79 protein-coding genes, 8 pseudogenes and 1 riboswitch (2 of these 88 running past the window's edge) are annotated in these 115,343 nt (G+C 44.6%); of the genes and pseudogenes, 68 read left to right on the plus strand and 19 right to left on the minus strand.

Going from position 1 to position 115,343, the window contains the following annotated elements:
- Positions 1–8,678, plus strand: the 3' portion of a protein-coding gene (locus MKY35_RS12275; protein WP_342446516.1) for a non-ribosomal peptide synthase/polyketide synthase. The gene continues 33,625 nt to the left of window position 1, outside the view; 8,678 of the gene's 42,303 nt are visible here — the last part of the coding sequence; the start codon falls outside the window, past its left edge; the stop codon is at positions 8,676–8,678.
- Positions 8,679–9,573: 895 nt separating this feature from the next.
- Here the strand turns inward: MKY35_RS12275 and MKY35_RS12280 are convergent.
- Entirely contained in the window at positions 9,574–10,467 is an 894-nt protein-coding gene (locus tag MKY35_RS12280) for a LysR family transcriptional regulator (protein WP_342446517.1), read from the minus strand.
- A gap of 346 nt (positions 10,468–10,813) precedes the next feature.
- Here MKY35_RS12280 and MKY35_RS12285 point away from each other — a divergent pair, with 346 nt between their 5' ends.
- The 3 genes from MKY35_RS12285 to MKY35_RS12295 all read left to right on the plus strand — a co-directional run bounded on the left by MKY35_RS12285 (position 10,814) and on the right by MKY35_RS12295 (position 14,674).
- Positions 10,814–11,254, plus strand: a complete 441-nt coding sequence (locus tag MKY35_RS12285; RefSeq protein ID WP_023988632.1) for a DMT family transporter — start codon at positions 10,814–10,816, stop codon at positions 11,252–11,254.
- A 21-nt stretch (positions 11,255–11,275) separates the two neighbouring features.
- Entirely contained in the window at positions 11,276–12,721 is a 1,446-nt protein-coding gene (locus tag MKY35_RS12290; RefSeq protein WP_342446518.1) for a glycoside hydrolase family 1 protein, read from the plus strand.
- 105 nt (positions 12,722–12,826) lie between these two features.
- Positions 12,827–14,674 (plus strand): beta-glucoside-specific PTS transporter subunit IIABC, encoded by a 1,848-nt coding sequence (locus MKY35_RS12295; RefSeq protein WP_342446519.1) that lies wholly within the window; start codon positions 12,827–12,829, stop codon positions 14,672–14,674.
- A 225-nt stretch (positions 14,675–14,899) separates the two neighbouring features.
- On the opposite strand, the gene MKY35_RS12300 is transcribed toward MKY35_RS12295, so the two are convergent.
- Positions 14,900–15,814: a dihydrodipicolinate synthase family protein gene (locus MKY35_RS12300; RefSeq protein WP_342446520.1), complete on the minus strand. Its 915-nt coding sequence runs from the start codon at positions 15,812–15,814 to the stop codon at positions 14,900–14,902.
- Positions 15,815–16,032: 218 nt separating this feature from the next.
- Positions 16,033–16,677, minus strand: a complete 645-nt coding sequence (locus tag MKY35_RS12305; protein WP_342446521.1) for a YitT family protein — start codon at positions 16,675–16,677, stop codon at positions 16,033–16,035.
- A 114-nt stretch (positions 16,678–16,791) separates the two neighbouring features.
- On the opposite strand from MKY35_RS12305, the gene MKY35_RS12310 reads away from it, so the two are divergent.
- The 4 genes from MKY35_RS12310 to MKY35_RS12325 all read left to right on the plus strand — a co-directional run bounded on the left by MKY35_RS12310 (position 16,792) and on the right by MKY35_RS12325 (position 18,725).
- Positions 16,792–17,244 (plus strand): MarR family transcriptional regulator, encoded by a 453-nt coding sequence (locus MKY35_RS12310; RefSeq protein ID WP_029515334.1) that lies wholly within the window; start codon positions 16,792–16,794, stop codon positions 17,242–17,244.
- A 26-nt stretch (positions 17,245–17,270) separates the two neighbouring features.
- Positions 17,271–17,789, plus strand: a complete 519-nt coding sequence (locus tag MKY35_RS12315) for a GNAT family N-acetyltransferase (RefSeq protein ID WP_342446522.1) — start codon at positions 17,271–17,273, stop codon at positions 17,787–17,789.
- Positions 17,790–17,873: 84 nt separating this feature from the next.
- Positions 17,874–17,970: riboswitch (guanidine-I (ykkC/yxkD leader) on the plus strand.
- A 95-nt stretch (positions 17,971–18,065) separates the two neighbouring features.
- On the plus strand, positions 18,066–18,407 hold the full coding sequence (locus MKY35_RS12320; protein WP_342446523.1) for an SMR family transporter: 342 nt from the start codon (positions 18,066–18,068) through the stop codon (positions 18,405–18,407).
- A 3-nt stretch (positions 18,408–18,410) separates the two neighbouring features.
- A complete protein-coding gene (locus MKY35_RS12325; protein WP_023988641.1) occupies positions 18,411–18,725 on the plus strand; it encodes a multidrug efflux SMR transporter in 315 nt (104 codons plus the stop codon).
- A 172-nt stretch (positions 18,726–18,897) separates the two neighbouring features.
- Here the strand turns inward: MKY35_RS12325 and MKY35_RS12330 are convergent, their stop codons facing one another.
- Positions 18,898–20,439 carry a helix-turn-helix domain-containing protein gene (locus tag MKY35_RS12330; RefSeq protein WP_342446524.1) on the minus strand — a complete coding sequence of 514 codons (1,542 nt, stop codon included), beginning with the start codon at positions 20,437–20,439 and terminating at the stop codon, positions 18,898–18,900.
- 124 nt (positions 20,440–20,563) lie between these two features.
- Between MKY35_RS12330 and MKY35_RS12335 the strand changes: the two genes are divergently transcribed.
- Entirely contained in the window at positions 20,564–21,181 is a 618-nt protein-coding gene (locus tag MKY35_RS12335) for a hypothetical protein (protein ID WP_342446525.1), read from the plus strand.
- Positions 21,182–21,404: 223 nt separating this feature from the next.
- Here the strand turns inward: MKY35_RS12335 and MKY35_RS12340 are convergent, their stop codons facing one another.
- Complete coding sequence (locus MKY35_RS12340; RefSeq protein WP_342446526.1) at positions 21,405–22,310, minus strand: LysR family transcriptional regulator; 906 nt, start codon at positions 22,308–22,310, stop codon at positions 21,405–21,407.
- 136 nt (positions 22,311–22,446) lie between these two features.
- On the opposite strand from MKY35_RS12340, the gene MKY35_RS12345 reads away from it, so the two are divergent.
- Complete coding sequence (locus tag MKY35_RS12345) at positions 22,447–23,595, plus strand: epoxide hydrolase family protein (RefSeq protein ID WP_342446527.1); 1,149 nt, start codon at positions 22,447–22,449, stop codon at positions 23,593–23,595.
- 328 nt (positions 23,596–23,923) lie between these two features.
- On the opposite strand, the gene MKY35_RS12350 is transcribed toward MKY35_RS12345, so the two are convergent.
- Entirely contained in the window at positions 23,924–26,770 is a 2,847-nt protein-coding gene (locus MKY35_RS12350; RefSeq protein ID WP_342446528.1) for an alpha-amylase family glycosyl hydrolase, read from the minus strand.
- Between the two features lie 536 nt (positions 26,771–27,306).
- On the opposite strand from MKY35_RS12350, the gene MKY35_RS12355 reads away from it, so the two are divergent.
- From MKY35_RS12355 to MKY35_RS12410, 12 genes and pseudogenes are all read left to right on the plus strand, one after another.
- Entirely contained in the window at positions 27,307–29,403 is a 2,097-nt protein-coding gene (locus tag MKY35_RS12355; protein WP_342446529.1) for a starch-binding protein, read from the plus strand.
- Positions 29,404–29,624: 221 nt separating this feature from the next.
- Positions 29,625–29,735 (plus strand): annotated as a pseudogene (locus tag MKY35_RS12360) (hypothetical protein); the annotation flags it as partial.
- Positions 29,736–30,056: 321 nt separating this feature from the next.
- Positions 30,057–32,753 (plus strand): sensor histidine kinase KdpD, encoded by a 2,697-nt coding sequence (locus tag MKY35_RS12365; protein WP_342446530.1) that lies wholly within the window; start codon positions 30,057–30,059, stop codon positions 32,751–32,753.
- Positions 32,746–33,453, plus strand: a complete 708-nt coding sequence (locus MKY35_RS12370) for a response regulator transcription factor (RefSeq protein ID WP_342446531.1) — start codon at positions 32,746–32,748, stop codon at positions 33,451–33,453. Before MKY35_RS12365 ends, MKY35_RS12370 begins: the two co-directional genes overlap by 8 nt.
- 260 nt (positions 33,454–33,713) lie before the next feature.
- Positions 33,714–34,046, plus strand: coding sequence for a hypothetical protein (locus tag MKY35_RS12375; RefSeq protein ID WP_029515324.1), 333 nt, complete (start codon positions 33,714–33,716; stop codon positions 34,044–34,046).
- A 544-nt stretch (positions 34,047–34,590) separates the two neighbouring features.
- Positions 34,591–36,297, plus strand: coding sequence for a histidine kinase (locus MKY35_RS12380; protein ID WP_342446532.1), 1,707 nt, complete (start codon positions 34,591–34,593; stop codon positions 36,295–36,297).
- 2 nt (positions 36,298–36,299) lie between these two features.
- Positions 36,300–37,730 carry a response regulator gene (locus MKY35_RS12385; RefSeq protein WP_342446533.1) on the plus strand — a complete coding sequence of 477 codons (1,431 nt, stop codon included), beginning with the start codon at positions 36,300–36,302 and terminating at the stop codon, positions 37,728–37,730.
- Positions 37,731–37,753: 23 nt separating this feature from the next.
- Positions 37,754–39,412, plus strand: a complete 1,659-nt coding sequence (locus MKY35_RS12390; protein ID WP_342446534.1) for an extracellular solute-binding protein — start codon at positions 37,754–37,756, stop codon at positions 39,410–39,412.
- Between the two features lie 323 nt (positions 39,413–39,735).
- Positions 39,736–41,472, plus strand: coding sequence for a sugar ABC transporter substrate-binding protein (locus tag MKY35_RS12395; protein ID WP_039274898.1), 1,737 nt, complete (start codon positions 39,736–39,738; stop codon positions 41,470–41,472).
- A gap of 62 nt (positions 41,473–41,534) precedes the next feature.
- Positions 41,535–42,449, plus strand: a complete 915-nt coding sequence (locus MKY35_RS12400) for an ABC transporter permease subunit (RefSeq protein WP_039274897.1) — start codon at positions 41,535–41,537, stop codon at positions 42,447–42,449.
- A 13-nt stretch (positions 42,450–42,462) separates the two neighbouring features.
- Positions 42,463–43,356: a carbohydrate ABC transporter permease gene (locus MKY35_RS12405; protein ID WP_342446535.1), complete on the plus strand. Its 894-nt coding sequence runs from the start codon at positions 42,463–42,465 to the stop codon at positions 43,354–43,356.
- Between the two features lie 64 nt (positions 43,357–43,420).
- A complete protein-coding gene (locus MKY35_RS12410; protein WP_322252353.1) occupies positions 43,421–45,058 on the plus strand; it encodes an alpha-glucosidase in 1,638 nt (545 codons plus the stop codon).
- A 7-nt stretch (positions 45,059–45,065) separates the two neighbouring features.
- Here the strand turns inward: MKY35_RS12410 and MKY35_RS12415 are convergent, their stop codons facing one another.
- From MKY35_RS12415 to MKY35_RS12440, 6 genes are all read right to left on the minus strand, one after another.
- Positions 45,066–46,157 (minus strand): GerAB/ArcD/ProY family transporter, encoded by a 1,092-nt coding sequence (locus MKY35_RS12415; protein WP_342446536.1) that lies wholly within the window; start codon positions 46,155–46,157, stop codon positions 45,066–45,068.
- Between the two features lie 28 nt (positions 46,158–46,185).
- Positions 46,186–47,388 (minus strand): Ger(x)C family spore germination protein, encoded by a 1,203-nt coding sequence (locus MKY35_RS12420; RefSeq protein WP_342446537.1) that lies wholly within the window; start codon positions 47,386–47,388, stop codon positions 46,186–46,188.
- A 9-nt stretch (positions 47,389–47,397) separates the two neighbouring features.
- Entirely contained in the window at positions 47,398–49,014 is a 1,617-nt protein-coding gene (locus MKY35_RS12425) for a spore germination protein (RefSeq protein ID WP_342446538.1), read from the minus strand.
- 183 nt (positions 49,015–49,197) lie between these two features.
- The gene (locus MKY35_RS12430; protein ID WP_069011459.1) at positions 49,198–49,887 is read right to left on the minus strand and encodes a metal-dependent hydrolase; all 690 of its coding nucleotides are present in this window, start codon (positions 49,885–49,887) and stop codon (positions 49,198–49,200) included.
- A gap of 109 nt (positions 49,888–49,996) precedes the next feature.
- Positions 49,997–50,632 carry an FMN-dependent NADH-azoreductase gene (locus MKY35_RS12435; RefSeq protein ID WP_342446539.1) on the minus strand — a complete coding sequence of 212 codons (636 nt, stop codon included), beginning with the start codon at positions 50,630–50,632 and terminating at the stop codon, positions 49,997–49,999.
- 37 nt (positions 50,633–50,669) lie between these two features.
- Positions 50,670–51,053 carry a tautomerase family protein gene (locus MKY35_RS12440; RefSeq protein WP_342446540.1) on the minus strand — a complete coding sequence of 128 codons (384 nt, stop codon included), beginning with the start codon at positions 51,051–51,053 and terminating at the stop codon, positions 50,670–50,672.
- Positions 51,054–51,177: 124 nt separating this feature from the next.
- Between MKY35_RS12440 and MKY35_RS12445 the strand changes: the two genes are divergently transcribed.
- Both MKY35_RS12445 and MKY35_RS12450 read left to right on the plus strand, forming a co-directional pair.
- On the plus strand, positions 51,178–53,709 hold the full coding sequence (locus MKY35_RS12445) for an NB-ARC domain-containing protein (RefSeq protein ID WP_342446541.1): 2,532 nt from the start codon (positions 51,178–51,180) through the stop codon (positions 53,707–53,709).
- Between the two features lie 465 nt (positions 53,710–54,174).
- Positions 54,175–54,825 (plus strand): NAD(P)H-dependent oxidoreductase, encoded by a 651-nt coding sequence (locus MKY35_RS12450; protein ID WP_342446542.1) that lies wholly within the window; start codon positions 54,175–54,177, stop codon positions 54,823–54,825.
- Between the two features lie 187 nt (positions 54,826–55,012).
- Here the strand turns inward: MKY35_RS12450 and MKY35_RS12455 are convergent, their stop codons facing one another.
- Positions 55,013–55,576, minus strand: a complete 564-nt coding sequence (locus MKY35_RS12455; RefSeq protein ID WP_342446543.1) for a helix-turn-helix domain-containing protein — start codon at positions 55,574–55,576, stop codon at positions 55,013–55,015.
- Positions 55,577–55,590: 14 nt separating this feature from the next.
- On the opposite strand from MKY35_RS12455, the gene MKY35_RS12460 reads away from it, so the two are divergent.
- Positions 55,591–55,803 carry a hypothetical protein gene (locus tag MKY35_RS12460; protein ID WP_342446544.1) on the plus strand — a complete coding sequence of 71 codons (213 nt, stop codon included), beginning with the start codon at positions 55,591–55,593 and terminating at the stop codon, positions 55,801–55,803.
- 369 nt (positions 55,804–56,172) lie between these two features.
- Here MKY35_RS12460 and MKY35_RS12465 read toward each other — a convergent pair whose 3' ends face one another.
- Positions 56,173–57,024: an aldo/keto reductase gene (locus MKY35_RS12465; protein WP_342446545.1), complete on the minus strand. Its 852-nt coding sequence runs from the start codon at positions 57,022–57,024 to the stop codon at positions 56,173–56,175.
- Positions 57,025–57,199: 175 nt separating this feature from the next.
- Between MKY35_RS12465 and MKY35_RS12470 the strand changes: the two genes are divergently transcribed.
- From MKY35_RS12470 to MKY35_RS12560, 19 genes and pseudogenes are all read left to right on the plus strand, one after another.
- Positions 57,200–57,694: a MerR family transcriptional regulator gene (locus tag MKY35_RS12470; RefSeq protein WP_029515307.1), complete on the plus strand. Its 495-nt coding sequence runs from the start codon at positions 57,200–57,202 to the stop codon at positions 57,692–57,694.
- Positions 57,695–58,313: 619 nt separating this feature from the next.
- A complete protein-coding gene (locus tag MKY35_RS12475) occupies positions 58,314–59,195 on the plus strand; it encodes a DNA-binding protein (protein WP_342446546.1) in 882 nt (293 codons plus the stop codon).
- 910 nt (positions 59,196–60,105) lie between these two features.
- Entirely contained in the window at positions 60,106–60,624 is a 519-nt protein-coding gene (locus MKY35_RS12480; protein ID WP_342446547.1) for a sigma-70 family RNA polymerase sigma factor, read from the plus strand.
- A 28-nt stretch (positions 60,625–60,652) separates the two neighbouring features.
- On the plus strand, positions 60,653–61,759 hold the full coding sequence (locus MKY35_RS12485; protein WP_342446548.1) for a hypothetical protein: 1,107 nt from the start codon (positions 60,653–60,655) through the stop codon (positions 61,757–61,759).
- Positions 61,756–62,739, plus strand: coding sequence for an ABC transporter ATP-binding protein (locus tag MKY35_RS12490; protein ID WP_342446549.1), 984 nt, complete (start codon positions 61,756–61,758; stop codon positions 62,737–62,739). Before MKY35_RS12485 ends, MKY35_RS12490 begins: the two co-directional genes overlap by 4 nt.
- Positions 62,736–63,617, plus strand: a complete 882-nt coding sequence (locus tag MKY35_RS12495) for an ABC transporter permease subunit (protein WP_039274879.1) — start codon at positions 62,736–62,738, stop codon at positions 63,615–63,617. The genes MKY35_RS12490 and MKY35_RS12495 overlap by 4 nt, the downstream gene beginning before the upstream one ends.
- 940 nt (positions 63,618–64,557) lie before the next feature.
- Positions 64,558–66,147 (plus strand): MFS transporter, encoded by a 1,590-nt coding sequence (locus MKY35_RS12500; RefSeq protein ID WP_342446550.1) that lies wholly within the window; start codon positions 64,558–64,560, stop codon positions 66,145–66,147.
- Positions 66,129–66,569 carry a hemerythrin domain-containing protein gene (locus tag MKY35_RS12505; protein WP_342446551.1) on the plus strand — a complete coding sequence of 147 codons (441 nt, stop codon included), beginning with the start codon at positions 66,129–66,131 and terminating at the stop codon, positions 66,567–66,569. Before MKY35_RS12500 ends, MKY35_RS12505 begins: the two co-directional genes overlap by 19 nt.
- A complete protein-coding gene (locus MKY35_RS12510) occupies positions 66,559–66,885 on the plus strand; it encodes a hypothetical protein (RefSeq protein ID WP_039274876.1) in 327 nt (108 codons plus the stop codon). Before MKY35_RS12505 ends, MKY35_RS12510 begins: the two co-directional genes overlap by 11 nt.
- 52 nt (positions 66,886–66,937) lie before the next feature.
- A complete protein-coding gene (locus MKY35_RS12515) occupies positions 66,938–67,219 on the plus strand; it encodes a hypothetical protein (protein WP_029515295.1) in 282 nt (93 codons plus the stop codon).
- Positions 67,212–70,898, plus strand: coding sequence for a nitrate reductase subunit alpha (locus MKY35_RS12520; RefSeq protein WP_342446552.1), 3,687 nt, complete (start codon positions 67,212–67,214; stop codon positions 70,896–70,898). Before MKY35_RS12515 ends, MKY35_RS12520 begins: the two co-directional genes overlap by 8 nt.
- Positions 70,888–72,402 (plus strand): nitrate reductase subunit beta, encoded by a 1,515-nt coding sequence (narH, locus tag MKY35_RS12525; RefSeq protein ID WP_342446645.1) that lies wholly within the window; start codon positions 70,888–70,890, stop codon positions 72,400–72,402. The genes MKY35_RS12520 and narH overlap by 11 nt, the downstream gene beginning before the upstream one ends.
- On the plus strand, positions 72,389–73,057 hold the full coding sequence (gene narJ, locus MKY35_RS12530) for a nitrate reductase molybdenum cofactor assembly chaperone (RefSeq protein WP_342446553.1): 669 nt from the start codon (positions 72,389–72,391) through the stop codon (positions 73,055–73,057). Before narH ends, narJ begins: the two co-directional genes overlap by 14 nt.
- A 2-nt stretch (positions 73,058–73,059) precedes the next feature.
- Entirely contained in the window at positions 73,060–73,758 is a 699-nt protein-coding gene (narI, locus tag MKY35_RS12535; protein ID WP_342446646.1) for a respiratory nitrate reductase subunit gamma, read from the plus strand.
- Between the two features lie 75 nt (positions 73,759–73,833).
- Positions 73,834–73,962, plus strand: a pseudogene (locus MKY35_RS12540) (tyrosine recombinase XerS); the annotation flags it as partial.
- A 258-nt stretch (positions 73,963–74,220) separates the two neighbouring features.
- Positions 74,221–74,445, plus strand: a complete 225-nt coding sequence (locus MKY35_RS12545; RefSeq protein ID WP_322252366.1) for a hypothetical protein — start codon at positions 74,221–74,223, stop codon at positions 74,443–74,445.
- A 548-nt stretch (positions 74,446–74,993) separates the two neighbouring features.
- A complete protein-coding gene (locus MKY35_RS12550; protein WP_322252367.1) occupies positions 74,994–76,448 on the plus strand; it encodes a sucrose-specific PTS transporter subunit IIBC in 1,455 nt (484 codons plus the stop codon).
- A 47-nt stretch (positions 76,449–76,495) separates the two neighbouring features.
- Positions 76,496–77,257, plus strand: coding sequence for a glycoside hydrolase family 32 protein (locus MKY35_RS12555; protein ID WP_342446554.1), 762 nt, complete (start codon positions 76,496–76,498; stop codon positions 77,255–77,257).
- A 17-nt stretch (positions 77,258–77,274) separates the two neighbouring features.
- Positions 77,275–78,219, plus strand: a complete 945-nt coding sequence (locus MKY35_RS12560; protein ID WP_051718067.1) for a PTS glucose transporter subunit IIA — start codon at positions 77,275–77,277, stop codon at positions 78,217–78,219.
- Between the two features lie 176 nt (positions 78,220–78,395).
- Here MKY35_RS12560 and MKY35_RS12565 read toward each other — a convergent pair whose 3' ends face one another.
- Positions 78,396–80,591, minus strand: coding sequence for an alpha-galactosidase (locus tag MKY35_RS12565; RefSeq protein WP_039274868.1), 2,196 nt, complete (start codon positions 80,589–80,591; stop codon positions 78,396–78,398).
- 147 nt (positions 80,592–80,738) lie between these two features.
- Here MKY35_RS12565 and MKY35_RS12570 point away from each other — a divergent pair, with 147 nt between their 5' ends.
- The 9 genes and pseudogenes from MKY35_RS12570 (at position 80,739) to MKY35_RS12610 (ending at position 95,947) form a co-directional block, all read left to right on the plus strand.
- The gene (locus tag MKY35_RS12570) at positions 80,739–81,632 is read left to right on the plus strand and encodes an AraC family transcriptional regulator (RefSeq protein WP_039274867.1); all 894 of its coding nucleotides are present in this window, start codon (positions 80,739–80,741) and stop codon (positions 81,630–81,632) included.
- A 99-nt stretch (positions 81,633–81,731) separates the two neighbouring features.
- Positions 81,732–82,700, plus strand: a complete 969-nt coding sequence (locus MKY35_RS12575; protein ID WP_039274866.1) for a LacI family DNA-binding transcriptional regulator — start codon at positions 81,732–81,734, stop codon at positions 82,698–82,700.
- Between the two features lie 308 nt (positions 82,701–83,008).
- On the plus strand, positions 83,009–83,962 hold the full coding sequence (locus MKY35_RS12580; RefSeq protein WP_342446555.1) for an ABC transporter permease subunit: 954 nt from the start codon (positions 83,009–83,011) through the stop codon (positions 83,960–83,962).
- 13 nt (positions 83,963–83,975) lie between these two features.
- Positions 83,976–84,872: a carbohydrate ABC transporter permease gene (locus tag MKY35_RS12585; RefSeq protein ID WP_013371289.1), complete on the plus strand. Its 897-nt coding sequence runs from the start codon at positions 83,976–83,978 to the stop codon at positions 84,870–84,872.
- A 124-nt stretch (positions 84,873–84,996) separates the two neighbouring features.
- Complete coding sequence (locus tag MKY35_RS12590; RefSeq protein ID WP_039274863.1) at positions 84,997–86,622, plus strand: ABC transporter substrate-binding protein; 1,626 nt, start codon at positions 84,997–84,999, stop codon at positions 86,620–86,622.
- Positions 86,623–86,647: 25 nt separating this feature from the next.
- Positions 86,648–89,116, plus strand: coding sequence for a PfkB family carbohydrate kinase (locus tag MKY35_RS12595; RefSeq protein ID WP_342446556.1), 2,469 nt, complete (start codon positions 86,648–86,650; stop codon positions 89,114–89,116).
- Positions 89,113–91,386, plus strand: a complete 2,274-nt coding sequence (locus MKY35_RS12600; protein WP_342446557.1) for a GH32 C-terminal domain-containing protein — start codon at positions 89,113–89,115, stop codon at positions 91,384–91,386. Before MKY35_RS12595 ends, MKY35_RS12600 begins: the two co-directional genes overlap by 4 nt.
- Positions 91,387–91,575: 189 nt before the next feature.
- Positions 91,576–95,577, plus strand: coding sequence for a GH32 C-terminal domain-containing protein (locus MKY35_RS12605; RefSeq protein WP_342446558.1), 4,002 nt, complete (start codon positions 91,576–91,578; stop codon positions 95,575–95,577).
- 116 nt (positions 95,578–95,693) lie between these two features.
- A pseudogene (locus tag MKY35_RS12610) lies at positions 95,694–95,947 on the plus strand (PTS glucose transporter subunit IIA).
- A 156-nt stretch (positions 95,948–96,103) separates the two neighbouring features.
- Here MKY35_RS12610 and MKY35_RS12615 read toward each other — a convergent pair.
- Positions 96,104–96,979 carry a LysR family transcriptional regulator gene (locus MKY35_RS12615; RefSeq protein WP_342446559.1) on the minus strand — a complete coding sequence of 292 codons (876 nt, stop codon included), beginning with the start codon at positions 96,977–96,979 and terminating at the stop codon, positions 96,104–96,106.
- A gap of 133 nt (positions 96,980–97,112) precedes the next feature.
- Between MKY35_RS12615 and MKY35_RS12620 the strand changes: the two genes are divergently transcribed.
- The 5 genes and pseudogenes from MKY35_RS12620 (at position 97,113) to MKY35_RS12640 (ending at position 101,933) form a co-directional block, all read left to right on the plus strand.
- On the plus strand, positions 97,113–97,958 hold the full coding sequence (locus MKY35_RS12620) for an alpha/beta hydrolase (protein WP_342446560.1): 846 nt from the start codon (positions 97,113–97,115) through the stop codon (positions 97,956–97,958).
- Between the two features lie 158 nt (positions 97,959–98,116).
- Complete coding sequence (locus tag MKY35_RS12625) at positions 98,117–99,358, plus strand: YbfB/YjiJ family MFS transporter (protein WP_342446561.1); 1,242 nt, start codon at positions 98,117–98,119, stop codon at positions 99,356–99,358.
- Positions 99,359–99,462: 104 nt separating this feature from the next.
- Positions 99,463–100,250, plus strand: a pseudogene (gene murI, locus MKY35_RS12630) (glutamate racemase).
- Positions 100,251–100,413: 163 nt separating this feature from the next.
- Positions 100,414–101,505 carry a nitronate monooxygenase gene (locus tag MKY35_RS12635; RefSeq protein WP_342446562.1) on the plus strand — a complete coding sequence of 364 codons (1,092 nt, stop codon included), beginning with the start codon at positions 100,414–100,416 and terminating at the stop codon, positions 101,503–101,505.
- Between the two features lie 35 nt (positions 101,506–101,540).
- The gene (locus MKY35_RS12640) at positions 101,541–101,933 is read left to right on the plus strand and encodes a tautomerase family protein (protein WP_342446563.1); all 393 of its coding nucleotides are present in this window, start codon (positions 101,541–101,543) and stop codon (positions 101,931–101,933) included.
- 440 nt (positions 101,934–102,373) lie between these two features.
- Here MKY35_RS12640 and MKY35_RS12645 read toward each other — a convergent pair whose 3' ends face one another.
- Positions 102,374–102,925: a GNAT family acetyltransferase gene (locus MKY35_RS12645; protein WP_342446564.1), complete on the minus strand. Its 552-nt coding sequence runs from the start codon at positions 102,923–102,925 to the stop codon at positions 102,374–102,376.
- A gap of 833 nt (positions 102,926–103,758) precedes the next feature.
- Here MKY35_RS12645 and MKY35_RS12650 point away from each other — a divergent pair.
- On the plus strand, positions 103,759–104,502 hold the full coding sequence (locus MKY35_RS12650) for a hypothetical protein (protein ID WP_342446565.1): 744 nt from the start codon (positions 103,759–103,761) through the stop codon (positions 104,500–104,502).
- A 428-nt stretch (positions 104,503–104,930) separates the two neighbouring features.
- Here MKY35_RS12650 and MKY35_RS12655 read toward each other — a convergent pair whose 3' ends face one another.
- The gene (locus MKY35_RS12655) at positions 104,931–105,158 is read right to left on the minus strand and encodes a hypothetical protein (RefSeq protein ID WP_342446566.1); all 228 of its coding nucleotides are present in this window, start codon (positions 105,156–105,158) and stop codon (positions 104,931–104,933) included.
- Between the two features lie 1,333 nt (positions 105,159–106,491).
- Here MKY35_RS12655 and MKY35_RS12660 point away from each other — a divergent pair.
- The 6 genes and pseudogenes from MKY35_RS12660 (at position 106,492) to MKY35_RS12685 (ending at position 111,417) form a co-directional block, all read left to right on the plus strand.
- Positions 106,492–106,707 (plus strand): hypothetical protein, encoded by a 216-nt coding sequence (locus MKY35_RS12660; protein WP_342446567.1) that lies wholly within the window; start codon positions 106,492–106,494, stop codon positions 106,705–106,707.
- 225 nt (positions 106,708–106,932) lie between these two features.
- Entirely contained in the window at positions 106,933–107,844 is a 912-nt protein-coding gene (gene bla, locus MKY35_RS12665) for a class A beta-lactamase (RefSeq protein WP_342446568.1), read from the plus strand.
- Between the two features lie 395 nt (positions 107,845–108,239).
- A pseudogene (gene xerS / locus MKY35_RS12670) lies at positions 108,240–109,001 on the plus strand (tyrosine recombinase XerS); the annotation flags it as partial.
- 1,119 nt (positions 109,002–110,120) lie between these two features.
- Positions 110,121–110,420, plus strand: a pseudogene (locus MKY35_RS12675) (phospholipase D-like domain-containing protein); the annotation flags it as partial.
- Positions 110,396–110,779 (plus strand): LysR substrate-binding domain-containing protein, encoded by a 384-nt coding sequence (locus tag MKY35_RS12680; RefSeq protein ID WP_342446569.1) that lies wholly within the window; start codon positions 110,396–110,398, stop codon positions 110,777–110,779. The pseudogene MKY35_RS12675 and the gene MKY35_RS12680, both read left to right, overlap by 25 nt.
- A gap of 164 nt (positions 110,780–110,943) precedes the next feature.
- Entirely contained in the window at positions 110,944–111,417 is a 474-nt protein-coding gene (locus MKY35_RS12685; RefSeq protein ID WP_342446570.1) for an SMI1/KNR4 family protein, read from the plus strand.
- 5 nt (positions 111,418–111,422) lie between these two features.
- On the opposite strand, the pseudogene MKY35_RS12690 reads toward MKY35_RS12685, so the two are convergent.
- Positions 111,423–112,135, minus strand: a pseudogene (locus tag MKY35_RS12690) (helix-turn-helix domain-containing protein); the annotation flags it as partial.
- 1,014 nt (positions 112,136–113,149) lie between these two features.
- Here MKY35_RS12690 and MKY35_RS12695 point away from each other — a divergent pair.
- From MKY35_RS12695 to MKY35_RS12705, 3 genes and pseudogenes are all read left to right on the plus strand, one after another.
- Positions 113,150–113,422 (plus strand): annotated as a pseudogene (locus MKY35_RS12695) (levanase); the annotation flags it as partial.
- A 63-nt stretch (positions 113,423–113,485) separates the two neighbouring features.
- Positions 113,486–114,856, plus strand: a complete 1,371-nt coding sequence (locus MKY35_RS12700) for a GH32 C-terminal domain-containing protein (RefSeq protein WP_342446647.1) — start codon at positions 113,486–113,488, stop codon at positions 114,854–114,856.
- A gap of 17 nt (positions 114,857–114,873) precedes the next feature.
- On the plus strand, positions 114,874–115,343 hold the 5' portion of the coding sequence (locus MKY35_RS12705; RefSeq protein WP_342446571.1) for an S-layer homology domain-containing protein. The gene runs 409 nt beyond the window's last position; the window shows 470 of its 879 coding nt (coding positions 1–470); the start codon lies at positions 114,874–114,876; its stop codon lies off the right edge, out of view.

The raw sequence follows: 115,343 nt of genomic DNA on the forward strand, positions 1-115,343 counted from the left end.
GCACCTGGGCGGATGGGCAGTCTAACTATGCGAACGGTCCGGCCATGGCAGCAGAACTCGCATTCTGGCAGGAAATGGAACAGGGCGTATATCAGCCGCTTCCAAAAGACGAGTCCCCTTCTCATTCCTTGAATAGGGACAGCGAGAACATGACAGTTACGTGGACAGCTCAGGAAACGGAGCAGTTGTTAAAACAGGCGCATCGTGCCTACAACACGGAGATGAATGATTTGCTGCTTACCGCATTGGGACTGACTATTCATCGCTGGACGGGCTTGGAACGAGTGCTCGTGAGCCTGGAAGGCCATGGACGGGAGTCCATTTTGCCAGAACTGGATATTACGCGGACGGTGGGCTGGTTTACGACCCAATTCCCGGTGGTGCTGGATATGAGCGTGGGGCAAGACCTTTCACAGCGCATCAAACAGGTGAAAGAAGGGCTACGCCGCATTCCGCAAAAGGGCATTGGCTACGGGATGTTGAGATACCTGTCCACAGCATGTGAGCCAGAGCGTTTTGTGACCGAACCTGAAATCAGCTTTAACTATTTGGGACAATTTGATCAAGATATGCAAAGTCAGTCCATTGACGTATCTCCTTACTCTTCTTACTCTAGCGGTGCAGAGCTTAGCGCCCATGCAGCCAGATCGCACACGCTGGATATGAACGGACTGATTTCGGAAGGCGAACTGCAATTGACGATCAGCTACAGCAAGCAGGAATATCGCCATGAAACGATGGAGCAGCTAGCTGAAGAGTTTAGAATCAGTTTGCAGGAAATCATTGCGCATTGCACAGGCCGCAAACAGCAGGAGCTGACGCCAAGCGATGTCATGCTTAAAAATGTAACCATGGCCGAGCTGGATCAATTGGTAGAGCGGACTCGTGACATCGGGGAACTGGAGAATGTATATGCGTTGACGCCGATGCAAAAAGGCATGCTGTTCCATAGTCTGATGGATGCAGCGTCAGGAGCTTATTTTGAACAAACGACCTTTGATTTGCACGGACGCTTCCAAGCGGATATTTTCCAAGATAGCTTGAATCATTTGGCGCAGCGGCATGAGATCTTTAGAGCCAATTTCATCAGCGGTTGGCAGGATGAGCCTGTGCAGGTGATTTTCCGCCGCAAGGAGGTTGGTTTCAGATGTGAAGATTTGCGTCATTTGGATGAGCAGGAACGTGACGCGTATGTGCAGGAATTTATTCGCAAGGACAAGGCAGCCGGATTTGATTTGTCCCGGGATGCGTTGATGCGCGTGGCGATTTTACGAACAGGTGATGAGGATTATTATTTTGTGTGGAGCTCTCATCACATCTTGATGGATGGCTGGTGTGTGGCTTTAGTCACGGATGAGGTGTTTGAGGCTTATTTTGCAGCCGTGGAGCATAGACAGCCGAAGCTTGCCCCCGTGACTCCATACAGTCAGTATATTGAGTGGCTTGAAGCACAGGATGAAGAAGAAGCAGCTTCCTACTGGAAGGATTATTTGCTCGGCTATGATCAGCAAACTTCGATTCCGACCGGAAAAGTAGGCGTGAAAGCGGGCGATACACAATTTGAGCATATCCTGTGCGATCTGGGCAAGGACTTGACCGGACGTATGGAAATGGTGGCCAAGCAGCACCATGTGACCCCGAATACATTGCTGCAAACAGCCTGGGGCTTACTGCTTCAAAAGTACAACGGTAGTGACGACGCTGTTTTTGGCGGTGTAGTGTCTGGTCGTCCAGCGGATATTTCGGGGATTGAAAATATGGTGGGCTTGTTCATTAACACCATTCCAATACGTATCCGCAGTGGGGCTGAGGACACCTTTGCCGACCTGATCAGAACGAATCAGCAGCAGGCGCTGACTTCTCAAGATTATGAAACGTATCCGCTGTATGAAATTCAAGCCTTGACCGAGCAAAAGCAAGACCTGATCAACCACATTATCGTGTTTGAAAACTATCCGGTGGAGGAGCAGGTCGAGCAACTTGGCGAAGGTGCAGCGTCGGATTTTGAAATTCGCAATGCCGGCATGATTGAACAAACCAACTATGATTTCAATCTGGTCGTTATGCCGCAGGAAGCGATGAAAATCCGATTTGAATACAATGCGAAGTTATATGATCGTGAAGCTGTGAAGCGGACTCAGGGCCATCTGATACAGCTGTTGGAGCAGGTGGTAGCGAAGCCGGACATTCGGGTGCAGGAGCTGGATATGGTAAGTGAGCAGGAGCGTGAGCAAATTCTCAGCGTATGGGGAAATACAGCTGCTGAGTATCCAAGCGAGCAAACGATTCATGGCTTGTTCGAGACACAAACGGCGCAGACGCCAGAGCAGACAGCACTGTTCTTTGAAGGAGAGCAGCTGACCTATCGCGAGCTGAATGAACGCGCCAATCGTCTGGCTCGTACCTTGCGTAGTCAAGGCGTGACGAAGGATCGATTGGTGGGTCTGATGACCGAGCGTTCGGTAGACTTGATCGTGGGGATCTTAGGCATTTTGAAAGCTGGGGGCGCATATGTCCCCATCGATCCGACGTATCCGGAGGAGCGTATCCGCTACATGCTGGACGACTCGGGAGTAGAGCTGTTGTTAACGCAAAGCCATCTGGTGGACAAAGTAGCTTTTGATGGTCAGGTACTGGTGCTGAATGGAGCACAAAGTGTGTATCACGAGGATGGTTCCAACCTGGAGCCGCTGTCCGGTCCGAACGATCTAACGTATGTCATTTATACGTCAGGTACGACGGGGCAGCCGAAGGGTGTCATGGTAGAGCATCGTAATGTCGTACGTTTGGTGAAAAATACAAACTACGCGCAGTTGGATGCTGACACGTGCATTTTGCAGACAGGGGCTATTGTTTTCGACGCATCCACCTTCGAAATTTGGGGCGCTCTATTAAACGGTGGACAGCTGGTGCTAGTGAGTCAGGATATCATTTTGGACGTGCTCAAGCTTAAGGAAGCAGTGCGCAGTCACGGTATTACCACGATGTTTCTGACCACACCGCTCTTTAACCAGTTGTCTCAGCAGGATTTGGCGCTGTTCGAGGGGATACGGGAACTGCTGGTCGGCGGTGATGTGATGTCCGTACCATATATGAACCGGGTGCTGGAGGCCCATCCGTCCCTGCGAATCAGTAACATCTATGGCCCGACTGAAAATACGACTTTTTCCACAGTGCATGCGATCACCGGTGTGCAATCGGAATCGGTGCCAATTGGTAGACCGATCCATAATTCAACAGCGTACGTCGTGGATCGTTCGATGCGGCTTCAACCCGTCGGGGTATGGGGTGAACTGCTGGTAGGCGGTGACGGGGTGGCACGTGGATACCGCAACCGTCCGGACCTGACATCCGAAAAGTTCATTGATAGCCCGTTCCGCAGCGGAGAACGCTGCTATCGCACAGGTGACACGGTACGCTTAAATGTGGACGGTACGCTTGAATATAAGGGGCGGATCGATGCGCAGGTGAAAATTCGGGGCTACCGGATCGAACTGGGCGAGGTAGAAACGCAGCTGTTGAAGCTGGAGGCAGTGCGAGAAGCTGTGGTCATCGCACGGGAAGATGAGCAAGGGCAGAAGCAGCTCTGCGCTTATGTGGTCGCCGATGAGGAAGTTGTCGCAAGTGAGCTACGCAGCGATTTGAGCCAGAAGCTGCCGGGTTACATGATCCCTTCCTATCTGGTACAGCTGGAACAAATGCCGCTGACACCGAACGGTAAAATCGACCGCAAGGCTCTACCAGCACCAGAAGACAGCCTGCAAAGCGTAGCCGACTATGTCGCACCGCGGACGTGGGTGGAAGTGAAGTTGGCGCAAATCTGGCAGGATGTGCTGGGCCTGGCGCAGGTCGGCGTGAAGGAAAACTTCTTCGAGATTGGTGGACATTCACTGCGGGCGACGACGCTCGCCTCGAGGATTCACAAGGAGCTGAACAAGCCGCTTCCATTGCGCAGTATTTTTGAAGCACCAACGATTGAGCAATTGGCAGTCGTACTGGAATATCTGGATCAAGTAACATATGCGTCCATTCCAGTAACGGAAGAACGCAACTTCTACCCGTTATCGTCGGCGCAAAAACGACTGTATGTGCTGCATCAGTTCGACCCGTATGATGTGAACTACAACATGCCGTCGGTGCTGCAAGTGAGCGGACCCCTGGATGTGAAGCGGGTAGAAAACGCGTTCCATCAATTAATCGCCCGTCATGCGACCTTGCGTACCCGCTTTGCACTAGTGGACAGTGAGCCAATGCAATGGATTGAGGACAGTGTGCCGTTTGAATTGGAATATACAAAGGTACAGGCAGAAGCTGCGACTATGGGTACAGACCAGGACACAACCACGGATGCGGACACGATGGTCAGCCAGGAAGTACAAGAACGGGTGCGGCAGTTTGTACGACCGTTCGATCTGCAAGCTGCTCCGCTGCTGCGAGTAGGCTTGGTAGATTTGGGCGTACAAGGAACCGAGCAGGAACCGCAGCATTTACTCATGCTCGATATGCACCACATCGTTTCGGATGGCGTGTCCATGGGTGTACTGACCGATGAATTTGTCCGCTTGTACGACGGTGAAGAGCTATTACCATTGCGGATACAATACAAGGATTATGCGGTATGGCAGCAAAGCGAAGCCCATCAAGAGTGGATGCAACGTCAGGAAGCGTACTGGCTGGGCACCTTCCAGGGTGAGCTGCCAGTGCTGGATGTACCTACGGACTTTGCCCGTCCGGCGGTGCGAAGTACGGCAGGCGATACGGTGGTGTTCGGATTGGAACGTGAAGTCAGCGAACGGCTGAAAGAACTGGCGGCGTACACAGGCTCCACGCTGTATATGGTGCTGCTGGCAGCGTACACTGCACTCCTACACCAATACAGCGGGCAAGAAGATATCGTAGTCGGCACACCAATTGCCGGACGACCGCATGCCGATCTGGAGCCGATGATTGGGATGTTCGTCGGAACGCTGGCATTGCGGAACTATCCGACGTCAGAGCAAAGCTTCCGAAGCTATGTGGAGGATGTGAAGACGCGTGCCCTGCAAGCTTACGAGCACCAGGACTATCCGTTTGAGGAGCTAGTGGAAAAGCTGAACGTGAAGCGGGATATGAGCCGCCATCCGCTGTTCGATACGATGTTTACGCTGCAAACGACTGAGGAAGGCGAATTGCAACTGGCAAACCTGAGCTTCCGTCCATACGGCCTGGAACAAACGCCAGTCAAGTTTGATTTGATGATGGAAGCTAGAGAGGAAGAGGCAGGCATCCAGTTTGGATTGCAGTATGCAACTGCGTTGTACGAGCGCGAAACGGTAGAACGGATGACGCGTCACTTTGTTCGCTTGGTCGAAGCCGTGGCGGCGAATCCGGATGCGAAGCTGGGAGAGCTGGAGTTGATTACGGCGGAAGAAACCGAGCAGATTCTGAAGGTGTTCAATGATCCGAATGCACATAGCGTGCGTTGTGCTGAACACAGACAGGTGCAAGGCCATTCGCTCAGCGAACGCTTTGAAGAGCAAGCTGAGCGCAACCCTGAGCGGATAGCCGTTGTGTCTGGGGCCACCGCGCTGACCTACACTGAGCTAAATGAGCGTGCGAACCAATTGGCTCGTGTGTTACGAGCGGAAGGGGTCGAAGCAGATCAACCGGTGGGCGTATTGCTGGAACGTTCTGCGGATATTCTGGTGAGCATTCTGGGGGTACTGAAGGCCGGAGGCGCGTATGTGCCGATGGATACGATGTATCCACAGGAGCGCATCGACTACATGCTCCAAGACAGTGGGGCCAAGGTCGTGATTACAAGTAGAGTTGCCAACCTGTCGCTCAGCTTGCCATCTACAGTTCGAGCTCTAGTCTTGGATGACGAGGACGTTCAAGCTCAACTGGGAGCACAGGATGCGAGCAACCTGATCCCTATCGCCGGTCCGCATAACCTGGCCTATATGATTTACACGTCAGGCACCACCGGTCAGCCGAAAGGGGTCATGATCGAGCAGGGCAGTGTTAGCAATCTGGTAGATGCTTTATGGAAACGAGTATACAGCCGTTACGAACAGCCGCTTCATGTCGCATGGCTGTCAGCATTTGTATTTGACGCTTCGGTGAAGCAAATCTTTGCCAGCTTACTGTTAGGCCACACTCTGCACGTGGTGTCCCGTGATGTCAGCCTGAGCGGAGAGCATTTGATCGCCTACTACCGCACGCACCGGATTGATCTGTCGGACGGCACACCTGCGCATCTGCATATTTTGAATGAAAGTGTCAGTGTGACGGAAGCACCGGAAGTGAAGCATTACCTGATCGGTGGCGAAGCATTATCCGTGCAGCTGGTACATGTGTTCCTGCACAAGTGGTCCGGATATCGTCCGGTCATTACCAACGTGTACGGTCCGACCGAAACGACGGTAGATGCGACCGCTTATACGATTGAAGATATGGAGTCCCTGAACGTACTGCTGGAAAAAGGGGAGCACACGGTATCCATCGGAACGCCGATCGCGAACCAGTCTGTGTACATCCTGAATAGCCAGCAACAGCTGGTGCCGATCGGTATCGCAGGTGAACTCTATATCGGGGGTGCAGGTGTCGGACGAGGATACCTGAACCTGCCGGAGCTGACGGCAGAGAAGTTCGTCCTGAATCCGTTCGCTGATGCGGCAGCAACCGATCCAGCGGACAGCACTCACGCAAGACGGATGTACCGGACGGGTGACCTGGCCCGATGGCTGCCGGATGGCAGCATTGAGTATTTGGGCCGGATCGACCATCAGGTGAAAATCCGGGGGTACCGGATCGAGCTGGGCGAAGTGGAAGCGCAGCTGCTGACCGTGGACGGTATTCAGAAAGCCGTGGTCACAGCATGGGAAAACGAAGATGGACACAAGGATCTGTGTGCCTATATCATAGCTTCAGCGTCCCTGAGTTTGCCGGAGCTGCGCAATGCGCTGCAGCCGAAGCTGCCGGATTACATGATCCCGACGTATGTGGTACAACTGGATCGTTTCCCGCTGACACCGAACGGGAAAATCGACCGCAAGGCGCTGCCGGCGCCGGAAGCACGCCTCGAAGGAGGCCTGGAGTATGTTGCACCGCGGACGCCGCTGGAAGCCAAGCTAGCCCAAATTTGGCAGGATGTCTTGAAGCTGTCCAGCGTAGGAGTCACCGACTCATTCTTTGACGTGGGTGGACACTCCCTGCGGGCAACGACGCTGGTGGCCAAAATCCATCAGGAACTGGACAGTCGGATTACGCTGCGTGAGGTGTTCCAACACTTTACGATTGAGCAGCAAGCCCAGCTCATAGCTACGCACGGCACAGACACCTATACGGTGATCCCTGCGGCGGCGCAACAGGCGTACTACCCGGTTTCCTCGGCTCAAAAACGACTGTACATTTTGAGCCATCTGGAAGGTGGGGATCTCAGCTACAATATGCCGGGTGTATTAACCGTGGAGGGACCGCTTCAGGCCGATCGGCTGGAGGATGCGTTCCGTCAGTTAATAGCCCGCCATGAAACGCTGCGGACTTCCTTTGAAATGCTGGAAGGCGAGGTCGTTCAGCGGATTTACGATCAAGTGGAGTTTGCAGTAGAGCACCTGCAAGCCAGGGAGTCCGAAGCCGATGCCTATATCGAGTCCTTTGTGCGCAGCTTTGACCTTCGCCAGGCACCACTGCTGCGTGTCCGTCTCATTCAAACCGGACCAGAGCGCCATCTCCTGATGTACGATATGCACCATATTATTTCAGACGGTGTATCGTCGAACAATATCGTGCAGGAGTTGGTACAACTGTACGAAGGGCAGGCATTGGAGCCGCTGCAAATTCAGTACAAGGACTACGCCGTGTGGCAGCAGCAGGAGATGCAGCGTGAGTCATACCAACGCCGGGAACACTTCTGGCTGGAGCATTTAGCTGGAGAGTTGCCGGTACTGAATTTGCCAATTGCTTATCCTAGACCTGCTGTTCGCAGCTTCGAAGGTGCGATGTATGAATTTACAGTGGACGCGAATGTATCCGAGCAACTGCACCGAATTGCGACACAAACCGGAAGTACACTATACATGGTGCTGTTGAGCGCCTACACCGTTCTGCTGTCCAAATACAGCGGTCAGGACGATTTGATCATCGGTACGCCAGTAGCAGGCCGCTTGTTGCCTGAGCTGGAGCCACTGATCGGAATGTTCGTCAATACGCTAGCCATCCGGCATCAGCCGAAGGGCAACCAAACGTTCCACAGCTACTTGTTAGAAGCCAGAGATCGTACGCTGCAAGCCTTTGAGCATCAGGATTATCCACTGGAAGAGTTGGTGGAAAAGCTGGATGTAACACGGGATGCAAGCCGTAACCCGTTATTCGACACCATGTTTGTACTGGAAAACACAGAGTCGCCGGAAGCGAAGCTTGAAACACTGTCCTTCAGCCCGTATGTTCGGGAGCATCGTATTTCCAAATTCGATTTGACTTTGTCTATGAGTGATGAAAATGGGGAGATGAAGGGTTCGTTTGAATATTGCACGAAGCTGTTTGGGGCCGACGCTATTGAGAGATTGACCAGAGATTTTATAGCGATCCTGTCCCAGATTGGAATCGATCCAGATTTGCTGTTAAGCGATATTCAGGTGAACTCGGACGAGCAGCCGGAAGGCTTCTCACCGGATTCCATCGACTTTGTTTTCTAAATCCGTTTTCTAAAATGCAATGTTTCACTTTGCGTGTGCAGAGGGTGGCGGCTTGTCCGACTGCCCTTGCCTGCAAAGTATTATTTTTCCGACACAACGCTCATGTACGTAACAACGCACCATTCCAACCGGGGTAACAGACCCCATGAAGCAGGAGGGATGTCATTGAAAGCCTTATTTGAGAAGGGAAAAAATTACTGGAGTCATAAACTGGAATCTGAGGATCATATCATCTGCCTGCCATACACCAACCATGTATCCAGGGATACAGCTGGAACGAGTATACGTTTGAAACCAAGGTAGAGGGCCATACGACTCCATATCGTAGAAGGTTGGACGTATCATAAACTCATGAAGAAGTTTGTGCTCGCAGATCAAATTGGTTACAAGAATGGATCAGAATAATATGACATCATGGTTACCTAAAGTAAACATCCCGACAAAATAGATACTCCAATGCAATATTCAGTCACCCATCGGGATACGGGTGGTGCTTTCCATATGCCAATAGTTAACAGCCGAAGGGCACTGCGCTTGGTACGTCATGTCGGAACGAGGAGATTGATTCAAAAAAATAGGTTGGTAGATTTGAGCTTTGAGTTAATAAAAAAATGTCGGAGGACAAAAGTATGTTGCATTAGGAGCCGCCTAAATGACGGCTTTTTTTGTTTTAAGAAATCAAGTTCTTGCTCCGAGCCAAGGACAAGAACTTGATTATTCCATTGCCGATTAGATAGCAACCTATTTAATGCTCACTATACCAACCATCCAGTTGTCGCAGGAGCAGACGACCTCATTCTGGAGCGGTTGAAGCGAGGTTCGTTGACTGTCAAATAAGAAGCCTTTAGTGAGCTTTTTTTAGACAATTCTTTAATAAATAACCCAATTTATAAATTTATACTGTGCAGCTTTGAAAAAGCTCAATAAACTTCTGAGCTGCTGAAGAAAGGGGCAAGTCTTTTTTGATAGCAATACTTAAAAATCTTTTAGGTATGATTTCTTGGATGGGCACTATGAATAGCCGTTGTTGATCCAAATCGCTGCGAACAAAATCCTCGATTACACACGATATGCCCAAGCCTTTTTTAGCAAACTCAATTAACAGTTCCATGGTACTCAATTCTACTTTAGGTATTACTTTTAAGCCATATGAAGTGAAAAAGTTGTCAATATATTTTCTTGTATTAAGTCCTTTCTGCATGAGAATGATCGGGTAATTTACTACTAGTTCTTTTAAGAATATTGGTTTATCACATATTTCTTTAAATCTCTCACCTACTACAAAACAATCTTGTATTTCTATTTTTCCAATCACCGTCAGAGAATCTCTGCTTCCGTTCAGATTGATGATTCCTATGTCAACTTCGCCTGACTCTAGCTGCTTAATTGTAGAATGAGTAGATTGATCTTTGATATAAATCTCGATATTAGGGTAAGCCAAGGAGAATGTCTCTAGGTATTGCATCAAAAAGTTACTACAAGCTGTTGTGCTTACGGCTATTCTTAGTTGGCCAGCATCTAAATTCCTTAATTCCAAAAATTTTCTTTCAGCCGCCTGTAATAACTCATAGCTTTGTTCTACATATTGAAATAATATCTCTCCTTCCGTAGTAAGGGACACTCCTTGTGCTCTTCTATGGAACAATTGTCCACCTAGCTTATTTTCAAGTAGTTTTATGGACTGACTAACTGCCGATTGTGATGTAAACAGTTCCTTTGCCGCATTAGACATACTTCCAGCTTTTACTGTGATATAGAAGATCTTATAGAGTTCATAATTAATATCCATATAAGTATTTAGTATACCTCCTATATTTATTATTAATTTTACTTATTATACTGCGTGAATTATACTCGGGTTGTCAATGATTAATCGATAAATTGAGAAGGTTACCAATCTAGAATTCCCATATTTAAGTTATATTATTGACTCATCTGTAGGGGATATTCAATCTTCAGAATTTGAGAGGAGATAATACTGTGAGGCGGGATTACTTTTGCAATGGACACACTGGAAACCGTTCTTTTGGTATTTTCTTTTCTCGTGGTTCTAAAATCGGATAAACGATTTATTGAAGCACTTCGTTCAATTTCAGATTGGCTAATTGATCAAAGTAAGAGAAAGGGGAAAATACATGGCTATCATATTCATAATTTTCGCATTATTGGCAGGAATGGCCTTGCCTACACAATTTAGTGTTAATGCGCAGCTAAGGACGGTGGTGGGATCACCTATTGTTGCTTCGGCCATTTCTTTTACAGTAGGTGCCATCTCATTAATAATCATATCTTTTTTTGTAAAAGGATCGTTGTTCAAAAAAGAATGGTTTGAAGCTCCCTGGTGGATGTGGACAGGAGGACTACTGGGTGCTTTCTATGTATTGGCGACAACCATTCTCATGCCCAGAATAGGAGTAGCAGCTACGGTTGGATACGTTTTAGCTGGACAAATAATCGTGTCGGTGATCATTGATCATTTTGGATTAATTGGTGCTAGTATGCACACTTTGAATATTCCTCGATTATTGGGAGCTCTTTTGGTTATTGCAGGAGTCTTTATCGTACAAAAATTTTAAATACATTTGGGGGAAACGTACATGAGCAAAATAAGAAAAGACTTTCTGTGGGGAGGAGCTATTGCTGCTAACCAAGCAGAAGGTGCACATCGCAGGGATGGAAGAGGGTTAAGTACCGCTGATATTCAGCCGTTTATTCCAGGAGCTGATCCTATTGATCTACATTTTAATAACATGGATTCAGAAACATACGAAAAATACAAACATGGGACATACTATTTCCCTAAGCGTCAAGGAGTACATTTCTACGAACGATACCGTGAGTATGTCGATGCGTTAGCTGACATGCATGTAAAAACATTGCGGTTGTCTATTTCTTGGAGCAGGATTTTTCCAAATGGAGATGATACCGTTCCAAACGAGCAGGGTTTAACCTTCTATGATCGATTATTTGAGTACATGAAAGAAAAAAATATTGAGCCGATCGTCACGATTTTCCATTATGAAATGCCTTTAAATTTGGTTGAGCAATATGGCGGTTGGACAAACCCGAAACTGATTGATTTCTTCGTGAAGTATGGGCAAACCGTCCTGCAAAGATATCACCAAATCGTTAAATATTGGATCATTATCAATCAAATTAACCTTGTCCACAAAGAGGCATTTGCCTCCCTTGGCATACTGAAAGATAAAGTTGATCATTACGAGCAATCTCAGTTTCAAGCGGTTCATCACCAATTCGTTGCTTCTGCAAAGATTACTGAGTTTGGCCACAAGCTAAATCCATCCCTTCAAATGGGAATGATGTTGGCCGATACATTAACCGCCCCTTATTCATGTGAACCTGCAGATGTCGAACTGAATTTCAGACGGAATCGAATGCAATATTTCTACAGCGATGTTCTGATTCGAGGCGAGTATCCAGAATATGCATTGACGTATTTCGAAGACCATGACATCCAGCTGGAAATTACGGAATCGGAGAAAGAGTTGCTTCGGAACAATACAGCCGATTTCCTTGCAGTCTCTTATTACTGGTCAAATACTGTTAAAGCTAGTGAGAATACGATGGACCCTAATTCTACCGTCAAAAATCCCCATTTGAAAGCGAATCGCTGGGGCTGGTCCATTAATGCTTCAGGATTATATCTCTGCATGTCTAAATATTGGGACAGGTATCATGTTCCCATGATGGTGGCTGAAAATGGTCTTGGATTTAAAGATGTTTTAACAGCGGACAACAAAGTTCATGACGATTATCGCATCGAATACCACCAGGAGCATATTGCTGCGCTGAAAGAGGCAATACGTGAAGGGGCAGATGTTTTTGCCTATTGCACGTGGGCCCCTTTCGACATCATCAGCGCAGGTACTGCCGAAATGAGCAAAAGATATGGCTTTATTTATGTGGACTATGATGATGAAGGTAACGGAAGTGGACAATTCCATTTTAAAGATAGTTTTTACTGGTATAAGCAAGTTATTGATTCAAACGGCGAGGATCTTCATAGAACCACCAACGATTAGGATGAGAATGACTGAATGATTAAGGCACCCCCGGATCATTTTGTATCGTGTCAGTTATACGGTATGTGGAAAATGGTCCGGGCATTTATAATAGGGGGGACAACTATGAGTTATCAAAAGTTGGTAAAGGATATTCTGGATGGTGTAGGAGGGAAAGAGAACGTCAATGCGGTTTGGCATTGTGCTACAAGATTGCGTTTCAAATTAAATAATGCCAGTGCTGCGGATACCAAAAAGATTGAAAACACAGATGGGGTCATTACTGTCGTCAATAGTGCTGGACAGTATCAGGTGGTTGTTGGTAATTCCGTTGCTCAAGTCTATGATGCACTAACATCATTACCTGGAATGACAGTACATGCTTCTAGCAACAATGAAAGCGCTTTAGAAAGAGGAACTGGGAAATTTAATCCTGTCAGTCAGTTGATGGATTTTGTTTCGGCCGTATTTACGCCATTTCTGGGAGCCTTGGCTGGATCCGGAATTTTGAAAGGCATTCTGGCTTTATTTACAACAATGAACTGGATATCGACCGACAGTGGTGCGTATAAAATATGGAATGCAGCAAGTGATGCCATTTTCTACTTCTTGCCGATTTTCTTGGCATTTACTGCGGCCAAAAAGCTGAAAGTCAATCCATTCGTAGCCGTTTCGTTAGCTGGTGCACTCATTCATCCGTCTTTAGTAGAGATCGTATCCAATTCACAAACGATTGATTTCTTTGGCATACCGATCATACCAATTACGTATACGGCGTCTGTGTTTCCCATTCTGTTGTCGATTTGGGGCCTCTCTTACTTGGAACCTTTGTTGAACAAATTCTTTCCGGAATCAATTCGTAATATGCTAACCCCTCTGGTTTCTCTAGTGATCATGTTGCCTCTAACTTTGGCTGTTATCGGCCCTCTAGGCACAAAGATCAGTGACCTGTTCGCCATGGTATTGTTAGCTATCTTTGGTTTCTCCCCATTACTTGCTGGGTTGGTTTTAGGAGCGTTCCATCAGTCGATTGTCATTTTCGGAGTCCATTGGGCGCTGATTACGCTGATGATAAACAATGTCGCTAATCAAGGATACGACCAATGGTTGCCGATTGTATGTGCAGCCGTACTTTCTCAAGCAGGTGCTGCTCTAGGCGTATTTTTGAAAACCAAGGATGCCAAAATCAAAGGCCTATCGGGTTCTGCAGCAATCACAGCCATTTTTGGTATCACTGAACCGGCAATTTACGGCGTAACCCTTAAATTAAAGCGTCCATTCTACTGTGCAATGATCGCTGCTGGTATTGGATCGTTTGAAGTACATGCATCCACATTTACATTTCCTAGCTTGTTGGCTATTCCAACTTATTTAGGCCAAGGTTTCATTGGAGAAGTCATCGGATTGATTATTGCATTCTTCGGAGCCGTCATTTTAACTTATTTCTTCGGTGTTTCGAATAAGAGTGTGACGAATTTGAGTGATCAAGCAAATCCAAACGAGGTTGTGGTACCTGTGAATGGCCAAATTGTTCCTTTAAGCAGTGTAAGCGATGAGGTGTTTGCTTCTGAAGCGATGGGTAAAGGAGCAGGGATTGTTCCAATTAGAGGAATTGTTACAGCTCCGGTAAACGGAACGGTAAGCAGCGTGTACAAAACCGGGCATGCGATTGGCATTGTATCTGATTCCGGTATAGAACTTTTGATTCATATCGGTATTAATACTGTGAAATTAAAGGGACAACACTTTAAACCATTGGTTAAGGAAAATGACAGAATTGGCATTGATGACAAATTAGTTGAGTTTGACTTGGAGAAAATTAAGGCTGCGGGTTATGATCCTACGGTAATGGTTATTGTTACGAATTCATTTAATTATGATCAAGTGCATGTAAATCTGGAGGATCCAAATTCAAAACAGTTATTACATGTGATTCCTGCAAAACCTAGCGTTTCATCTTCAAATTTGGTTTAACACAGGACAGCATGAATTTGATCATGGAAATAAATTAAAAAAACGTATTAAAGCCAGCTATAGCTATTATAGCTGGCTTTTTTTAGTAGATAGTTCTGTTGTTAACGAAGAAAAGGATTAAGATATTACGAATGCTTGGGCAGTTCAGCCTCTGTTGTTCCTCCAACACTCATAACGAAAAATTTTACTGCAAACGTGCTTAGTAGTCCCCCCTTCGAAAAGGTATTAGCCGAATGGTGAACAGAATGTTTCTGTGGACTGAAGATCCTTTAGTATGAATTTCAAGTGTTCTCTAGCTGATTGATTCAATGGTTGTAAGGGTAAAGGAAGACTGGGACTTGAGATCAAACCAATTATTTCTGCTGCTGCTGAAACAACACGAAGGCTACCATATTGATGAAATAACGTCCAAATCGGTTCAAGTTGCGCCGAGAGTTGTTTCGCTTCTTCAGCAAAACCGGACTGGGCCAAACGGGTCATTTTTAGGCACGCCCTTGGAAACAAACCACCAAGAACTGAGTACCATACTTCACAGCCTGCATCCAAGCCAGTGACTGCGTATGAGTCTCCACTTACTCCTATAGTTACATGGGGAGGAATGGCCGTTCGCAGTTTTCTAATGTGTGCCTTGGCTGCTTCAGGATCAGAAGGCACTCCAGGAATCTTGATAGAACGAACGTTAGACAGCTCGGCAATCCGACTGTGCAACTCATCACTGAAATGAAAATGCGAGGTACTCGGATTATCATATACACAAAGTGGAATGGAGAGTGAACTCGTCACCTGTTCATAGAGTAAAAATACTTCTTCATTCGTTAGTGTTTGATAGGAGACAGGGGCTAGCAACACTGCGCTTGCTCCTGCTCTTTGTGCATCTTCCGCTAATCGAAGTACTTCAGAAGTACGAATCGCACTTATACTTGTCATCACGGGAATCCCCTCAGATGAATGGACAGCAAGTCGAAGCACACGTAAACGTTCTTCTCGATTAAGATATGCATAATTTCCAGTTGAACCCAATGCACCAATTAAGTCTACACCAGCTGCAACTAATCGTTGAATTAGTGTCACAAATGCTTTTTCATTAATACCTGTCTCGTTAACTGGGGTGAGTGGAAAAGCAGATAATCCACAGAACATAAAGCTACACTCCTTTATTAATTGACCTTCAAAATACAAACACATTATAAAAATGAATTAGACACAATTAAAGTACCAATTGAGAGACAAATAACAGTACCAATTCTTCTAGACAAACTTAAGATCGAAACAAAGAGATATGAGCATCAAGCTTCAGTCTCAACTTGGATATTACATCTTTTAACAGATTAGGTTAGTTGAGAAAGATAAAAGGCATTCTATATAGAATGCCTTTTATCTTTCTCATGATTTAGTGATGTAGCAGAGTGTGTTAATATGCGGTCAAGTATTTTTTTAGTAAATGGCATAAAGTAATTGAGTATTAGCCCCCCTAAACAAACGGTTAACAAGGTTCCAATGCCAATGGGTCCGTTTAAAAGGACTGCTATGATCAAGAATATAAGGTAGATGGATGTTCTCGAAAAAAATAGATTTGTTTTAGTTAATTCCTTTATGATTAATGTTAATCGATCAACTGGAATGGGCGCAAAATTTGTCTGTAAATATGTTGCAGTTCCTAATCCTACAACAACTAAACCAATTCCAAAACAAACAACTTTGCTGTACCATAGTTCAGGTGTTATCAAATTGTGCAGTAAAAAAAGCCACATATCAATACCAATACCCGTTATAAATGCTGTTAACAACCCCAAAACTTCTGGTGTTTGTCTTTTTAAAAGCGAATTACAACCTATCAATATTATAGCTATTATGATTTCCCAACTTCCCACAGTAAGCCCCACATTTATAGACAGTCCTACTAAAAGTGCATCAAAAGGTGAAACCCCAAGGTCTGATTGTATAGTGAACGAAATTCCAAGGGATAATATAAAAATTCCTAATACGAAAAAAATATATTTCAATTTACTCGACCTCTTTAATATAATTTTATGTTGCAAATGCAATAAAAATAAGGTAAATTCAATATATATCATTTTTATTGCATTTGCAACAAAACAGGGGTAAAGGAGTCCATTATGAAGGAAGTACTTCGTGAAATTGGAATGATCGCAAGAGCATTAGATTCTATAAGCAATATCGAATTCAAAGAATATGACCTTACAAAAGGACAATATTTATACCTTGTACGAATATGTGAAAACCCAGGAATCATTCAAGAAAAGTTAGCTGAGATGATAAAAGTAGATCGAACAACCGCATCTCGTGCTATAAAAAAACTTGTTATTAACGGATTTATTGAAAAGGAAGAGGATCAGCATAACAAAAAAATCAATAAACTCTTTCCAACAGAAAAAGGGAATAAAGTCTATCCTTTTATAAAAAGAGAACATGATTATTCGGATAATGTTGCATTAGCGGGATTTTCGGAAAGTGAAGTAAACACCATTTTTAATCTTCTTCAAAGAGTAAGAAAAAATATAGGTGATGAATGGGAATTTGTAAAAAAAGGGAACAAGAGAAATTATTGATTTACATGAAGGAGCGATAATTTAAAGTGACTGTAAAAATAATAAAGTGCAGCCGTGAAGATTTACAAATTCTCCAAGAAATAAGTATTGAAACATTCAACGATACTTTTAAGGATCTGAATTCACCTGAAAATATGAAGGCCTATCTGGAAAGAGCATTTAACTTTAAACAGTTGGAGGAGGAATTGTCCAACGTCTCTTCAGAATTCTTTTTCATCTATTTCAATGAAGAACTTGCTGGATATTTAAAGGTAAATATAAATGAGGCCCAATCCGAAAAAATGGGTGGTGAGTCGCTCGAAATAGAGAGGATTTATATAAAAAACAACTCTCAAAAACATGGGCTTGGTAAATATCTGCTAAATAAAGCTATGGAAATTGCGATGAAACATAATAAAAAGAAAATCTGGCTTGGTGTATGGGAAAAAAATGAAAACGCCATTGCTTTTTATAAGAAAATGGGGTTTGTTCAAACTGGCGTACACTCTTTTTATATGGGTGATGAAGAACAAATTGATTTCATAATGACCAAAACAATGATATAAGTTTAGGATGATACACGAATTCTTATTATTCTTTATATTGTAATGGATTCACTACTGTGTATAACGTTAACTAAAATTGAATTCAAAAATGTTTTCTAGGGTTCCGCGATAATATCGGCTGGTCCGAGAGAAAACTCACAGTCGTCGTACTGTGCCACGGAGGGATAAAAGCCTGGGAGAAAAACTGCTGTATGCAGTATTCTCTCAGGCTTTTTTTTATTGCTGCTATAAATCCATACTACATTTGCAGCATTATCTAAAAGGAGGAAGCACAGAATGAACAAGACATGGTTATCTGTTGTAGTTGCGGCATTATTCGAAGTTGGATGGGTCATCGGCCTGAAACATGCCAGCGGCTGGTTAGAGTGGGGGGGCACTTTAGTTGCCATTTTAGTAAGTTTCATACTCATGATTATGGCTTCCCGTACGCTTCCGGTAGGTACGGTGTATGCAGTATTTGTCGGGTTGGGAACGGCCGGCACTGTATCAGCAGAAATTTTGTTGTTTGGTGCTGAGGTACAGGGATCTAAATTGTTGCTAATCGGGGTGCTTCTGCTCGGAGTTGTAGGACTCAAAATACAGAGTAAAGAGAAGAAACAAGGAAAAGAGGTGCACTGACGTATGAACTGGGTATTTCTTATTTTGGCAGGCGTATTTGAGATGATGGGAGTTCTCATGATTAATAAGCTCCATAAAGACCGGAATTTCCTGTCTGCTTTTTACTTGCTTGCAGGCTTTGGATTGAGCTTTTTGTTTCTATCCCTGGCCATGGAAACACTACCAATGGGAACGGCCTACGCTGTCTGGACCGGTATTGGAGCTTCTGGCGGAGCCATATTGGGCATGATCTTCTACAGTGAACCGCGTAATACCGCGAGAATTCTGTTCATCGCGATGGTACTCGGTTCAGCAGTTGGCCTAAAGCTGGTAAGCTGAATAATGATGGAATTAGAAAAACTGCTGCTCATCTTAGAACAGCAGCGAACTATTCTGAAGGCTTATGGGCTATCAATAAATTTTAAAAAATAGCTAGAAAAGACCAGCGTGCAGACAAAGTATCGATAAGAAATTTTGTCTGCATGTTTTTTTGCATTTTTTTAGCCTTCTATCACTGATCTTGAGGATCGCCGCGTTGTGTTTTCAGTTTTAGAAAATGAAGAGTCATTTGAAGCTTCAGGTGAATATCACCATCGCTTAGATCAATCTCGAAAAGTTTACGTATCCTGTTGATTCGATAGAACAAAGTATTTCTATGAATAAAAAGTGTTTTAGCAGCAAGATTTGGAGTGTCCACATATTGAAGATAGGCTTCAAGGGTGGGCAGTAAACTTGTTTTGTGGCCATTGTCATAAGCAATTAACTTTTGGATAACTGGATGGCAGAAGTCAGCGAGATCGTTCTGTTCCGATATGATCTTTCCAATATGCTCGCAGAGATAGTCCTCATACATATACACTGGCTTGTTTGAATTAAGTTGGAAAGCAATCTCGACGGCGGTTAGGCATTGCTTATAATATTTTCGCAAAAAAGTTAAATGACTAAAGCAGTCACTCAGCGAAGCAGTTAGACCGTTTACTTGGAGAAATTCCAGAAATCGTTTGTCTTCAGCAATGATTTTACAGGATGAATCAACGAGGGAAATGAGAAATACAATGCGTCCCTGATATACGATCCAGCGGCTATCCGGTAGCAATTGGATCATATGCTGTGCAACTAACTGAACTTTCCCGTCAAAAAAGTCGTTCTTCAGGTCTGTCAAGCTCATCACTCTCAGGTAAGGTGTAAGCGTCCATTCCAGATGAGCCAGTCGCATTGCGATGACATTAGCATCATTGAGCTCGCCTGTAAGCAGTTCGGAAAGCAAAAAGCTATGCATCATTCCTTGATTGCAATTATAAAAGTCCTTCTTTTGCAATTCTACCGAAACCAGCTCACAAAGAAATTGCACCAGTTCAAAATCAATATCTGTAAATTTACGATCCAGTTCCATAACACTGACCTGCGCAAATTCTATGCCATGTACGTACACCAAAGCTGTTATCCAACAGTCGTTGGTCTCGGGATCGCGTGAATAATAAGGAATAAGAGCCATACGGGTGAGTTCGTACAGATTGGATTTCTTCATGCTTTCAATATTACTGTCAAGAACATAACCTAAATTTCGCTGCTGTTCGATATCAGGTCGGTTGGGAATAGGTGCTTGACACATAGCGAGTAACTTATAGCCTGCATCGACAATGATGACCGGATTACCAAAAATGCGGGAGGCCTCGTTTGTCAAGTATTGCAAACCTTTGTTTGAGTAAAGTGCAGATATCAGAGTGTGCATATGCTCAATCAGCCGATTCTCATGAGCAAGTATAGATGAAATCTTTGCCGAAAGATCCAGCAGATCTAGTTCATTTGGCAGAAGGGTACGGTAAGTATAGGAGTCTACAAGTGCATCACAATCCTGAATGCAAAAAAGAGGAGTGTCTGTAGGAAAGTCCTTTGGCAAATCCGAAAGCTTGCCTATATAAGCGGTATCAGCCTGAAAAACGGAATTCAACCGCAGGATAGTAAATTCACTGATTTCTTTTGTTTGCATGGCCTCTTCGGGCAAGAAAAGATAACAGTCGCTAAGTTTTCTGATTATTTTTTGAATTTTCACGAGAGCTGCCTCCAGAAGCTTTTAATCCTTGTGCAATATTACAAAACATCGTCACTATATCGGACCATATTTAAATTCCAGCACATGGGATATACTTTTTTTATCCCATGATATTGCCTTCCGAATGATTGCCAAGAAGCAACGCGAAGAAAGAGGAATAACTACGGGTAAAGACCCGGATGAAAGAAGCTTTAAACAAAGAGTGGCTTCTCTTATAGCTGTAGGGGGGAGTGAGTGGGACACACTTGCACTGCCAATGCTCCATCTTTTCACGCTGCCGATGCAAATCAATGTTGTAGACAAAATGCCGGTCAATTGGGTTGGCTTGCCCGGATCAGTAGTCTTCAAAGAAAATGAACTGAACAGAGCTAGGCAATCTGGTCGTCATGTGGCTGAAACACTAATGAATCCGAATACGGAAGCGAAATATATTGGCGAATCTGGTTTATGCCCAATCTGTCATTCCAAACTCGTTGAAATCAGAAATCATGATGAAAATTATCCTGCAATATGCGGTATTTGCGGTGTAAAGGGCACTTTGGAGGTTGAACAAGGCAAAGTTAAATTCAATGTCGCGGAGGAAGATAGAGCGCATTCTCATGTTCTAATCTCCGGGAAATTCGAGCACGCGGATGAATTATATAAAGTTTCATTAAAACCTAATTCCAAGGCTGGCGAGTTGCCTGAAAGATTAAAAAAATACAAAAACTATTTATCTTATTCCAGACCTTCTCGTAAATGATATTCCAGATAAAGTGCTTATTCTTTTATTGAAAGGCTGAGAGCGAATTTGACTGGTAAGATGCTTGCTGAAGTGGGCATGGTTGGAGCTGTTCTAAACGGCGTCAGTTTTTCATCTTACGGCTCGGAATAAAAGGGGAACTAAGCAGTTACAAAAAGGACTTGGCCAACAACGACATATATGAGCTTTTAGATCAATGGAAGCAACAAAAAAAGGGTGGTGGTTATCTTGATCTTTCGAACTCGTTATCCGTTTCACGGATCGACTTTATGACAAGTTCAGAGAAAGCTTTCACTGTTGGAGATAGCCACTTTTTCTTTTTAATCAGCATATGAGAGTATATCGGATCGAATTTTTCGGAATGACTTACAATTTTAAGTTTTCCTCTATCCACGTCTTCTTTAACTGTAATATAAGGCAAAAAAGAAAATCCAAGCCCACTCATAACGGTTTGTTTAATCGCCTCTATACTCCATAACTCCATGGTTTGAAATGGATGAATATCATGCTTTACAAGATATCTTTCAAACATGGTCCGATAACTACAGCCTTCTTCATTCGTAATAAAAAAATGGTTGGTGTTCTCTCGTTTATATTCATCGAAATGGTCTGGGCCGTCATTGCTGCACACCAGGACAATGTTCTCCTGGGCCAAAGAATAATGAATGCATTTTTCCGGATGTATTTCCGGGTAGACCATTAAAGCCACATCTACACGTCCACTGATTAAATCAACCTGGTTTTGTTCACATGTACCGTTGATAAGGTTGAATTTGACATGAGGATATTTCAAAGAAAATTCCCTTATAATCGGACTTAATCTAGAAATCGTTAAAGACTCTGGTGCAGCCACCTTAATAACACCTTTAACTTCCTGGTTGCTTCGTATATTTCTAATCTGGTCATGAGTAGCCAGTAGATCTTCTGCCAGAGGTATTAATTCTCTCCCTAATGGAGTAAGTTTCAATTGCCTTCTTTCGTAAGTGAAAAGCTCCCCGCCAACCTCTTCTTCAAGCGACTGAATATGGGCAGTGATTGTGGACTGAGTGTATCCCAATTGCGATGCAGCCCCTGTATAACTTCCGATTTCGATAATCGTCTGAAATGTAATAAGGTGTCTAATTTCCATCGCTGTTCTCCTTAGTTTTATTTCTATCGATAAAAATGATAATGATTTTGAATATTTCAATTTTATTAATGAACAGATCCATCATACAATAGAATCCTTCTGATCGTAAATTAATCTACAAGGGAGGAAACAATGAATGGAACCGTTCAAAATTTCAATTCCAGACCAACAATTGCACGATCTATCTATCAGACTAAAACAGGTTCGATGGCCTTCAAGTTTCTCTATAGAACCATGGGCTCTGGGGACAGACTATTCCTTTTTGAAGGGATTAGTTGATTATTGGGGCTCGGAATACAACTGGCGTGAACAGGAAGCATGGTTAAACCGTTTCCCACAGTTTATTGAACATGTGGATGGCTTCGATATACACTTTGTGCACGTTCGAGGTGAAGGGACATCCGAACAACCACTGTTGCTGACACATGGGTGGCCAGGATCATTTGTAGAGATGTTAGAACTAATACCTTATCTAACAAACCCATCGCTATTTGGTGGACATGCTGAAGAGGCATTTGACGTTATTATTCCCTCTTTGCCAGGCTTTGCATTTTCGAGTAAACCTACACGACCGGGAGTGGGGTCCAAATACGTAGCCACGCTGTGGGCAAAACTTATGGATCGTTTGGGTTATGAAAGGTATTTGGTTCAGGGAGGGGATATTGGAGCAGGGGTATCAACATGGTTAGCATTCATGTACCCTGAACGGGTGAGGGGACTTCATCTCAATTATATTCCTGGAAGTTACAAGCCACCCCTCACTCCAAATACACCATCTGTTAGCGAAGAAGAGCAAGCTTACTTTGACATCGTAGCTGAGTGGTTGGAGCGAGAAGGTGCTTATAGCGCCCTTCATAGAACGAAGCCGGAAACCCTGGCTTTTGCACTAAGTGATTCCCCGACCGGTCTTGCCAGCTGGATCGTAGAAAAATTTCGAGGTTGGAGTGACTGTGACGGAGATATGAAGAGGTCTTTTTCACTTGATCATATCCTCACCAACATATCGATTTACTGGTTTACCAATTCGATTGCTTCTTCCATACGAATATATACTGAAGGTACTCAAATGCCACTGCATTTCACCGAAGGTCAGCGTGTTACTGTTCCAACAGGGGTTTCCTTATTTCCCAAGGAGCTGCCCACGCCTCCCCGAAGCTGGGCAGAACGCGTCTATAATATTACGTACTGGGAGAAAGCGAATAAAGGCGGTCATTTCGCCGCTATGGAAAATCCTAAATTGTTTGCCGACCATCTAAATCATTTTTTTCATTCATTAAGCGTCTGATAGCCTCTATCCTTCGGGGAGCAATGCAGGGGGGGATAAACAGCAACGGAATGGACAAGAGAGCAGGGTACGTGTGCTCACGCTTTATCAGTTCTAGGGGCGGGATAACCCGCTAATACTTGATGGTTGTTGGTCATTAAATATACGGAAGAACTTACGCACATAGAAGCTGTCGTTGGGGCATCTTGGTTCACTCCCATCCGTTAAAAATTTAGTTCAGAGCAATATCCTGACTCTCTCTCTTAGATATACTTTTTAATTGGAAGCAACCTTAGCACAGTGCAATACCGAACTGAGGTTGCTTCAGTTATCTAAGACATACTACCGTTTACTTCAGATAGGTTCCCGTTTCTCCAATTCCACCTCTACCATTCAATACATATACCCTTGCATTTCCTTTGCCGGAGCATGTTAGGGTAATCTTGCCATCAGTAACGGTTTTGGAATCACCGGTCACCGCATCCACATAGGTTCCGTTCGGAATTCCGGTAAACGTGGCGTTTCCTGAAATCGTGACCAATGCAAAGCTGTCAATGCCTTTGGCACTGTCGGTATATCTTCTCTTAAACGCCAGATTGCCCGACACATTCTCTGTGGAATACTGGCCTTTTTGCAAGGCGGGAACAGCTCTTCTGATTAAATTAAGCTGTCTGATATGTTTCGCCAGAGGATGGTTGAGCGATTCCGCAAGCGTGCCAGTAGCATTTGTGTATTTGCCGTAATCTTGTACCGTAACATTGCCTTCCACGTGATCACCGAAATATGCTCGTCCCGTTTTGCTTAGCGGTGCGTTTGGACCTGTATCAATGGTTGCCCCTTTTTGAAACTCGATTTCGGAGCCGTAGAAGATAGCGGGTATTCCGCGGAAGGTGAACATCAGATCGAGATTCTCGGCCCAAGTGTCCTGTGTGCCCGCGAATCTTTGATTTTCCGGAGCCTGGTCAGGAGCATAGTCATGCGAGTCGACATAGGTTACATTCCACGTAGCATCATTATAGTATTGGTCGCCACTTCTCATATTAAATGCTTCATGCGCGGTCTTGAATGCCCAATGCATTGGAAAATCAATCACATCCATGCCCGATTTCATCGAATAGTCAGGCGTGTGATAGGTATTTCCGTTTAAGAGAGCATTGTTCGAGGTTGGCTGTCCTGCTGTAGTAGAGTTGTCCGCCCACTCTTGTTCAACTGACGCTTTATTGGAGGCGTAGTCATTCTTTCCATCGCCCGGATACGATTTCGAGCTTTTCCAAGTATAGAATGGCGTCGAGATCGCCGGAATTCCACTGTTCCAAACATCTCTGTAACGTGTGGCTACTTCTCCAAAAATATAGAAATCCGAGCCGCCTCTTGTTTTCCAGGCAGGAATATAGTATTTATTGAAAATATACCGGCTCACATGCTTCACCGTATCGACACGGAAAGCGTCAACACCCATGTCTATATAATGATTGTAGGTATCAATTAAATATTTGTTAACTGCAGGGTTTTCCGTGTTCAAATCCACGCAATCTCCCGCTATCTGACCAGTTTGAACCGTATAGGATTCCCAGGAGAGACTTTTCTCTGTATGGTAAATGTTATTGTTCGTTCCCTCGTTCTTCATTAAAGCGAGCCTTGCCTGATACTGCTGATCGGGCGTCATAGTATCATAGTTTGGTGGCAGCTTATCCGTAGTTTTCACCAAGTTGTTAGCAGTATCCGGTTTAGCCGGATCTTTCTTGAACATGGGGTACAGATTCTCTTCACCGAAATTACCCGTATGATTGACGACGATGTCCTGAATAACCTTCAGCCCTTTGGCATGGGCTGCATTGATCAAATCCTGATAAGAAGCTCCCGCCGATTCATACCGTGGGTCTACTTTGGCAAAATTTAAAGCATGGTAACCATGGTAATCATAACCGCTGGCATTTTGCACAACAGGTGTAATCCAGATGGCGCTGAATCCGAGGGCTTTGATATAATCGAGCTTTTGAATCAGCCCCTTAAAGTCTCCTCTCCAAGCCGGGTCCGAATCTGGATTGCGCGCCTTTCCATCATCCCATGCGTGCACGTTGTTGCTCGGATCACCGTCATAGAACCGGGAAGTAATCACGAAATAGATGGTGTCTTCCCGAAAATCCTTCTTATTTCCAATATTATAAACAAAGCTCTGCTTGGTTTGATTACCAGCGCCGTCTATAACGAGAAATTTTAATGTCGTAGTCTTGGAGATAAGAATAGACGGTCCAGTCAATCCGGCCAGCGCGTTGCCGAGAATATAGACTTTTGAGCTTGTGGTTGGTTCTGTACCATCCTCCGTATAGTATGCCTTGGTCGTTGCCGCCTTGTTATCTTTCAGGTTAAAGGATACAGTCACCGAGGAATCAGAATGCCCGGCAGGCAAATTCGCTGTGATTGTCGGAGCTTGCAGATCTGCATTCAGGTCAATTACATAATCAAAAGAGGATGCATTTCCAGTTTGACCGATTGAGTTGATACCGAAGGCCTTAATGGTCAAAGAGGAAGCAACATGGATTGGAGAGGTATACAAGGTCGAGGATGTCGTAGGTGTCGAACCATCTATCGTATAGTAAATCTTATCGTCACTGTTGGTGCTGGAAAGCGTCACCGTTTGGGACGAATCATATGTTTTGGGTACAGGAGAGGCGGAAATCGCCGGGATTTTAGGCATTTCCGGGCTGGCATCATACCATGTGTTATCTGTGTAATACCAGCCCTCCTTCACACTGCGGGACAAGTCGGCCGTCTGTTTGCCGCTACTGTCATTGAAGATGAGGCTTGAGCCTGTGGCATCGGCAATGGTGTAGCTGTACCAGTCATTTCCATCCGACTTCATCAGGATTCCCGGCCACGCCCCGCTTATCGGAACGGTTGCCGGATTCAGATTCCAGTAATGGATTCGAATCGCTGAATTCCAGCTTGAAGGTTTCTTAAAGTGAACCGTTAACCCAGTTTGAGTTGATTTAGTTGTTGTGGTAGGTGCATACGTTGCGGTAACGGTAGACGTGATCGAAGCGGTTGGCGATGGAAGAGCAGTCGCTGTGGAATTCGTGTAGGTGGCTGTATAATCGTTGTTACTCGAAGCTACGCCGGGTAAGCCGAAGAAGTTGAAGCAAAGCGATAAAATAATCAACCAAGAAATAAAACTCCCAGTTTTTTTTCTTAGCAAGTTAACAACCTCCTGATATATTTAGTGGAATGGATTTTGCAACCGGTTGCATTAAAAGTAAAAAAAAGAAAGGCATTTATTTGGATAAAATAGATTCATTGATCGCCTCCTCCATGGTATGTAGGAAAATAAATCATTGTACGCGCTTACAAAAGAAAATATGAAAAAAACATCCACAGGGCACTATACCAATGATTTTTCCTTTTATGATTATATCAACCATACTTTTACTAGTCAATGCAATTGCAGGGACATTATTCAAATCTAAGAAAACCAGTTCGTAATTGAAGTCAACGTCCAAAAAGTCTTGAAGGCACAGTGAATAATAATGAGGGGAGAAAAAGGCGGTTGGAAATTTATCTTTAATATAAGCATTGACAAATTGTCAAATAAATGAAATCATGTCATTGAGCTCAATTATATGCAAACGATTGCCCATTTTGAAAGCGTATACATGTTGTTTTGCCCTCTTTTATTTACTCCTAATCTCTCAAGAGAGGTTGGTTGTAAAATAAAATTTAAAAGGAGAGTTTAGTATGAGGAGGAAGACAAGCCCCATCTTGAGGCGTACCTGGAGTATCGTTCTATTTGTCGTATTGTTGTTGCAAACGATTGGCTTTACTCCCGAAGCACAGGCGAATGCCGATGTTCGGCAGTTAGGAGGTTCGGATGCGAAGCTATCGGCTGTCGCAAACTACGAACTCCCGGAAAGAACGAAGGATGGTCTTATTTTTCATGCGTGGAACTGGTCTTTTGACAACATCACCAGGAACCTTCCGGAACTGGCTCAGGCGGGATTTAAAGCGGTGCAAACTTCGCCAATCCAAGCCAGCAAGGAAGGGTTGACAGAAGGCAGCAAGTGGTGGATTTTGTACCAGCCCATCAACTTTAAAATCGGCAACTCTCAATTGGGAAGCAGGGATGATTTCAGACAGCTTTGCCAGGAAGCGGATAAATACGGCATAAGTATCATCGTTGATGTTGTCGCCAATCATACGGGGAATGCGGGCGGTGGAAATCAGCAGTATCAGCCGGCGCATAATGTTGATTCGGCGATCAAGAATAACAGCTATTTCTGGCATGAGGCCAGAGGTGTGGAAAACTGGAATGACCGTTGGCAAGTCACACAGTGGGGAATTGGTCTGCCCGACCTCAACACGTCTAATCAGGAATTGCAAGATATCATTATCGGCTTCCTGAATGACGCCATTTCCTTGGGCGCCGACGGCTTCAGATTCGACGCCGCCAAGCATATTGAGTTGCCCAACGATCCGGGGGGCTCCAACTTCTGGCCCCGGGTACTGGGTTCGTTAAACAATAAAGATAGACTGTTTAATTACGGAGAAGTGCTTCAAGGTGGAGCTGACAACTTTGCCGGCTATGCCAATTACCTCAGCTTGGCCGCCTCCAGCTATGGGGACAGTGTCAGAAGCGCCGTTGGTTATCACGGTGGCATCAATGTTGATGCGGCCAAATCTTTTAACGCCAATAATGTAAGCCCCTCCAAATTAGTTACCTGGGTCGAATCGCATGACACTTATGCCAACGACAACAGCGAATCGACGGGGTTGAACGATTGGCAGATCAAAATGGGCTGGGCAATCATCGCCTCCCGGGCGGAGACGACCTCTCTGTTCTTCAACAGACCGACAGGAGGTGGGAAATTTGCGAATCGGCTCGGCGATGCGGGGAATACGCTCTGGAAGGACCCGGACGTCGTTGCCATTAACAAGTTCCACAATGCCATGGTAGGTCAAGACGAATACATTAGGGCGCAAGGGAATCAAATTATGCAGGTTGAACGCGGAACCAAAGGCATGACGATTGTGAATCTTGGAGGCAATGCTCAAATCAACTCCCCTACCAGACTGGAGGACGGCGTTTACCAGAACAAGGCCAATGGCGGTGGATCGTTTACGGTGTCGAACGGCAGAATTACCGGCCATCTGGACGGAGGCAGGATCGCCGTATTGTATAGCGCAGCGCAACAAACTCCGTCAGTATCCGTCGATCCTGGGGAAGGAGCCTTCTTTGCAGATTCTGTTAACGTGAGAATGAACTATTCCAATGCAGACTCGGCAACCTACACTTTGAACGGGGGGCCGGTGACTCCGTTCAGTTCGGGAGATATGGTCAGCATTGGCGCTGGAACTCCAATCGGATCGACGTTTGTTCTGAAAATTGTCGCCGCCAATTTGTCCGGTCAAACAGAGAAGATGTTCAGGTATACGAAGGAGGAACCGAGCTCGGGCATGACCGTTCATTTCTACAAGCCTTCCGGCTGGGGAGCACCGAACATCTACTACTACGATGATTCCGTGACTCCGCTCAGGGAAGGCTCAGCTTGGCCGGGCGTGGCCATGCAGAATGAAGGCAACGGCTGGTATGTGTATAGAGCCCCGGACTGGACACAGGCGAAGGTCATATTCAACTCAAGTGGAAATCAGATACCCGGATCGCAAATGCCTGGATATGCCGTAAGTGGCGAGAGATGGATCAAGGAAGGACGGATTACTCCGCAAAATCCCAATGGGACAAAACCGACGGTTACGATCGATAAACCGGAAGGAACATTCCAAGGGGATAGTCAGGAGATCACGCTCAATTACACCGATGTCGACAGTGGTACTTAGAGACTGAACGGCGGTTTTTTACTACCGACCACAAACTAACGATAGGCACGGGTGATCTGCCCGGTGCCCGCTATACGCTGGAAGTGACAGCAAGCAACGCTATAGGGAAAACGAACAATAGCTATACTTTCCCCAAAGCACAAAGCACAGGCGAAGAGATCTTGACTTCCAAGAAAGAAAATACAGCTTGGTCGGGAGGTCCAGGGGAGCGGCTTGTATGAATTGCTTTTGGGAAACCTATCTCATTGCATGAATTCTTTTACCCGCTAATGCAAGGTTACGGCTCGGTCGTTTTGGAATGCAATATTGAGCTTGGCGGTTCAGATCAGCATTTGTCGAGGGACAAGAACATAGTCCTATTGAAAGTCGCTATTTTGGCGGCTTTTTTTGTTGTATAGGCTTTTTAAAAAAACTGAAACTTATTTAAGTTCGCACTTAGCCAGCTTGAGAAAGTTTTTTATATTATTTTGCTGCTATCCTTCCACTGAGAAAGCTAGTATAGAATCAGGATTTTGAGGCTTCTTTAAGGATGTTATTACATAAGAACGGATCTTAATACAATCTTAATGCTGTAGGCAAATTCGTAATACGGTACTGATTTTGCCCATGATATACTAAGGATTGAGAGATATATAATAGAGGGTGGGCACAGGATGGTAGCAAAACAGAACGATGCCGAGTCCATATTTGATCAAATTACTGACTTGCCGGTAAGGAAAAGAAGAGGAAGATTGAAGGTTTATGTTGGATATGCACCAGGTGTTGGGAAGACCTGTGCGATGCTTAGCGACGCCCACGAAGAGCAAAAAGAGGGTATAGATATCGTAGTTGGATATATTGAACATTATGCCCGGCCATACACTGCGGCGCTGTTGGAAGGACTTGAACTTCTTCCTTACATCAAAATTTCAAATAAAGAATCCTCAACTAAGGAATTTGAGCTGGACCAAGCGCTCCAGAGAAGCCCTGACCTTATATTATTGGACGATTTGGCCCATACCAACGCGGCAGGATGCCGACATAAAAAAAGATATCAAGATGTGGAGGAGCTTCTTCGCGCAGGAATTCATGTATATACGACGATGAATGTTCAACAGCTCGAAAGCCTAACGGATATTGTTTACTCCATTACTGGCATTTCCGTTGACGAACGCATACCGGACAGTGTATTTGACAGTGCTGATCAGGTGGAATTAGTCGATATTGAACCGGATGATTTAATAGGACGTTTGAATAGGGGAAAGATTTATCCTGAGGAGGAGAATACACAGGCTCATTTATTTACCAAGGAGAAGCTGACGGCTCTACGTGAAATTGCTTTGCGTAATACAGCAAGTCAGTTAAACCGAATTGCGGAGCAAATCAGTGAGCAGGCGATAACAAATGAATCTGATACGAAAGAACATATTCTGGTCTGCCTGCCTTCGGCTGCTTCCAATAAGAAAGTGATCCGAACAGCAGCAAGAATGGCGGCAGCTTTTCATGGTCATTTCACCGCGTTGTTTGTGGAAACACCAGAAGCGAGAGAATTGACATCAAAAAATAAAGCGGGGTTAAGGGAAAACCTTAGGCTGGCTGAGCAAATGGGTGCACAAATCGCAACGATGTATGGAGACGATATTCCAGGACAGATTGCCGAATATGTCAAAACAAGCCATGTATCGAAAATTGTCCTAGGACGCTCCCCTTACAAGAGGAGAGGGCTTGCAAAATCCAATGTAATGGATAAACTAACGGCCTTGCTTCCTAATATTGAAATCTATATTATCCCCTATACTCAGTCCTCCTTATATAAAAGATTGCCTTTTTACGAAAAATACCCAATGCTGTCGTTGGCAGATACTATCAAGACCATTGTTATCTTGGCTGTGTGCACAATTATTGGCTTGTGGTTTAAGTATTTGGAATTCCGAGAAGCTAACATTATCACCGTGTACATTCTAGGGGTTTTGTTAAATGCAATTGTGACCAAGGGCAGAATGTATAGCGCCATTTCTTCGGTTATGAGTGTACTTGTGTTTAATTATTTCTTTACCGAGCCTTATTATTCTTTACAGGCTTATGATTCAGGCTATCCGGTCACCTTTCTGGTCATGCTGGCTGCTTCTTTCATGACGAGTACACTAACTATGCGAGTAAGAGAGCAGGCTCGGCAATCCGCTCAAAAAGCTTACCGTACCGAGGTGCTTCTGGAAACAAGCCGGAAATTGCAACAGGCCAAAGACTCTCCGGCTATTATTAATGAAATGGCGCATCAAATGGTGAAGTTGTTGGACAGAATGGTCATTTTCTATTCAGTTGACCAAGGGGTACTGTTGGCGCCGCAGTTTTTTCCAAAGAAAGAATCTGCAGTTGATCCAGGGGTCTACACAGGAGGCAACGAACGTGCAGTTGCAGAGTGGGTATATAAAAACAACAAGCGTGCAGGAGCAACGACGGATACTTTTTTTGGCGCTAAGTGTCTATATCATGCGGTGCGTGGAGGAGATCAGGTTCTTGCGGTGGCAGCTATTGTAATGGATGAGGAAGAACCTTTAGAAGTTTTTGAAAATAGCCTAATGCTTGCCATGTTGGGAGAATGCGCGCTGGCGCTGGAGAAAGAAAAACTGAACGAAAGACAACAAGAGATCTCCATGCAAATCCAGCAGGAGCAACTCCGTGCCAGTCTGCTTCGGTCCATTTCTCATGATTTACGCACTCCTCTTACCAGCATCTCAGGCAATGCGGGGATTCTTCTTGGAAACTCAGAGGTACTAAACGAGGAACAAAAAAAGGGTCTATATACGGATATATATGACGATTCCATGTGGCTGATCAATTTGGTAGAAAATTTGCTGTCCATTAGTCGAATCGAAGGTGGTACTCTAAATCTTAATTTTCAGGCAGAATTAATGGAGGAAGTCATTTCGGAGGCTCTGCTTCATGTGAATCGCAACAGTGTAAAGCATGTCATTCAGACGGAATTGGATGATGAATTGATGATGGCTCGAATGGACTCCCGACTTATTGTTCAGGTATTGATCAATATGATTGATAATGCAATCAAGTATACCCAAGATGGCTCTCACATCACGATTTCCGCAAGACACGAAAGACATATAGTCGTTGTAGAAATCTCAGATGATGGCCCCGGTATTTCTTCAGAAGAAGTCAAGGTCAGACTGTTTGAGATGTTTTATACGGCAGACAACATTCATGGGGACGGACGCCGTGGATTAGGGCTGGGGCTTTCTCTGTGCAAATCAATTGTGAATGCTCATGGAGGTACTATTGGTGTTAAGGACAATGTCCCTAAAGGGACGAATTTTTATTTTACCTTGCAAGCTGAGGAAGTGAATGTTCATGAATAAACCTTTTATCCTTGTTGTGGAGGACGATAAACCCATCCGCAAGCTGATTACGACAACCCTGGAGACACAGGGTTATAAATATCATACGGCTGAAACAGGGGAAGCATCGATTTTAGAAGCAGTATCCAAGCAGCCGGACCTAATGATTCTGGATTTGGGGCTGCCGGATATGGACGGTGTAGATATCATAAAAAAGCTTCGTGCATGGTCGAATATGCCTATTATCGTGGTCAGCGCACGCAGCGAAGATCGGGATAAAATAGATGCGCTGGATGCCGGAGCGGACGATTATCTAACAAAGCCCTTCAGTGTAGAAGAACTGCTGGCCAGACTTCGAGTCAGTTTACGAAGAATTCGAAATGACAGTGATAAGCTCCTGAAGGATGCTTCCAGCTTTATTAATGGAAATTTGAAAATTGATTATGCAGCAGGATGCGTATGGATTGGTGAAGAAGAAATTCACCTGACCCCAAGCGAATATAAACTGCTTTGCCTGCTGGCAAAACATGTAGGCAAAGTACTGACCCATAATTTTATTCTGCATGAAATCTGGGGCAACCACAGCTATGACATTCCTGCCCTGCGTGTGTTTATGGCAACGCTGAGAAAAAAAACAGAAAAAACATCATCACAAACTAAGTTTATTCAAACACATATCGGAGTTGGTTATCGTATGCTTCAGGTTGGGGATGATGGCTAGGTAATAATATTATAATGATGTAATTAGAGATCATGCTCTTTTGGAGCATGGTCTCTTTATTTTTTCATCTGTCATCTAAATCTTAAGGTGATCTTTATACCTATATGAAAACCCTAATCCTAAACTAATGGTGAAAATGTTACGCTGAATTCGGAAGTAGAGAGGATAAGGAGGTTTGGCATGTGAGATGGGCACTCCCATGTTCGTCTGTTTCATCGGCTAAGCTGTCAAATGAGTGGAAAGGGAAAGAGGTATGGGGAATGAATGAAATTTTAACAATTGCGGGTCTGATCTCAATTGTGCTGGCGGTGCTGTATTTCGTTAAAAAAATATATGATTTTATCGATTTGCAGAAGGTGACACGGAAGGATATCTATGAGAACTATGATATCTATAAAGCAGCTCAGAAGTTTGCTCTCGGTACACCTGTCGATGAGATCAGAGAAATCCTGACAAACAGCTATGAGTTAGACGATAACCAGGTTGAAGAGACAATGCTTTTGGCTCTTCCCCATCGGCACGATACCGATGGTGGTTATCTTGCCTTTATCAAGGCTGTAAATCGGGTGCTGGAACAAGAGGTTTACAGCTAAACGTTAGTAAGAAGGAAAAATATGAATCGTTAGGCCGCGTTACTGGTGTTTGCTCCCAATTTGCCAGAGAACAATTCCTACAAGTGCTGAGTGAAGGAGAGAAATTATTTGTTGCTTTGGCATCCAATCCTGATCAACAACAACATTTGTAAGAATTGGGAGTAGAAAATGTTATTGAAAGCTTAGAAGGCTTATTCCACTTGTTGAAGACGGAGTGAGTCTTTTTTACATGCAGAAAATTCAACTACAATAAGCAATTAAAAACGGCAAGTCGATGTATGCAAAGAGGAAGAGAGAATAAGTTCTATGAATTCCATGAAAGCGTTTGACATATTTGAATATCAATCTATAATTATGAACAGAATTGGACCTCACCGAGATGGAAGTATCCTGATTTTTTCAATCTGAATCGGATTAAGATCGCCAATTTTCAAATAGGTCGCTGCCTATGAGGAAGACGATAATTGATAGAGCTGTTATTCATAAACAGCAAGCTCATAACCTGGGGCTTGCTCTTTCATTTACCTAAGGAGAATGGGTCGGAATGACACTTAAAAAAAGAATCTTTTTATTGTTTTTTCTCAGCGCATTTATTCCCTTTATCAGTATATTTGCAATTTCTTACTATACCATTGATTCCATTTTTGCGAATAAAATCAATGATGGAATTAGGAGCAATCTACAGCAGGTAACTTCATCACTGGAAAATTCAATTACCAACCTGAATCATGTTACTCAGCAATTATCCTATAGTGGTACATTAGGCAAAAAACTGGATGAAGTCTTGAAGCCTTCCTCCAATATATTTGAATTGATTGAGGCTAGAGATGAATTAAAGAATGAGTTAAATGTCGTAACGTTTACTAATCCGAATATAGGTCTGACCTTATACTATTTCCAGAAAGAAGGCACTACACAGTTCGCTAACTTTCCCATCAAAGATCGTTTTTCTCCCGAGTCTTTGCCTGTGCTTTCCAAATCATATGGCATTGCGTACTATGGTCCCCATATGAGTATGAACCGATTTGATGATCAGCTTGTTTTATCTGCTATGCGAAAGGTACAGCTGCCTCAAAGGGACGATGTATATATTTACATCGAATCCGGCTTTCGTCTTACACAGGATATACTGGGTTACAATCAATACAAAGGAGCTTTATCGCATTTAATCCTGAATGGTGAGGGCAACATTGTTTACAGTGAAATTCCAGAAGCGATGAAGGTCGGAGAGAATTTTTCCAGCATATCGAAAGGTACTGCAAAAGATGGAATATCCCGTGATTACCATTGGTTTAAGGAGGACTCCAGTCAGAACTGGAGCGTCATATCGGTAATTTCGCAGGCTAAGTATCAACAGGAGAAAAACCAGTGGTTGCTTCAAATATTACTGGTCGCTTTATTTTTTCTCGGCTTTACCGTATTTCTGGCTTGGCTTCTGTGGAAGATGGTTTACAAACCATTAGGTCTGTTCCATTCGGAAATTAACGGAATGTCTCAGAATCCACAAAAGGCAGGCAGCCAGACCCGCACTCAAATTCCCGAGTTTGATTTTCTGTTGGGGGAATTCTCAAATATGCAGCATCAAATCGGCGACCTGTTCAAGGAAGTGCAGCAGAAAGAGAAGATTCGTGCAGATTTGGAAGTGGAAAAATTGTTATATCAGATCAATCCTCACTTTCTGATGAATACGCTGGATACTGTGCACTGGCTGGCCGTCATGAAAGGACAAGGGGAGATTGACAAGTTGGTGCAATCCTTAAACAAGCTGTTGTATTACAATTTGGGTAAATTAGGGCAAGTATCCACGATGGAAGAGGAAATTGATGCGCTAAGACAGTACCTAATCCTGCAGCAAATTCGATATGACTTTGAATTTGACGTACGTATTTCAGCGGATGATCAAGTGCTTCAAATACCTGTGCCTCGTTTTATTTTGCAACCGTTGGTTGAAAATTCACTTTATCATGGACTGAGTGACGAAGGTTTTATTCAAATTGAAGTTACACTTGCCAAAACGCTGAATATTTTAATACAGGATAATGGAGCAGGCATGACCGAGGAAGCGATTCAAAGACTTCTGAATAATCGTATAACTGAACATAAAAAAGTAGGGATGGGCATTGGACTCAATTATGTCCACCGCATGTTGAGGGCACAGTACGGAGATCAAGCACAACTGGTGATCGAAAGTGAATTGGGTACAGGGACAAGTATACTGCTCATACTTCCTATCAAAGGAGAAGATGTCTGAGGATGATTAAGGTATTGATAGTGGATGACGATAAATTAGTACGAAAAGGAATAAGCTCTGCGATGCCGTGGAACGAGTTCAATATGGAGGTTGTAGGAGAAGCAAGTAACGGGTTGAAAGCACTGGATTTTCTGAAAGCCCAACCGGTCGATCTGATGTTGACCGATCTCGCGATGCCGGTGATGTCGGGTATTGAACTGATGCGAGCTGCAAGGCAGCTCTATCCAGAACTACATATTGTCGTATTAACACTGCATCAAGATTTTGATTATATCCAGGAAGCGCTCAGACTTGGAGCCATCGACTATATAGCCAAAGTTCAGCTCGAGAAGGAGCAATTCGAACACGTGCTGCATCGAATACATGCTCGGATTGACGAGCTGGCGAATACAAGACGAAAGCTGCCTCTGCTAAGTGAGACCAATGTCCATTATCGCCATGTGTATGCACTTGTTTCACTGGATCGCAAGTCAGGACAGAGCTGGCCGATTGAACTGACATCCAATGTAGACGAGATCCGATGGGAGGTTGAACGGAACTGTTGGATGTGGACGGCACCCATGGACGTAGAGGATCAGCTGTTCCATAAACTGAAGGAATCCCTGGATCAAGTTCCCCAAGGCGCCTTGCTGGTTATATCCGATGTACAAGACCGAACATGGTCGCAAATCCAAGACTGGATTATGAATTATACAGAAACGTCCTTATTCTATGCATACAACCCTTATGATCCTGTCATTGCCGTTTCGATGGATGTGGAGGACTCTTTTCCAATAGAACCGAAGGATGAAGACATGGATCGTATTAAGCAAAGTTGGTTCCTATCACCATGGACCCACAACGATAGTTACTACAACCAACTGATCGAACAGCTCAAATCACTAAGACTGCATAAAGGCCAGCTGATGGGATTGCTATACTCTATAGTTATGGAGTGGAATCACCTTTTTGCCCAGACTACGCTGGGTAGAATCTCAATGATCCATTCTTTTCAATCCTGGTACGAGGTAGAAGAGTGGATCAAGCAGACCTCTGAGGGCATTCGTAAGTCAGATGAACAGACTTCGTATTCACAGGAAATTGTAGACGCCGTGAAAAAAGCGATTATGATCATGCACAATGATTTGGACCAAGCTTTTACAGCTTCAGGTCTGTCCCAGCAACTGAACATCAGCCGAAGCTATTTCAGTCAATGCTTCAAGGATCTGATGGGGAAAACCTTTAATGAGTACTCCCGATTTATACGAATAGAGAAGTCTAAAGAGTATTTATTGAATACAAACAACACGATTTTCTGGATTGCGGAGCGAGTGGGTTATACGGATGAAAAATATTTCAGCCGAATTTTTCGCGAATTGACAGGCCTGCTGCCAAGCGAATATCGACACCTCGGCAGAGGGGATAAATTGCGTACTCTCCCAGATGACCAATAAACCGGGCGAAAGAGGGGAAAGCGATGATTAAGAAGATGGCTGCATGTGTTCTTGTCGTCAGCTTAATTGCAGTGACCGTATATTTCAGCAAACCATACTTCCGGGAATCGCCAATGGGACCAACGAAAACAATCTCGGACACTGCCGCTGCCGATCCATTTGGGAAATATGAACATCCCATTTCCATCCGACTGGGATATGCGGTAGACCCAACAGGCGCGGATCTCTCTGGAGGAGAAACACTTGAGAAGAATATATGGAAAACGGTGATTAAACAAAACCTTAACATTGATGTCCAGGTATTATGGCAGGTATCGAAGGAAAATCTGAGTCAGAAAATCGATCTGGCTATCGCCAGCAATGATCTGCCGGATGCCATGATTGTAAATCAGCTGCAGCTGAACGAGATGATCAAGGCTGGAGAAATTGAAGATCTAACCGAGGCATACAATAGCAGCGCATCACCGGAAATAAAAAAAATTATTGATAGCACAAACGGATTGGCTATGGAACAAGTGACCTTCGCTGGCAAGATAATGGCTGTTCCTTCTGTGACAGCGGAAGACTTCAGCATGCTCTGGATTCGACAGGATTGGCTGGACCGTCTTGGACTGAAGCCACCGAAAACGGTAGATGATCTAGAAGCTATCGCCAAGGCCTTTGTGGAGAATGACCCAGATGGAAACAGTAAGCGGGATACGATTGGCCTTGCTTCAAGCACTGGACTGTATAACGATTTCAACAACAGTGCTTTTTCTTTTGATCTAACGCCAATCTTCGCAGCATATGGATCTTTTCCGGGATATTGGCTGAGCAAAGATGGAAAACCTGTATACGGTTCGGTTCTACCGGAAACGAAGGACGCCTTGGTCAAACTGCGTGAAATGTACGCCAAAGGCCTTCTCGATCCAGAACTGGGTCTCCGCAAAGAAGCGGAAGAAACAGTTATTAACGGTCAGGCGGGGATGTTCTTTCAAGGTTTCTATGCTGGGTACTGGCCCCTTCCGAGCGCTTGGCAGAACGAGCCGGAGGCGAACTGGCAAGCATACGCACTCCCACTGGATGCAAACGGTGCATACCATGTAAAGGTGGATAATCCGTCAAGTTCATTCTTGGTGGTACGAAAAGGATATGCTCATCCCGAAGCGATCATTAAAATTAACAATCTGTACCTTCGTGATGAGTTCAAGTACGGTACGCGTTTTATGCTGGGCCGCAATTTCTTAGCTCCGGCAGATGAAGCACGATTTGAAACAAAGGCCGCGCAGGATATTCTGATGGGAACCAAAACACCCGCCGATTTCAAGGACAAGTCTGAATACAAATTGCTGGAAAATTTGGTTTCGACAATAAAACAAACCAAATTGAAGCCTTATGATCAATATGGTATTTCCTATTGGAATGAACACAGCAACAGCTTTATGCGGGGTTATTCGCTTCTAGTAGGCGGAAGAAATTTTTTCGATCCAAACATCCATAAAGTTCGAAGCCTTACCTATATACGAACTCCAACGGTGGAGAAGGCTTGGGGTGAACTATCAAAACTGGAACATGATACATTTTTAAAAATTATTTTAGGCGCTGAACCGACCGATTCATTTGATCAATTTGTCGAGGAATGGAAGGAACAAGGGGGCGATCAAGTGACTGTGGAGGTGACTGCACTCCATAACCATCGCTGAAGACCATCATGAATGGGATACGATAAATTCTATAAGACACTTTTATAATTCCATTAATCAAGCCGACGATTCCTGTTTCAGGAGCTGCCGGTTTTTTTGTTCTTCACTTTGATTAGTAAGTAAGGATAGACAAATGTATGTCGGTAGGTAGGATAAATGCTTACAAGCCAACTTTGGCTTTTTGATCCCGAATGAAACCGCATACATTTCTCTATCCAAACAGACGTTCAATCCCTATCTCGATTTGTCTTCTCCGAGCTTTATAATGAAAGCGCAAACAACAATGATAGAGAAATATTCAGAACGAAGGGGAATCGAATGTGATGAGAACTAAATGGTTCATAAAAAGCAAATTGTTGACGAGACGTCTGGCTGCGCTGTCGATGTCTGCCCTGGTGATTTCAACCCTTGCAGCCTGTGGGGGCTCTTCCAACCCTCCCACTGCGGAGGAAGCGGGCAAGTATGAGGCAACACCGGGAGACCCATTCAGTGCCTATAAAGACGAAATAACCGTAACGATGGGGCGTGTGACTACAGCCAACCCGAAACTGCCGGCTGGAGATACGTATGAGAACAACGCGTATACTCGGCTGGTCAAAGAAAAGTTTAACGCTAAGATTAAAGACCAATTTGAAGCCAACGGAGAAGATTACAGCCGTCAGGTTTCTCTCGCTATCGCCTCTGGAGAACTGCCTGACATGATGCGTGTTGATTCCAAGGATGAACTCAAAGAACTGGTTGATAATGATCTGATTGAAGATATGACGGAAATTTACAAGCAGTATGCCACAGATAACATCAAGAACATATACGACTCTTATGAGGGCCGTGCATTGGACAGTGCGACGATAGATGGACGTTTAATGGGACTTCCGGCTACTTCCCTAGATTCCGCGCCAACCATGGTCTGGGTTCGTCAGGATTGGCTGGATCTACTGGGAATCCAACTTGACGCAGACGGAGACGGGGCCATCAAACTGGATGATGTGGAGAAAACGGCCGAGGAATTCTTGAAAAGAGATCCTGGCCAATCCGGGAAACCGGTAGGTATTCCCTTTGTGAACACCCTGAATACAAGTGACTATAATGGTTCTGCCTATACCATGCTCGGAGTTGCCTCCACCAAGGGTGCATTCCCTCAATACTGGTTGAAGGGGAAGGACGGCAGCATTGTTTATGGCTCGACAACTAAGGAAACCAAGCAGATGTTAGGCGTCATGGCAGATTGGTTCAAGAGAGGTCTCATCGACCCGCAATTTGGAACACGCACATTTGATGATATTACGGCACTGTACACCAACGGTCAAAGCGGCATTGCTTTTGGACCATGGCATATTCCTGACTGGGGTCTGAGCAGCGTGAAGCAGATGGATAAGAATGCGAAATTCACGGCTTACACTTTGGAGGATGCAGACGGAAAGGTAAACGTGGCACACGCCAATCCAGCCAATCAGTTTATCGTTGTGAGAAAAGGATATGAACACCCGGAACTCGCCGTTAAAATAGTAAACCTTTTCTACGATAAATTGGCAAATGATAAAAATGTGGAAACATCTATGCCAGAAGCCGCCAAGTATCAAGAGAACGGCGTAGACGGTTCTACCAGACCTTTTAATATTGAAGTCAACTCGGCTACCTCGCTGCTGGATGATTACTCTGATATTGTTCGCGGGATTAAAGGGGAGATTAGTTTGGATCAGGTCCGGACGACAGAATCAAAGAACAATATTAAAAGTATTCAAACCTACTTGAGCGATATGGATACGGATAACGTAACAGCCTGGGCGAAATATCACTCGCGTATCAACGGAGTGGGACTCATCGACAAACTGACACGGGAAAACAAATTCGTTTGGATGACACCCGCTTTCTCTGGCACTACACCAAGCATGAAACAGACATGGGCTAATCTGACTAAGATGGAGCAGGAATCTTTCATCAAAATCGTGACTGGTGCAGAATCTCTGGATTACTTCGATACTTTCGTTAGCAATTGGAAGAAACAAGGTGGTGACCAGGTAATTCAGGAAATTGAAGACGAGGCTGCATCCGAAAAATAAACAATCATGAACTGCTAGAAGGGCTGCGATAAGCAGCCTTTCTTCAGGAAAGGGGTCCATCCATGAAACAGGGAAATGAGAGAGCAAAAGGTCGCTTGGGCACGGGTGCCATGTATCATTTGATGATGCTTCCGGGGATTTTATTTTTACTGGTATTCAGCTATGTTCCGATGGTCGGTGTCATTACGGCGTTTCAGGATTATATACCAGCCAAGGGGATGTTTGGCTCCAAATTTGTAGGGCTGAAGCATTTTATTTATATGTTTAAACTGCCGGACATCGCACAGGTTTTTAGTAATACGTTGGTGATTGCCATTGCCAAGATTCTATTGGGAACAATGATGGCTATCATTTTTTCCATCTTGTTAAATGAGATCCGCATCAAATTCGTTAAAAAATCCGTACAGACAATTGTTTATCTGCCACACTTTCTATCCTGGGTAGTTCTAGCATCCGTGGTTGTTAACATGTTCAGTTTGGATGGAATTGTGAATCAAATTTTGGCTTTTTTCGGTCTGGAGAATATTAATTTTCTCGGCAGCAACACCTGGTTCCAGCCGCTGATTATTGGAACAGACGTGTGGAAGGAGTTCGGTTACAGTTCCATCGTCTATTTGGCTGCAATTACTTCGATTGATCCGGGTCTGTATGAAGCGGCAGGAATGGATGGAGCCAGCTGGTGGAGAAAAGTATGGCATATTACATTGCCAGGTATGCTGCCTATTATCCTGCTCATGGGAGTGATGAGTCTGACCAATATTTTGAGTGCCGGCTTCGATCAAATTTATAATCTGTATAATCCGGTTGTCTATGAATCGGGAGATATTCTGGATACTTATGTATATCGGATTGGACTCGTTGGGCGACAGTATAGCTTCGGTACGGCTGTTGGCCTGTTCAAGTCAGTGATCGGTATTGTTTTGCTATTGTCCGCCAACCATTTGGCCAAGAAATACACCGACCGAAAAATATTCTAAGGAGGCAAAGCCTATGCCGTATTCTGTAAGCCTAAAAGATCGAATTGGCCGGTTTGTCATCAATACCATCGTCATATTGCTGGCATTGATCTGCCTTCTTCCTTTATGGAATATCGTTGCGATTTCATTCAGCAGCAGCGAGGCCGTGTCAGCTAATGCTGTAGGTCTCGTACCGGTCAATTTTACAACAGCAGCGTATACGAAAATTATTGATGATGCTCAGTTCTGGCGTTCCTTTGGCATATCTGTTCTACGTGTTGTGCTTACACTTATTCTCAACATGATTCTTATTATTTTAATGGCATACCCGCTCTCCAAGTCGAAAAGGGAATTTAGAGGCAGAAACATTTATATGAATGTCATGATTTTTGCCATGCTGTTCAGCGGCGGGATGATCCCGAGTTATCTACTGATCAAAAACCTCGATATGCTTAATACAATTTGGTCGCTTGTTCTGCCGGGTGCGGTCCCTATATTCAGTGTCATCCTTGTCATGAACTTCTTCTCTGCTGTACCTAGGGCGCTAGAAGAAGCAGCATTCATCGATGGGGCGAATCCGCTCCAGGTCCTGTTCAAAGTGTATGTTCCCGTGTCCATCCCTGCGCTGGCGACGGTAGCACTATTCAGTATCGTGGGAACGTGGAATGATTTCTTCAGCGGTTTGATCTATATGACCCAAGTCAGCAATTATCCGCTAATGACTTATATTCAGTCCCTTAACGTGAACATTGCGGAACTTCTTCAATCCGGTACCAACTCAGCACAACTCAGCAACTTGACTGAAATTTCAAACAAAAATTTAAATGCGGCCAAAATCGTAGTCGCTGTCATCCCGCTGCTGCTGATTTATCCGCTGCTTCAAAAATATTTTGTGACTGGAATTGTTGTAGGATCGGTAAAAGAGTAATTATATGCTGTGACTTGCTTAAGATAAAAATACTATTTGTGTATTGGAAGGGTTGTAATGAACAATGGAAAATAAAAATTGGTGGAAAGAAATCGTTGTATACCAGATATATCCACGGAGCTTTCAAGATAGTAATGGTGATGGAATCGGCGATTTGAAAGGAATTGTTTCCCGTCTGGACTATTTGCAGCAGCTTGGTGTCGGTGCAATTTGGCTATCACCAGTTTGTAAATCCCCTCAGGATGATTTTGGTTATGATATTTCGGACTATCGGGATATTGATCCGATGTTCGGGTCTTTGGATGATATGGGGATGTTAATTGATGAAGCTGGGAAGCGTGACATTCGAATCATAATGGATTTGGTGTTGAACCATACTTCCGATGAGCATCCCTGGTTTCAAGAAGCAAAAAAAAGCAAAGAAAATCCGTACCATGACTATTATGTCTGGAGAGATGGCGTTGAAGGAATGCCACCAAACGACTTGGGTTCCATCTTTGGTGGTTCAGCTTGGGAATGGGTACCCGAGATAGGGCAATATTATTTACATCTTTTTTCTGTAAAACAGCCGGATCTCAACTGGGAAAACCCAAAAGTCCGACAAGAGATTTACGAAATGATCAATTGGTGGATAAGCAAGGGTGTAGGCGGTTTTCGACTTGACGTAATTGACTTAATCGGAAAAGAACCAGATTTGAAAATTACCAGCAACGGTCCGAATCTGCATAAGTATATCAGGGAACTCAGCAAGGAGACGTTTCAAAAAGCTGGAGACCTGCTGACGGTTGGAGAAACATGGGGCGCTACGCCAGAGATCGCCAAATTGTATAGCAACCCGGACGGCAGTGAGTTCTCAATGGTATTTCAATTTGAACATATTAGTTTGGACGAACAAGAGGGGAAAGGGAAGTGGGATCTTAAGCCTCTAGATTTTCTAGAATTAAAAAAAGTGTTGTCTAAATGGCAGACAGAGCTGAAGGGGGATGCCTGGAACAGTTTGTTTTGGAATAATCACGACTTACCCCGAATCGTTTCTCGTTGGGGAGATGACGGAGAATACAGGATAGAATCGGCTAAAATGTTGGCAACCCTTCTTCATGGCATGCGAGGCACACCATACATTTATCAGGGGGAAGAATTAGGAATGACGAATGTTCAATATCCAATTGAAGACTATCGGGATATTGAGTTACTAAATTTCTACAAAGATAGAATTGAGAAAGGATACCCTGAAGATAAAGTTATGGAGTCAGTCTTTGCAAAGGGGCGTGATAACGCTCGAACACCAATGCAGTGGGACGCTTCCGACAACGCTGGTTTTACATTAGGGAACCCTTGGATTAAAATAAACCCGAATTATAAGGATATCCATGCACAAGAAAGTTTAAATAACCCTGAATCCATATTCCATTATTATCGGAAACTAATCCGATTAAGGAAAGATCATGAAGTGATCATATATGGGGATTATGAGCTGATGTATCCCGAGAATAAGGATTTGTTCGCTTACACTCGAACGCTGAAAGGAGCCAAACTACTTGTAGTATGTAATTTTCAAAAATACACAACCCATCTCCCACTTCAGAAAGAGCTGGCAGAGACTAAGCAGTTGCTAATATCCAATTATCCAAATAACATGTCTGAAATAGAAATGCGTCCTTATGAAGCGAGGATGTACCTTATCGATACACTCCATAAATGAAAAGGTCTCAGCTTTTTAGATTTCTTTTTTTGATGACAATAACCACAAATAGTAACAAAGGGAGGAGAATTTGAAAAATAGGAAACCAGGAATTAAGAACAAATTTTCGACCGATTACCATGTGATGAGTATAGTTAGGCGACAAAAAAGAAAGCCCGTAAATAAGTGCAGCAAGGGGAAGAATCCATTTTTTAAATCCGACTCCAGTTATTTTTTCAAGTCCTATCACTGCACCGTTAAAAAATAAAGACATTTTGATGATCAAGCCAAGAAAAAGAAGCAAGGTGAAAAGGGCATCCATTCGTTCGAACAGATCTGCTAATTCAATCAACTGAACGGCTTCCAAAAGAGGAAGTGTGCTATTAGCGGCGATCTTGGGTCCGAGAACAAAAATCTCCAATTGATTAACAAATGTTAGAGCAAGTGCGGTCATTATATAGGCAAAGAAAACTGGTTTTGTGAGATTCCGGCCTTTATGTACAAGCGGATAAAATACAAGAAATAACACAGTTTGTCCGAATGGAAAGGAGATAAGCTCAGGAATAGCGGCTTTAAATATGGGTTTCCATCCTTCCTCTAAAACTGGAAGGGAATTTTCCAAGTGAAAGAGACCAGTTGCCGGAATTAATATACTAATTATGGCGTATCCAAGTACAAAAAAAGGGAAAAGGAACAAGCAAAATAAGAACAATGCTTTGTAGCCGTAACGAACCGTGTTGGATACAACCACGATTGTGATCAAGATGATGATCCACAAAGGGGTTTGGCGGAGCAAAGTCATTACTGTCACCTCACCTAAATCGCGTATGTTCCGAGAAGCTTCATATGTAAAATACAGCACAAAAAGTAAATTGATGAGTGTACCCACATATTTCCCAGTGTAACGGCGAAACAACATGAACAAATCTAATTCAGGATCTTGATGGTGAATAACAAGATGGAGCTTTAGCAGAAGTAGTCCTGCTAAAGCTCCTATCAACATGACTAACCAAGCATCTTGATTTGCTTCAGCCCCCATTAAAAATAAAGTTGTACTTCCAACTTCAAATAAAGACATACAAATGATCAACTCGGATACTCGGATTGTATTTTGACGCATGGCTTCAATTCACCTCTCCCTGTTTATCTCATTTCAACAGTTCGTTAAAAGATTTTTCGAATAATCCTGGACGTGCAAGCTTCATTTTTACATCTATTTTTATATCCATGTTTGCTAACTCTCCAGGCCACGTCTCTTTTATTTTTTTCCAGTCTTTTGGATACTTGTGATGAATTTTATTTCCAATACCGATAAGATCGATATTCTTTTGCTGTAAGGCTTTCCAGCCTTCCTGAATTTGCAATCTGATCGTTTCTGCTGCTTGCATCTGCAATTGATGTGTACTTTGCATATTTTTCATTTCTCTTTGGGAAGAGGCTGACAGAAGATCACCGGTAGCTTTAACGTCAACGTTTAGGTAATAATGATTTAAATTCTTGATTGGCGTAACCTTAATCTTGGCTTTCCGGATGAGGAAAGCGGACGTAACATTCCCATCTACATAGTTTACAGTAGTGTTTTTAATCTGGTTGTTTAACCATGAAACCCCCATACTTTCCTTTTCATTTAGGAAGTCGACTCTCTTGTCTTTCTGAAAAATGCTTAAACCCGATAACTTGAGTTTATTTTTGGCGGAGGTTTCCTTGAAAACATCAACAGAGTCTAGTTTCTCCGGCTCGGAACCCTCAAGAGATATTTCGGGAACTCCGGCTGCGCCACTATCGGAGCTAATTTTCGAAATAAATTCATACATGGATATTGCGGGGTAAATTGATCCTAATTTGCTATCTCTTTCTATAATCTTTTCTAAAGCTTGACCAGGAATTTTCTCTGGTGGTACAAGTTTTTTTAAAAAATCACGAGCCTCTCCGTTGGCAATGAATACTTTTACAGTTTCTCGTGAATCAAGGTTGCGGAGGTAAATATCAATAATCTCTTCAATGCCTTGTTCTGCTGCTTTTTTTCCAATAACGAGTATATTATTTTGGGCAAAATATAGTTTACGCGGGTATTCCAGGCTACTCTTCGTAACGGTTTCTCTCAATGTTTTTCCATGTGTAGAAAAGGTATGTACAGCGCTTTGCGATGCCCCGGTGGAAGAACCACCTGATCCAGTCGTCATGGCTGATGGAATTATGATTTGATAGGTATTGGTCCAGTCGCCCTTATGTCCATCAATTCCAGTTGCTGTTGTGATGGCTAATTCGTTCAATTCTGTACGATCTACGCACCCTGTAAGTAATAACCCTGCAATAAACAGAACATAACTAACTCTTAATTGCCGCACCATTGATCTCTCCTATTTTTGGGTATCAGACTTGTCATTATTTTTGATTTCATCCGAACTAGCAGGGTATTGGTGAGCTGCCTGTCTTGTCTGGTTATGGCCTGATTTTTCGCTAGGTCTGGTTTTCATAGCCCACCACGGAGCTCTGATGATAAGGTCCTTCATATTAGATTTAAAGGTGGGGCTGTAGGGCACAAAATAATCAACTCCGAATGATTTGAGAGATACAAGATGAATAAGAAGGGGGATAATTCCTATCAGAATACCGAATAAGCCCAGAGCCCCCGCCAGTAGCATAAGTGCAAAACGCAACAACCTGACGGCTGAAGCCATACCAAAATACGGGATGACAAAGTTCGATATAGCAGTAAAGGCAACAACGATAACCATTGCACCTGAGACCAGTCCGGCTTGCACCGCTGCCTGCCCGATAACCAGAGCTCCTACAATGGAAACGGCTGGTCCGATGACCCGTGGCATTCGCACACCTGCTTCACGAATCACTTCAAACATCAATTCCATCATTAATGCTTCAATTAATGCAGGAAAAGGAGTGCCTTCCCGTTGAGCCATCAGCGTAATTAACAGCGTGGTGGGGATCATTTCCTGTTGGAAAGTCGTCAAGGCTATAAATAGAGAGGGAAGCAACAATGAGAGTAGAAAAGATACCACACGAAGAGCCCTTAAAAAAGTTGAAATGTCATATCTCTGGTAGTAGTCTTCGGCCGTTTGAAAGAAATTAAAGAAGGTTACAGGTGCAATCAGAGCGAATGGCGTCCCATCAACCAGAACAGCTACTTGTCCGTCTAAAAGGCTACCTGCGACTGTATCCGGACGCTCTGAGTTTAGCATGGTGGGAAAGAGACTAAGTGGTTCATCCTGTATGAATTCTTCGATATAGCCACTTTCAAGTATGCTATCTGTATCAATGGATTGAAGCCGTTTCGTAATTTCGCGTATTACTTCTGGATTAGCGACATTTTCAATGTAAGCTAACATGACTTTGGTTTGAGTATATCGTCCAATAACGTGACTTTCAAATTTAAGGTCAGGTGTCCGCAATTTTCTTCTGATCAGTGTAATATTGGTTGAGACATCCTCCGTAAATCCTTCTTTAGGACCCCGTACTACGGTCTGAGTACTGGGTTCCTGAATAGCCCGTCTTACTCCGCCTGCGATGGAAACTGCCAAAGCATAGTTGTTTCCGTTGATGACAATGACAGCATTCCCGGAGAGAATGGCTTGATATACCTCATTTTGCGTATGTATCATTTGAATATTTCCTGCTGGAATTGTCTTCTTTAATAGAGAGACCGTGCTATTTTCACCAAGCTTAGATGATAATTCAGAGAGTTTTTCTGTAATTAAACCTTCCATTAAATCGGAAAGTAAGTTTTGATCAATTAATCCCTCGATATAACATACTGCGAGATGAACGACATGGGCAGGATTTTCGGAAAAATTACGAATGACAAAATCAGGACCTTGTCCGAGTTTCGATTTGAGTAAAGACAGAGTTTGGGGCAATGACGGATTAATGGGGTCAGATGTTTGCTGATTGGACTTTTCACTATCTTGTCTACGACTTCTTTCCGGTCTCAGAACGTTTCTAAACCAACCTAACAACACAAGTTAACCCCCTTGCTTTATTGATAAAGCATATTTTATCCTCTAAGACCTAAAATATACTTCTTAAGACCAGTTGATTCCTAAGTTAACCATTAAAATATAAAAAATCAAAAGCGGGCGCCGTCCAACAGAGGAGAGCGCCCGCTTTTGATTTTTTGGAAATAACTAAATTCAACTAGCAGGTCAGGGAATCAACTCGAGCCCTTCTCCCGGTTCCAACACTTTCCCTACCCCTTCCTTTAGAAGCGAAGCGAAGTAGTGAGGGTCTTGTTTGATATGCGGGAACGTATTGAAATGGATCGGCACAACTTGTTTCGCTTGAAGCCATTCAGTTGCCAGCGCAGCATCCTCTGGACCCATAGTATGGTTGTCTCCGATCGGCAGAAATGCCAAATCGATATTGCTGAGTTCTCCAATCACCTTCATATCGTAGAACAAACCTGTGTCTCCTGCGTGGTAAATCGTTCTGCCTTCTGCTGTGAACAGAATCCCTGTAGGCATTCCCGTATAGATGATGGTTTTAGTCTCCAGATTTACAAGACTTGAGCTATGAAAAGCCTGGGTTAATTTCACTTTTCCAAATTCGAATTGATAAGCTCCCCCAATGCTCATGGCGTGGGTTCGTACACCTTGCCAACTGAGAACATCCGCAAGCTCTGCTGATGCGATTACCAGCGCGTCATTTCGTTTTGCAATTTCCACAGTATCTCCAACATGATCCCCGTGTCCATGAGTCAGAAGGATTACATCAGCCTGCACGTCGGCTGCTTCCAGATCGGTGTTGGAGTTGCCTGTAATAAAAGGATCAATAAGAATAATTGTGCCATGGGTTTCGATTTTTACAACCGAATGTCCATGATAAGATACTTTCATTTTTCTTCCCCCTTGGTCAAATCGGTGATGCCGGGTTTATTCGGATTAACGCGATGTAACAAACCATAGCCACGATATTGACTAATCTCCAATCGTTATCGAAATTCTCTTAGAAATTCTTCGCAGCATTGCGCGCTTTTTCGATTGCTTCGGCTTTGATTTGGGGAGCGCAGTCTCCCGCCGTGGATAGACCTTCCACAAACAGGCTATCAAAGTCTGTTACGCCGACAAAATTCAAAACAGTCTTCAAATGACGGCTTCCATTCTCGCGTTCCGCCACAGGACCTTCCGAATAGATGCCGCCGCTAGCTTGAATGTGGAATGCTTTTTTGTTATGCAGCAGTCCAACGGGGCCATTCTCCGTGTATTTGAATGTTTTGGCTCTGACGCAAAAGGAATCAATGTATGCCTTCAATACCGGAGGGTAAGAGAAGTTCCACATGGGTGTAACGAACACGTACTTGTCCGCACTGACAAACTCTTCGAGCAAATGATCCAGTTGGGTCAATTTTTCTTGCTGCACGGCAGTCAATTGATCAAACGATGCTCCCGTTTGAAGCTTGCCCCATGCCTCCAATACATCTGCATCGATATGCGGAATGTCTCGTTGATACAGATCTACGTGCACAATCTTATCTTCTGGGTGACTTTCTTGATAGGCTTGTACAAATTGCTCGCCAACGGAAAGGCTGTAAGATGCTTCAGGATTACCAGGATGCGCAGTGATATAAAGAATAGTCGACATAATTATATTTTCTCTCCTTCTTATATAAAATTACGATTTAAACAATAAAAGGGGCGATGCCGTTGCCATAAGACCAGTTGTCTTTCGTGACTTCAATTAAATTGATAAAAACATCCTCGGTTCTAATGTTGCACTGCTCATGCAGTTGTTCAGCTAATGCCGCATAGAACTCTTTTTTTACTTCAGACGATCTGCCGACATTCAAAATGATTTGAACAATGAGAAATCCATCGCTTCTTTCAATGTCCAGACAGTTTGGATCAAAGTTGAAGTTCTCTCGGTTGTGTTCCTCGATAATCAAAAAACGATCATTTTCAAGCACTTGCAGTTTGTCCACGATCGTTTGCGAGACGACCTCTTTAATACGGGCTTTAGCTTCGCTCGAACGTCCTTCCAACGTGACGATACGCGTTAAAGGCATGTAGATTACCTCCTCTTTTTGTTGATATGCTTTATTCTATCTGTTAAAATCCAGAACACGAATGTACATGAGTTCGTGTTAGTTCGTGTCAGAGATGCTCAAACTATTGAAGCCAGGTGATAAGATGGAAGACGAAAAATCTTTGAAAGATTGGCCCCATGATTGGATTAAAAAAATTCGTTCCAGGCCCGCTAGACATAACCTTTCCAAACGAACACGGCAAGTTGACTTGGCAAGGCAAGTTGGCGTCGATCCACGAACCGTTCAACAGTGGGAGAACGGAGATCGTCTTCCCAGCGTTGGCAGCCTCAAACGTTTGATTCAAGTCTTTTTGGAGGAAGGACTCTTCCTGGAGGGAGCCCAGCGGAAAGAGGCTGAGGAGCTTTGGCTTGCAGTAAAACGCTTTTCGGAAGTGCGCTCTGCAACAAAACGGGAGTTTCCGGATTTTGATGTCACTTGGTTTGAAACCGTTGCTTCGTTCGAAGGTTCCGCGCAGGAAGGTCGGGTTGCCACGCAAGCCGTTTCACTTGCAAGGCAAAGTCAGTTACCGAAGCCTCATTCTCTCTTTATAGGAAGAAGCCAATCCATGGCTGACCTGAAAGAACAGCTGAAGTTCCATTCCCTTGTGTCAATCGTAGGACCCGGAGGGATAGGAAAAACATCTCTTGCTGTTCGAGTCGCTTCAACGCTTGCTGAAACGTATCCGGACGGTATTTGGATGTTCGAATTCGGCGCCGTAAAGGATCATCATTTTTTGGGCCAGTATCTGTTATCCACTATGGGACTGCAAAATCAAGGGAATCGAACGGATCTCCAAACCATATTAGATGTAATCTCCGAGAAAAGAATGATGTTTATTTTCGACAACTGCGAACACATCATTGATGCATGCGCGGCTTTAGCTGAATCACTCCTGATGGCTGCGCCAACACTAAGCATCATGGTCACGAGCCGAGAAGCCTTGAACATTTCGGGGGAATACGTCTATCGGATTCCCCCGTTATCCTTTCCAGGTGAGGAGTATTCGCTGGAGGTGCTTTCGGAAGAAGAAATCAAGGAATTTGAAGCCGTGCAACTGTTTATGGAACGTGCGCTTTTGGTTGCTCCTAAGCTTCAGCCCACGCTGGCAAACTTGCAGCTTGTAGGTGCCATATGCAAAAAATTAGAAGGAATTCCGTTAGCCATTGAGCTTGCGGCTTCCCGAATGAGTATGTTGACATTAGAACAGATGGAAGAACGTCTGGCGAGTCTGCTGACATTGTTGACTGCTGGAAAACGAAATGCTGTGCCTCGGCAAAAAACGTTGAAATCTACAATCGATTGGAGCTACGATCTACTAACCGGCAAGGAGCAACTGCTTCTGAGAAGGCTCAGTGTATTTTCGGGAGGGTTTACGTTGGAGGCAGTGGAGCGGATCTGTAGCTGCGAACCCGCATTGCCCATCCGTGATGATAAACTTGCTCGGGAAGATATGCTTGATCTGTTATCCGGACTGGTCAACAAGTCACTCGTCTCAATCGAAACCAGTGATGACTACCGCTACATCCGTTATTTCATGCTGGAAGCCATTAAGGAATATGCTGGCGAGAAGATGCGGGAAGAAACTGACGGCCGTAACAGACATGTTCTTCTTGAACGTCATGCTCAATATTACAGCCAAATTTTGAATCGTGCCGAGGCCAAGTTCAGGACTCGCGAGCGTGATGCCTGCCTTGATGAAGTGAGACGAGAATATGCAAACCTGCGCTCAGCCATGCAATGGTGTTATCAGAATGATGCACATGCCAACTCAATTGGATTTCATATGGTTTCAAACCTTTACTGGTTCTGGCTTCATGAAGGCAGATTAAAGGAGGGGATTTTTTGGCTTAATCGTTTTCTGGAAAGTACCGTTCATAAAGAACTGCCTGGTGGAGATTTTGCCAAAGCATTGCATGGGCGGGGCGTCATTCAATTGGTTCAAGGAAACGTTGAAGAAGCCATGGTTTCAGCTGCATGCAGCGTTGAGCTCGCCCGTGATCTGAACCATTCTGCACAATTAGCCTCTTCTCTTCGTCTCATGGCATTTATTCATATCAACCAGCTACTTTTGAAAGATGCCGAGCCTCTCGTTAAGGAGAGCGTTGATATTGCCAGGAAAACGAAGGACATGTGGAATTTGGCGGCTTCGTTGCATGCTTACGGAAAGTTAAAGCTGGAACAAAAGGAGTATCATGAAGCATCCATGCTTCTGAAAGAGAGTGTGTACTTCTTCGAATCGGTTCAGGATAAATGGGAAGTATCCGGTCCGTACGAAAGCCTCGGTTATGCTGCCTTGAAACTTGGGCAGACCGATCAATCCATTGAATGCTTCAAAAAAAGCATTGCGATCAGCCAAATTTACAAAGGGACATGGATTCTCTCTCGCGGAATAGAAGGGCTGGCTATAGCTTTATGGGCAAAGAAGGCTTATCCAGAAGCGGTCATCCTTCTGAGTGCTGCTGAGAAATGTCGCGAAAGCTTCGGAGGTGCTGCCGTTCCGAATTTTCCCGTGGAGCATAATGCAGTGCTTCTTGATCTTCAACATGTTTTAATTGAACAGGAAATGCGCGATATTTGGAACAAAGGAAAGAGTCTAACGAAAGACCAGATTCTCGCATATTCTTTAGAAACTTAGGTGTGAAAGCCTCCCTGAAAATCTGATCGTCCAAACGATGGACAGCCTCATTGACAACACGAACAAGGTGATAGTACAAAGAAACCGTTCCTTTCGTAAATGGTGGGTCGCACTTCCATTTACCAAGACGGTTTCTTTTTGTTTTACATCTTTGAGAAAAGCGGTCTTCCTGTGGGGTATGCAGTTTATGAACGACCAATAAAAGCCAAAAAATTGGTGTCTGCATTTCAAGATCCCTCTTGACATTCATTTTTTTCTGTAACTATAATGATTACATTAAGAAGGGAGTTAGTAATGATAATATTCAGCGGATTTTCAATAGGACTCGAAAAAGTTCCACTGCTGATTGTTTACCAGACAGTGGAAGTCATGGAGTAGGGGAAGCTCTTTCATATCCACGAACAGCATAGCTAGAATTGCTATTAATAGCATTGTATCCTCAATTATTAAAGGAGTGGATTTATCATGGCAACTGTATTGTACGTAACCGCTCATCCTTTAAAAGACGGTACATACAGCCTATCAGTCGGCAAACAGTTTATCGAAACCTATCAGGAGGCCAATCCAGGAGATGAGGTCATTCATTTGGACCTGTATCGCATGGATCTTCCGCAAATCGACGCCGATCTTCTAAGACGCTGGGGGCAACCACCAAGTGGTCTTTCTTTCGATGAACTGAGCGAGGGATCGAAGGTCAAAGCGGTGCGAATGCGCGATATTGCGGACCAATTCATGACTGCGGATAAAATCGTCATTGTCAATCCGGTATGGAATTATTCTTTCCCGTCGGTTCTGAAAACGTACATTGACGCGGTTATAGTTCCGGGAAAAACCATTAAGCGAGCCGATAATGGGCTGCGGGGTTTGTCCGGTTTGATTGGGACGCAGCAGGACAAAAAAGTGATGCATATTCAGGCTTCCGGCACGGTTCTCTCCCATGGGAAGTTCAAAGATGTAGAGTACAGCCATAGTTATGTAAAAGCTATCATGAATTTACTGGGCATTGACGATGTGCAGGCTATCTTTGTTGAAGGTATCAGTGAGCAGCCGGACCAAGCGCAGAGCATAAAGGAATCAGCAATCCGGCAAGCGATATTGGCAGCCAAAGCGTTTTGATGTGGCAGCCTAAAGAAAAAGCGGAAAAATTCCAGGATTTTTTTTCTGGTTTTTCTTTCTCTTTTTTGACCATGATGGGGGATTGTATTGTCCTATTAAAATATTGAGTTGGACTTTTAAATCCAGGTTCATATTTACATGCAAAAAATCATCACAGATCCTTTCTGCTTCTTCAATGTTTTGAATATCAATATATAGCTTTTAACGCAGAAGTAATCTCATCCAAATGGCAGTGAAAGATGCCAAGGTTGAGAAGAACATCGACATAAAGCAGTTTGTCGACTGTAAATTGCTTGGTCAGCAGCAAAGCATTATTGAAGCTTTTTAAAGCCTCCGTTAACTGATTGGTGCGATACAAAATTTGACCCTGCAGATTATATGATTTGGCTCTAATATCGTAATCAAAAGGAGGCGCATGCTGAATGACATTTTCAATATATTCGTAGGCTTTTTCCATATCGTTAGATAACCAGTAATACCTTGCATAAAGTAATTGTTGCTTGGCTTTTAAATTAGCTTCTTCCTCTGTGATTTCTATACTCTTTATTATGTTTAGAAACTCATTTAACAAATTGCTTTCAAGATATTGTTCCGCCCTTACCAATTGAGCAGGAATGGAGGGAGGAAGAGAAACGGTTTCCGGGGCCTCTTCTTCTAAGAGAAAAGTAATAGAGCAATTTAATCGCTCCGCAAGCTTGCTAATGATCTCAAAAGAGGGCATCGCATTTCCTTTCTCAATTTGACTAATCAATATCAGATGATGAATTGACCCGCAGCTGGTTAGCAGCAGGGATAAGCAAGGATTATGCTGAGATCATGACCGGACTCGACCGTAAAATTCGCGAGGAAGGAGCGGAAGATCTAAGTACTGATACTGTAATGAGGGTGACTGTGAAGGCGCCTGTCTCCTTCCAACAATTTGCACAGAGACACGCAGAAATCTGGATGCGGGAATTAGACAGTACTATGACATTTTAGCCAAACTCAAACAGCGTGCACCAAGCTTGGAAAATTCCCTTGGAATCCTCGGCACTTCGCGTAGATATTTGTGTGTCCCAGCTTCCAACTGACAAAACCGAAAATATCTAGTCACGAACACAAGCTGAAAATTGCGCTAACAGAGATGCTCGTTGAATAAATTAGTCTAAATCTTCTATTAGAAACAGACTAGAATTATTGCTTTAATAGGGGGGATTATGATTAAGCGAAAGGTGGCATCTTATAAAGCTGAAAAGCAAATCCAAGGGTCAATTCAAGTAAAGAAAGGACAGGGTTCACTTCAAACCGCCCTGCCCTTTCTTTATAGATGAGGATAAACGAGTGATAAGTTTATGGTTCGATCAAGGTTTACAGATCGATTCTCCAGTTGCCCATCATCTTGGCGACTTCCGGGTCGCGATACGATAAGAAAAGACTTTCTCGCGTATCGAGGGCCGAAATTTGTTCGATATCATCCGCGCTCAACTCAAAATCGAAAATGTCAAAGTTTTCGACGATCCGCTCTTTTCTCACCGATTTTGGAATTACAACGACTTCACGCTGAACAAGCCAGCGCAATACGACCTGAGCGACGGACTTGTTGTGTTTTTCTGCGATCGAGAGCAACACTTCGTTTTTGAACATGTTGTTAAGTCCCTCAGCGAACGGGGCCCACGACTGGTGTTGAACTCCGTGCTCTTTCATAAAAGCTGCGCTCTCTGTTTGCTGGTAGAACGGGTGCGTTTCGATCTGGTTGACGGCGGGTACGATTTCGTTATGAACGATGAGGTCCATCAGGCGGTCGGGTAGGAAGTTGCTGACACCGATCGCCCTAATCTTGCCTTCGCGGTACAGGTCTTCCATCGCACGCCATGCACCGTAGTAATCGCCAAATGGCTGGTGAATAAGGTACAGATCGAGATAGTCGAGTTGAAGCTTCTTCAAGGATTTGGCAAATGCGTGCTTGGCACTCTCGTAGCCGGCATCCTGAACCCAGAGCTTGGTCGTGATGAACAGCTGCTCACGCGGTACGCCGCTGCGGTTAATCGCACGACCGACCGCTTCCTCATTCAAATAACCGGAGGCGGTGTCGATCAGGCGGTAACCAGCCATCAGCGCTTCATATACGGCGTTCTCGCATTCTTCAGCATCTGGAACTTGGTAGACACCAAAACCGATGATCGGCATTTTCACACCATTGTTTAATGTTACGGTTTGCATTGTATTTCCTCCCATTGTTCAAATGTAAAACGCAAACGACCGCAAAACTCGGAAATCGGGCACCTCAGTGGGCTTCCGCTTACGGTCGACTTGCATTACAATAAGCCTATCGCCTTCGTGTTACACGAAGTCAAGCCATCTTCAAAAATTTTTATTTTTCCAAGGAGGATTTCACATGCATACAGTCAAAGAAGCTGCCCAGATAACGGGACTCACCGAGCACGCTGTACGCTTTTACACGGATAAAGGCCTAGTACCAAGCGTACAGCGCAATCAAAACAACATTCGGATGTTCGACGAAGAATCGATCAACTGGTTGCATGGCGTCAAATGTCTCAAGCAATCCGGGATGCCGATTGAAGTCATTAAAATGTACGTCGATTTCTGTCTCGAAGGGGATTCGACCATTCCGCAACGCTACACACTCATGATGGAGCATAAGGAAGCGGCGCTCATTAAGCTCGAAGAAGCCAAACAGCACGTTGCCCATTTGGAACAAAAAACGGCTCTATATCAGGCCATTCTGGAGCACCGCTCTCCAGACACGACCAATCCTGGCAACTGGGATAAAATTCAGCATATGCATAGTGACGTTTTTTACTCGCCCTCTGTTCGGAAGGCTAGAGATCTACGTGAGACACAACCACTCGAAGAAAATCCTCTGTTTTAAATTCCTGGCTTAGGATGAACAAGATTCAGAACAGTCTAGATTGGACTAACGAGAGACGATAACTTAATCATAACGAGAAGGCAGCAGGCCAAATGGATCCATTGCCTTCGTTCAAATCCTCTGTTTTTACACCAAATAACAGCACTGAACGCATCGTAAAAGATCATAAAATGGTAGCGTTGTTTCAAACATGAGTCGAACCGTCTGGGTAACTTAGTTCTCGGACTGATCTTCCCAATGTATGTATTTACCTTTTTGCGGGATCAGTCGATCAGCTAACGCACTTTCGGGGAAGCTTTCTATGCATCGTATGTATACATGATTTAAAAGGAGGCAGCACCCCACGCCAGCGGTAGAATTGACTACTACAGAGATTAGAAGGTGAAGAAACGTAAGTCTGAAATAACAAGGGGCAGACTGAAAGATTTAATGGAACTGCGTCCAAGACTTAAACAGGCACAGTATGCAAAAATACTTGGGCTAAGCCAATTCAGTGTCTCACATCATATGCGAAAATTCAGAGAAGATTCAACTTGTGAATAGCTCACTTAACTACGTAATTGACCATTGCCCAATTATAATATACTATTGGTTAAAAATGTAATCAGGAGGCAGCTATATGTTTAACTCGGCAGTTTTAGAATCAATAAGTGACATAAACCTTTTGTATGAAATGCTGCAAGCAGAGTTTTCACTAGATGGTTGGGATGCTATGGTACATATTGCGGATAAACTCCACCACTCAATCAACGCATTCTATGAAGAAGACCAACTTAGACAAGCAAAAGGGCAGCCGAGAATTGATACTAAAAGACTTAAACGAAGTGTTGCTTTTTATTTTGGATATTCTATGGTGGCGAAAGGTATCGCATTGCAAAAGATGGGCGATTACTCAGCAGCCAGGGATTGTATTGAAAAGTACTCTGAATTGGGATGGATATCTGGATTGGACGATGAGGGGAAGGAGGATGTAGCACATTTCAGGATGATTGCAAATGCCAATACATATGTTTTGAATTTGCTGGAAGGTAATATGGAGACGCTTCCTGAATATGTGCAATTTATACACAATGCCGAGGAAGAAGAGTTGTTGCCGGGGATTATTACGATACTGGAGTCAGCTTTAAAACATAACTGTAACGTTGATTGGGCATTAAAAGAATTTGAACCTAATTTGGACGCTCTGGATGGAGAGTATGAAACGGAAGCCAATATTCGTTATTATATAGATCATTTATATCTTATGTCCCTTTACCACTTTAATAATGGTAATATTTACAATGCATTAAATATATCCCTCAAGGGATTGCGAATGTCTGATAAACTTAAGGATGATACTGGATATAAAAAAATCAATGCATTATTTGTTTCATTTAGTGTTCATGCAACTAAAGAACAGCTGAATGAATATAATGTATTGAACAAAACTATCCTAGAAAGGGTGTTAAAAGATGAAAAAGGCATTAGGTATGATGGCAGTAGTATTGTTTCTGTTAGGTAACGTAATCATCCCTACTGGTGCAGCAACGATCCAACCTAACAATCACGGCATGAATAGCTTCCAACAACTTAACAATCATGGCATGAATAGCTAGGTTCGTATATTTGAAACCCCTTCTACAAAGAAGGGGTTTTTATTTGGTAGAATAGTTCCAAAGAATCATAACAATCTTCTAGAAATCTACTGATTTTTCTGAAGGATTTCCACTCAATTTACAGAACACTTCATTGAGGAGAGGCGTGTCGAGGCAGGGGGTGCTTCGTGCCCTCATAAAGCCATTTCAGCAGCACAAAGACTTAATGTCTCGGCCGTCAATTCAAATAATCGGCTACATTGGGCGTTTTACATTGCAATAAAAACGATGAGTGCGCTCAACGTGATAACACTGACTAGTAATCGTTACTGATATATTCCCTCCATTCCTATTCCAGTCTTAGGTTCAATATCAATTAACCCCATGCATACTAAATAATGAAAAGTTAAGTGTCGTTCAGTATTTAGTTCTAGCGGACCTGACAAAAGATATTGTCAAACAGTTTCCTGGGAAATTTTAAGCGATCGTTATAGACGCTCCAAAGCAGATTAGCTTTTTATAATCACCCGAAAGGGTGGCTATGGAAAGCTTTTTTACTGGTTTAATGAATCGTTAATACAACGATGGATGTAGTCGGTACGACGTACATACACAAATTTAGTTAGAGCGACGAGCATAGGTTTTGCTGAAATACAATAGTTCTTTGTACAATAAAGTTGTTTTCTAATGTCTAACAATTTCTTAATCCTGATGTCATCGGACTGTCCAATTAAGTGCAGCCTAAAAAAATTCGAAGAAAATCTCCCGAGCATGATACAAAAAAGGAAGAAGGTTCGTCTTCCTAATAGCTGCAGCTTAAAAGGAGGCAATTATAAAATGAGTATTCCGGAATCCTCACCATTCCGCAACATATTTTATGAGTATTATCCAACCGTACGCAGAAAACTGGCTGCGCTTGTGCGAGATGAAGCAGCAGCCGACGATCTGGCGCAGGAAGTATTTCTGAGGCTGTACAGAAATCCGCCGGACAACCCGGCAACCCTGGGGGCATGGCTACACCGGGTACTGACAAGAATCGGATACGATTATTTAGAGAAGAGAGCAAGAGAGAGAAAGCTGCAGAATAAGCAGGAGATAATGTATGAAGGGGAAGTCGCTTCTGAATCCGGCGAAGAGGCGCTGATGCGTCGATTGGATCAGGAAGAGGTTCAGGCTTGGCTGGACAGACTGCCCGAACGAGACCGCCAAGCGCTGCTTCTGCGCTACTCCGGCTACAGCTATGCGGAGATCGCGGAAGAGCTTAATGTCAGGTCGCCGCTAATAGGCAGTCTGCTCCAAAGAGCGACACGCAAGCTGCAGGCCACATCCAGCAAGGCTATAGCAAGGCAGGACTAATCAAATTTTCGGAAAGGATTGAAACGATATGACTACTAAATTGCAGCATTCAGAAGCAGAAAAAAGTACACATGAAGCCTGGGAGAGGCTGCTACAGAAGCTGGCCATGGAGCCGGTAAATGCCAAGTGGGAGACTAGGGACGCAATTAACAAAGAGGACGTTCTGAGGCTTGCCGATACCCTTAGGCCGCCAGCGGACTCAGCTGCAATTCAGGATTCGGAATCCAGTTTGAAAGTTGATGCTCCGGCTCCGGTTGCTTCTTTCCGCCGGCGGGCAGGCAAGGGCCGAAAGTGGGCCGCAGCGGTGGCGGCAGCCGTTATCTTTGGCGTCGTACTTACAACCCCTGTGGGAAATAACGCGCTGGCGGCATTTTTAAATCAATTCTGGGTGCAGGATATCGCTACAGTTGACGAAAGCACGCTCGAAGGTATGTTTAATCAGCTGGTTCCGGGAAAATCGGCCGACATAGAAAACACCTTTGGCCAGTTTACATCGGAAAGCGGAAACGTACAGGGGGATTTTACGCGTGAACAAGCCGTCTCTAAGCTCGGATATCAGCTTCTTCCAGTAAATGTGGCCGGAACGAAGGAAAGTGTGTACGTTACTCCTTCGCAAAAAATTACAATGATGCTGAATGTGGATGAGCTCAATAAAGCTATGCAGCGTGTAGGGGCAACGAAGCTGCTGCCGGAGTCGATGGACGATAAAGAAATAGCGTTTAGTACACATGAAAGCGTAAATTACGATTTGGGTACCGATCAGGACCACTGGGCAACTCTGACACAGATGCAGGTTCCAGAAATTACGGTGGATCCGTCCGTTGATACAGAGGAAGTGGTGGATGCCGTTCTTCAGCTTCCGATTCTGCCTTCCGATCTGAAAGAGAAGGTAAAGCGCAGCCGCATTCTGGAAGGTTCCATTCCTATGCCATATGTGGTTAATAAAAGTGCTGAAACTTCTGAGATTACCGTTGGAGGAACCAAGGTTCTGGTTACAAACATGAAGTACAGCTCAATGACGAATCGTACCGCTATCTGGATCAAAGACGGACAGTTCTTTTCCTTTGAAGGTGGGAGCGCCTATGAGTCAGAGTTTGATTTCATGAACAAGCTTAAGGAGCTGGTTGAGGCATGAGTAAGCCGACAATCGACGCTAAAGGATTAACCAAGGAATACAGCAACGGGCGCGGCTGCCGCAACGTGACCATCACCGTAGGGAAAGGGGAAGCCTTTGGCTTCCTCGGCCCCAATGGAGCCGGGAAAAGCACATTTGTGAAAATGCTGGTCGGGCTCATCCATCCGACGGCCGGAGGAGCAACCCTGATGGGTGCACCCATCGGAACGCTCGAAGCGAAACAGCAAATCGAGTATCTCCCCGAGCTGTACCGGTATCAGGAATGGCTTACCGGTGATGAGGTCGTCCGGTTGAATGGGCGATTATGCGGTTTGGACAAGCAGGTGATCGACAAGAGAGTTCCTGAGCTATTGCATATGGTAGGTGTGGGTCAGCGGGGGAAGGACCGTGTTAAGCATTATTCCAAAGGCATGCAGCAGCGGCTTGGACTGGCTTGCGCGCTGGTGAATGATCCGGCCGTGATTTTTCTTGACGAGCCTTCTTCCGCCATGGATCCGGTTGGACGAATGCATGTACGTAATATACTTGAGGAACTGAAGCAGCAGGGGAAAACGATTTTCTTAAACTCCCATCTGCTTGAGGATGTGGAAGTATTATGCGACAGAATGGCACTCTTGAATAACGGACAGGTTCTCCGCCATGGGCGGGTAGCCGAAATACTTCAGAAGCGAGTCTGCTGGCGTTTTAAAGTCGGCGGATTTTCGCCTTTTTTGCTGTCCTGGCTTATGGATACGACAGAGCTCAGCTTTCGGGTAATAACAGATGGAAAAGCCGAAGGCGGATTTACAGGAGAGAGGGGCATAGATGATACCGTCTGGCTTGAAGCGGAACTGGAGAGCGAAGAACAGGCAGGCTGGATCAATACGTTGCTGATCGGACAGGGGATGACGTTATATGAAGTCACCAAAGTTCGAGAACGGCTTGAAGAGTGGTTCATGAAGGCTGTTGCAGGGCTGAATCATAGGGGGGAACAGGAATGAGGATTATTTGGACCATGACCTGGAAGGAGCTACTGCGCAAACGGGTCCTCCTGCTGACACTTTTATTAACTGTTGTATTCCTGCTGGGATTTTGGTTTATTGCCGGCGCCATCGCAGGAGATTCTACCTCCAGGGTGATCACAGGCGGTACGAATAATGAAACTATGATCCAGGAATTTACGCTCGGGATGTTCATTTTGATGCTCGGTTTTTTCTTCGCAAGTTTTGTCCTCGCCTTTTTAGCGATTTTCAGCTCATTTTCCACGATTGCGGGCGAGGCGGAGCAGGGGGTCATGCAGGCGATGCTGCCACGGCCGATTCCGAGGTGGAAATGGTATACGGGCCGCTGGCTCGGCTATGTTTCGCTTGGTGTAATCTATGCCTTGGTATTGTACAGCCTGATTTTGTGGATCACCGATGTGCATGCTTCGATCCCGCGTGATCCGGTAGTGCTGGTGCAGTCTTTTTTGCTATTTGCTTCAGTCGTTCCCTTGCTTGTAACCGTGTCCATGTTCGGATCCGGCTATTTGTCATCGGTTGCGAATGGTGTCGTCATGACGATGCTTTATGGGGCTGGTTGGCTCGGTGGCATGGTTGGAAAAATCATCGGCTCTGTGGGTCTGGAGCCAGGTCCCATGCAGACCCTGAACAATATAACGGGTGTCCTGTCCCTGATCATGCCTGCCGATGGACTGCAGCGTAAAATGCAGGCAGTGTTGTTCAGCTTCGAGAATATTAATGGACTCATCCCGGTAAGCACAAGTGGACCGTTTGGTATCGGCGAGATTCCTTCAACAGCCTTTTTGATATACGCGGCATTTTACACGGCTGTGCTCTTTGGACTCGGGCTGCGCCGCTTTGTCCGCAAGGATTTATAGGTTCTACTTTGAAGTTTCAGGCTTCAGCAGCCATTCAAAAAAATTGTTTTAAAAGACCTTCTGAGAATAAAAAAGATGGTCTAAAAAGACCGCCAAATTGCTTGCTTTATTCAAATAAATGAATCTATGAGTCTGTTTATCCATTTCGATCGTTCATTAGTTTCAGCCTCGTCTTTACGCCATAACCACGCTTAAAGCGATCAAAAAGGGCGCTAAGGTCTCCAAGTCTTAACGACATTATTGCAACCATATCTACACAGCGATAATAATGTTTTAAATGGGGCAGAACAAGATGGACTGCTGCTAGTTACTATTCTGACAATATGCATCTTAATTACAGTTTGATGTTACCCGTTAGAGAGCATCGGGTACAAGCTCAAACTTTAATCATTTGATGTTGACCTCTATGGCTAATATTTCTATTTTCAAAAGACGTTTTAGGATAACCTAGAGCGTCTTTTTATTTTGAAAATCATCTGGGTATATGCCCATTTCTGCAAAAGATGCTTATCTTTCCAGCGTAACAATCAATAGAAACCTACTATTTTGATTAACCATGTCAAGTTGGAGTTTTTCATCCTGTACAATAGAAAAAGACAGTGGTTTAGAATTTCTATGTGGCCAAAAGTATTCAAATATGACAGGCGAAGAACTGCTCATGGCGTGGAAAAACTATTAATCGCTTGAGCTTCATAAAATACAAATGCAATTGCTCTACATAAAAAGTTGACCTAATTTTTGCCCGCCAGCTACAGCATCTTCCGAAAATATTTTTCCACATCGTAGCCGATCATGGCAAGCATCCTTCCATCACAGGTTGCAAGTGAGCCGTCATTTGTTACCTCCCCAAATCAAATGTTTGAAAGGTCAGAAGTTTGTCAAAAATGGATATTATATCCTATATTTGCGATTCGAATAATCTTCAAAGGGGAGCTATAAAATGGTAAAAAAAATTCAGTTGCCATTGCAAACCTTAAGTCTGGTTGTCTCCTTTATGGTCTGGGTCTTGATCTCTTCCCTGATTTCTTACATAAGTCAGGATATTCCGCTGACGCTCGGACAAAGAGCGTGGTCCACCGCGATCCCGGTAATCTTGGGCTCTTTGCTGCGAATTCCGGCGGGGATTCTGACCAACCGCTTCGGGGCAAGGCTGATGAATACAGTCAGTTTCTTTATTCTGCTTGTTCCTGTCTACTATTTGAGCCAGGCCAATACTTTTCTGGATTTGGCGGTCGGGGGCTTCTTTCTTGGGATAGGTGGAGCCACGTTCTCGGTCGGTGTGACTTCACTGCCCAAATATTATCCCAAAGAAAAGCAGGGCACCATCAACGGGATATACGGGATCGGGAACCTGGGCACGGCCATCTCTACCTTTGGCGCACCGTGGGTGGCTGATGCGATCGGCTGGTCAAGAGCCCTTCAGTTTTTTTTGATTTTGCTCGCCCTTTTCGCTCTACTGAATCTGTTTTTAGGGGATAAGCACGAAGAGCGCGTACGAAGCTCCTGGAAGAATCAACTCAAGCAGGTTTATCGCAACGAAAAGTTGTGGTTTTTCAGCATATTTTACTTCATCACCTTCGGCTCCTTCGTAGCTTTTACAATCTATCTCCCCGGTTTTCTGGTCAGCTATTTTGAATTAAGCAAGGTAGATGCCGGACTCAGGACGGCGGGTTTTATCGCCTTGGCTACCTTTCTCCGTCCAGTAGGCGGGATACTGTCCGACAAGTCCAACCCTTTTGTAGTTCTTATGTTCGTGTTTGCCGGCCTAACCTTGTCAGGAGTTTTACTCTCTTTCGGATTGACCATGCCTCTTTTTACGTTGGGTTGTTTGATGGTAGCCGTGTGCGCCGGTATCGGGAACGGCGCGGTGTTCAAGCTGGTCCCGCTTTACTTTTCAAAGCAGGGGGGCATCGCCAGCGGGATCGTCTCTGCAGCGGGCGGTCTAGGCGGTTTTTTTCCTCCACTGCTGCTTACCCTGCTGTTTGGGTGGACAGGCCACTACGCAATCGGCTTTATGGCCTTGTCCGAGGCCTCGCTGGCCAGCCTGATACTTGTTCTGTGGGTATTTTTCAGCAACAAGCTGGAGTTTGCGTCGGATATTATCAAGTCCACAGCCGATGCCGTGATGGTCACTGATGCCAAGGGCGTGATCCATACCGTAAACGCCGCCTTCACCGAGGTCACCGGATATCCCAAAGAAGCGGTGATTGGAAAAACTCCCAATATACTCAGCTCCGGCTTCCAAGAACGCTCTTTCTATAATGCCTTTTGGGACACTTTGCTGACCACCGGAAAATGGCAGGGAAAGATCGTCAATCGCAAGGCAAGCGGGGAGATTTTTCAAGAGTGGCTCTCGGTAACGGCAATTACGAACGAGCAGAATGTCACTCATTATGTGGCTATATTCAGCGACCTTTCGCTGGCTGACTCCGTAATCGGGGAAGGTGAAGGCGGCGGGCTAGCGCAAAATCATTTCTCAAAAAAAGCAACAGGAAAGGAGGCGGGGGATTCATGTCAGGACCCGCATTGAGACATGTGGACAGTCATTCGATGATTCATGAGGCGGCCTTAGGCGAAGCAAGAGAACTTACCGAGCTGTTGGACAGAAGTATAAAAAAAGGTGAATTGGACAAAGCAGAGGAAATTGCCTACATCACGGTGGAGCATTGGGAGGGGCGTACGCTCCAGCACGCAGCCAGCGAAGAGGAAGGATTATATGTAGAAGCTGTGGGCATCAAGCCGGAGTTGAAGAATGTCATTATTTCCCTGACTCGCGATCATCAATTAATGCGAGAAATTGTCGCTGAGATTAAGGAACTGCTGGCGCAGAGCAAGGTGGGAGGCGAGCTTCTTGCTCGTTTTCAGGCTTTGATTATCGTTGATGAACTGCATAACCGGGATGAAATGAACATGCTGGAGAAAGAAGTGGAGGGACTGCTCCATGAAAAATGAGACCTATACACTGGCGGCGATGCTTCCCGACAAACCACTTCAATCTGTGGAGCCGAGACTGTATCGGCTACTGGTACAAGAGCTCGAGATGCTCCACCTTCATCCTTATGATGTGAAGGCGGGTGGCCGGACCGATGATCACGGCATCACCGTCTACCTCCGATTTGGCGAGGAATTGGGGCAGGTCACCAGCAGGAAATTTTCCTGGGCATTAGTGGAAGACGGCGATGAAGAGGTCTTGACCTTTTTTAAACAGTCGGCGGAAAAGATTAAGAAATCGATGATTGCCGATTATTTTAAAATGATGAAATTCTAACAAAGGTCGGCAGAATGAGTTGGAAAAATGGCTACGAAAGAAGGCGAACCAGATGAATCAGGTGGAAACGGAACAGTTTGTCCGGGATGATCGGAATGATTTGCTTGCCTTGCTTGAGATGAGATTCGGCGGAGTGCCACAGCCTGTGCAAGAACAAATCTGCCGGCTGCAGGATCTGAACGAGCTTCAGCGCCTGATTATCGCGGCTTGCAACGCAGCGGATTGGGAAGTGTTTATGGAAGAGCTTCAGTTGGGACAAGACAGCTTCAAACTGACGGGGGAAAGGTTTAATCCGGTAAACCAGCAGGGAAAGGAGCATCTGTGCAATGGCTGAGCATAAAAACAAGCTGCTTGATGCGTTGAAATACTTGCAACGCGGAGAGGCCATAAACGAGGGATGGACCGAGGAGAGCCCAAGATCCCGGGATTGGGAGAGCCTATACCGTGGCCGCTGGCAGCATGACAAGGTCGTTCGGTCGACACATGGCGTAAACTGTACCGGTTCCTGCAGTTGGAATGTTTTCGTCAAGGACGGCATTATCACCTGGGAAACACAAAAAACGGACTACCCGACCACAGGAGCCGACTTCCCCGAGTATGAACCCCGGGGCTGCCCGCGCGGGGCAAGCTTCTCCTGGTATACCTATAGCCCGATCCGGGTGAAGTATCCCTATATCCGCGGTGATTTGTACGACATGTGGCGTGAGGAGCTGGCAGTTGTTGAGGACCCGGTCACGGCCTGGAAAAACATCGTCAGCGATCCCAAAAAGCGTGACAGATACGTCAAGGCCAGGGGGAAAGGCGGCTTCGTTCGGGCGGATTGGGATGATGCCTGTCAGATGATTGCCAGCTCTATTATCCATACCATTCAACAATACGGTCCAGATCGTGTTGTTGGTTTTAGCCCGATCCCGGCCATGTCCATGGTGAGTTATTCGGCAGGGACACGCTTCCTGTCGCTGATTGGCGGGACCATCCTCAGTTTTTATGATTGGTATGCAGACCTTCCCCCTGCCTCGCCGCAGGTTTGGGGAGAACAAACAGATGTGCCGGAAAGCGGCGACTGGTATAACTCCAAGTATTTTATTATCTGGGGGACCAACATTCCGCAAACCCGGTCTCCTGATGCGCATTTCATGGTGGAAGCCCGTTATAACGGCACCAAGGTGGTCGGGGTCAGCCCCGATTATGCCGAGTATGAAAAGTTTGCGGACATTTGGCTGCCAGCTAAAGCCGGGACCGATGCCGCGCTTGCCATGGCTATGACCCACGTCATTCTCAAAGAATTCTACGTGGATCAGCAAGTCCCTTATTTTACGGATTACGCGAAAAAATTTACAGACCTGCCTTTCCTCGTGATACTAGAGAAACATGCCGATGCGTTTCGTTCGGGCCGCTTCCTACGGGCCTCCGACTTGGGAGATGCCCAGGAGTTGGCCGAATGGAAAACGGTAGTCTGGGACGAGGCATCAGGAGCGCCGATGGTTCCGAGCGGCAGCCAGGGCTTCCGTTGGGATCAGGACAGCAGGTGGAACCTGGATCTCGAAAATCCTGACGGGACAGTAGTGGATCCTCTGCTGTCATTTATTGATGCGGCGGATGAAGTGGCTCTCGTTGACTTTCCTTATTTCGTGGAATCGGAGGGAGGGACAGTTCGGCGTGGAGTTCCCGTAAAGCATTTGCCGAGTGTGGAAGGCGGGACGATCAGAGTCGTGACGGTTTACGACCTCATGATGGCTCATGTGGGAGTACCCAGGCAGCAACTGCAAGGCGATTATCCGGCCGATTATAACGATCCGAAGCCTTACACTCCGGCTTGGCAGGAGGCGATTACCGGCGTCAAGAAATCTCACTGCATTCAGGTAGCGAGGGAGTTTGCCGAAAATGCGGCCAAGACAGGTGGGAAATCGATGATCGCTATGGGCGGAGGAACGAACCATTGGTATCACAGCGACCAAATCTACCGTTCCATTCTGAATTTGGTTCTGCTCACGGGCTCCCAGGGAGTAAATGGCGGCGGATGGGCCCATTACGTAGGTCAGGAAAAGGTGAGGCCAGTGGAGGGGTGGCAGCAGATCGCATTTGCAGGAGATTGGATCAAGCCTCCCCGCTTACAAAACGGAACCTCCTTCTTCTACTTCGCGACGGAGCAGTTCCGCTATGAGGCCAAGGTCAATGAGGAGCAGAAACCATCCTGGGGCGGGCGGTTTAACCATATGCATCCTGCGGATGTCAATGCGCTGGCCGTAAGGCTCGGGTGGCTGCCTTCATTTCCGCAATTCAACCAGAACTCCATCAATGTGGCCAGACAGGTTCGAGAAAAAGGGTTTTCGGACGACCAGGAGGCCGTACAGGAAATTGCGAGAATGGTTAAAGAGGGAGAGCTAGATTTTGCGGTGGAGCACCCCAATGATCCGAACAATTTCCCGCGTGTCTTTTTCAACTGGCGGTCCAATCTGCTTGGCGATAGCGGTAAAGGGCATGAATACTTTGCCAAGCATTTGATCGGGGCGGACAATCAGGTGTTGACGGACCCGAGCCATTCGTGGCGGCCGGAGACGGTGAAGACGGATGATGTTCCGCCGGAAGGAAAAACCGATTTGTTCATCAGCATGGATTTTAGAATGACGAGTTCAGGGCTGTTTTCGGATATCGTGCTGCCAGCAGCGACCTGGTACGAAAAATACGATTTAAGCACGACCGATATGCATCCGTTTGTCCATCCGTTTAATCCGGCTATTGAACCGCCTTGGCAAAGCAAAAGCGATTGGGACGCTTTTCGGGAAATCGCCAAAACGTTCTCCCAATTGGCGGAGAAACATTTGCCAGCCTGCGAGGATGTTCTCATGACTCCGCTCGGACATGACAGTCCAGATGAAATCGCTCAAGCTCACGGAAAAATCCGCGATTGGCGCAAGGGAGAGACGGAGGCAGTGCCCGGCAAAACGATGCCCCATTTTTTATTGGTGAAGCGTGACTATCCGAACGTGTATGGAAAAATGATTACCATCGGACCGAACATTAAAAAGGGCTATGGAACAAAGGGGATTAAAATTCCCGGCGACAAGGTGTACGGCCAGCTCATGGAGCGGCTGGGGGCATCGAAACATGAGGGGATCGGCAAAGGACAGCCGGATCTATTCCGGGATAAACAGGTAATCGAAGCGATTCTGCTGATGTCTGGCGCCACGAACGGAGAACGGGCCGTGGAAGGCTGGCGTTCGTTAGAGACCAAAACCGGCAAAAAGCTGGAGGACATCTCAAAACCTCGGGAAGAAGAGGCTTTCACGCTTCTGGATATTACTGCTCAGCCCCGGCATACGATCTCAACTCCGGTCTGGAGTGGCTTGGAGAAGGACAATCGGAGATACTCGCCCTTTACCTTAAATACGGAGTACAGCATTCCATGGCGTACTTTAACAGGCAGACAAAGCTTTTATCTGGACCATGAGATGATTTTGGATTTCGGTGAAGGGCTGCCGCTTTATTTGCCGCCGCTGGAGCACGTTCCTTTTTTTAAGGGTGAGAAAGAAGTGCCAGCGAATGGAAAAACGATGACGATCCGTTATTTGACCCCGCACCAAAAATGGGGAATTCATACGATGTTCATCGACACCAATCAAATGTCGACGCTGTTCCGCGGATGGCAGGTCGTCTGGCTGAACGAAAAAGACGGGGCTTCGATCGGGATCAAGGATAACGATTGGATTGAGGTATATAACCGGAATGGAGTCATCGCAGCAAGAGCGGTGCTGACTTACCGGATTCCAGAGGGGATCGCTTATATGTATCATGCCCAGGATCGCACGCTTGGCGTGCCGGGCACCTCTATCACCAAGCAGCGCGGCGGTACCCATAACAGTGTGACTCGAATTACGATGAAGCCGACACATATGATCGGAGGCTATGCCCAACTGAGCTACGGGTTTAATTACTACGGGCCGACAGGAAGTCAGAGAGATACGATGACAATCATCCGACCGTTAAAGGAGGTTGACTGGCTTGAGGATTAAAGCGCAAGTCGCCATGGTCATGAACTTGGACAAATGCATCGGCTGCCATACCTGTTCGGTGACCTGCAAGAACACGTGGACCAATCGGCCCGGAACGGAATACATGTGGTACAACAATGTGGAAACCCGGCCGGGTCCCGGTTACCCTCGGGCATGGGAAGACCTGAGGAAATTTAAAGGCGGGTGGGTTCTGCGCAACGGAAAGCTGGCACTCCGGGCGGGGGGGCCAATCACCAAGCTGGCGAATATTTTTTACAATCCGAATATGGCCAGCCTGGACAACTTCTATGAGCCGTGGACCTATGATTACGATAGCTTGATTCATAGCCCCAAGCGGAAGCATCTTCCGGTCGCCCGGCCTGTATCACTGATTACCGGCGAATATATGGACAAGCCGGAATGGGGCCCGAACTGGGATGACGACCTGGCTGGCGGAAGCGAGATCGTACCGCTGGACCCGAATGTCAAGCAGCTTCAGGAACGCATCGCCATGGAGTATGAGAAGACATTCATGATGTACCTGCCCCGCATTTGCGAGCACTGCCTGAACCCTTCCTGCGTGGCTTCCTGTCCATCCGGAGCTTTGTACAAGCGGGAGGAGGACGGTATTGTACTTGTGGATCAAGACGCCTGCCGGGGGTGGAGATTTTGTACCAATGGCTGCCCCTACCACAAGGTATACTACAACTGGAATACGCACAAGGCGGAAAAATGCAATTTCTGCTACCCGCGGACAGAAGCGGGCATGGCCACGATTTGCTCGGAAACCTGTGTGGGCCGGATTCGCTATATCGGTGTCGTCTTCTATGACGCAGATCGAGCCAAGGCGGCAGCTTCCGTGGAGAATCCGCAGGATTTGTATGAATCCCAGCTTTCGGTGTTCCTTGACCCCTTCGAGCCGGAAGTGATCAAGGAGGCGAGAAGAAGCGGGATCAACGATTCCTGGATCGATGCGGCACAGCGCTCGCCGATCTACAAGCTTGCCATGAAGTGGAAGGTTGCTCTGCCACTTCATCCGGAATACCGCACGCTCCCTATGGTGTGGTATGTTCCACCGCTTAGCCCGATTATGAACCATATTGAAGAAGACGAGCTTCAGACCGATCACTATATTCCCGCCGTCGATCAGATGCGGATTCCAATGGAGTATCTGGCATCTCTGCTTACGGCAGGGGATACCTCCGTCATCCGTAGAGTGTTGCTTAAAATGACCGCCATGCGTGTACATAGGCGGCAGCAAGCCGTTGGCGGCATGGATGATCTCAGACACAGCCAGCTTTTGGGAGAGGCGGGAATTACAGTGGAGGAAATTGAAGAGATGACCCGATTGTTCGCTGTTGCCAAATATAACGAAAGGTTTGTGATCCCAACCGCCCGGAGGGAAATGGATGGCGCGAAAGAGCTTCATTACAAGCAGGGGGCCTGCAGCATCGAATCCATTACCCCGTCAAGCGCGGTCACGTCACATCTTTTCGCAAGGGAGGACATGGATGATGGAACATAAGCCCGTTTTGCTGGCGGCCTGCGCCAGATTGCTAGGATATCCCTGTGAGGATTTTCAGGAAATGAAGGAGGAACTGCTTGCAGCTGTCCAAGAGGAAATGAAAGATAATGAGCTGGCGAGCAGGTTTGGCCAGGCGGCCGAGGCTATCTTCTCGGTTCCTCCCAAGGAGCTTCAGGAAATTTATGTTTGGACGTTCGATTGGAAGGAAAAGACCGGACTCTATCTGACCGCTCATGAATTGGGTGACAGTCGGGAACGTGGGGCAGCTCTGATTTTGCTTCAGCATATTGTCCGGGATGCGGGCTTTATGATGCCGAGCGGGGAGCTGTGCGACTTCATTCCGCTGTTGTACGAGCTGCTGGCGGTAAGGTCCGACAATGTTCATGTACGCGCGCTTGAACTCCGGCTGGCCGCAGCCACAGAGCGGATTCGGAAGCATCTGTCTGAAGACAGTCCCTATTCCGAGTTGTTGAACTTTCTGATGACCGATGTTTTCGAGGTCCCTACGGAAGAAGAAATTCGCATGCTGGAGAGCAAGCGGGAGAGCGCCGATCTGGATGAACTGCCTTACCCTATCCTGTTTGGCATGGACGGTACGGCTCGTAGTGATTCAGGCTTACCTGTCTATAAAACGTGCAATGGAATGGGGGTATAATGATGACTGGTATCTTTTGGTGGGTCGTGTTTCCCTATCTTACCTTGGCGGTGATGATCTTCGGCTTGCTCTATCGGTTTGCTTTTCGTCAGGTCAGCTGGACGGCGCCTTCTACGGAGATTTTTGAAAAAAGATGGCTCAGAATCGGTTCGACTGTGTTCCATTACGGGATTATTTTCGCGTTTGTTGGCCATATCATGGGTGTGTTGATCCCGCGCAGTGTTTATCATTTCTTCGGCATATCCGATGAGACCTATCATATATTTGCGATCGCGGGGGGCGGCTTTGCCGGTCTGATGGTCGTCATCGGTCTGGTTCTTCTGCTTATGCGCAAAATCCTTAACCGTCGGGTAAGGGCCCATGCGGGTTTTGGCGATTATTTCACAGTGATTTTAGTCCTGATCATCGCAGCCATCGGAACCTATATGACCATCGTGTATAATACGACTGTGGTGGCCTATGAATACCGTACGACCATCGGGCCTTGGTTTCGCAGCCTGTTCACCTTTAATCCGCAATACGGGTTGATGCACATGGTTCCCTTCGTGTTTCAGCTTCACATCATCCTGGCGTTTCTTCTGTTCGCTTCCATTCCGTTTACCCATCTGGTCCATATGTTTTCTTTTCCCGCACGTTATCCGGCAAGATCTCCGCAGCAGTACCGTTCCAGAAACAGTTACCGGAAACGGGAGAGAACCTGATTTCTATTTTGATATGGACGAAAATTTCTGATGACAATAATAGCTGTTCATGAAGAGCATCTCTGCTTAACCAATGAGAAACTGATTGAAAAAAATGCTTCAGCTTTTGGAAAACCAGCTTTATCCGTGCATTCTCTGAGACATTCATTTGCAACCCGTTATCACTTAGAGAACAATAATGTGCCCAGATTGAAAAACAACCTTTATTGATGGTGGGCGATCAAATTAAGATTGAAGCTCTTGGAGGACAGAACATAGGATGTAGAAAGTCGCCATTAATGGCGGCTTTTTTCTATAGTAATGGATTCAGAATGATGGTTTGCGTCCAAGGAGAATTCTTTTATGGAATACATAGATAAAATTGTATAATAATATATAATTCTCCACTTGCAAGAGGTGATTTCAGTTTCATCATTGATCAAACGACCAAAGTGATGAACTTATAGGTGGGGAGGTTTATCAGTGCTTCTGAACTATTGCCATGACTATATTATGTTTTTTGATTGGTTAGTTGCAGAAAACTTTACTAAGGAATCTATGATTGATGAGGTAGGATTGAATGCTCAGCGCGTACTGAAGGAGCACATGAAGATAGCTTTTGCAGACATCGATTGGGTAGAGGCGATGGTAGGTGATGAAGACGAAGGACTCACCGGAGACGAGACGGAGGCTTCAAGCATTCAATAAACCGATTCCTGAATATCGTAAGAACCCACATTGTTCTGCCAAGAGATGCTTAAATTCTTTCCTGACGATTGGCAGGCAAGCACTCTTATGGATTTAGCAAATAATCCTCGTGTTTCAGTCTGTTCAGGTCAGGGTGTAGGAAAACCGGGCTGGAAGCAGCAACGACCCTTTATTTTCTGCGGTGGATTTTTGTGTTAATGAAGGGGCAATTTTTTACCCTGCCATCGCATTAACTTACCATTGAGGATGACATGGATAGTGTTTTATTATCAAATAACAGCCCCCTTACAAAATTTAATATAAAACAAACATTTTGAATTGAGCAATTTTTTTCCTATGGCAAGGGTTGTATGTCCATCCAATCCTACGGGTGGTCAAAAGGGGCTTATTGAAGGGAGCGAGAAGTGGTGAAGTGGGGCAATAACCTTCTTCGGAGAAAGTAATAGGAGGGCAGTTGTTTTCGAACAAAAATTACCGGCCAATGTCGGTAACGAACATTTTTTTTAATTAAATTGGAACCGGTTTCATAATATTAGGAGGAGAGAAATATGGATTACAAGCAAGTTGCAGCTGACATCCTGGATGCCCTGGGAGGTAAGGAAAACATAACGGCAGCTGCTCATTGTGCGACGCGATTGCGGCTCGTTCTTGAAGATGAATCTTTGCTTGATCAAAAAGCGCTTGATCAAATGGACGTTGTTAAAGGGACTTTTTCTATAGGAGGGCAATATCAAATTATCCTTGGAGCCGGGATTGTAAATAACGTGTATGGCGAGTTCGCCAAACTTACGGGTCTCGGAGAAATGTCCACCGGCGATGTAAAGACGGCAGGAGCAGCTAAAATGAATCCGCTTCAACGACTTGTGAAAGCACTTTCCGACATTTTTGTTCCGATCATTCCGGCGATTGTTGCCGGGGGTCTATTAATGGGGATCAACAACGTTCTGACTGCCAGCAATCTGTTTGGTCCCAGGTCTCTGGTCGAGATGTACCCTGGTATTGCCGATTGGGCAAGCATTATTAATTTATTCGCCAACGCTCCATTTGTTTTCCTTCCCATCCTGATCGGCTTCTCGGCCACTCGCAAGTTTGGTGGAAATCCTTATTTGGGTGCGGCGCTGGCCATGATTATGGTTCATCCCGATCTGCTTAATGGTTACAGCTACGGCCAGGCACTTGTAGATGGGACAGTACCCACCTGGCAACTGTTCGGTTTCTCAATCGAAAAGGTTGGCTATCAGGGAACGGTTCTGCCAGTACTGGCCGTATCCTACATTTTATCGGTAATCGAGAAAAATTTGCGAAAGGTAATTCCATCTTATCTTGATAATCTGTTGACTCCTTTGCTGTCTGTCCTCATTACTGGCCTCTTGACCTTTGCTGTTGTTGGACCGGTCCTTCGCGCCGCGGGCAACGGACTGACAGATGGTCTCTTCTGGCTCTATGATACGACGGGTTTCATTGGAGGAGGTATTTTCGGTTTTTTCTATTCTTCGATTGCCATAACGGGAATGCATCACAGTTTCCTCGCTGTGGATACCCAACTATTGTCGGACGTTGCTAAGACGGGCGGATCCTTCTTGCTTCCGATTGCCTCGATGGCGAATATCGCTCAGGGCGCAGCTACGCTGGCCGTCTTTCTCATCACACGCAACAGCAAGACGAAGAGTATCGCCTCAGCTGCCGGCATATCCGCGCTGCTCGGTATTACCGAACCTGCAATGTTCGGAATCAACCTGAAGCTTCGCTACCCGTTCATTGCTGCGATGATCGGTTCCGGCCTGGCTTCCGCCTATATTGCTTACGCACATGTGCTGTCCATTTCGATGGGACCGGCGGCGCTACCCGGTATTATCGCAATCCGTCCACAGTCCATCGCTGATTTCTGTATCGGCATGGGCATCAGCTTTCTGGTTGCGTTTCTCATCACCCTACTCTGGGGCAAGCGGAAAAATGCGTCAGTCTCAGGGGAGACTTCAAACGAAGCAGCGGATCGACCGTAAGTTTAAGCATGCTTGGAACTATTTTGCAGTAAGGAGGTTGCTGTGGAGTGGACAAAAGAAGAGAGATACAGAAGATTAGAAAATACCAATCCGGAGAAATCTCCGGTCTGGCCGCCAGAGTGGCAAGGTGCCCCTGGCGCCAGAGGTATCATATCCAGCCTGAGACAGGGTTGCTGAACGACCCGAATGGATTTGCTTTTTTTCATGAAGAGTATCATTTGTTCTATCAATGTTTTCCTCTCGGTCCAGTGCATGGTCCCAAATATTGGTATCATACCAGCTCTCCGGATCTCGTTCACTGGACGAACCGGGGAGTGGCGTTAAAACCGGACCGGGATTTTGACAGTCATGGAGTATACTCGGGCAGTGCAATCGAACACAATGGGCGATTATACCTCATGTACACCGGCAATACACGTGATAAGAGTTGGGAGCGAATGCCTTATCAGTTTATGGCTCAAATGGAGAGAGATGGACGTATACACAAGTTCTCCTCCCCGGTTATAAGCGGACCTCCGTCCGGATATACCGATCATTATCGCGACCCCAAAGTATGGAAACAGAAAGATTGCTTTTATGCCGTAATTGGAGCGCAACGTTCCAATCTTACCGGCTGTGCCATGCTCTATCGCTCCATTGATCTTTACAAATGGGAAGAGGTTGGCGAACTACATACCCGTTTGTCCGATTTCGGCTATATGTGGGAATGTCCGGATTATTTTGAATTTGACGGCCAGGGGGTTCTCTGCTTCTGTCCGCAGGGAGCAAAGCTGAACAACCTTGGTAATATTCACCTTCGGGTTATGTAATCGGTGATCCACTGAATGTGGAGACGGGAGAGTTTCGGCATGGGATTTTTCGCTTGCTGGATCGTGGTTTTGATTTCTATGCTCTCCAGACAACATTAACGCTGGATGGCAGACGAATTCTGGTCGGCTGGATGGGTCTGCCGGATATTGTCTATCCCACAGACGATCACGGTTGGGCCCACTGCCTGACGCTGCCGCGTGAATTGCGCGTGGAGAGCGGCCGATTGTACCAGGTTCCCGTTCGTGAACTTCAGGCTATCAGAGGAAGGGAAAGGTTCGCGGACGGGAAAATTTCAAACGATACGCTTAGTCCGGCCGGTTTTGCCGGCTCCCGTTACGAGCTGATAATAGAATTCAATAATGTAGACGCCGTCGAATTTGGTATTAGACTGAGAACAGGAGAAGCAGAAGGGACGAATCTGGTATGCAACACCAGGGAATCTAGGCTTATGCTGGATCGAACGCTGTCCGGAAGGCCGATTGCAGAAGAATTTGGTACGATCCGAAGCTGCAAGGTGAATCCTTTGGCTGTCAAGCTGCATTTGTTTATGGATACATCATCTGTAGAAGTGTTCGTAGATGATGGCCGGAGGTCAATAGCCATTAAGCCCCGGGAAGGTAAAGTCTACGCGCCGTTTGACGGAATAGTAGCGCATGCGTTCGGCAGTAGTAATCACGCGCTGCTGCTGGAGCATGCTAGCGGTATTCAACTGCTGATTCACGTTGGCATTAATACGGTGTCGTTGAAGGGAAGAGGGTTTACCCTACGAGTTCAGACCGGTGACAAAATCAAGAAAGGACAGCTGCTGGAATTTGATATTTCCGAAATCGAGCAGGCGGGCTTTCCGGTGATCACACCAGTGTTGGTCCCGGACGACCAGGAAATGGTGAAATCGGTGGAGACGATGGGAGGCGCTGGGGTGGTAGACGGTGTCCCACTGCTTCGCGTTCACTTAAAATGATGGTGTAGCTTGGATTTATCGGAGAACCGGCAAGCTGTTACAGCACATTTGCCAGTTGATTTTTGCTTCTCAAAATAATATAACCACGGCGAAGGGGCATAGCGAGCAGGGCCAGAAATCTCATGATTTCAGGCCCTGCTTTCTGTTGGACTTCTAATTTTTTTGCTTTGATACATTCATTGCTCGTCGATCTTACTAAACCGCCAGAACAGGCTGATAAAATCCCCTTTTATTCTTGGAAGTGTCAAACCGGCGTACATCAGCTCGTCACCTCCGTATATCTTTCCAGTTTCGTGATGGCGGTACAGGTAACGCGAATTCAATCCTTTGCATTTCAGAATAGGCACCCTTTCACCCGGCTGGCTCAGCACTCGAAAGAAAGCAAGTACTGCTTCGCTCTGGTCATCAGAAACAAAGGCCCAGGCCACCTCGTTGCCCTCGAACGGACTTAAAATGCGATAAAATTCTCCGAATTGGATAAGGGGGCGAATTGCTTTATATAGCGCAACTTGGGACTTGATCGCTATCTTTTCCTGCGGCGACATCTTGGTAAGATCGAGTTCGTAGCCAAGGTTTCCCGACATCGCGACATGTCCTCGGGTGTCAAGAGGAGTAACCCGGTTGACTTGATGATTCGGTACACCCGAAACATGAGCGCCCATAGACACAGCCGGATAGACCATACTGTTGCCGTACTGGATTTTTAGCCGACTGATCGCATCGGTATTGTCGCTTGTCCACGTTTGCGGCATGTAATAGAGCATGCCGGGATCATAGCGCCCTCCTCCGCTGGAACAGCTCTCGAACAGTACATCCGGAAAGACGGAAGTGAGCTCGTCCAATACCCTATACAGACCGAGGATATACCGGTGTCCCGTTTCGCGCTGGCGCTCCGCCGGAAGCAGGGCAGAGCCGATCTCCGTCAAATGGCGGTTCATGTCCCATTTGACATAAGTAATCGGTGCGGAAGACAGAACATCGGACAGCGCTCCAACAATATAGTCGCATACATCCCGCCGCGACAGATCGAGAACAAGCTGATTTCGCCCCACCGTGTGGGGACGATCCGTCACATGAAGACACCAGTCGGGATGGCGCCGGTAGAGTTCGCTGTCCGGTGAGACCATCTCCGGTTCGAACCACAGACCGAACTGCATGCCCATTCCGGTTATCCGCCGGGCCAGATTGTCCAGCCCCTCCGGAAGCTTGCGACGGTCAACGGTCCAGTCGCCCAGGGAACTCAAATCATTGTCCCGCTTGCCGAACCAGCCGTCGTCCAGGACAAAGAGCTCCATACCAAGTTCTTTCCCTTCGCGGGCGATCGCTTCGATCTTGTCGGCGTTAAAGTCAAAGTAGGTGGCCTCCCAGTTATTAATTAGAATCGGCCGTTCGGCGTCACGAAATTTGCCGCGACTGAGCCGCGTGCGGTAGAGCCTATTAAAGACGCGGGACATCCCGCCCAAGCCTTGTGCAGAGTATACCATGACGGTCTCGGGCGTTTGAAAGCTTTCTCCGGGAGCCAACTGCCAGGAGAAGCCAAACGGATTGATGCCGATCGACAACCGAGTCGTCCGGTACTGCTGAACCTCGGCCTGGGCTATGAAGTTTCCGCTGTAAACGAGATTGAGCGCGTATACCTCGCCATTGTCTTCATCAGCGCCAGGACGAAGCAGGGCCAGAAACGGATTCTGCTGGGGACTGCTGGCACCTCGCCGGCTTTCCGCATTCTGGATGCCGGGCATAAGGGGTCTCCGCGCAATATTTCGTTCATTGGTATGCGTACCGTAGAAGGTCAACATGTCATACTCGTCATCTCTGAAATCGATACTGGCGCTGAGCGCGCGAAGAAGGACCAGATTGTCGGAGCCGGTATGGTCGAAACGAACCGAACGAGCGATGGCGTCGTATTTGTTAAAGACAGTATAAATTAAGGTAGCACGCAGACCGGTCAGTGCATCTTCAAGCACAAGCTCCAGCGTATCCGCTTCGTCCTCCCTCTCGATGTAAGTGGCAGGAAGACCTGGAAGCTTTGGCTTGCCGGCGAATATCCGATGAGTCTGGTAACGGAAATCACAGATTTCAGATCCATTAGACTGGCCGACCTGATAGGCGGGTATGCCAAAATCGCCGTTCCCGTAACCCGGATACTCCTGCGGAAGGTTGTCCAAGGAGAACCTTCGGTCAGCAGGGTCAGGATTCGGCGAAAAGCCCCGATCGATAAAATCAAAAGGTACAGAATCCTGGTAGATGGCGATTCGTCGTCCCCAGTATAAATGCCCAAGGTAGCCGTCGCGAACAATCTGAATGCAGTAGCTGGAACCGGGGGTTTGCAGGTGAAATACCATGCGTTCCTCATCATAATGAATGCCCATAAGTGAAATCGTGCTCCTTTTAGTGTTATAATTTAGTAAGCGTATGAAATAACTGATTATAGAAAATTTGTCTTCATCATTAGCGTAAAGGTGCAGAAGAACCGAAACAAGAGTAACTTTATGAATTGAGGAGGGTGAAATATTGCTGTGAATCATGAGGAGGGAAACGGGAAAGAGAAGCAGTCCTCGATATCTTTTCACTTTATAACACCTATGCCCTATATCTTGTTAAAAGGTGCTGGATATGAGCTGATTACTTCGCATGATTATATTTGGGATGGACGGAACCGTACCGGAGACCATTGTGTGCTTCAATATACATTGAATGGTCGCGGTGAGATTGAAACGGGGGGGAGGAGACATTCCCTCGAGCCGGGGGATGCTTTTCTGGCTGATGTTCCGGGCGACCATATCTACCGTCTCCCCTCTGATTCTCCCAGATGGGAAGTGCTTTACTTCGAACTGTCACACTTGGCGCTGCATCTCCTCCAGGAATGGCTGGACATAAACGGCTACATTTTCCGGATTGAGCCGGGGACCGATTTGGAGCATCTCCTGTGGGCCACTTATCGGGAAGCTATTGAGAACAGCTACCGCGATATGTATCAGTGCTCACGGGCTGCTTATTCACTGGCCATGTCACTGGCGAGTCATCTTGTCACTCTTGCCAGCAGCGTCCCATTGCCTCCGGTTGTAGAACGCTGTAAGACCTTCATTGACAGTAATCTGCATCGGAGCATTGGCCTTCAGGACATGGCGGAGGTCTCCGGATGTTCTAAATTTCATCTCACCCGTGAGTTTGAGCGCAAGCTTGGCCTCTCTCCCGGCCGCTATTTAACTCGTATGAGGTTGGAAAGAGCGGCTGCTCTTCTGCTGGAGCCCGCAAATCTGACATTGGAGCAGGTGGCGGAACAGTCCGGTTTCTCGAATGCGAATTATTTCGGCAAAGTGTTCCGAAAGTATACAGGAATGGCTCCAGGCGAATTCCGCATGGAGGGCGATTTGTATCAAATTCGGCGGTTGATCCGGAGCGATCAATGAAAAGGGTGAAAAAAGTCAGAAAAAAAGCGCTTCAAAGATTATTGAAACGTTTCCAACTTCGTGCTATTATAATTCCCATAAGAGATATGGGGGGGTTAAATGCCAAGTATTAGAGATGTAGCTAAGATAGCTGGTGTTGCTGTGGGAACGGTGTCCCGCGTTATTAATAACTCGGGCTCTGTAAAACCAGATACACGAAGGAAAGTGGAGAAAGCTATACAAGAACTGAATTATTTTCCTAATGAAGTCGCTCGAAATTTTAAAATGAGGAAATCCAAGATGGTAGCCTTGCTGCTTCCAAGTATCTGGCATCCTTTTTTTTCTGAACTGGCTTATTACATTGAGGATGAGTTGGATCGGGAAGGCTTTAAGCTCATGTTATGTAATAGCGGCGGCAAGCCCGAAAAGGAACTGTATTACCTGGATATGCTACGTCAAAACAAAGTGGCTGGTATTGTCGGCATTACTTACAATGATATAGAAAATAGCGTAAGCAATGACATTCCAATTCTAAGTATTGACAGACATTTCAACAAAAAAATCACTTGTGTGACCTCAGATAATTATGAGGGAGGCCGTCTAGCTTTGAGGGAACTTGTTAAGGCAGGGGCCCAAAAACCAGCCTTTATAGGAAGTGTAACTTCCATTTTTAGTGAAACCATGAATCGAAGAAAAGGTTTCATTGATGAGGCGAAAAAATTAGGTGTAGACTATGTTGTATACGAGAAACCAGATCCTATTGTGGACGACGAAGCCTATTTTGGCGAATTTCTATCTAAGCATCGGGATGTGGATGGCATTTTCGCTATTACCGATATGTTTGCCGCCAAATATATAGAAAGAGCAGGTAGGCAGGGTATTCGAGTTCCAGAAGATGTAAAGGTCATCGGTTATGACGGCATTCAGGATCATCGTTATTTTCATCCGATATTGTCTACAATTAGGCAGCCAGTGGAGGAGATGGCACGTCTGACAATCAGACTACTGTATCAAAAGATCGATGGTATAACTTTAGATCAGCAAGTGTATCGTCTCCCCGTTATCTTCAGGCAAGGCGAAACGACATGAGTTTTATTATATAAATATTAGCTCATTCAGTTGGATCTCAGTCTGGATCTGCAAACTCGCCTTTTTTTTATAATGAATTGGAAACGTTTCATTTGACAATCAGACTACTCTGTTAAAAGATCCAAGGAATAAGTTTGGATCAGCAAATGTATCGTCTCCTGCTATCTTAGGCAAGGTTGTTTTTGACTTTGGAAAAGCTTTAGCTCATTCGGTGGATTTATGGTATGGATCACCGGCTGACGTTTTTCTTTTAATAAATTGGAAACGTTTCAAAAATGAAAATATTCTTTTACAAGAAAGGGAGTGTAATGGTGAATTCAAGAACTAGTGAGTGGGATCATTCTACGATCAAGCCAAATCGCAAAATATGGAACCAGATCAAACGTGACTATGAACTATATCTGTTTTTGCTGCCAATCATTATTATTTATCTCGTATTTAAGTACTATCCAATGTATGGAATACAAATTGCTTTTAAGGATTTTTCACCAAGTCGGGGGATTTGGGGAAGCGAGTGGGTAGGCTTTAAGCACTTTATTGATTTTTTCGATTCCTATAACTTCTGGACGATCATGACCAATACGCTTACACTCAGTGCTCTATCGCTTGTGTTTAGCTTCCCAGCTCCGATTATTATAGCGATTATGCTCAATCAGATGCTGGCCAAGAGATACAAGAAAATTGTACAGACTGTAATTTATGCACCACACTTTATTTCTACCGTAGTGCTCGTCGGTATGCTTAATGTTTTTCTGTCTCCAAACAGCGGAATTGTGAATCACATCATCACTTGGTTTGGAGGGGACCCCATTATGTTTTTGGCCGACGAAGGGTGGTTCCGTCCTTTGTATATATTATCAGGGGTTTGGCAAGAGACAGGTTTTGCTACCATCATTTACCTTGCAGCTTTGGCAGGGGTCAATCCGGAATTGCATGAAGCGGCGATCATGGATGGAGCAAGCAAATGGAAGCGCGTAATGCATGTGGATATTCCAAGCATTTTGCCGACGATCGTCATCTTATTGATTCTCGCACTCGGCAACATTATGGGCATCGGTTTTGAAAAGGCTTTCCTTATGCAGAACGATTTGAATTATGCCACCTCCAATATTATTCCGACCTACGTTTATGAAATTGGGATCCAAAAAGCACAATACAGCTTTTCTACAGCAATTGGCCTGTTTAATTCAGTTGTAAATATTATCCTGATAGTCACCGTCAACCGGATCGCAAAAAAATTGACGGAAACCAGCCTGTGGTAAGGGGGAGATCATTATGAATCAATTATTAAAGAGAAAAAGTAAAGGAGACTTATGGTTTGACATCATCAACTACGTCATGCTGACCATAGTTATGTTGCTTGTATTATTCCCGCTGTATTTTGTATTGATTGCTTCACTCAGTGACCCCAATCTCATCTACTCAGGTGAAGTATGGTTCTTTCCAAAAGGGTTTACGCTGGATGGATACGGGCGAATATTCAGCGATTCATCTATATGGATTGGATATGCCAATTCGATTTTATATGCGAGTCTAGGAACCTTAATCGGAGTTGCCGTGACCGTATGTGCAGCTTACCCGTTAGCCCGTAAAGGACTGGCTGGAAAGCCGGTGATAATGTGGTTTTTACTGATCTCCATGTTTTTTAGTGGGGGGTTGATCCCAACCTATTTGCTGATCAAAGATCTTCATATGCTGAATACGATCTGGGCACTTGTTATTCCTGGAGCGGGAGGTGTGTTTAATGTCATTATCGTAAGGACTTTTTTTCAGTCGACCATCCCGGATGAAATGTGGGAGGCAGCTTCCATTGATGGTTGTTCCAATACCAGATTTTTTTGGAGCATTGTATTGCCTTTGTCTAAGTCCGTTATAGCCGTAATGGTACTGTATCATGTTGTCGGGTTCTGGAATGGTTTCTTTGACGCTTTGATTTACTTGAACGATGAAAGCAAGTATCCATTACAACTGGTCCTTCGCAACATTCTTGTCCAGAATCAGGCCAACTCGAGCATGATGATAGACGTGGAATCCTATGCAGCGAAGATGCGCGTTACAGAGCTTATCAAATATGGTGTCATCATGGTATCCAGCCTACCGTTGCTGATTTTGTATCCTTTCCTGCAAAAATACTTTGTTAAAGGCGTGATGATCGGCTCGATCAAAGGCTAACATTGTCATGGTGCCTGAAAGGGGGAATGTGCAACAGAATACCTAAATTCAGCATTCAGACAAGTAAATAACAAGGACAAGGGAAGTTCTCAGCTTGTGGACTGACATAAGGAGGTTATGTACGATGAAATTATTCAAAAGGGCTGGAATTCTAATGCTGGCTGGAGTGTTTGCTCTTAGCGGATGTTCGGGAGGCGGAGGCGAGTCAAAAAATCAGACGGTGAATCCAGATCAGGATGCAAATTTTAATAAAACCGGTCTTCCGATTGTTAAAGAAGCGGTGACATTAAAGATGGTATCCCCAAAAGCTGCTTTAGCGCCAGATTACTCGAAAATGGAAATATTTAAGCGGCTGGAAAAACAAACAAACGTAAAAATTGATTGGGAAAACATTCCAGACACTGACTTTGCAGAGAAGAAAAATTTGTTGTTGGCCAGCGGAGATTTGCCAGATGCCTTTTACGGAGCCGGATTCACAGATTACGATCTAATCAATTACGGTAAAGACGGAACCATTATTCCGCTGGAGAATTTAATTGATAAATATGCGCCTAATTTGAAAGCGCTTCTCGATCGACGGCCTGATATTAAACTAGCCATCACAGCGCCAGACGGTCACATCTATGGGCTGCCGTCGTGGGAAGAGAATAAGCTCGATACCAACCCCTTCTTTCACGTCATCAATAAAAATTGGCTCGATAAACTGGGCTTAAAATTACCTCAAACGCTGGACGAATACACGCAGGCTTTGATTGCCTTTAAAACGAAGGACCCGAACGGCAATGGCAAGGCTGATGAAATCCCATTAAGCTTTATGCATATGCAGTGGTGTAGTGACATTGCTGGCATATTCGGAGCTTTCGGTCTTCCGGATAATTTGGAACATCGGATCGTCCGCGAAGGTAAAGTGATCTTTACCGCTACGCAACCTCAATATAAGGAAGCATTAAAATATATTCATGATAACTGGTATAAGCAGGGTCTGATTGACCCTGAATCGTTCACCCAGGATGCCGCTCAGTATTTAGCAAAAGGCAAAACACCAGATGAAACGCTCGGCTCCTACGTTTGGTGGGAAGTCGAAGAAGTTGTCGGACCGGAGCGTAGTAAGGATTATGCTCTGCTGCCCCCGCTTAAAGGCCCAAATGGAGATCAAATGATTGGTCGCAACAACGGCGGCGGTCCGGGACGAGGTAGCTTCGTGATTACAAAGGAGAACCGTTATCCGGCAATGACGATGCGTTGGATCGATCAACAGTATGACCCTTACATGGCGGCTCAAATTCACTGGGGTCCGTTGGATGTCGTATTCAAGAAGGACGAAAAAGGAAAATTGGTGAACCTGCCGCTTCCCAAGGGAGTCTCCGCAGGTGAATTCCGTCAAAAAGTGGCTCCAGGCACAGGAAATCCGGGCGTCATTACTTTCGATGACTTCGGAAAAGTTGTTGATATGGAACCCCGAGCTCAGAAGCGTGCTGAGTATTTGGAGAAATATTACACTCCATATATGAAAAAGGAAAACTATCCGAGCATCTTCTTTGAACCGGATGAACTAGATAAAATCAATCGGATTGAGCCAGAACTTATTAAATATGTAAATACCCAAAGAGGCAAGTTCATCGTCGATGGCGAGGTAGATGAAAAGTGGGACAGCTATGTGAAGACACTCGAGAAGATGGGGCTGAACGAATTAATGGAAATCTATCAAAAAGGGTTGGATCGATATAATGCAAATTTAAAAAATAAATAATCAAACGATAGGTGGGGAGAAAACTGTGCTTGATGTAATAACCATTGGGGAAGTATTGATAGACTTTACGCCATCAGGTCGTACAGCGGGAGGCAACGAGCAGTTTGAATGCAATCCTGGAGGGGCTCCGGCTAACGTAGCAGCTGCTCTATCCCGTTTAGGAGCTAGAGCGACATTGATTAGCAAAGTTGGGGATGATCAATTCGGTTCCTTGCTGCACGATACCTTGATGAACGGCGGCATCGACGTGTCTGCGCTTTCGTTTACAGATGAAGCCAATACAACGCTGGCATTTGTTCATCTGGATGACAACGGAGACCGATCGTTCAGCTTCTACCGGAAACCAGGAGCGGATACATACTTGCGCACGCAGGATGTCCCGTTCGATAGGATTGAAAACTGCCATGCACTGCACTTTGGTTCTTTGTCGATGACCCATGAGCCGGCCCGTACGGCAACAAGAGCGGCAGTTGTGAAGGCTAAAGAGGCAGGAGTCCTGCTTTCATTCGATCCGAATATCCGGTTTGCTTTATGGGAGAGTAAAGAGGAAGCGAAACAGAATATCCTTTGGGGCATGAAGTATGCCGACATCCTGAAAATATCGGAAGATGAGCTCCACTTTATAACGGGTACAACTGATGTGGAAAAAGGCTCGCTAGAGTTGCAACAGCAATTCGGCATCGCCGGGATCTTCGTAACTTTAGCGGAAAAAGGCTGCTATTACCGATTAGCGGGTCATGACGGATATGTGCCGGGTTTTCAAGTAGAGGTCACTGATACGACAGGAGCCGGCGACGCTTTTCTGGGCTGCTTGTTATATAAGATACTGAAAGCCGGTATTTCTTTGAATCAGCTGACCAAACAGCAAATCATCGGTATGCTAACTTTTGCTAATGCCGGCGGTGCATTAGTAACCACACGGAAAGGGGCTCTTCAATCTATGCCGACGACAGATGAAATTACCCAGATAATCGAGACAAATAAACAGCACGATGATGATAGATTTAGGCCGGGTTTTCATTTTTCACCTCACTCCCATTGGTTGAATGATCCCAACGGATTAGTCTATTACGAGGGAGTCTATCATCTGTTTTATCAGCACCATCCGTATAGTAACCAATGGGGACCAATGCACTGGGGTCATGCTGTAAGCCAAGACCTGGTTCATTGGGAGCATATGCCTATCGCTCTGTTCCCGGATGAGCATGGCGCTATTTTCTCCGGTTGCTGTGTGGTTGACTGGAATAATAGTAGCGGACTGTTCGATGGTTCCCATGGATTGATCGCACTCTTCACTCATGCAGACAGCTGTCCGGAGACCGGACAACCTCGCCAGCGGCAAAGCCTGGCTTACAGCAGCGATAAAGGCCGAACTTGGCACAAATATGAGGGGAACCCAATACTCGACGAGCATGATCTGGTCGACTTCCGGGACCCCAAGGTGTTCTGGCATTCGCCAAGTGAATCCTGGATTATGGCTCTTGTTGCGGGAGACCACGTTCGGTTTTATCGTTCCGACAATTTGTGTGAATGGACGTTGTCAGGCGTATTCGGAAAGAGTGAAGGCTCGCATGACGGAGTTTGGGAATGCCCTGATCTCTTTGAATTGCCGGTTGATGACAGTGGACATTCCAAATGGGTACTTATCATAAGCATCGGAGATAATCCCAACTGTCCGGAAGGCTCACGCACGCAATACTTAATCGGAGAATTTGACGGAAATACGTTCATCAATGACCATCCGGCCGATCATATCCTGTGGCTGGATTATGGCCGGGACAATTATGCGGGGGTCACCTGGTCGGATATAGCTGAGCAGGACGGACGGCGTGTGATCATCGGATGGATGAGCAACTGGAAATATGCTAACCAAACGCCTACCGGGGCCTGGAGAGGCACAATGACTCTGCCTCGCGTCTTGTCATTGACCAGCCGAGACGAGGGCGTAGTTCTGACCCAAATGCCTGTTCGGGAAATAGAGCAGCTGCGGAAAGGAACGTTCTGCTGGAATGAGGTTAAGGTTACGCCAGAGGTGCCGTTTACGCAAAAAACGAATGATGTTCTGCTTGAAATTGAAGCGGATATCGACATTCGTTCCGGTGACGAGGTTCATATTAAAATGAAGTCCTCTGGGCAAAGTGAGACTATTATCGGTTATGACCCTGTGCGCCAATGGCTATTCATCGACCGCTCGAAATCGGGCCTGAGTGATTTCCACCCGTCGTTTGCGTGCAAGCACGGTGCTAGAATGGTTTCGGAGAATGGGAAGATCAAGCTGCATATCTGGCTGGATCGCAACGCGGTTGAAGTGTACGCGAATGAGGGCTTGGTTGCACTGACGGATCAAATATTCCCTGATGCTCCGATGGATCGTATTGAGATAAGTGCGAAATCAGGGGAAGTTGTAGTGAACTCGTTTTATATGCATGCTCTTAACTCCATTCATATTCCTAATGGTCCAACGGAGCAGACATCCAGGAGGGTTGAAGTATGAGCCATGCAACCGATAATCGGGGATTGATTATGTATTGGGCCTTCAATGAAGGAACCGGTACAAGCGCTCTGGAGAGCGTATCCCAAGTCCAGGATAATATCCAGTACGTGTTTAACCAAGCGGAGTTTACTCAACCTTGCCCTCCACGGTGGAGACAGGGGGTAATTGGAAATGGGCTTCTGTTCGATGGTTATTCGACTTACATTGCGCATTCGTTCGATGAGGGAAATCAGAACACCGAGCCAGAGTATCGATCCGCGTTAAGCATAGGAGTATGGGTAGCCCCACGCTCCTATGAATGGGGGGATGATGGCAAATTGTCCGCCATCGTGAACCGCTACAACCTGGATCGCAAGCAGGGTTATCTGCTCGGCATGTTCCGTCACGGTTCCTGGTCCTTCCAAGTCGGGCTGGAAGGAGGAGACTGGAAGGAACTTTGGTCGCCGGACGGCCATGAACTGCCCAAGAATGAATGGTCATACGTGAATGCTGTGTTCGATGGGAACCAAGGGGAAATCAAGCTGTATTTAAACGGCAGTGAAATCGCTTCAGCTGCCGTGCCTCGTGGTTCCCGCCTGGCTGAGGCGGCGGACACGGATCTACTGATTGGAAAGAATAACCATAGCAGCCTGCTGGCGGAAGTGTTCAGCCTGCACATGTTTAGCGGTATCATTGATGAACTCAAGATTTATAATCGAGCGCTGAGCGCGGAAGAAGTGGCCGCTTCTTATCGTCATGTGCTGGACACCTTTCATGAAGGTATCCGGCCACAATTAAACTATGACGAGATCAAGCTAGACCGGACGCCACTGCTACTTGATCGGCACAGACCGCAATATCATGTTAGCCCGCCGGCCCATTGGATGAACGAACCTCATGCACCGATCTATTTTGACGGGCAATATCATTTGTTCTATCAGCATAACCCGCAGGGGCCGTTCTTTCATCAGATCCATTGGGGACATTGGGTAAGTCAGGATTTGGTGCATTGGCGTGATCTACCCGTGGCCCTGGCGCCCGAAAAGGATCAACTCGCACCGGACGGGATCTGGTCGGGAAGCGCAACCTATGATGCTGACGGCCTGCCTGTCTTGTTCTTTACGGCTGGTAATGACAGCGCTTCTCCGAATCAGAGCGTGGCGCTTGCCCGAAGCACTTATACCCTTGACGGAAACCCGGATCTGGTTCAGTGGGTTAAACATCCAGAGCCGTTGATCGTGCAGAAGAAGGGAATGGGCGCATTTGGGGATTTCCGGGATCCGTTCGTATGGAAGGACGATGACGGCTGGTATGCTCTGGTCGGGTCCGGAATTGAAGGTGGAGCAGCACTGGCATTTGCGTCACAGGATATGCTGAATTGGACGTATAAAGGGCCGTTTTTTAAAGCGGATATTCAGAAGTTTCCTTACCTTGGACCCATCTGGGAGCTCCCTGTGCTTCTTCCCCTTCACAGTGACAAGCAGGGAGTGAACAAACATCTCCTGCTTGTCAGCCCTGTGGGGAAGGGAGCGGATGTCGAGGTGTTCTATTGGATCGGACAACTTGACAAGCAAAATCTTTCGTTCATCCCCGATCAAGAAGAGCCTCAATTGATTGATGTCGGGGATTTCCATTTTACCGGACCGAGCGGAATGGTTGATCCGAAGACCGGCAGAAATATCATCTTTACGATAGCCCAAGGCGACCGGACGTCCGAGATGGAATATAAGTCGGGTTGGGCTCATAACGGAGGCTTGCCGTTAAGCGTGTATTTGAGGGATGACGGACGTCTGGGAATAGAGCCGATTCAGGAGCTTCAATCGCTGCGTGGCCCTAAGCGGCTATCGCTTCGGGACCAGTCATTGGCTGAAACTAATGTGCAGCTTAGGAATGTTCATGGTGACATGCTTGAGATTCAATTGGAATTGGAGCCCGGCAGCGCCAAAAAATTCGGAATCAAGGTCCGTTGTACGCCGGACGGAGAGGAAGAAACTCTGCTGTATTATGATTGGAATCATGCGATGCTCTTGGTCGACCGCTCAAAAACGACGCTGCACCCGGGAGAAAAGTGCGGAGGGGTTCAAGGCGGTAAGTTGGAACTGCTTGGGGAGAATCTGAAGCTCCACATTTATTTGGACCGCTCCATGGTCGAAGCTTATGCAAACGGATTGAAAAGCCTGACAACCCGGGTATATCCGAGCCGTATGGATGCTTTGGGACTCGAGATTTGGGGAGATGGAGAACCGTTTGTTAAATCCTTGGATATATGGGATATGCAGTCCATTTGGTAAGACGGTTGTTTAGGCGCTCCTTACGAATGGGGTATGCACAAATGATCAAGAAACTTTGCATTCCTCCGTTTGGAAACGTTTCATTCATATTCTCCCTTCTTCATGACTATTCATCTTTGTACAAGGAGAGCATTTCGAAATGAGGTATCGATGTTCGCAAGTATAACAAGTTTCGAAGGAGGCTCGAGAATGAGGAAAGTCAAAAGAGGAAAATGTTGGATATCGGGAATGGTTATATGGGCTATGGTTCTCCAGCTTGTTGTTCCGGGAATCTCTGTCGCGTCCGAAAATAGAACTGTTGCTGGAGAAACGCTCATTCCTAAGAATGATGTGAAATCATCGGTTACGGATGCGATTTATCAAATCAAGAATATTCCTAAGAATGACATGGGATTGTCAGTTACAGATTCAGTCTATCAAATCCGGAATCCTGGATTTGAAACAGGAGATTTGACGGGATGGACCGTTGTCAAAGGCGATGCGTTCGGTCCGAATAGCGTAACCGACGAAACGACTTGGTGGGCAGAAAAAATACCGTATAACCAGGAAGGAGCTTATCATTTAAACGGCTGGAAGTATGACGAATCTGCGACAGGTGTACTTCGTTCCAGCACTTTCGAGCTGGGCGGAAGCGGCTGGATCAGCTTCAAGCTTGGCGGTGCAAAGAACCCAGACAAGGTATTTATAAATATTGTGGAAGTCGATACGGGACAAGTTATTGCCCGATACGGAAATAGCGCATTCGCCGACGTTGGCTTCCCGGATCCTGCGCAGGGCATGCGGCTTGCCAATATGGTGCAATACAAGGCGGATCTTTCCACACAATTGGGCAAGAAACTGTATGTGGAGGTCGTCGATAATGCAACCTCGGATTGGGGAGTCATTTTTGCGGACGCATTCTCCATGTACCATGAGTCGGAGCCAGCTGAAGGAATTGTTGCGACGGATATCAAGCCGGATTTCAAGCGCTATGAAATCGATAATCCAAGCTTTGAAACCGGAAATCTCGATGGCTGGACGGTTGAGGGAGATGCTTTTGAAGTGACTGATGAAGCTCATGCGAGCAAAGAAGGGAATTTCTATGCCAAATCCTCCCTGCAAGGAAAGGGCTCCATCACTTCTAATACTTTCACGCTTCAGGGAACCGGAACAATTAATTTTACTGTTTTGGATATCCTCAAACCGGAAAATGCATATGTTGCACTTTACGATGCGAACAGCAACACATTGCTTATGAAAACCGGGAATGTCAGCGCGAACGAGAAAATCTCATGGAAAGTGCAAGAACACTACAACAAGAAGCTCTATGTAAAGGTTGTCGATCATTCCAATGAAGCCAGCATTGCCGTTGATAGTTTCCAAGCAAGTGGTAGGGGGACTATTTTCTACTTAAACCTTGATGAAGGCGCAGGAAAGAAAGCGTTGGAGAAAGTACACAATCTTAGGCACGATGTGAACTATGTATTTAACAACGCCAGGTATATGGCATCGAAGGATCCGAGATGGACTCCGCGTGGAATAAAAGGCGGCGCCTTATTGTTCGATGGATACTCGAATTATATTGAGGTCAATGCAAACGATACTGTGCCTGTAAGCGACGCGTTAACCATCGAAGCTTGGGTTGCACCGCGTAGCTATGAGTGGGGAGACGGAAACAAGCTGTCTGCGATCGTAAACCAATCCGACCAGGATAAAGCGGAAGGCTTTTCTCTTGGTATGTATCGGCACGGTACATGGTCGATGCAAGTAGGCATCGGTGGTCAGTGGATTCAGGTATGGGTAAAGGATCACCCGTTGGAAAAATACAAGTGGAATTATGTGGCCGCTACTTTCAGTAAAGGAGATGGAAAAATTAAGTTATATCTAAACGGTGAGGAAGTGGCTTCCCAAGTAACCCCCCTCAACGTTCCGATCACACCATCTACCGAAAGCCTGATCATCGGGAAAAATAATAAATCTGTAGAGTTAGCAGGGGTGTTCTCCTTCAATATGTTCAGCGGACTCCTAGATGAAGTGAAGCTGCATAATAAAGCCCTTACGAACCAGGAGATACTTGCTGGATATGAGAGCGTGAAGGCGCTTCATGGAGGTTCAATTCCGAAAATTCCAAATGCGGACATTGATGAGGATCCAAGTGTGTTTGACGGAGATCAGCACCGACCCCAGTACCACGCGATGCCTCCGCAAAACTGGATGAATGAAGCACATGCACCGATTTACTATAACGGCAAATACCATTTATTTTATCAACATAACCCGCAAGGTCCATTCTGGCATCAAATCCACTGGGGGCATTGGGTGAGTGACGATATGGTGAACTGGGAAAATATAAGACCTGCTCTTGCGCCCGAAGCGGGCACCCTAGATCCGGACGGCACGTGGTCAGGCAGTGCAGCGTATGATCGAAACGGCAATCCTGTTCTGTTCTATACCGCTGGCAACGACTCCTTGTCGCCGAACCAAAGAACAGGGTTGGCAACTCCGGCGGATTTGTCCGATCCCTATTTGGAAAAATGGGTGAAATATCCTAAACCGGTAACGGAGCAGAACGGAAAAGGCATCCACAACGAGTTCCGCGATCCGTTTGTATGGTACGACAAAGAGGTGGACAAGTGGTATCAGTTAGTGACATCTGGTCTTCCAGACTTCAGCAGCGGCACAGCTTTGGTGTATGTATCCGATGATATGTACAATTGGGAATATAAGGGGCCGCTATACGTTAGTGACAGAAGCCGTTATCCAGAGTTGGGTACGGTATGGGAGCTACCAGTGTTATTGCCGTTAGGCACGGATAGTACGGGCAAGCAAAAATATATTTTCATGATTAATCCCCATGAAAAGCCGGAGCATGTTCCTCCAGCGAACGATGTGCAAAGAGATGTTGAGGTCTTTTACTGGATCGGGACTTGGGACCGGGATAACTTTAAATTTATTCCTGATCAGGAGGCACCCTCCAAAATGGATGTAGGTGACGGCTATTTAACCGCAGAGAGCGGTCTGGTCACACCTGACGGAAGAACGGTCGTATTCTCCATGGTGCAAAATGTAAGAACACCGCAAGCCGAATATCAATCTGGATGGGCTCATAATTTATCTTTGCCGGTTTCCCTAAGCCTCGATAAGCATGATAAATTGCATATCGAACCGATTAAAGAACTGCAGAGCCTTCGAGGGAAAAAATGGGTTGATTTTTCGGACAAAAATTTGGAGAGCGCCAATCAATTGATCCAAAATGTCAAAGGCGACATGCTAGAGATTGTGATGGAGATTGATCCGCGTGAGGCCCAGAAATTCGGTCTCAAGGTACGCCGCTCGGAAAAAGGCCAAGAAGAGACGCTCATTTACTACGACAAGAAGAACGGGACGTTTAATGTGGATCGAACCAAGAGCAGCATTGATCCGGATGTGCGTGTAGACGGCATTCAAGGAGGATATGTAGATCTTGAAGGAGAGAACTTGAAACTCCATATCTTTCTCGATCGCTCGGTCATTGAAGCCTTTGCAAATTACAAAAAGAAGCTGACAACTCGTGTCTATGTAGGCAGATACGACTCCTTAGGCTTACAGATCTGGGCCGATGGCGATATCAATATCAAATCCATGCAAGTATGGGATATGAATGCCTTAACGGGTAAACCGGCTGCTCCGGTCTATGTACCCGATAAGTGGGATAATTCTGTGTATAAGGATATTACAGAGCTGCCTAACCATGATTTTGCTACGGGCGACTTAACAGGATGGATGACGGAAGGAGACGCCTTCCAGAATGTCCATGTGACCAATGCCCAGTTCTTCTGGGACAACATTTACTTCAACCCGTCGCATAAAATTCCGGGCGGCTACCATTTGTGGGGCTTCAACGAGCAAGCCGGCGGCGACAGCTTAACAGGAGCGCTAAGATCTCAAAATTTCGTCCTTGGTGGGAACGGTAAGATCAACTTCCTTATCAGCGGCGGCCGGGATATAGATCGTCTGTATGTTGCGCTGGTTCGGGCGTCGGACGGCAAAGAGTTATTTAAAGAGACAGCGACCAATTATGAGGAATATCAACGGAAGATTTGGGATGCGACGGATTATATCGGGGAGGAGCTTTATATAAAGGTGGTTGACCACTCCAAAGGCGGGTTTGGACATATTAACGTCGATGATTTTAATGTACCTGTTCAGGTAAAGAAGAAAACTAACAACTGACTCTTCTTAATACAGAATACCCGTGAGTCCTGTAGTCACTCCAAGCAAACCGAATAGTCAAATAGCTTATCATTCGAAATGGCATCGGTATTGTATCTGATTCTGGAATTGAGCTTTTGATTCATATTGGCATTAATACAGTAAAATTAAAGGACAGCATTTCAAACCTGCAGTGAGGGAAAACGACCAAATTACGATTAGTAACAAATTGGTTGAGTTTGATTTGAAGCAAATCGTAGCTGCAGGCAATGATCCAACAGTAATGATCGTTGTTACGAATTCATTTAATTATGATCAGGTCCAAGTCAATTTTGAAAATCCAAACTCGAATCAATTGTTACTATTAACTTCTGAAGAAGCTAAAGGATGATATCCTTCATTCAGTGGATTAATGAAATATGATCCTATAGAAACCGTAGTCCGCTAGAAGGCTGCGGTTTCTATAAGTTTATTACACAGTATGGTTTGTTCTCGTTAATATGGTGCTCTAAAATGTAGGATATTTTCGATAACTTTCGATGGCAGGTTAAGTAAGATTAAACCTCTGTCTTGAAATCCGGATAAATTCGGATATAGCTGCAGTTTCATAAGTATCTTTACGACGTATGAATAGAGTCGGAACTTTATAGAATTCTTCCGAGATTTCTTGAGATTGCAAGTTATATTGAACCATGGCTCTCTCAATGACTGAGCGAGGTAAAAGGGAGACACCAAGGCCGGCGTGGATACATCCGAGGATCCCCTCCAATGTTCCGAATTCCATGATCTTTGCGGGTATAATTCCATTCAGATGTAACCAGTTCTCGAGTTTTTGACGATAAGAACAACCAGTACGGAAAACCAGTAAAGTCAGATTTCGTAATTGTTCGGGTTGACTGATTAAGGGAAACTGTTTTCCTGATATGAGTGCAAGTTCCTCAACCCCTACCTCAGTAATATCGAGCTCAGCATGATCAACTGGCGCAGCTACGAAAGCTCCGTCCAACTCGTATTTCAACACTAAATGGATAAGTTCTTCCGTAGTTCCAGTTTTTAATGCCAAATCCACCTCTGGATAAGATTTATGGTAATCGGTGAGAATAGATGGTAGTCGAATCGCAGCTGTGGTTTCAAGCGATCCGATCCGAAGCGGGCCTCTTGGGGTTGAGTTATCTGCCACGACTCGTTCCGCCTCTTGAGTAAGAAAGACAATTTTCTCAGCATAGGACTTGAGTGTTTCTCCGGATGTTGTGAGCCGAACCCCTTGCCGCCCACGACGAAATAACGCTGTTTTCAGTTTCTTTTCAAGCTGCTGGATACGGATGCTTATACTCGACTGAACATATTCCATTTTTTCGGCTGCTTTGGTAATGCTTCCTTCGTTCGCAACCGCCAGAAAAATCTGCAAGTCTCGGATGTCCACCGTCATTCCTCCATTTAATTATTGATAATTTTGATATTACAAATCGTATAAATTCATTTTACACGATATTTGTGAGGAGTTACAATTAGTTTAGTAAGCGGCAGGTCTTATGAAGAAAACAGGAGGTTATAGTATGAGGGCCTATCATTCATTAGAGATAGAAGGATTAAACGTATTTTATCGTGAGGCTGGTAATCCCAACAAGCCAGTCATTTTATTGCTTCATGGCTTTCCATCCGCAAGTCATATGTTTAGAGAGCTAATACCTATTTTAGAAAAAGACTACTATTTAATTGCTCCTGATTATCCGGGGTTTGGGAATTCCTCATCACCTGACAGAGAAGATTTCCAGTATACATTTGACCATATTACTGAAATTATCGAAACTTTCATCGATAAACTAGGGCTTACTAAATATGCGTTATATGTCTTTGACTACGGAGCCCCTATTGGCTTTCGCATTGCCAAGCACCATCCAGAACGTGTAACAGCAATAATAAGCCAAAATGGCAACATTTATCGTGAAGGACTAGGAGGAAAATGGGCAGCACGAGAAGATTATTGGCGTTATCCTACACAAGAAAAAAGGGAAAGTTATAGGACAGCATTTGCGCCTAACACAATCAAGGGCCAATATGTTGATGGAACGAAGGAAAGTCAAGTTTCCCCAGATGGCTATACTCTTGATATTGCTTATATGTCCCGGCCGGGAAATGATGAGAAACAATTGGATTTAATTTTCGATTACCAAAATAATGTAAAAATGTACCCGGAGTTTCAACAGTATCTCCGTGAATATCAGCCGCCCTTGCTAGCAGTCTGGGGTGAAAATGATGTTTCCTTTATTCCGGCTGGTGCTGAGGCTTTTAAGAAAGATTTACCTAAAGCAGAGATTCATTTATTAGATACTGGGCACTTTGCATTGGAAACACATGCATATGAAATTGGAGAACTAATGTTGGATTTTTTAGGAAAATAATAGAATTTGAAGATTCAAAAGTTGGTAAATCCCGATGGTTTCTACCGTCATTTCTTTGTTATAGAAATTGATTTTTTTAATGTTAACTTGTGTTTATATTCATATTAATTGATGTATTGAGAGGTAAATTGAATTTAGAAGGGTGACAGGTCAGTCTCATGGAGAATTCAGGAGCTAAAAATGCGAAATTGTTTAATTCCACAAAGACCATGATCGGTGGTTTAGTTATGCTCATTATTGCAATGGGAATCGGACGTTTTTCATATACTTCCATACTTCCATTGATGCAATCACAAGCTCATCTATCCGCTACGGAATCCGGATATTTGGCAGGGAGTAATAACTTGGGTTACCTTATCGCTGCCTTTGGTGCAGGTTTCATAACCTGGGGATCCCGAAGAGCCTATCATCTTCGGATGCAATTGGTACTCTGCATCATTTTAACGGGACTTATGGGAATCAGTTCATCATTTTTATGTTGGATGATTTTGCGCTTTCTTGCTGGAATTAGCAGCGGCCTTATTTTCGTTCTATCATCAAGTTTAGTGTTGGATACGTTGTTTTCAGATAAGCGTGATAAATGGGTAGGTATATTTTACGGAGGAGTTGGCGTTGGTATTGTTTTAGTTGGTTTACTTACGCCTTTTCTTAGCATTTTCACTTGGAGGGGGCCTTGGATCGGCCTTTTGATCATTAGTATCATCCTTATCGTACCCGTTTGGTCATTTATCCACGATAAAGAGCCGAAACCTATAACTCAAAATGCTGAATCCCTGAGTTCATCAGCGGAAAATCCATCTATTTTCGGCTGGCTACTTATTGCTTATGGACTTGAGGGGTTAGGTTATATAGTAAGCGCGACGTTTCTTGTAGCAATGGTTAAGCAAATGCCTCATATGTCGATTTTTGCTGACTTTAGCTGGATTATCGTTGGGATAGCGGCAGTACCATCAACAGTTATCTGGTCCTGGTGGGCGAGTAAAGTCGGTTACATCAAACCATTGATTATTGCGCTTATCCTGCAGGCTGTTGGGGTCATACTGCCGGTATGGCTTCCCAATATATTCGGCGTAACGTTAGGATCTGTCCTTTTTGGAGGCACTTTTATGGGCATTTCCATGCTTGCTCTCGCCGCGGCTCGTATGTCTAGACCATCCAGTGGTAATAGAGCAATTGCTTTGATGACAGGATTTTTTGGTATCGGGCAAATACTCGGTCCAATCGGAGCCGGAATCGTTTTAGAAGTGGCGCATAGCTATAGCCTATCACTACTTCTTGCCACTTTGGTGCTTGTTGTTGCTGCTATAATATTGCTATCCGGTGCAGTCATTTCAAGTCAAAAAGGAGCGATAGGAAATTTAAACCATGCTCGTATTCATCCTAATCAAGAGCTTAGTTAGACCCTGGGTAATTTACATTGGAACCAGATACAAATGGAATTGGTGAATTAATTTTGAATTAACCGTTAGATATATAAATTGATTCCTTTATTGGAGGAATAGAAATGCAAATAGGTTTTTTTGATTCTGGTATTGGAGGCATTACTGTATTGCATGATACATTAAAAGTTTTACCTAATGAAGATTATATGTATTACGCAGATACAATAAATGTTCCATATGGGCACAAAACGAAAGATGAAGTTAAAAAGTATGTTTTAAATGCTATAGAATTTATTAGCCAGCAAAAAGTAAAAGCGATAGTGATTGCTTGTAATACTGCCACAAGCGCAGCAATCGAAGAAATAAGGGCAAAATACAGTATTCCAATCATTGGTATGGAGCCTGCCGTAAAACCAGCTGTTAAAACAAAAAAAATATAGATAAACGAGTTTTAGTAACTGCTACTGCTTTGACTCTAAGGGAAGAAAGACTTCAAAATCTTATTACTAAATTAGATAACGAACATGTTGTTGATTTATTACCTCTTCCGAAATTAGTTCAGTTTGCAGAAAGTTTTGAGTTTAACGAGCAAATAGTGCTGCCTTATCTTCAAGAACAATTATCTATATATGATTTAAGTAAGTATGAAACTATTGTTTTAGGATGTACTCACTTTTCTTACTATAAAGATATATTTAGAAAATTATTTTCATCGGATGTTAATATAATTGATGGAAATAATGGTACTGCAAAAAATCTAAAAAAAGTACTGGAAGAAATGAATTCTTTAGATGAAGGCAACGGTAATATTTCTTTCTATTGTTCAGGGATCAAAGTCGAGGATAAGGCTAAATTAAAAGAGTTTAATAAACTGTTCAAAAGATTGGATGCTATTAACGAATATAATTGAAAAGTCTGAGATTTTATTATCATTGATTATTGCGCTGATCCTGCAAGTCGTTGGTGTCATGCTGCCAGTATGACCTTCCCAATATATTCGGCATGAGGTTAGGGTCTGTTCTTTTTTGAAGGCACGAGTTCGTCTAATTTTCAATAAAAGGAGGTTTTTAAAGGTGTTTGAGACTGATTTGACGCGTGCTCTTAAAATTCGATACCCGATTTTTCAAGCGCCGATGGCTGGTGGCGTTTCGACGCCCGAATTAGTAGAGGCTGTTTCAAATGCCGGTGGGCTAGGCAACCTAGGGGGCGGATACTTAACACCGGAGCAGCTCCGTAGCGAGATCCAAAAGATCAAGCAACGAACGGACCAGCCTTTTGGAGTAAACTTGTTTGTGCCTGAGCAATCAGAAGATTCGGAAGAAGCAATTTACCGGATGACAGATTATCTGAATAAATACCGCATCAAACTTGGCACTGCTCAAAATCCATCTCTTATGAAGTTTTCAGAATCATTTGAGGAGCAGCTACAGGTAGTGTTGGAGGAGCGTGTACCTGTATTTAGTTTCACTTTTGGCGTACCATCCCAAGACGTGATCCAAACCATGAAACAGCATGGAATATTCATCATTGGAACTGCAACAACTGTTGATGAAGCCAAGCAATTGGAAGCAGCTGGCGCAGATGCAATTGTGGCTCAAGAGAGCGAAGCAGGCGGGCATAGGGGGACCTTCATGAAAGACCCTTCCCATGCTTTGATAGGCACTATGGCTATTGTTCCGCAGATCATTGACCATGTGTCGATCCCGGTCATCGCAGCAGGGGGAATCATGGATGGGCGGGGACTTGTAGCAAGCCTTACATTAGGAGCCGCTGCAGTACAGATGGGCACTGCGTTTCTAGCCTGCCCCGAGAGCGGCGCCCATGAAACGTACAAACAGAAAATCCTCTCGTCAAATGAGGACTCCACTGAAATTACACGTGCTTACTCTGGAAAAGCTTCAAGAGGCATTCAAACAAAATTTATGATTGACATGCATCAGTACCCCGGAATAATCCCGACTTACCCCATTCAAAACGCGATGACCCGGGACATTCGCCAAGCGGCTGCAAAAGCGAACAACCCCGAGTACATGTCACTTTGGGCGGGACAGGGTCTTCGGTTAGCAGGCGACCAACCTGCCGCTTCAATTGTAAAACAAACCATTGATCAAGCCAGTGTTCTTGTCCGAAAATTTTCTTTTATTAGAATGGTTGATAATAAATAGGGAAAAATAATTTTTATTAAAGGGAGGAAGTTAAAATGCCATTACTTCGTTTTGATCTTATTAAAGGACGAGATAAAGCAAGCCTAAAAAAACTTTTGGATGTTGCCCACCAAGTTGTTGTGGAAGCTTTTGACGTTCCTGAGCGAGATCGTTACCAAATCGTTCACGAACACACGGCGGACCATATGATTATTGAGGATACTGGGCTAGGATTTAACCGTACCGATAGTCTAGTTATTCTCTCCATAATAAGCAAAGCCCGGCCAAAAGAGAAGAAACAAAAGCTCTATTCCTTGCTGGCTGAAAGGTTAGAAGCTGAATGCGGCATCGCACCAACCGATTTAATGGTATCTATTGTTGAAAATAATGATGATGATTGGAGTTTTGGACTAGGGGAGGCACAATTTTTGACCGGTAAGTTAAGCTGATTCAATGCTAGTCGTTTCGATCTTAATCGGTAATATCCTAATTCTAATCGCCCTTAAATTGGCCTGGTAGGCTAGTTGAAGGGCGATTTCCATGAGGTTTGGTATTGAGATGGTAAAATAAGCTTATGGATGTTTAATAATTACAATTTTGTTGCGGTTTACAATACAGCATCTCTTCCTCATTGACCGAGTATAGGCAAAACTATCTTGAATTTTGGGGACAAAAGGCTATAACCATAAATCATAATTCTTCCGATAGTAGAGATCTGAATTATCTGGTCTCTAACCATCGAAGGTGTTTGTTTGCATATGGCAAATCCCTTTGTAATCAATTTTCCTTTATAACCGCAAATTGGAAATCTATCTTATTATTCAGTAGAGCTAACGGTGCACCGCCAATGGTTTAACGGGCAGGGCAAGCAAACAACATGTTTATCCAATCATTCTGATGTGTAACAACCCAATTCATAGTAAGTATTATTGTTGAAATCAAAGCTTTTAATCACGTCAAGACCAAGCTTTTTGGTGTGGGCAGCGTATGATCTGTGATTGATGTGGTTTATAAAAGTTATCAATATCGGATATTTTTTACTCATTTGCATTCTGGAAAAATCAAAAACCTTTCGGAGTACTACCGTCCCCCTGTAATCCATATCAATGCAAATTGGCCCATACTGATAAGTGTTTTCAGTAGAAAGCGTAGTTCCCTTATATTCTGTATCTTTCAAATCGTCAATCATAAATTGAAAAAAAGGCCACTTAGCCCAATACTTCCATGAGGCAGCCATCACATAAGCAACAATCTTCTGGTCATGACATGCAATTGTAATTCCATTTTCTTTTTCAATTAATTCCTTAAATTGTTCTTCTGTAAATAAGGTTGTTACGAAGCCATCAGGTTTGTCTTTTTCACTAATGGTTGTAATGTGATATTTTTTTTGTAATTCCACTATAGCAGATATATCATCAACAGTAGCGTTTCTATAAATCATTGTTATCCTCCTATATGAAATGAGCTAAAAAACTTATACCACAGCATACATCATAATTGCAAATTTTAAGGGGTAATTGTTGTATACTTGGGTGAGAATAGTGTTATAGGTTTTTGTGAAAGGATAGTTATTCATGCAAAACCAAAAGATTCTCATCGTGGACGATGAGCGGCATTATACAGATGCTTGAAACGGTCCTTCGGAAGGAAGGCTACATTATGATCAGGAGAGTGTTAACGGGGGAAGAGAGGCCTTGGAAGCCGTATGCATTACCACCTTTGATTTAATCGTACTGGATGTTATGTTGCCGGACACAGACGGTTAGATGCTAACTGTCGGGTGACAAAAACATAGTAACTTTAGAAGCCGCTGATTAAGCAGCTTTTTATATTTATGTTATCAAGTTCTTGTCAAAACACAATGACAAGAACTTGATAACATTCCCGACAGATGACAAGAACATTGTTACATTCCCGATAGGATTTCATCGACGGCGACAGACGCCCTTTTATTAAACTAAAGGGCAGGATAGTCAATTTTTTCGCGAATACTTTACATTTGAAAGATATTTGCGAAATTCGTAGATAAGAGGTTATGAGAAAGTAATGTAAGCTTTTGGGAGCTAGATGAAAAAGGAGAGCTGCTTGCCTTATGACGGATTTTCTTATAATGGACTGATTAAAACCCATGAAAACGTAGGTTCTTTTTTATGCAACATTGACGGTACCTTTGTGTGATCGAACATAGGACTTTAGCAGTTAGACACCATTCATAGATATAGTGAATAAGTGGGTAAAGTGTATAATGAAGAAAATAGAACGGAGGACAAATGGGTGAAGATACAACTATTGGTACTAATCATTTCTATTGGTGGAGTAGTATTAGCGACATTCATTTCTGTGTTTGCTGTGCTTCGATTGAAAAAGAGTCATCAAACGGCGACTGACGAACAGAAGAATAGTAGAAAAGTAAACTTAGCCATACCGTCTAAAACATTTGAAGTTGTACTCCATCAGTCACTCTTTCAGGACTGGGGAAGTGGTGTGGAGGAATTGTTTCAAGGCGATAAATCTAGTGTTTATCTAGAAGTTTATAATCATGGAAATATCCCAGCAGAAAATGTCATGGTTGAGATTGCGGTTGATTTTGATGAATTAAATGATTTTATGAAAGATCATACCGCTTTCAATGATGAAGATAATCATTCATTTTATCTTTCTGAGGAAGAAGAAAAAGTCGTTATTTCATTTAATAAAGTAGAAAATATCAAACATGAAATCAATTTTCATTTTGAGGAATTGGGAACGATTCATCCTGTAGGCGCAGAAAAACACGGTATAAAAATACATCTTCCTAAATGGTACATATACTTATTGAACATAAAGGCATTTAATGAAAACTTGGATTTATTCAGTTTGAATATCATATTGGTGTACAAAGATCTGAATAATGAAAGTAAATTATGTACAAAAGAGTTTTTGATTGAACCTGAGATACATATGGCGAAGAGGGAAGAAGAAGAGCATTCTAATAATAAGGTGAAGTACAGAATTAAGGGTGAGTTAATAATAGAATAACTGTTTGGCACGGTTTATACGGCTTCCAGTAGGTAGTCGTTCTTTTTTTGTTTCAAAAGATACTTAACAATACCCTGGCAGCCAGCTACAAGGCAATCAAAATGGACAAATGGACTTCAAGTATCAGCTTGAACGGATACTTATACTTTTTAGTTAAAATGATCCTCTATAATATAATACATTGGAGAATTAACGCAATAATGAATAAGGTAGTTATTGATAGTAATTTTATAAAAAATAATAAAATGTGAAATCGGTGAATCTATTTAGGTAACTTTGCGTCATTAATGTAGAAACATTTTTGTAATTGGATAAAAATGGGTAGAATATGGACTAAGTAATTATAGTGACACAAATCTTCCCCTTAAGTCTAGCCTCAGGGATAAATACAGTGAGATTGATGAACTTTACCTGATTTATAATATCCTTTAAACGGGAATACTTTGTGTCACTGTACAACAATTGATACACCCCGCTTCACACTGCCCGCATATGGCCCTATTGTCCATAACAGCATCAATCAGCTCTTTTAGAAGCTGCCGCTTGGAGAGACCGCACTGGCACAGAAGTTCCGCGGCGTCGACAACGCCGCTACGTTCAAGCAGCACAGCAATTTGGAATAGCGGCGCCATACCTCCACCGCACGCTAGAGTCAAGCCGCTCAGGCTGTTAATCGCCGGAGCGGCTTGTTGTGTGTTAGGCTTCCCCTCTGAAAGCCGAAACTAAGAATTCTCCACCTGGTTGGTACCCCATCGGAGATTCTGTTTACCACCGCATGTGCATCCAGTTATGAATGGAACATTCTATATCGGAACAAAGTTGCCCAAGGATTACACTACATAATTATTTTATTACGGGAGAATAACCGATCTTTTTTTCACAGTTATAGTCGCACATTTTATTGTGCTATGAGTGGAATATAGGTCGAGGAGTCTAAAACCCGCAAAGCATACATACAGGTTACGGATACGGCGCAACAGGTGGGTCTTGATTACTGTTTTGATAAAACAATTCCGGCAAACACCTTTGGTGCTTACCCTTAACGCATTTTGCAGCCGTTCATGGGAAAGCTTTCGAACTTTCGGAACGAATCTTAACGGCATATTTTACAGACGGACACAACATACAAGACCATAAAATCCTTGCCTTACTGGCAGGAGAAATGTGTTTGGATGAAACAGAATCACTGACTAAATAAACCGGCCGATCTGCTTGTCCTAAAGTCTCTTTCACCATTTGTCTGTCTTAACATATTTCATCACTGATTCATAACGTCCATCATCAACGCTTTCCTATGTTCGTGGATTAGAGAATAAGGTTCATTCAGCAGACATAATAAAAACACAGTATTTTGAAACTCACTTTTTCCTCAAAGTTCATTAAAACGTAGTGTAATTATAGTTTTATCAAGAAGTGATTAACATTGCCTTTGCTTCAATTATAAAGCGAAGAATAAGGAAGGAGATATTGTGTCCTTATTAAAATTTTTAGGCGATAGCCATGAAGACATGAATGTACCTATTTTAGGGCATTTTTTTAATTTCACGGTTTTTTTGTCTAAAGAATGCTCAATGTCAATTTCTTCATTCAAAAATGAAATTAGGTATGTAAAAGGAGAGCACAGTAATGTCAAAGGCTAAGATCATACCTTTCCTTTCAAAAGGCCCTGAATTTAAACTTATACCGGATCAAAGGTTACTTCCTTTTATTGACAATAATTAAATTCCATTATTGTAATCAGAACCTTTTTTTCATTATCGAGAACACGAATTATGCACACCTTCTTATATTTTTTGCAAATCAATTTTCGAATGATTCAGACCAAGTCATATAAGACAGTTGACAGTTTGTCATGCGGTATATGTGACAGACCCAAGTACGATGTCATCAAAGCTTGGCGGTTTTATCACTGTTCGATTTAACAATATCGGAGGTAAGGTGAGGGGGGAAAGCAGAACAACAATCTAAAATAATAGGAGCGATTGCGTTATGAAATCATTCACCATTCGAAAAGGAGTAGCACTTTCTTTAACAGCTATATTGGCGGGTACACTGGCTTATGGAACTGTCCACGCAGAGGGTCAGACGGCAACTTATCAAGCTATCGATAAAGCTGTCAATACCGACAATATTTTATCGTCGGAGTTCGCAAAAGAACCCAAAAAAGAACTCAATGAGAAAGAAAAACGACTTCAAAATAGATAAGATGTACTAGGGACATAACGACGGCGTATTTTATATTCGGTCGGTGAGCTCTACTATACAAAATTCTGTAACTTGACTTTTAAAAACTACAAATATAATAACTGAAATATTACATTTGTAATGCATGTGGAAATGAGAATAGAGGAGGAGATCGGATAAATGCGGTATAACCTACTGGCAGGGGCTCAAACAGACGATATATTTTTAGGGAGAGAGGGATAAATCTTGAAAAAATATGTATTAAATATAAGTAGAATAGCTTTATTTGCGATGACACTCTTTCTTGTGCTGCTCGTTGGCTGTACAAAGCAGGGGGCTTCAACTCCGCCGACTGAAAAGGAGCCGCCAAACTCAAACGCAGCGAATGTGGTTTTTAAACAGCTTGAAACCAAGTTTGACGCGCGGCTGGGCGTATATGTTATTGATACTGGAACAGGGAAAGAGGTTGCCTATCGGGCCGATGAACGTTTTGCCTATGCATCCACCTACAAGGCACTGGCAGCAGGCGCAGTCTTGCAGCAGAAGTCTAACGATGAACTGGGCAAAGTCATTAAGTTTGCCAAGGATGATCTGGTTACGTATTCACCGATTACGGAACAGCATGTGGATACCGGGATGAATCTCAAGGAAATCAGTGATGCGGCCATTCGTTATAGCGACAATACGGCAGGAAATTTGCTGCTAAAGGCGCTCGGCGGGCCCGAAGGGTTCGAAAAAGCGATGAGAGATAACGGTGACACTGTGGTTATGGCCAACCGTTATGAGACAGAGTTGAACGAAGCGATTCCTGGGGACCACCGTGATACGAGTACGCCCAACGCCCTTGCCAACAGCTTCAAAGTGCTGACGATTGACGATTCCATGCCTAATGACAAACAAGAGCTGCTTATCGGCTGGTTAAAGGAAAATACTACCGGTGACGAACTAATTCGGGCGGCTGTGCCAGAGGGCTGGGTAGTTGGTGACAAGACAGGCGCAGGAAGCTATGGCACACGCAACGATGTTGCCATCGTATGGCCTCCGGACCGGAAGCCGATCATTATTGCCGTAATGTCCAGCCGTGATACCGAAGATGCAAAGTATAACAATGCCCTAATCGCTGAGGCAGCCAAGGCGGCCTTTAAGGCTCTGGAGTAAGCATAGCGGAGTTGCTGGGTAAGTCGATAGGGCTATTTAAACCACGCACAAAAGGTCGAGACAAGGGGAAACATACTCCTGTTCTCGACCTGTTTGCCAAACAGGGAATCGTAGGAAATTCCTCTGGATTAGAGTATTCTTTTGGTTGGTTTGAAGTTGGGGTTATGCATGCAGCTGTCCGAAGAAAATAAAGTGTCGGACTGAAAAATAAAGTACTAGACTCGGAAAATAAAGTTTTAGACTAGCCAGAATGGAAAGCTCCGGTGGCCTTACTCCCGTACGCTACAGACAGGTTTCGATTTCCGCAGGCGGCCGCTTATATCCGCTAATTGAGGTTTTCCTGCCGCGCGCACAGTTTTCGAGAACCTGGGATGCCCAGCTGATTGTGCATTTGTCTAATATCCTTATTTGATTACTTATAGAACAAAGCTGAAACAAGTGACTTAAAGCCATATATCGAGCGTAATGTTATGGCCAAAATCGATTTAAATGTGGTTAAAGAAAGTCAAGAAACCATTGCCAATCGTATTGATGGGAAAATTCTTAGGAAGACGATTTTGAGTCATTTAGGCAGTTTATAGCTCATGATTTGGGAGAAATCAATAAAGTGAATAAACGTATTTTCACTTTCCATCAATCAATTTAACCGTGAACGAGATACAGCCATTGTTTCCCTTATTTTAGGTTCTGGTCTGAGGCTCTCTAAGATAGCAGGTATTAACATTGAAGATTTGGATATGAATAAAGCTTTGGTGCGTGTTATACGAAAAGGAAATAAAGAACAATACGTGTATTTCAGCAAGCAAGCGTTACTAGATTTAGAAAATTATCTGCAGATTAGAGAATCCAGATATATCCCAGAAAAAAACGAAAGCTTTTTGTTTATTGCAGCTCCCATAGGTCGTAAAGGAAAAAGCCGACGTTTAACTCAGCGATCCATTGAAAAACTAATTGAAAAGTATGCTTCAGCTTTTGGAAAACCAGCATTAACCGTGCACTCTCTGAGGCATTCATTTGCAACGCGTTACCACTTAGAGAACAATGATGTGCCTAGATTGAAGAACCAATTAGGACATTCCTCAATACAAACAACCATGATCTATACACATTTAACAGATGATGAAATGCGAAATGCGGTTAATAATATGGATAAGTAATGTAGGGCTCGTCAAATAAGTGACACAAAGTTTCCTACTTAGTTTGATAATAAAAAAATCACCTCATTCGCTTGGAGAAAAAAACTAAGTTGCTCAAAATTCCGATTAAATTGCTAAAGTAGGGAACTTTGTGTCATGTACAATCGAGAACTAAAGTAATTTATACTACTTGTAATAATAATTTTTATTTTGAAAGTTGTGACAACAAGTTTATACCTTTCAAGAAGGATGATCCAGAAATATGGAGTTCAAAAATATTATTATGCTTGTTCCAACAAAAGTTATATAAGAAAAGGGTAAACTTGTTGTCACTGGACATGGTGTCGGGTGACAAAAACATATTAGCATTAGAAGCCGCTGATTAAGCGTTTTTTGTATTATGTTATCAAGTTCTTGTCAAAACACAATGACAAGAACTTGATAACATTCCCGACAGCTGACAAGAACATTGCTACATTCCCGATATGATTTCATCGACGGCGGCAGACCCCCTTTTTTTAAAACTAACGGGCTTGCGGCTTTTTTTGTTTTAACGATATATGTTCCTGTCAAAAACCAACGACAAGAACAAGAACATATATATTAATCGTGGTTGATAAGAATTCTACAATAACGTGGCTGAGCAGAGCCAAAAGAAAAACCGAGTGCTCTTAATAGTATCATCCATGAAGGATTTTTTAGGTAGGAAATGTAATTTCAAAGTTTTAAAAGTACGTTTTAAGGACGTTATTTGCACTTCTGGAAAACGAAAGATGTACAAAGCAAGATCAAACAAAATTTAATGTGTTCGTCCTGAAGAATTTATTATTAACAAACTGATCGTGAAGCGGGGCTAAATTATTCGGAATGACTATCCCTCAGAGTACATTGAAATCTTATCCTTATCTTAATTGATGATTTATGAAAACTTTTCAATTCAGCTTAAGCTATTTAATATTCTTAGTGAGAAAAGAGAGGGTTGGCATAGGCATTCATATCATTAACAAGGGATTTGGAGATCGATTCTACGGGCTTCTAGACAACTGTACAACGCAAATCAACATTATTTCTCCTTTCATAGGGAGAAACACGGCCATAAGTCTCTCTTAGGTTTTAGAAAGCGATGAGGAGCTTGAGTGCAACATCATAACCCGCTTCTATCGGGAGGATTTTATACAAGGCGCAAGCAACATTGATGGCTTAGATAGATTGTTAAGTGCTGGTGCCAACATATATGCGCTACAGGACCTACACTCAAAGCTATATATATTCGATGGGACTTCGGTTATTACCAGATCTGCTAACTTTACGTTTAATGGTTTCTATAAGAACCATGAATTTGGTATGTTAATAGAGAATGAACCGGTTTTTGCTAATGAATGTTCCGATTACTTCAATGGAATCCTTGAATCAAGGTGTTTGATGAAGAACTGGTTCTGATTGCGGAACCCGGCTTGCATCAGATGCCCGAAGTATTAGGTAAACCGATGTTGTTCTTTCAGATCGGGTGTACACACAGAATTCAAGCTGAAGCTTTTCTACATAGCCGTGGTGTCCATACGCTCAATGTAATGGAATTTGGTACACTGAACACGATCCTAAGTGGTGTATCTGCCGGAATAGGGGTATCTTTACTCCCGCGATCTTCGGTTGTTCAAGCCGAATTAAGAGGAGAGGTTTCAGTGATATCTTTGCCAGAGCCATACTGCAGGTTGGAAGTGGGACTTGTACATGCCCAAAGTGAACATCTATCAAGCCGCATTACGTGGCTTGCTGGAGATGATGACAACCAGGAATAACGAAGGCTAAAAAAAATTCTATTTCATAAAACTCTATCGGGGTTGTATTGTTATTAACAGTGAGGGACGAACTCGAATTCGTTAGATTGAGGGCCTAATCAATAATATTCTACATCGGTACAATGATGGCAGGCTTTATCTCACCTATAAAAGGAGGATGTTTCATGGAATCAGCGGCATTAGAACCAATTCGGACTCTTTTGAATCAGGCATATCAGACCGTAATGGGGAAGAGCTGTACGCGGGAATCGGAGCAGGCGATCGTTGATTTTGAGAAAAAGCACAATGTTATTCTTCCCGAGTCGTACCGGGACCTTTTGCTGTACTACGGTGCCTGCCACTTCGGTGATCCTGCACTCTATTCCGTACAGGAATTGGACTGGGCATACTCTGCATTTGTGGAAGCGTATCATGAGTATAAGAAAGAGTACGACCTGCCTGAAGACCAAAATCCGTTCCCGATTGGCGGTTTTGGAGAAGGAAGCATTGCTGTTCTGGAACGGAATTCGGGTAAAGTTCTGATGCTTATCCACGACTATGCAGGAGACTATCCATTTCAGGAGGTAGCGCCTCACTTTAACGGATTGATGGAGATGCTGGCCGGTTCTGCGATCTGGGTTCAGGAACAGATGAAATAGTCAGACTAGGTGACAGATTGCTCTTGAATGTATTTGCGATATAGGGCAGGCGTGATCTCTTCGAATTTTTTGAAAATTTTGATTAAGTACCCTGATTCGTTAAACCTAGCTCATCACTGATCTGTGAGATCGGTATGTCGGTAACCTCCAGCAATTGCTTGGCCCACTTGATTTTGAGCTTGGCCAGATAGGTTGTGAAATTCTCCCCGGTTTCCTTGGCAAATAGTCTGCTGAAATAGCTTGGACTAAGGTGGCATAGATCTGCCATGTGTTTCAATGTCACCTGCTCACTCTTGTGACTGTGAATATATTCAAAAGCAGGCTGTAACGCAGGGCTGGTACATGCATTATCGCTTGGGCTGTTTTTCAGATAGGCATCCGCAATCGCATTTGTCATTTCCTTTTTGATGGATTCAATATTGCGAATGGAGTACCCAGGCAAAATCGTGGATAGATTAACGGATTCCTGGGAGCCGGAAGCCTTCTCGAACATCTCCACCAGCAAGTTTTTATTGAGAGCTTCCTCTACAATATAGTTGCACAGCAGGGACAGCATGTTGGAGATTTTTACAATCTCTTCATAGGTCATGACAGGCAGCTGTTCATAATCGTCCTGCAGTTCCTGCAGCTTCGCTTTATGCATGGGCACATTTTTGGAAGAGACGATCTGTTCCAGATGGGTGCCTTTGTCCGGATCTGCAAGTTTAACTTGCCCTGCCGGTCGGCACCCTCAAAGCAAAAAGCCGTGAACTAAACAAAACGAACGTAAAGGGTGGAGGGAAAAAATTCAGAAGGACTTTAGAGAAAAATTTCTACAAGGTTACTTTTAGGGACACTGATAATACTGTGAAACTGACAGCATTACGCAAATTGCTTAACAGCGAGCCCACCTTGAAAGGGATAGGGTTCAAAGAGGTAGGGTAGTTCCTCCAAACTGGTACTCTTTATATAATGGACCCGGAAATATTCAAAAGTTGGCTGACAGATTAGGTGTAATCGCAGAGTACGAGTTACTTTATCGCAATTGGTCATCTAAGATACATGGAACGGATTCATTTAGAAATCTTTCAAACAAAGGATTAAAACAAATTCGAATGCCAGAGAGTACTCAGACAGCATATGTTATATTTTACCTCGGGATAAGAGACCTATATAAAAAAGTGACTTCTAGGAAAGCGTTAATAATTTTTATGGAGAAGTAGATTACATGAATCCGATTAAACAAATACAATAAACCTCTCAAAGACCGGACTCCTTAACATTTCCAAGTGAGTCCATTTTCGCATCATTTTCACTCGCGCTCGTTGTATGAGTGGGGAATGTTATCAAGTTTTTGTCATCCGACACATGGACCGATGAAGAATCCGCGTTGCTATGCGGTTTTCTAAGACATCTTCACAAAACCCGTATTTCTTTTAGTTTGATTAAATTATTATTTATTCTTTATTTAATAAGGATTTTATATATTGTGTCACAATATATAAGTTTGATTGTAAGTATAGGTTTTAAGTCATAGACACATCAAACTCTTTATATACGGTTGATCATGAAAGGGAGTGAGCTCTCTCAGGCTGGGGTAAGTATCCAGCAAGGCTGCCAGGAGCAGTATAAGTTTCGAATGCATCAATAAAATCATAACTCCTCTCCTTAAACTGAACTTGTCAGTAGAACGATAAAACAGTTTATATAACCTGTTACCCGTCCCTATCAGTATACCTCGGCAGGCGGATCAGGCGTGCAATATTTTGTAGGAAGCTTTGATGGGGAGACCTTCTCCAATGAGAATTCTTCCGACCAAATATTATGGTCCGATTACGGAGCTGATTATTATGCCGCCGTGGATTGGAGCGGAATTGAAGGGGAGAAGGGCGAGAAATACTGGCTTAGCTGGATGAGTAACTGGTCTTATGCTCAAGATACACCCACTTCAACATGGAGAAATTCCACGTCACTGCCGCGAACGATGGAACTAACCCAGACAGTGGAGGGATTGCGGTTAAAATAAACACCAATTTCTCTGGCTGGCATTCGTGCTGAAACTAAGGGAGTTTCATATGCAAATGAAAAGATAAAGGGAGAAAGCGACCTTCTATCCAACTTTTCTGAAGATACATTTGAAATGATTGCCGAGTTTGATTTGTTCAATACCGAAGCAACCGAGTTTGGTTTCAAGGTTCGTAAAGGAACTGAGCAATATACAACGGTCGGGTATGATGTCTATAATGAAAAACTGTTCGTTGACCGTACGAATTCCGGGAGTTATAATTTTGGACCTGATATCACAGATAAACATGGAGGCCCGCTGAGGGCTTCAAACGGTACGGTGAAAATGCATATTTTTGTTGACAGATCAGCGCTGGAGGTGTTTGGGGATAATGGAGAAACAGTGATAACTGACCAAATATTTCCTCGCCCTTCGAGTAAAGGAATGCAAGTCTACAGCAAGGGCGGGGATGTGGAATTAAAGTCTTTGAAAATATTTCCGTTAAAGAGTGTCTGGACAGCGCCCCCTCCCCTTGCCTCCGTACTGTCAGATTGGACGACGATCAGCGGCAAATGGGCAGATACTATCAATGGAAAACAGGGGCAGAGTGTAGGGGATGCGTTTATTCTGGCCAGTAATTTTGGCAGAAACTCTTTGTATGAAGCGGACATTAAAGTGCCAGATACAGATTCACATCCCGATGATCCGGAAAAAGATAACATAGAAAATCCAATCGGAGCAGGTTCCTTGGTCTTTCGTTCAGATCCTACGGCAAAAAATGCGTATGCAATTAATCTTAATGTACGAAATAATGTGATCAAGCTGGTGAAATTTGTTGACGGTACCGGTAGTGAACTTGCCACCTACAATAATGATGCGAAGCTAAAACTACGGACAAATCAGAATTTTCACCTCAAAGTTGCAGTTGTCGGGAATACCATAACGGCTTATTTGGACGGCCAACTGGTGATTGATACCAAAGACCAAAGTTACACACAAGGATACTTTGGGTTAAATGTACGGGATACAACAGCATTTTTTAACAATGTTCGAATATCAGGCTACGATTCTGGTTCTTCTGATGACAATTCCGAGATGAACAACAAGGACAGCAACAGTCAGCCGGTTCAGAAGCCAGTTAAGCAGCCGGCCACTGCATCTATTCCGGTTTCTACCACTTCGGGGAGATTGGAATATGATCCAAGTGTTACACAAAAAGCTGATGGTAGGAAAGAAGCTGCAGTGGTCGTGGATGATCTTACTTTGCTTAAAACTTTGCCAGAGACCGGGGCTGACCAGGTCATTGTTGAGCTGACCAGCAAGGCGAATAAGCTTTGGAGCGAGCATCGAGATCTGGATCTTCAGGTGATTACAGAACTGGGGACGTACACTCTTCCGGCAGCACGGTCAACAAAAAGACCGCACCGACCGATAGCATCCCAGAGCTGCGAATAACGTTAGCCAAGACAACAATGCAGCAAAATGTAGCTATTCAAGAAGCGGCTGTAAAAGCGGGAGTAACCGCGGGACCAACTTCTATCGAATTCAAGGCTGAAACGGTAGCAGGCAGTAAAACAACTGCTCTTGATTTCGGTGATACCTATGTGAACCGGACACTTCCGCTTTCATCAGCAATGGACCCAAATCGTTCCACCGCAGTTCGGTACGATAAAGTCAAAAGGAAACTTGTTTTTGTGCCGAGCATTTTCCGAGCGGAAGATGGTGGAGCCTCTGTTGAGATAAAGCATAATTCCAATGGTGTATATACCATCGTCAACGGCGGTCCGACCTTCGGTGATTTGCCAGCCGGTTACTGGGCCAAAGCGGACATAGAATTGCTCGCCGCAAAAGGAATTGTTGATGGTTCGGTAAAAGGCATATTTAAGCCATCCAAACCTGTTACCCGTGCCGAATTTGCCGCTATGCTTGTTCGTGCACTTGG

The organism is Paenibacillus sp. FSL L8-0638 (assembly GCF_038593075.1).
GTDB classification, from domain to species: domain Bacteria; phylum Bacillota; class Bacilli; order Paenibacillales; family Paenibacillaceae; genus Paenibacillus; species Paenibacillus polymyxa_D.

What these genes read in the sequence shown, in the direction of transcription:
- MKY35_RS12605 (WP_342446558.1), top strand. Translation starts at nt 91,576, where the DNA reads ATGAGGAAAGTCAAAAGAGGAAAATGTTGGATATCGGGAATGGTTATA.
- MKY35_RS12395 (WP_039274898.1), top strand. Translation starts at nt 39,736, where the DNA reads ATGAGAACTAAATGGTTCATAAAAAGCAAATTGTTGACGAGACGTCTG.
- MKY35_RS12370 (WP_342446531.1), top strand. Translation starts at nt 32,746, where the DNA reads ATGAATAAACCTTTTATCCTTGTTGTGGAGGACGATAAACCCATCCGC.
- MKY35_RS12300 (WP_342446520.1), bottom strand. Translation starts at nt 15,814, where the DNA reads ATGTTCTGTGGATTATCTGCTTTTCCACTCACCCCAGTTAACGAGACA.
- MKY35_RS12285 (WP_023988632.1), top strand. Translation starts at nt 10,814, where the DNA reads ATGGCTATCATATTCATAATTTTCGCATTATTGGCAGGAATGGCCTTG.
- MKY35_RS12515 (WP_029515295.1), top strand. Translation starts at nt 66,938, where the DNA reads ATGAATCAGGTGGAAACGGAACAGTTTGTCCGGGATGATCGGAATGAT.
- MKY35_RS12550 (WP_322252367.1), top strand. Translation starts at nt 74,994, where the DNA reads ATGGATTACAAGCAAGTTGCAGCTGACATCCTGGATGCCCTGGGAGGT.
- MKY35_RS12585 (WP_013371289.1), top strand. Translation starts at nt 83,976, where the DNA reads ATGAATCAATTATTAAAGAGAAAAAGTAAAGGAGACTTATGGTTTGAC.
- MKY35_RS12475 (WP_342446546.1), top strand. Translation starts at nt 58,314, where the DNA reads ATGTTTAACTCGGCAGTTTTAGAATCAATAAGTGACATAAACCTTTTG.
- MKY35_RS12685 (WP_342446570.1), top strand. Translation starts at nt 110,944, where the DNA reads ATGGAATCAGCGGCATTAGAACCAATTCGGACTCTTTTGAATCAGGCA.
- MKY35_RS12295 (WP_342446519.1), top strand. Translation starts at nt 12,827, where the DNA reads ATGAGTTATCAAAAGTTGGTAAAGGATATTCTGGATGGTGTAGGAGGG.
- MKY35_RS12355 (WP_342446529.1), top strand. Translation starts at nt 27,307, where the DNA reads ATGAGGAGGAAGACAAGCCCCATCTTGAGGCGTACCTGGAGTATCGTT.
- MKY35_RS12375 (WP_029515324.1), top strand. Translation starts at nt 33,714, where the DNA reads ATGAATGAAATTTTAACAATTGCGGGTCTGATCTCAATTGTGCTGGCG.
- MKY35_RS12495 (WP_039274879.1), top strand. Translation starts at nt 62,736, where the DNA reads ATGAGGATTATTTGGACCATGACCTGGAAGGAGCTACTGCGCAAACGG.
- MKY35_RS12410 (WP_322252353.1), top strand. Translation starts at nt 43,421, where the DNA reads ATGGAAAATAAAAATTGGTGGAAAGAAATCGTTGTATACCAGATATAT.
- MKY35_RS12490 (WP_342446549.1), top strand. Translation starts at nt 61,756, where the DNA reads ATGAGTAAGCCGACAATCGACGCTAAAGGATTAACCAAGGAATACAGC.
- MKY35_RS12500 (WP_342446550.1), top strand. Translation starts at nt 64,558, where the DNA reads ATGGTAAAAAAAATTCAGTTGCCATTGCAAACCTTAAGTCTGGTTGTC.
- MKY35_RS12420 (WP_342446537.1), bottom strand. Translation starts at nt 47,388, where the DNA reads ATGGTGCGGCAATTAAGAGTTAGTTATGTTCTGTTTATTGCAGGGTTA.
- MKY35_RS12340 (WP_342446526.1), bottom strand. Translation starts at nt 22,310, where the DNA reads ATGGAAATTAGACACCTTATTACATTTCAGACGATTATCGAAATCGGA.
- MKY35_RS12480 (WP_342446547.1), top strand. Translation starts at nt 60,106, where the DNA reads ATGAGTATTCCGGAATCCTCACCATTCCGCAACATATTTTATGAGTAT.
- MKY35_RS12625 (WP_342446561.1), top strand. Translation starts at nt 98,117, where the DNA reads ATGGAGAATTCAGGAGCTAAAAATGCGAAATTGTTTAATTCCACAAAG.
- narI (WP_342446646.1), top strand. Translation starts at nt 73,060, where the DNA reads ATGACTGGTATCTTTTGGTGGGTCGTGTTTCCCTATCTTACCTTGGCG.
- MKY35_RS12450 (WP_342446542.1), top strand. Translation starts at nt 54,175, where the DNA reads ATGGCAACTGTATTGTACGTAACCGCTCATCCTTTAAAAGACGGTACA.
- MKY35_RS12505 (WP_342446551.1), top strand. Translation starts at nt 66,129, where the DNA reads ATGTCAGGACCCGCATTGAGACATGTGGACAGTCATTCGATGATTCAT.
- MKY35_RS12660 (WP_342446567.1), top strand. Translation starts at nt 106,492, where the DNA reads ATGAAATCATTCACCATTCGAAAAGGAGTAGCACTTTCTTTAACAGCT.
- MKY35_RS12520 (WP_342446552.1), top strand. Translation starts at nt 67,212, where the DNA reads ATGGCTGAGCATAAAAACAAGCTGCTTGATGCGTTGAAATACTTGCAA.
- MKY35_RS12310 (WP_029515334.1), top strand. Translation starts at nt 16,792, where the DNA reads ATGAAGGAAGTACTTCGTGAAATTGGAATGATCGCAAGAGCATTAGAT.
- MKY35_RS12365 (WP_342446530.1), top strand. Translation starts at nt 30,057, where the DNA reads ATGGTAGCAAAACAGAACGATGCCGAGTCCATATTTGATCAAATTACT.
- MKY35_RS12465 (WP_342446545.1), bottom strand. Translation starts at nt 57,024, where the DNA reads ATGCAAACCGTAACATTAAACAATGGTGTGAAAATGCCGATCATCGGT.
- MKY35_RS12325 (WP_023988641.1), top strand. Translation starts at nt 18,411, where the DNA reads ATGAACTGGGTATTTCTTATTTTGGCAGGCGTATTTGAGATGATGGGA.
- MKY35_RS12470 (WP_029515307.1), top strand. Translation starts at nt 57,200, where the DNA reads ATGCATACAGTCAAAGAAGCTGCCCAGATAACGGGACTCACCGAGCAC.
- MKY35_RS12590 (WP_039274863.1), top strand. Translation starts at nt 84,997, where the DNA reads ATGAAATTATTCAAAAGGGCTGGAATTCTAATGCTGGCTGGAGTGTTT.
- MKY35_RS12640 (WP_342446563.1), top strand. Translation starts at nt 101,541, where the DNA reads ATGCCATTACTTCGTTTTGATCTTATTAAAGGACGAGATAAAGCAAGC.
- MKY35_RS12600 (WP_342446557.1), top strand. Translation starts at nt 89,113, where the DNA reads ATGAGCCATGCAACCGATAATCGGGGATTGATTATGTATTGGGCCTTC.
- MKY35_RS12565 (WP_039274868.1), bottom strand. Translation starts at nt 80,591, where the DNA reads ATGGGCATTCATTATGATGAGGAACGCATGGTATTTCACCTGCAAACC.
- MKY35_RS12335 (WP_342446525.1), top strand. Translation starts at nt 20,564, where the DNA reads ATGATTGCCAAGAAGCAACGCGAAGAAAGAGGAATAACTACGGGTAAA.
- MKY35_RS12435 (WP_342446539.1), bottom strand. Translation starts at nt 50,632, where the DNA reads ATGTCGACTATTCTTTATATCACTGCGCATCCTGGTAATCCTGAAGCA.
- MKY35_RS12380 (WP_342446532.1), top strand. Translation starts at nt 34,591, where the DNA reads ATGACACTTAAAAAAAGAATCTTTTTATTGTTTTTTCTCAGCGCATTT.
- MKY35_RS12400 (WP_039274897.1), top strand. Translation starts at nt 41,535, where the DNA reads ATGAAACAGGGAAATGAGAGAGCAAAAGGTCGCTTGGGCACGGGTGCC.
- MKY35_RS12320 (WP_342446523.1), top strand. Translation starts at nt 18,066, where the DNA reads ATGAACAAGACATGGTTATCTGTTGTAGTTGCGGCATTATTCGAAGTT.
- MKY35_RS12510 (WP_039274876.1), top strand. Translation starts at nt 66,559, where the DNA reads ATGAAAAATGAGACCTATACACTGGCGGCGATGCTTCCCGACAAACCA.
- MKY35_RS12580 (WP_342446555.1), top strand. Translation starts at nt 83,009, where the DNA reads ATGGTGAATTCAAGAACTAGTGAGTGGGATCATTCTACGATCAAGCCA.
- MKY35_RS12430 (WP_069011459.1), bottom strand. Translation starts at nt 49,887, where the DNA reads ATGAAAGTATCTTATCATGGACATTCGGTTGTAAAAATCGAAACCCAT.
- MKY35_RS12280 (WP_342446517.1), bottom strand. Translation starts at nt 10,467, where the DNA reads ATGGATATTAATTATGAACTCTATAAGATCTTCTATATCACAGTAAAA.
- MKY35_RS12645 (WP_342446564.1), bottom strand. Translation starts at nt 102,925, where the DNA reads ATGATTTATAGAAACGCTACTGTTGATGATATATCTGCTATAGTGGAA.
- narJ (WP_342446553.1), top strand. Translation starts at nt 72,389, where the DNA reads ATGATGGAACATAAGCCCGTTTTGCTGGCGGCCTGCGCCAGATTGCTA.
- MKY35_RS12485 (WP_342446548.1), top strand. Translation starts at nt 60,653, where the DNA reads ATGACTACTAAATTGCAGCATTCAGAAGCAGAAAAAAGTACACATGAA.
- MKY35_RS12415 (WP_342446536.1), bottom strand. Translation starts at nt 46,157, where the DNA reads ATGCGTCAAAATACAATCCGAGTATCCGAGTTGATCATTTGTATGTCT.
- MKY35_RS12390 (WP_342446534.1), top strand. Translation starts at nt 37,754, where the DNA reads ATGATTAAGAAGATGGCTGCATGTGTTCTTGTCGTCAGCTTAATTGCA.
- MKY35_RS12290 (WP_342446518.1), top strand. Translation starts at nt 11,276, where the DNA reads ATGAGCAAAATAAGAAAAGACTTTCTGTGGGGAGGAGCTATTGCTGCT.
- MKY35_RS12345 (WP_342446527.1), top strand. Translation starts at nt 22,447, where the DNA reads ATGGAACCGTTCAAAATTTCAATTCCAGACCAACAATTGCACGATCTA.
- MKY35_RS12445 (WP_342446541.1), top strand. Translation starts at nt 51,178, where the DNA reads ATGGAAGACGAAAAATCTTTGAAAGATTGGCCCCATGATTGGATTAAA.
- MKY35_RS12620 (WP_342446560.1), top strand. Translation starts at nt 97,113, where the DNA reads ATGAGGGCCTATCATTCATTAGAGATAGAAGGATTAAACGTATTTTAT.
- MKY35_RS12385 (WP_342446533.1), top strand. Translation starts at nt 36,300, where the DNA reads ATGATTAAGGTATTGATAGTGGATGACGATAAATTAGTACGAAAAGGA.
- MKY35_RS12405 (WP_342446535.1), top strand. Translation starts at nt 42,463, where the DNA reads ATGCCGTATTCTGTAAGCCTAAAAGATCGAATTGGCCGGTTTGTCATC.
- MKY35_RS12440 (WP_342446540.1), bottom strand. Translation starts at nt 51,053, where the DNA reads ATGCCTTTAACGCGTATCGTCACGTTGGAAGGACGTTCGAGCGAAGCT.
- MKY35_RS12575 (WP_039274866.1), top strand. Translation starts at nt 81,732, where the DNA reads ATGCCAAGTATTAGAGATGTAGCTAAGATAGCTGGTGTTGCTGTGGGA.